The organism is Plantactinospora sp. CA-290183 (genome assembly GCF_050936375.1).
GTDB lineage: Bacteria > Actinomycetota > Actinomycetes > Mycobacteriales > Micromonosporaceae > Plantactinospora.
Map to the genome: position 1 here is coordinate 906,606 of NZ_JBNJMX010000001.1, position 113,738 is coordinate 1,020,343.

At 73.0% G+C, this 113,738-nt stretch carries 105 protein-coding genes, 1 tRNA gene and 1 pseudogene (2 of these 107 cut by a window edge); 65 read left to right on the forward strand and 42 right to left on the reverse strand.

Annotated elements, in window-relative coordinates; translation table 11 throughout:
- From ACQEUR_RS04305 to ACQEUR_RS04315, 3 genes are all read left to right on the forward strand, one after another.
- Positions 1-442, forward strand: the 3' portion of a protein-coding gene (locus tag ACQEUR_RS04305) for a hypothetical protein (protein WP_433025467.1). Its footprint begins 266 nt before the window's first position; the window shows 442 of its 708 coding nt (coding positions 267-708); its start codon lies off the left edge, out of view; the stop codon is at positions 440-442.
- A gap of 10 nt (positions 443-452) precedes the next feature.
- Complete coding sequence (locus ACQEUR_RS04310; RefSeq protein WP_433025470.1) at positions 453-902, forward strand: protein-tyrosine phosphatase family protein; 450 nt, start codon at positions 453-455, stop codon at positions 900-902.
- A 145-nt stretch (positions 903-1,047) separates the two neighbouring features.
- Positions 1,048-2,217, forward strand: coding sequence for an acyl-CoA dehydrogenase family protein (locus ACQEUR_RS04315; protein ID WP_433025473.1), 1,170 nt, complete (start codon positions 1,048-1,050; stop codon positions 2,215-2,217).
- A 25-nt stretch (positions 2,218-2,242) separates the two neighbouring features.
- On the opposite strand, the gene ACQEUR_RS04320 is transcribed toward ACQEUR_RS04315, so the two are convergent.
- The 3 genes from ACQEUR_RS04320 to ACQEUR_RS04330 all read right to left on the reverse strand — a co-directional run bounded on the left by ACQEUR_RS04320 (position 2,243) and on the right by ACQEUR_RS04330 (position 4,929).
- Positions 2,243-3,226, reverse strand: coding sequence for a thiamine pyrophosphate-binding protein (locus ACQEUR_RS04320; RefSeq protein WP_433025476.1), 984 nt, complete (start codon positions 3,224-3,226; stop codon positions 2,243-2,245).
- Between the two features lie 129 nt (positions 3,227-3,355).
- Complete coding sequence (locus ACQEUR_RS04325) at positions 3,356-4,159, reverse strand: hypothetical protein (protein ID WP_433025479.1); 804 nt, start codon at positions 4,157-4,159, stop codon at positions 3,356-3,358.
- Between the two features lie 107 nt (positions 4,160-4,266).
- Positions 4,267-4,929 carry a hypothetical protein gene (locus ACQEUR_RS04330; protein WP_433025482.1) on the reverse strand — a complete coding sequence of 221 codons (663 nt, stop codon included), beginning with the start codon at positions 4,927-4,929 and terminating at the stop codon, positions 4,267-4,269.
- 158 nt (positions 4,930-5,087) lie between these two features.
- Here ACQEUR_RS04330 and ACQEUR_RS04335 point away from each other — a divergent pair, with 158 nt between their 5' ends.
- Together ACQEUR_RS04335 and ACQEUR_RS04340 are read left to right on the forward strand one after the other, a co-directional pair.
- A complete protein-coding gene (locus ACQEUR_RS04335; protein WP_433025485.1) occupies positions 5,088-5,672 on the forward strand; it encodes an acyl-CoA thioesterase in 585 nt (194 codons plus the stop codon).
- 626 nt (positions 5,673-6,298) lie between these two features.
- Positions 6,299-8,290, forward strand: a complete 1,992-nt coding sequence (locus ACQEUR_RS04340; RefSeq protein WP_433025966.1) for an acetoacetate--CoA ligase — start codon at positions 6,299-6,301, stop codon at positions 8,288-8,290.
- On the opposite strand, the gene ACQEUR_RS04345 is transcribed toward ACQEUR_RS04340, so the two are convergent.
- Positions 8,287-8,979 carry a TIGR03089 family protein gene (locus ACQEUR_RS04345; RefSeq protein ID WP_433025488.1) on the reverse strand — a complete coding sequence of 231 codons (693 nt, stop codon included), beginning with the start codon at positions 8,977-8,979 and terminating at the stop codon, positions 8,287-8,289. The genes ACQEUR_RS04340 and ACQEUR_RS04345 overlap by 4 nt on opposite strands.
- Before the next feature lie 266 nt (positions 8,980-9,245).
- On the opposite strand from ACQEUR_RS04345, the gene ACQEUR_RS04350 reads away from it, so the two are divergent.
- Both ACQEUR_RS04350 and ACQEUR_RS04355 read left to right on the forward strand, forming a co-directional pair.
- On the forward strand, positions 9,246-10,391 hold the full coding sequence (locus tag ACQEUR_RS04350) for a glycosyltransferase family 4 protein (protein WP_433025491.1): 1,146 nt from the start codon (positions 9,246-9,248) through the stop codon (positions 10,389-10,391).
- A gap of 86 nt (positions 10,392-10,477) precedes the next feature.
- Positions 10,478-11,578 (forward strand): mannose-1-phosphate guanylyltransferase, encoded by a 1,101-nt coding sequence (locus ACQEUR_RS04355; protein WP_433025494.1) that lies wholly within the window; start codon positions 10,478-10,480, stop codon positions 11,576-11,578.
- Here the strand turns inward: ACQEUR_RS04355 and ACQEUR_RS04360 are convergent.
- Positions 11,547-12,116 carry an NUDIX hydrolase gene (locus tag ACQEUR_RS04360; RefSeq protein ID WP_433025498.1) on the reverse strand — a complete coding sequence of 190 codons (570 nt, stop codon included), beginning with the start codon at positions 12,114-12,116 and terminating at the stop codon, positions 11,547-11,549. The two genes, ACQEUR_RS04355 and ACQEUR_RS04360, sit on opposite strands and share 32 nt — an antisense overlap.
- A 37-nt stretch (positions 12,117-12,153) precedes the next feature.
- On the opposite strand from ACQEUR_RS04360, the gene ACQEUR_RS04365 reads away from it, so the two are divergent.
- Together ACQEUR_RS04365 and ACQEUR_RS04370 are read left to right on the forward strand one after the other, a co-directional pair.
- The gene (locus ACQEUR_RS04365) at positions 12,154-13,224 is read left to right on the forward strand and encodes a hypothetical protein (protein WP_433025501.1); all 1,071 of its coding nucleotides are present in this window, start codon (positions 12,154-12,156) and stop codon (positions 13,222-13,224) included.
- Positions 13,225-13,524: 300 nt separating this feature from the next.
- Positions 13,525-14,547, forward strand: a complete 1,023-nt coding sequence (locus ACQEUR_RS04370) for an ArsR/SmtB family transcription factor (RefSeq protein WP_433025504.1) — start codon at positions 13,525-13,527, stop codon at positions 14,545-14,547.
- A 14-nt stretch (positions 14,548-14,561) separates the two neighbouring features.
- On the opposite strand, the gene ACQEUR_RS04375 is transcribed toward ACQEUR_RS04370, so the two are convergent.
- A complete protein-coding gene (locus tag ACQEUR_RS04375) occupies positions 14,562-15,764 on the reverse strand; it encodes a coenzyme F420-0:L-glutamate ligase (protein WP_433025969.1) in 1,203 nt (400 codons plus the stop codon).
- A gap of 52 nt (positions 15,765-15,816) precedes the next feature.
- Positions 15,817-16,806, reverse strand: coding sequence for a 2-phospho-L-lactate transferase (gene cofD, locus ACQEUR_RS04380; protein ID WP_433025507.1), 990 nt, complete (start codon positions 16,804-16,806; stop codon positions 15,817-15,819).
- Positions 16,807-16,905: 99 nt separating this feature from the next.
- On the opposite strand from cofD, the gene ACQEUR_RS04385 reads away from it, so the two are divergent.
- The 3 genes from ACQEUR_RS04385 (at position 16,906) to ACQEUR_RS04395 (ending at position 21,307) form a co-directional block, all read left to right on the forward strand.
- Positions 16,906-18,030, forward strand: coding sequence for a hypothetical protein (locus ACQEUR_RS04385; RefSeq protein ID WP_433025510.1), 1,125 nt, complete (start codon positions 16,906-16,908; stop codon positions 18,028-18,030).
- Between the two features lie 106 nt (positions 18,031-18,136).
- The gene (locus tag ACQEUR_RS04390) at positions 18,137-20,716 is read left to right on the forward strand and encodes a bifunctional FO biosynthesis protein CofGH (protein WP_433025513.1); all 2,580 of its coding nucleotides are present in this window, start codon (positions 18,137-18,139) and stop codon (positions 20,714-20,716) included.
- Between the two features lie 333 nt (positions 20,717-21,049).
- A complete protein-coding gene (locus ACQEUR_RS04395) occupies positions 21,050-21,307 on the forward strand; it encodes a WhiB family transcriptional regulator (RefSeq protein ID WP_192765159.1) in 258 nt (85 codons plus the stop codon).
- Positions 21,308-21,375: 68 nt separating this feature from the next.
- Here ACQEUR_RS04395 and ACQEUR_RS04400 read toward each other — a convergent pair whose 3' ends face one another.
- Positions 21,376-21,825 (reverse strand): metallopeptidase family protein, encoded by a 450-nt coding sequence (locus ACQEUR_RS04400; RefSeq protein WP_433025517.1) that lies wholly within the window; start codon positions 21,823-21,825, stop codon positions 21,376-21,378.
- Positions 21,826-22,011: 186 nt separating this feature from the next.
- Here ACQEUR_RS04400 and ACQEUR_RS04405 point away from each other — a divergent pair, with 186 nt between their 5' ends.
- From ACQEUR_RS04405 to ACQEUR_RS04425, 5 genes are all read left to right on the forward strand, one after another.
- Positions 22,012-22,380 (forward strand): DUF3499 domain-containing protein, encoded by a 369-nt coding sequence (locus ACQEUR_RS04405; RefSeq protein ID WP_433025520.1) that lies wholly within the window; start codon positions 22,012-22,014, stop codon positions 22,378-22,380.
- Positions 22,381-22,795: 415 nt separating this feature from the next.
- Positions 22,796-23,986: a polyamine ABC transporter substrate-binding protein gene (locus ACQEUR_RS04410; RefSeq protein ID WP_433025522.1), complete on the forward strand. Its 1,191-nt coding sequence runs from the start codon at positions 22,796-22,798 to the stop codon at positions 23,984-23,986.
- Positions 23,987-23,990: 4 nt separating this feature from the next.
- Entirely contained in the window at positions 23,991-25,115 is a 1,125-nt protein-coding gene (locus ACQEUR_RS04415) for an ABC transporter ATP-binding protein (RefSeq protein ID WP_433025525.1), read from the forward strand.
- A complete protein-coding gene (locus ACQEUR_RS04420; protein WP_433025528.1) occupies positions 25,112-26,014 on the forward strand; it encodes an ABC transporter permease in 903 nt (300 codons plus the stop codon). Before ACQEUR_RS04415 ends, ACQEUR_RS04420 begins: the two co-directional genes overlap by 4 nt.
- A 2-nt stretch (positions 26,015-26,016) precedes the next feature.
- Positions 26,017-26,835 carry an ABC transporter permease gene (locus ACQEUR_RS04425; RefSeq protein ID WP_433025531.1) on the forward strand — a complete coding sequence of 273 codons (819 nt, stop codon included), beginning with the start codon at positions 26,017-26,019 and terminating at the stop codon, positions 26,833-26,835.
- A 25-nt stretch (positions 26,836-26,860) separates the two neighbouring features.
- Here ACQEUR_RS04425 and ACQEUR_RS04430 read toward each other — a convergent pair whose 3' ends face one another.
- From ACQEUR_RS04430 to ACQEUR_RS04475, 10 genes are all read right to left on the reverse strand, one after another.
- Complete coding sequence (locus tag ACQEUR_RS04430; RefSeq protein WP_433025534.1) at positions 26,861-28,789, reverse strand: hypothetical protein; 1,929 nt, start codon at positions 28,787-28,789, stop codon at positions 26,861-26,863.
- Between the two features lie 156 nt (positions 28,790-28,945).
- Positions 28,946-30,076, reverse strand: a complete 1,131-nt coding sequence (locus ACQEUR_RS04435; RefSeq protein WP_433025537.1) for an acyltransferase family protein — start codon at positions 30,074-30,076, stop codon at positions 28,946-28,948.
- Positions 30,077-30,196: 120 nt separating this feature from the next.
- Positions 30,197-31,252 (reverse strand): HAMP domain-containing sensor histidine kinase, encoded by a 1,056-nt coding sequence (locus ACQEUR_RS04440; protein ID WP_433025541.1) that lies wholly within the window; start codon positions 31,250-31,252, stop codon positions 30,197-30,199.
- 2 nt (positions 31,253-31,254) lie between these two features.
- Positions 31,255-31,914 (reverse strand): response regulator transcription factor, encoded by a 660-nt coding sequence (locus tag ACQEUR_RS04445; protein ID WP_433025544.1) that lies wholly within the window; start codon positions 31,912-31,914, stop codon positions 31,255-31,257.
- A gap of 266 nt (positions 31,915-32,180) precedes the next feature.
- Complete coding sequence (locus ACQEUR_RS04450; protein WP_433025547.1) at positions 32,181-32,663, reverse strand: VOC family protein; 483 nt, start codon at positions 32,661-32,663, stop codon at positions 32,181-32,183.
- 149 nt (positions 32,664-32,812) lie between these two features.
- The gene (locus ACQEUR_RS04455; RefSeq protein WP_433025550.1) at positions 32,813-33,994 is read right to left on the reverse strand and encodes a low temperature requirement protein A; all 1,182 of its coding nucleotides are present in this window, start codon (positions 33,992-33,994) and stop codon (positions 32,813-32,815) included.
- A gap of 143 nt (positions 33,995-34,137) precedes the next feature.
- Entirely contained in the window at positions 34,138-34,323 is a 186-nt protein-coding gene (locus ACQEUR_RS04460; protein WP_433025553.1) for a hypothetical protein, read from the reverse strand.
- Between the two features lie 85 nt (positions 34,324-34,408).
- A complete protein-coding gene (locus tag ACQEUR_RS04465) occupies positions 34,409-34,744 on the reverse strand; it encodes a hypothetical protein (RefSeq protein WP_433025556.1) in 336 nt (111 codons plus the stop codon).
- A 244-nt stretch (positions 34,745-34,988) separates the two neighbouring features.
- Positions 34,989-35,873 carry a fructosamine kinase family protein gene (locus ACQEUR_RS04470; protein WP_433025559.1) on the reverse strand — a complete coding sequence of 295 codons (885 nt, stop codon included), beginning with the start codon at positions 35,871-35,873 and terminating at the stop codon, positions 34,989-34,991.
- A gap of 194 nt (positions 35,874-36,067) precedes the next feature.
- Positions 36,068-37,237, reverse strand: a complete 1,170-nt coding sequence (locus ACQEUR_RS04475) for a serine hydrolase domain-containing protein (protein WP_433025562.1) — start codon at positions 37,235-37,237, stop codon at positions 36,068-36,070.
- Positions 37,238-37,436: 199 nt separating this feature from the next.
- Here ACQEUR_RS04475 and ACQEUR_RS04480 point away from each other — a divergent pair, with 199 nt between their 5' ends.
- Both ACQEUR_RS04480 and ACQEUR_RS04485 read left to right on the forward strand, forming a co-directional pair.
- The gene (locus ACQEUR_RS04480) at positions 37,437-37,574 is read left to right on the forward strand and encodes a hypothetical protein (RefSeq protein ID WP_433025565.1); all 138 of its coding nucleotides are present in this window, start codon (positions 37,437-37,439) and stop codon (positions 37,572-37,574) included.
- A 4-nt stretch (positions 37,575-37,578) separates the two neighbouring features.
- Positions 37,579-38,355: a MerR family transcriptional regulator gene (locus ACQEUR_RS04485; RefSeq protein ID WP_433025568.1), complete on the forward strand. Its 777-nt coding sequence runs from the start codon at positions 37,579-37,581 to the stop codon at positions 38,353-38,355.
- Positions 38,356-38,512: 157 nt separating this feature from the next.
- Here the strand turns inward: ACQEUR_RS04485 and ACQEUR_RS04490 are convergent.
- The 4 genes from ACQEUR_RS04490 to ACQEUR_RS04505 form a co-directional block, all read right to left on the reverse strand.
- Positions 38,513-38,587: transfer RNA gene (locus ACQEUR_RS04490), tRNA-Arg, on the reverse strand.
- A gap of 100 nt (positions 38,588-38,687) precedes the next feature.
- Entirely contained in the window at positions 38,688-39,374 is a 687-nt protein-coding gene (locus ACQEUR_RS04495) for a winged helix-turn-helix domain-containing protein (protein WP_433025571.1), read from the reverse strand.
- Between the two features lie 186 nt (positions 39,375-39,560).
- Positions 39,561-40,247, reverse strand: a complete 687-nt coding sequence (locus ACQEUR_RS04500) for a DUF305 domain-containing protein (RefSeq protein WP_433025574.1) — start codon at positions 40,245-40,247, stop codon at positions 39,561-39,563.
- Complete coding sequence (locus ACQEUR_RS04505) at positions 40,247-41,107, reverse strand: DUF3105 domain-containing protein (RefSeq protein ID WP_433025577.1); 861 nt, start codon at positions 41,105-41,107, stop codon at positions 40,247-40,249. The genes ACQEUR_RS04500 and ACQEUR_RS04505 overlap by 1 nt, the downstream gene beginning before the upstream one ends.
- Before the next feature lie 97 nt (positions 41,108-41,204).
- Here ACQEUR_RS04505 and argS point away from each other — a divergent pair, with 97 nt between their 5' ends.
- The 10 genes from argS to rho all read left to right on the forward strand — a co-directional run bounded on the left by argS (position 41,205) and on the right by rho (position 56,435).
- The gene (gene argS, locus ACQEUR_RS04510) at positions 41,205-42,863 is read left to right on the forward strand and encodes an arginine--tRNA ligase (protein ID WP_433025580.1); all 1,659 of its coding nucleotides are present in this window, start codon (positions 41,205-41,207) and stop codon (positions 42,861-42,863) included.
- A 126-nt stretch (positions 42,864-42,989) separates the two neighbouring features.
- Positions 42,990-44,375, forward strand: coding sequence for a diaminopimelate decarboxylase (lysA, locus tag ACQEUR_RS04515; RefSeq protein ID WP_433025583.1), 1,386 nt, complete (start codon positions 42,990-42,992; stop codon positions 44,373-44,375).
- Entirely contained in the window at positions 44,372-45,736 is a 1,365-nt protein-coding gene (locus tag ACQEUR_RS04520) for a homoserine dehydrogenase (protein WP_433025586.1), read from the forward strand. Before lysA ends, ACQEUR_RS04520 begins: the two co-directional genes overlap by 4 nt.
- A 214-nt stretch (positions 45,737-45,950) precedes the next feature.
- A complete protein-coding gene (gene thrC / locus ACQEUR_RS04525; RefSeq protein WP_433025972.1) occupies positions 45,951-47,000 on the forward strand; it encodes a threonine synthase in 1,050 nt (349 codons plus the stop codon).
- A gap of 214 nt (positions 47,001-47,214) precedes the next feature.
- Positions 47,215-50,496: an efflux RND transporter permease subunit gene (locus ACQEUR_RS04530; RefSeq protein ID WP_433025975.1), complete on the forward strand. Its 3,282-nt coding sequence runs from the start codon at positions 47,215-47,217 to the stop codon at positions 50,494-50,496.
- 52 nt (positions 50,497-50,548) lie between these two features.
- On the forward strand, positions 50,549-51,793 hold the full coding sequence (locus tag ACQEUR_RS04535; RefSeq protein WP_433025589.1) for an MFS transporter: 1,245 nt from the start codon (positions 50,549-50,551) through the stop codon (positions 51,791-51,793).
- A gap of 77 nt (positions 51,794-51,870) precedes the next feature.
- Positions 51,871-52,737, forward strand: coding sequence for an SPFH domain-containing protein (locus tag ACQEUR_RS04540; protein ID WP_433025592.1), 867 nt, complete (start codon positions 51,871-51,873; stop codon positions 52,735-52,737).
- A gap of 45 nt (positions 52,738-52,782) precedes the next feature.
- Positions 52,783-53,058: a hypothetical protein gene (locus ACQEUR_RS04545; RefSeq protein WP_433025595.1), complete on the forward strand. Its 276-nt coding sequence runs from the start codon at positions 52,783-52,785 to the stop codon at positions 53,056-53,058.
- An 83-nt stretch (positions 53,059-53,141) separates the two neighbouring features.
- On the forward strand, positions 53,142-54,089 hold the full coding sequence (gene thrB / locus ACQEUR_RS04550) for a homoserine kinase (RefSeq protein ID WP_433025598.1): 948 nt from the start codon (positions 53,142-53,144) through the stop codon (positions 54,087-54,089).
- Positions 54,090-54,386: 297 nt separating this feature from the next.
- Positions 54,387-56,435 carry a transcription termination factor Rho gene (rho, locus tag ACQEUR_RS04555; protein ID WP_433025601.1) on the forward strand — a complete coding sequence of 683 codons (2,049 nt, stop codon included), beginning with the start codon at positions 54,387-54,389 and terminating at the stop codon, positions 56,433-56,435.
- Between the two features lie 96 nt (positions 56,436-56,531).
- Here rho and ACQEUR_RS04560 read toward each other — a convergent pair whose 3' ends face one another.
- Entirely contained in the window at positions 56,532-58,679 is a 2,148-nt protein-coding gene (locus tag ACQEUR_RS04560) for an ATP-binding protein (protein ID WP_433025604.1), read from the reverse strand.
- 25 nt (positions 58,680-58,704) lie between these two features.
- Between ACQEUR_RS04560 and ACQEUR_RS04565 the strand changes: the two genes are divergently transcribed.
- Both ACQEUR_RS04565 and ACQEUR_RS04570 read left to right on the forward strand, forming a co-directional pair.
- Positions 58,705-59,538, forward strand: a complete 834-nt coding sequence (locus ACQEUR_RS04565) for a hypothetical protein (protein ID WP_433025607.1) — start codon at positions 58,705-58,707, stop codon at positions 59,536-59,538.
- Positions 59,539-59,670: 132 nt separating this feature from the next.
- A complete protein-coding gene (locus tag ACQEUR_RS04570) occupies positions 59,671-63,156 on the forward strand; it encodes a phosphodiester glycosidase family protein (protein ID WP_433025610.1) in 3,486 nt (1,161 codons plus the stop codon).
- A gap of 103 nt (positions 63,157-63,259) precedes the next feature.
- Here the strand turns inward: ACQEUR_RS04570 and ACQEUR_RS04575 are convergent, their stop codons facing one another.
- Complete coding sequence (locus ACQEUR_RS04575) at positions 63,260-64,153, reverse strand: AAA family ATPase (protein ID WP_433025613.1); 894 nt, start codon at positions 64,151-64,153, stop codon at positions 63,260-63,262.
- Between the two features lie 459 nt (positions 64,154-64,612).
- Here ACQEUR_RS04575 and rpmE point away from each other — a divergent pair, with 459 nt between their 5' ends.
- Both rpmE and prfA read left to right on the forward strand, forming a co-directional pair.
- A complete protein-coding gene (gene rpmE / locus ACQEUR_RS04580; protein WP_433025616.1) occupies positions 64,613-64,837 on the forward strand; it encodes a 50S ribosomal protein L31 in 225 nt (74 codons plus the stop codon).
- A gap of 132 nt (positions 64,838-64,969) precedes the next feature.
- Complete coding sequence (prfA, locus tag ACQEUR_RS04585) at positions 64,970-66,058, forward strand: peptide chain release factor 1 (RefSeq protein WP_433025619.1); 1,089 nt, start codon at positions 64,970-64,972, stop codon at positions 66,056-66,058.
- Between the two features lie 41 nt (positions 66,059-66,099).
- On the opposite strand, the pseudogene ACQEUR_RS04590 reads toward prfA, so the two are convergent.
- Positions 66,100-66,930 (reverse strand): annotated as a pseudogene (locus ACQEUR_RS04590) (GGDEF domain-containing protein); the annotation flags it as partial.
- 688 nt (positions 66,931-67,618) lie between these two features.
- Here ACQEUR_RS04590 and prmC point away from each other — a divergent pair.
- The 17 genes from prmC (at position 67,619) to ACQEUR_RS04675 (ending at position 84,074) form a co-directional block, all read left to right on the forward strand.
- The gene (gene prmC, locus ACQEUR_RS04595; protein ID WP_433025621.1) at positions 67,619-68,869 is read left to right on the forward strand and encodes a peptide chain release factor N(5)-glutamine methyltransferase; all 1,251 of its coding nucleotides are present in this window, start codon (positions 67,619-67,621) and stop codon (positions 68,867-68,869) included.
- A gap of 114 nt (positions 68,870-68,983) precedes the next feature.
- On the forward strand, positions 68,984-69,628 hold the full coding sequence (locus ACQEUR_RS04600) for an L-threonylcarbamoyladenylate synthase (protein ID WP_433025978.1): 645 nt from the start codon (positions 68,984-68,986) through the stop codon (positions 69,626-69,628).
- Positions 69,629-70,249: a phosphotyrosine protein phosphatase gene (locus ACQEUR_RS04605; RefSeq protein WP_433025624.1), complete on the forward strand. Its 621-nt coding sequence runs from the start codon at positions 69,629-69,631 to the stop codon at positions 70,247-70,249.
- 222 nt (positions 70,250-70,471) lie between these two features.
- Positions 70,472-72,751, forward strand: coding sequence for a transglycosylase domain-containing protein (locus ACQEUR_RS04610; protein WP_433025627.1), 2,280 nt, complete (start codon positions 70,472-70,474; stop codon positions 72,749-72,751).
- Positions 72,752-72,853: 102 nt separating this feature from the next.
- Positions 72,854-74,152: a serine hydroxymethyltransferase gene (gene glyA, locus ACQEUR_RS04615; protein ID WP_433025630.1), complete on the forward strand. Its 1,299-nt coding sequence runs from the start codon at positions 72,854-72,856 to the stop codon at positions 74,150-74,152.
- Positions 74,145-74,663: a hypothetical protein gene (locus tag ACQEUR_RS04620; RefSeq protein ID WP_433025633.1), complete on the forward strand. Its 519-nt coding sequence runs from the start codon at positions 74,145-74,147 to the stop codon at positions 74,661-74,663. The genes glyA and ACQEUR_RS04620 overlap by 8 nt, the downstream gene beginning before the upstream one ends.
- A gap of 194 nt (positions 74,664-74,857) precedes the next feature.
- Positions 74,858-75,088: an AtpZ/AtpI family protein gene (locus ACQEUR_RS04625; RefSeq protein ID WP_433025636.1), complete on the forward strand. Its 231-nt coding sequence runs from the start codon at positions 74,858-74,860 to the stop codon at positions 75,086-75,088.
- 12 nt (positions 75,089-75,100) lie between these two features.
- Positions 75,101-75,904 (forward strand): F0F1 ATP synthase subunit A, encoded by an 804-nt coding sequence (atpB, locus tag ACQEUR_RS04630; protein ID WP_433025639.1) that lies wholly within the window; start codon positions 75,101-75,103, stop codon positions 75,902-75,904.
- A 68-nt stretch (positions 75,905-75,972) separates the two neighbouring features.
- Positions 75,973-76,203, forward strand: coding sequence for a F0F1 ATP synthase subunit C (locus tag ACQEUR_RS04635; RefSeq protein WP_433025642.1), 231 nt, complete (start codon positions 75,973-75,975; stop codon positions 76,201-76,203).
- A gap of 28 nt (positions 76,204-76,231) precedes the next feature.
- Positions 76,232-76,798, forward strand: coding sequence for a F0F1 ATP synthase subunit B (locus ACQEUR_RS04640; protein ID WP_433025645.1), 567 nt, complete (start codon positions 76,232-76,234; stop codon positions 76,796-76,798).
- Positions 76,798-77,619 carry a F0F1 ATP synthase subunit delta gene (locus ACQEUR_RS04645; RefSeq protein WP_433025648.1) on the forward strand — a complete coding sequence of 274 codons (822 nt, stop codon included), beginning with the start codon at positions 76,798-76,800 and terminating at the stop codon, positions 77,617-77,619. Before ACQEUR_RS04640 ends, ACQEUR_RS04645 begins: the two co-directional genes overlap by 1 nt.
- 81 nt (positions 77,620-77,700) lie before the next feature.
- Positions 77,701-79,356 (forward strand): F0F1 ATP synthase subunit alpha, encoded by a 1,656-nt coding sequence (gene atpA, locus ACQEUR_RS04650; RefSeq protein WP_433025651.1) that lies wholly within the window; start codon positions 77,701-77,703, stop codon positions 79,354-79,356.
- A gap of 9 nt (positions 79,357-79,365) precedes the next feature.
- Entirely contained in the window at positions 79,366-80,298 is a 933-nt protein-coding gene (locus tag ACQEUR_RS04655) for a F0F1 ATP synthase subunit gamma (RefSeq protein WP_433025654.1), read from the forward strand.
- Entirely contained in the window at positions 80,298-81,728 is a 1,431-nt protein-coding gene (atpD, locus tag ACQEUR_RS04660; RefSeq protein ID WP_433025657.1) for a F0F1 ATP synthase subunit beta, read from the forward strand. Before ACQEUR_RS04655 ends, atpD begins: the two co-directional genes overlap by 1 nt.
- 311 nt (positions 81,729-82,039) lie before the next feature.
- On the forward strand, positions 82,040-83,230 hold the full coding sequence (locus ACQEUR_RS04665) for an LCP family protein (RefSeq protein WP_433025981.1): 1,191 nt from the start codon (positions 82,040-82,042) through the stop codon (positions 83,228-83,230).
- A gap of 109 nt (positions 83,231-83,339) precedes the next feature.
- Positions 83,340-83,621, forward strand: a complete 282-nt coding sequence (locus tag ACQEUR_RS04670) for a F0F1 ATP synthase subunit epsilon (protein ID WP_433025660.1) — start codon at positions 83,340-83,342, stop codon at positions 83,619-83,621.
- 12 nt (positions 83,622-83,633) lie between these two features.
- Positions 83,634-84,074 (forward strand): DUF2550 domain-containing protein, encoded by a 441-nt coding sequence (locus ACQEUR_RS04675; RefSeq protein WP_433025663.1) that lies wholly within the window; start codon positions 83,634-83,636, stop codon positions 84,072-84,074.
- 81 nt (positions 84,075-84,155) lie between these two features.
- Here ACQEUR_RS04675 and ACQEUR_RS04680 read toward each other — a convergent pair whose 3' ends face one another.
- Entirely contained in the window at positions 84,156-84,749 is a 594-nt protein-coding gene (locus ACQEUR_RS04680; protein WP_433025666.1) for a class I SAM-dependent methyltransferase, read from the reverse strand.
- 128 nt (positions 84,750-84,877) lie between these two features.
- Between ACQEUR_RS04680 and ACQEUR_RS04685 the strand changes: the two genes are divergently transcribed.
- Both ACQEUR_RS04685 and ACQEUR_RS04690 read left to right on the forward strand, forming a co-directional pair.
- On the forward strand, positions 84,878-86,230 hold the full coding sequence (locus tag ACQEUR_RS04685) for a sensor histidine kinase (RefSeq protein ID WP_433025669.1): 1,353 nt from the start codon (positions 84,878-84,880) through the stop codon (positions 86,228-86,230).
- Positions 86,227-86,988: a response regulator gene (locus ACQEUR_RS04690; protein WP_433025672.1), complete on the forward strand. Its 762-nt coding sequence runs from the start codon at positions 86,227-86,229 to the stop codon at positions 86,986-86,988. Before ACQEUR_RS04685 ends, ACQEUR_RS04690 begins: the two co-directional genes overlap by 4 nt.
- A gap of 18 nt (positions 86,989-87,006) precedes the next feature.
- Here the strand turns inward: ACQEUR_RS04690 and ACQEUR_RS04695 are convergent, their stop codons facing one another.
- Together ACQEUR_RS04695 and ACQEUR_RS04700 are read right to left on the reverse strand one after the other, a co-directional pair.
- On the reverse strand, positions 87,007-87,435 hold the full coding sequence (locus ACQEUR_RS04695) for a VOC family protein (RefSeq protein ID WP_433025675.1): 429 nt from the start codon (positions 87,433-87,435) through the stop codon (positions 87,007-87,009).
- A gap of 43 nt (positions 87,436-87,478) precedes the next feature.
- A complete protein-coding gene (locus tag ACQEUR_RS04700) occupies positions 87,479-88,051 on the reverse strand; it encodes a cob(I)yrinic acid a,c-diamide adenosyltransferase (RefSeq protein WP_433025678.1) in 573 nt (190 codons plus the stop codon).
- Here ACQEUR_RS04700 and murA point away from each other — a divergent pair.
- Complete coding sequence (gene murA / locus ACQEUR_RS04705) at positions 88,050-89,567, forward strand: UDP-N-acetylglucosamine 1-carboxyvinyltransferase (RefSeq protein ID WP_433025681.1); 1,518 nt, start codon at positions 88,050-88,052, stop codon at positions 89,565-89,567. The two genes, ACQEUR_RS04700 and murA, sit on opposite strands and share 2 nt — an antisense overlap.
- Here murA and ACQEUR_RS04710 read toward each other — a convergent pair.
- Positions 89,557-90,099 (reverse strand): MarR family winged helix-turn-helix transcriptional regulator, encoded by a 543-nt coding sequence (locus ACQEUR_RS04710; RefSeq protein ID WP_433025684.1) that lies wholly within the window; start codon positions 90,097-90,099, stop codon positions 89,557-89,559. The genes murA and ACQEUR_RS04710 overlap by 11 nt on opposite strands.
- A 125-nt stretch (positions 90,100-90,224) precedes the next feature.
- On the opposite strand from ACQEUR_RS04710, the gene ACQEUR_RS04715 reads away from it, so the two are divergent.
- Together ACQEUR_RS04715 and ACQEUR_RS04720 are read left to right on the forward strand one after the other, a co-directional pair.
- Positions 90,225-90,788 (forward strand): NADPH-dependent FMN reductase, encoded by a 564-nt coding sequence (locus tag ACQEUR_RS04715; RefSeq protein WP_433025687.1) that lies wholly within the window; start codon positions 90,225-90,227, stop codon positions 90,786-90,788.
- Between the two features lie 101 nt (positions 90,789-90,889).
- Positions 90,890-91,738 (forward strand): 3-hydroxyacyl-CoA dehydrogenase family protein, encoded by an 849-nt coding sequence (locus ACQEUR_RS04720; RefSeq protein WP_433025690.1) that lies wholly within the window; start codon positions 90,890-90,892, stop codon positions 91,736-91,738.
- Between the two features lie 153 nt (positions 91,739-91,891).
- On the opposite strand, the gene ACQEUR_RS04725 is transcribed toward ACQEUR_RS04720, so the two are convergent.
- The 4 genes from ACQEUR_RS04725 to ACQEUR_RS04740 all read right to left on the reverse strand — a co-directional run bounded on the left by ACQEUR_RS04725 (position 91,892) and on the right by ACQEUR_RS04740 (position 95,291).
- Entirely contained in the window at positions 91,892-92,734 is an 843-nt protein-coding gene (locus ACQEUR_RS04725; protein WP_433025693.1) for an ABC transporter permease, read from the reverse strand.
- Positions 92,731-93,579, reverse strand: coding sequence for an ABC transporter ATP-binding protein (locus ACQEUR_RS04730; protein WP_433025696.1), 849 nt, complete (start codon positions 93,577-93,579; stop codon positions 92,731-92,733). The genes ACQEUR_RS04725 and ACQEUR_RS04730 overlap by 4 nt, the downstream gene beginning before the upstream one ends.
- A gap of 58 nt (positions 93,580-93,637) precedes the next feature.
- A complete protein-coding gene (locus ACQEUR_RS04735; RefSeq protein WP_433025699.1) occupies positions 93,638-94,594 on the reverse strand; it encodes a polysaccharide deacetylase family protein in 957 nt (318 codons plus the stop codon).
- An 82-nt stretch (positions 94,595-94,676) separates the two neighbouring features.
- Positions 94,677-95,291, reverse strand: coding sequence for a DUF4126 domain-containing protein (locus ACQEUR_RS04740; RefSeq protein WP_433025702.1), 615 nt, complete (start codon positions 95,289-95,291; stop codon positions 94,677-94,679).
- A 72-nt stretch (positions 95,292-95,363) separates the two neighbouring features.
- On the opposite strand from ACQEUR_RS04740, the gene nucS reads away from it, so the two are divergent.
- Complete coding sequence (nucS, locus tag ACQEUR_RS04745) at positions 95,364-96,023, forward strand: endonuclease NucS (protein WP_433025705.1); 660 nt, start codon at positions 95,364-95,366, stop codon at positions 96,021-96,023.
- A 141-nt stretch (positions 96,024-96,164) separates the two neighbouring features.
- Positions 96,165-97,880, forward strand: a complete 1,716-nt coding sequence (locus ACQEUR_RS04750; RefSeq protein ID WP_433025708.1) for a hypothetical protein — start codon at positions 96,165-96,167, stop codon at positions 97,878-97,880.
- Positions 97,881-97,904: 24 nt separating this feature from the next.
- On the opposite strand, the gene ACQEUR_RS04755 is transcribed toward ACQEUR_RS04750, so the two are convergent.
- Together ACQEUR_RS04755 and ACQEUR_RS04760 are read right to left on the reverse strand one after the other, a co-directional pair.
- On the reverse strand, positions 97,905-98,567 hold the full coding sequence (locus ACQEUR_RS04755) for a methyltransferase domain-containing protein (protein ID WP_433025711.1): 663 nt from the start codon (positions 98,565-98,567) through the stop codon (positions 97,905-97,907).
- An 80-nt stretch (positions 98,568-98,647) separates the two neighbouring features.
- Positions 98,648-100,147: an aldehyde dehydrogenase family protein gene (locus ACQEUR_RS04760; RefSeq protein WP_433025714.1), complete on the reverse strand. Its 1,500-nt coding sequence runs from the start codon at positions 100,145-100,147 to the stop codon at positions 98,648-98,650.
- Between the two features lie 206 nt (positions 100,148-100,353).
- Here ACQEUR_RS04760 and ACQEUR_RS04765 point away from each other — a divergent pair, with 206 nt between their 5' ends.
- Positions 100,354-100,917: an FHA domain-containing protein gene (locus tag ACQEUR_RS04765; protein WP_433025717.1), complete on the forward strand. Its 564-nt coding sequence runs from the start codon at positions 100,354-100,356 to the stop codon at positions 100,915-100,917.
- Between the two features lie 202 nt (positions 100,918-101,119).
- Complete coding sequence (locus ACQEUR_RS04770; RefSeq protein WP_433025720.1) at positions 101,120-102,991, forward strand: 3-hydroxybutyryl-CoA dehydrogenase; 1,872 nt, start codon at positions 101,120-101,122, stop codon at positions 102,989-102,991.
- A 69-nt stretch (positions 102,992-103,060) separates the two neighbouring features.
- On the opposite strand, the gene ACQEUR_RS04775 is transcribed toward ACQEUR_RS04770, so the two are convergent.
- The 5 genes from ACQEUR_RS04775 to ACQEUR_RS04795 form a co-directional block, all read right to left on the reverse strand.
- On the reverse strand, positions 103,061-104,149 hold the full coding sequence (locus ACQEUR_RS04775) for an FG-GAP-like repeat-containing protein (RefSeq protein ID WP_433025723.1): 1,089 nt from the start codon (positions 104,147-104,149) through the stop codon (positions 103,061-103,063).
- A gap of 136 nt (positions 104,150-104,285) precedes the next feature.
- The gene (locus ACQEUR_RS04780) at positions 104,286-105,386 is read right to left on the reverse strand and encodes an FG-GAP-like repeat-containing protein (protein WP_433025726.1); all 1,101 of its coding nucleotides are present in this window, start codon (positions 105,384-105,386) and stop codon (positions 104,286-104,288) included.
- Positions 105,387-105,435: 49 nt separating this feature from the next.
- Positions 105,436-106,545, reverse strand: a complete 1,110-nt coding sequence (locus ACQEUR_RS04785) for an FG-GAP-like repeat-containing protein (RefSeq protein WP_433025729.1) — start codon at positions 106,543-106,545, stop codon at positions 105,436-105,438.
- 41 nt (positions 106,546-106,586) lie between these two features.
- Entirely contained in the window at positions 106,587-107,711 is a 1,125-nt protein-coding gene (locus tag ACQEUR_RS04790; protein WP_433025732.1) for an FG-GAP-like repeat-containing protein, read from the reverse strand.
- A gap of 34 nt (positions 107,712-107,745) precedes the next feature.
- Positions 107,746-107,907, reverse strand: coding sequence for a hypothetical protein (locus ACQEUR_RS04795; protein ID WP_433025735.1), 162 nt, complete (start codon positions 107,905-107,907; stop codon positions 107,746-107,748).
- A 177-nt stretch (positions 107,908-108,084) separates the two neighbouring features.
- On the opposite strand from ACQEUR_RS04795, the gene ACQEUR_RS04800 reads away from it, so the two are divergent.
- The 6 genes from ACQEUR_RS04800 (at position 108,085) to ACQEUR_RS04825 (ending at position 113,142) form a co-directional block, all read left to right on the forward strand.
- On the forward strand, positions 108,085-108,411 hold the full coding sequence (locus tag ACQEUR_RS04800) for a hypothetical protein (RefSeq protein ID WP_433025738.1): 327 nt from the start codon (positions 108,085-108,087) through the stop codon (positions 108,409-108,411).
- A 233-nt stretch (positions 108,412-108,644) separates the two neighbouring features.
- Positions 108,645-109,898: an ice-binding family protein gene (locus ACQEUR_RS04805; protein ID WP_433025741.1), complete on the forward strand. Its 1,254-nt coding sequence runs from the start codon at positions 108,645-108,647 to the stop codon at positions 109,896-109,898.
- Between the two features lie 165 nt (positions 109,899-110,063).
- On the forward strand, positions 110,064-110,903 hold the full coding sequence (locus ACQEUR_RS04810; protein ID WP_433025744.1) for an alpha/beta hydrolase: 840 nt from the start codon (positions 110,064-110,066) through the stop codon (positions 110,901-110,903).
- A gap of 323 nt (positions 110,904-111,226) precedes the next feature.
- Positions 111,227-111,952, forward strand: coding sequence for an ice-binding family protein (locus ACQEUR_RS04815; RefSeq protein WP_433025747.1), 726 nt, complete (start codon positions 111,227-111,229; stop codon positions 111,950-111,952).
- Between the two features lie 44 nt (positions 111,953-111,996).
- Entirely contained in the window at positions 111,997-112,095 is a 99-nt protein-coding gene (locus ACQEUR_RS04820; RefSeq protein ID WP_433025750.1) for an LPXTG cell wall anchor domain-containing protein, read from the forward strand.
- A 123-nt stretch (positions 112,096-112,218) separates the two neighbouring features.
- Positions 112,219-113,142, forward strand: coding sequence for a hypothetical protein (locus tag ACQEUR_RS04825; RefSeq protein ID WP_433025753.1), 924 nt, complete (start codon positions 112,219-112,221; stop codon positions 113,140-113,142).
- Positions 113,143-113,172: 30 nt separating this feature from the next.
- Here ACQEUR_RS04825 and ACQEUR_RS04830 read toward each other — a convergent pair whose 3' ends face one another.
- On the reverse strand, positions 113,173-113,346 hold the full coding sequence (locus tag ACQEUR_RS04830; RefSeq protein WP_433025756.1) for a hypothetical protein: 174 nt from the start codon (positions 113,344-113,346) through the stop codon (positions 113,173-113,175).
- Between the two features lie 144 nt (positions 113,347-113,490).
- A protein-coding gene (locus ACQEUR_RS04835) for a glycosyltransferase (protein ID WP_433025759.1) crosses the window boundary here: on the reverse strand, positions 113,491-113,738 show its final stretch. The gene runs 490 nt beyond the window's last position; the window shows 248 of its 738 coding nt (coding positions 491-738); its start codon lies off the right edge, out of view; the stop codon is at positions 113,491-113,493.

Here is a 113,738-nt window from a genome sequence, read left to right on the forward strand (position 1 = left end):
AGCGTGGTCCGACGTGTTGAGCATCGAGATCGAGAACAACCCGGCCTCGTCCCGGACGATGCTGCTCGACCGCGAGGGCCGACTGTTCGCCCTGCCAGGGGGCCTTGGGGCACAGGTTCACGAGGTGCGGGCCATCAAGGACGTCTGGGAGCGGTACCGGGGCGGGGGTTGGACGCCGCCGACCGAAGCCGCCGTGCTGGCGGCCCAGTACCGGGCCCGGGCGCGGGAGTACGCATTCGTCTGGGCGATGTTCCTGGCAGTTGGTTCGTTCCTCGCGCTGCTGTTGACCGGACTCGTCCTGTACGCCAGGTCAGACTGGGACAACGACGGGATCCCGTCGTTGTTCCAGGCGATCGGCTTCGTGCCGGTGGTGATGTTCGTCGCCGGGTACCAGGTCGCTGTCCGCCTCCTGAGCCGCCGGTACGCGGCATACGCGCCCTGAGGATCTGATCATGGAGCCGATCACCACCTGGGAACCCGGCGCCGCCGGTGTCCTCCGCCTGCCGTCCGGGCGTCTGGTTCGCGGCCGCGGCCTGCGCCGGCCCCTGCCCGCCGGTCCGTCGCCCACCTTCGGTGTGTACCTGCTGGGCCGCCCGCCGCCCCCGGTCGCCTGGCAGAGCCGGTGGCTGCGCTGGCCCGACTTCTGGCTGCCCGGCGACCGCCAGCAGGCGCGGGAGACGTTGCGCGAGGCGCGGGAGATCGCCGCGAGCGAGCGCGTCGAGATCGCCTGCGGCGGCGGCCGGGGCCGCACCGGTACCGCCCTGGCCTGCCTCGCCGTCCTCGACGGGGTGCCGCCCACCGAGGCGGTCGCGTTCGTCCGGCGACACTACGACAGGCGGGCCGTCGAGACGCCGTGGCAGCGCCGGTACGTCGAGGGCTTCGCCACCTCCGTCACGCCGTGATCGCCGCCGCCTCGGCCGCTCGGCCGGTCGCCCCGACGCCGCAGCCGGAGGCCGGTTACCGGCGAGTACCCTGTCCTGGTTACTGGCGGGTATCGTCAGGCGGACGGGGCGGGCGCCGCCGGGACGAGTGACGGGGAGGGCCGCGATGAGCAGCGGGTCGGCATTCGACGTGTACCAGTTGCCGGAGGAGCACGAGGCGGTCCGGGAGGCGGTCCGGGAGGTCTGCACCGCCAGGGTCGCGCCGAACGCCGCCGAGGCGGACGAGACCGGCGAGTTCCCCATGAAGTCGTACGAGGCGCTGCGCGCCGCCGACTTCCACGCCCCGCACATCCCCGAGGAGTACGGCGGTGCCGGCGCGGACGCCCTGGCCACCGCGATCGTGATCGAGGAGGTCGCCCGCGCCTGCGCCTCCTCCTCGCTGATCCCGGCCGTCAACAAGCTCGGCACGATGCCGCTGCTGCTGGCCGGCTCGGACGAGCTGAAGCGGCGCTACCTGCCGCCGGTCGCCCGGGGCGAGGCGATGTTCTCGTACTGCCTCTCCGAGCCGGAGGCGGGCAGCGACGCCGCCGCGATGACCACCCGGGCGGTCGCGGACGGCGACCACTACGTGCTCAACGGCGTGAAGCGGTGGATCACCAACGCCGGCGTCTCCGACTACTACACGGTCTTCGCGGCCACCGACCCGGCCGCGCGCTCGCGGGGCATCTCCGCCTTCGTGGTGGAGAAGTCCGACCCCGGGGTCAGCTTCGGCGCCCCGGAGAAGAAGCTCGGGATCAAGGGCTCGCCGACCCGCGAGGTCTACCTGGACACCGTACGGATCCCGGCGGACCGCATGATCGGCGCGCCCGGCACCGGCTTCGGGACCGCGATGCGGACCCTGGACCACACCCGGGTGACCATCGCCGCCCAGGCGGTCGGCATCGCGCAGGGCGCGCTCGACTACGCCATCGGGTACGTCAAGGAGCGCAGGCAGTTCGGCAAGGCGGTCGCCGAGTTCCAGGGCATCCAGTTCATGCTCGCGGAGATGGGGATGAAGCTGGAGGCGGCCCGCCAGTTGACGTACGCGGCGGCGGGGAAGTCCGAGCGGGACGAGCCGGACCTGACCTACTTCGGCGCGACGGCCAAGTGCTTCGCCTCCGACGCCGCCATGCAGATCACCACCGACGCGGTCCAGCTCCTCGGCGGGTACGGCTACACCCGCGACTACCCGGTGGAGCGGATGATGCGGGACGCCAAGATCACCCAGATCTACGAGGGCACCAACCAGGTGCAGCGGATCGTGATGGCGCGGCACCTGCTCAAGGGCGTCGCCTAGCCGGTTCCCGAGCCGACGGCTCGGGTCAGCTCGCGGTCTGCTCCGGCAGGCCACCCCACGGCAACCGGGGCGGGTCCATGGACATCCGTACCTGGTAGTCGAGGGCGGTCGTCTCCTGCCCCCACCGGGGCATACCGGCCGGCACATCCTCGGTGTCCAGCCGTACCTCGATGATGGTCAACCGGTCGGGCCTGCCGGACAGGCCGGCGAAGACCCGGGCAAGTTCCCCTTCGGTGGTGACCACGTGCGAGTCGACCGGCGCGTTCCGGGCGAACACCGTCGGCAACTCGGCGTAGCGCCAGGTGTCGATGTCGTTGTAGGGCTGGTGTGGGCCCTCGATGGCCCGCTCCACCGTGTAGCCGCCGTTGTTCAGCACCATGATGATCGGACGTTGGCCGGTGCCGAGCATGCGGCTGATCTCCTGGACGGTCAGCTGGAGTGAGCCGTCGCCGGTGATGAGGACGACCCGGCGGGCCGGCTCCGCCATCCCCGCGCCGAAGGCGGCCGGCGTCGCGTACCCGATCGCGCCCCAGAGCGGCGCCAGCAGGACGTCCGTGGCCGGGGGCAGGTGGAAGTTGTCGGCGGTCAGGCTGGTCTGGGCCACGGTCACCTCACGGCCGACCCGGACCCAACGGTCGTAGTCGCCGTCCGCGAGCGAGTGGTGCATCGCCGCGTGCTGCTCCATGATCCGGACCGGTGGCCCGCCCACGATCGACACGATCGGCACCGACTCCGCCATTGCCCCGGCGAGGCCACACACCGCGGAGAGTTCACCCGGACCGAAGGTGGTGACGATCGCCGCGATGCCGGCCAGCCGGGCGTAGCCGTCGGCGCTGTAGGCGGCGTTCAACTCGTTGCAGCTGCCCACCCACTCGATCCCCGGAAACGCCTCGATCTGGTCGAGAAACTCCATGTTGTAGTCGCCGGGCAGGCCGAAGATGTGCCGTACGCCAAGGTCGTGGAGCCGGCTCAGTAGCAGCTCACCCACGGTGGTCATGGCTCCGCGCATCGTGCACTCCCGTCACCGCGCCGCCCCGGCTGCCTCATTCTCGCGTTTCCGCTGCCCGCGGGACCGGAAATCGGCAAACCACGGCCGGGCCGCAGGAGGTCGATGTGCGGGAGTCGGCTCCCGGGCGGGTCAGCTCGGTCGGCTGTCGTCACCGAGTCGGCGGGTGACCCCGTCGGTGCCGTCGTCCGCCAGGCCGGCGCCCCCGGTGAACTGCTGGGTCCCGTCCGTACCGGACTGCGGGCTCGGCGGGCGGCCCTGCGCCGGCGTGGCGGGCGGCGGCGCCTGGTACGGCGGCCCGAACGGCGCGTTCGGCGGCGTCGTCGGGGCATGCTGCGGCGGCATCCACGGTGCGTTCTGCGGTGGGGTGGGCCCGTAGTTCGACGGGACGGTAGGCCCGTAGTTGGGCGGCGCCGACTGGGGGTGGTTGGCCGGGCCGATCGCGGGACCGTAGTTCGGCGGGAGGACGCCGGGCCCGGGCGCCGGGTACTGCGGGTGGCCCTGCTGCCCGGCGTTGACCGGGTATCCGGCCGGTGCCGGATCGCCACTCCGCCAGCGACGCGGACTGGCCACGGTGCCGAGCAGCGCGACGCCGAGCAGCACGCACAGGCCGCCGATCGGGGCGGTGAGCGCCTGCGGGGTGCCGAGGAAGCTCGCCGGCAGCACGTCGACGAGCGACCGGAAGTCCACCGCGGTCCAGGCCGCCATCAGCAGGTAGCAGAGCCCGGCGACGGCCGGGCCGACCGGAGAGATCCGGGGGACCAGCAGGACGGCCAGCAGCACGCCCGCGACGACCAGCAGCGCGAGCCCGAGGACCACGCCACCGGCCTGCTCCCGCACGATGCCGGTGTTGAACCGGGTCAGCCCGACGCCGGTCAGCACCCAGAGCAGCGGCACGCTGACCAGCCCCAGGAGCAGCGATCCAAGATGTCGCACGTCCAACCTCCTCAGCCGGTCACCTCAGGCACCGTACCGGGGTGGGGCAACGCACGTCCGACCCGAACGGTCGGGGCGGGTCGCGGATACGACCCGCCGGGCGGTCGTCAGCTCGTCGAACTGTCCGCGGCACCGTCGCGCTTGCCGGCGGTACGCGGCGGGGCTGCCCACGGCGACTCGCCCTCCCGACGGGGCAGCGGGGGCAGCGGTTCGGTGTCCGGCTCGGGATAGCGCAGCGTCGGAGGTGACACGTCACTCTCCGGCGGGTTGTTCAGCAGCGACCAGTCGGTCGGCGTGTGCTCCTCCTCGTCGGCCGGGGGCGGCGTCGGTGTGGCGTCGGCCGGGGCGGGCCACCGCCGCCAGCGCTGGACGCTGAACGTCGCCATCAGCAGCAGGACGCCGATCAGGAAGGTCGTGCCGTTGTCCAGCACCGCCAGCAGCGGCAGCGGGTCACCGAACACCTCCCAGTTCGTCGGGACGGCGTTCCGCACCGCGAACGGGTCGATGAAGAGACCGACGTACGGGGCGACCAGCAGCAGACCGGCGACGAGCGGCCCGAGCGGCGACACCCGCAGCGTGCCGAGCAGGCCGAGCAGGACGCCGGCGACCCCGAGGTACACGGCCGCCTGGATCAGGTTCGCGGTGTTGAATCTGTCGAGTTCCACCCAACCGGCGACGGTGCGGGCCGATCCGTCCTGACCGAGCGCGATCATCGCGCAGGTCAATGGCGCCGCCACCAGTCCGGCGAGAAAGCTCCAGAGATGTCGCATCCGCGCACGGTACCGCCTCCGGAGGGATCGGTCAGCCTGTCCCGCGCCGGCCGCACCGATCTTGCCGTACGGGCAGCGGTGTTCACCCGCGGTAACCGGGGTCACTGGGCGGGTCGACACCGGCGGGTGGCCCCGGGGGGCGCCGTACCGTTGCCGCCATGACCGACACCGCCCCCGGCCACACCACCCCGAGCGACGCCGCCCAGACCGAGCAGGCCACGCCACCGCCGGCCGGAAAGCCGACCGCCTACTCCCGGGTCACGCTGAGCCGGATAATGACGGCGGTCGACGTCAACCTGTACGGCACGGTGCACGGCGGCGTGCTGATGAAGTTCGTCGACGACGTGGCCGGTGCCTCGGCGGCCCGGCACAGCGGCGGCACGGCGGTAACCGCCGCGATCGACGAGATCGTCTTCGCCGAGCCGGTCCGGGTCGGCGATCTGGTGCACGCGCACGCCCAGGTCAACTGGACCGGCCAGACCTCGATGGAGGTCGGCGTGCGGGTCGTCGCCGAGCGCTGGGACAGCGCCGAGGACGACCCGATCGTGGTGGCCACCGCGTACCTGGTCTTCGTCGGGGTCGACGTCGCGGGCAATCCCCGCGCCGTGCGCCCGGTGCTGCCGGAGACCGCCGAGGACGAGCGCCGCTTCCGGGAGGCGGAGATCCGCCGGGCGCACCGGCTGGCCAAGCGCCGGGCCATCCAGGACCACCGAGGCACCGGCACCGGCACCTCCACCGCCTGACGGGCCGCCGGCGAGGGGCGGCGATCGGCCGTCCTGCCAGCGCCCCCGCCAGCACCCTGCCCCCGCCAGCACCCTGCCCCCGCCAGCACCCTGCTCGCGCCCGGTGGCGTCGGCCTGGCGCCGCAAGGGTCCCCGGGCGCCTGTAGAGCTGGGCGCACAGGCGGGGCACCCGCCCGCCGTCGGCCGGGCGGCCGGCTGCCGGCCGTGCGTGGGCGCATAGGCGGGGCAGCTCTACAGGCTGCCGACCGGGTATCGAGCCGCCGCGCGAGGCCGCCCGCCGCGCGAGGCCGCCCGCCGTGGGTGGGCGCGTAGGCGGGGCAGCTCTACAGGCTGCGGTCGGCCGGGGCGGCTGGCTGCCGGCCGTGGGTGGGCGCGTAGGTGGGGCAGCTCTACAGGCTGCCGACCGGGTATCGAGCCGTCGAGCCGGGCCGCCTGCCCCGCGCCGGGCCGCCCGCCGTGGTCGTCCCACATGTGCCGGGGGACGGCCATGTGGGCCGGGCACGCGTACCGGCCGGCTTCCGGTGCGCAGAATGGCGGGTCGGAGTACGCCACAATGGCACGGCGGACCAGTGAGGCGGACCACTGGCTAGGCGGACCACTGGCTAAGCGGGGAGGAGCCGACGATGGTGGGCGAGGTGCTCTGGACGCCGCCGGCCGACGTGCGCGACCGGTCCCGGATCGGCGCCTACCTGCGGTGGCTGAGCAGCGAGCGGGGACTCGACTTCGACGACTACCCGGCGCTCTGGCAGTGGTCGGTCACCGACCTCGACGGCTTCTGGCGCTCGATCTGGGACTACTTCGACGTCCGGGCGTACACCGAGCCGACCGCCACCCTCGTCGACGCCGGCATGCCCGGCGCCCGCTGGTTCCCCGGCGCCACCCTCAACTACGCCGAGCACGTGCTGCGGATGCCCGGCCTCGCCGACGACGACCCGGTGGTGATCGGGCACAGCCAGACCCGGCCCCCGGTCACCCTCGACGCCGCCCAGCTCCGCGACCAGGTACGCCGGGTCCGGGCCGGCCTCGCCCGGCTGGGCGTCGGCCCCGGCGACCGGGTCGCGGCGTACGCGCCGAACATCCCGGAGACCTTCGTGCTGATGCTGGCCACCGCCAGCCTCGGAGCGATCTTCTCCTCCTGTGCCCCCGAGTTCGGCACCCGCAGCGTCACCGACCGCTGGCGGCAGATCGAGCCGACCGTGCTGGTGGCCGTGGACGGCTACCGGTACGGCGACAAGCGGGTCGACCGCCGGGCCGAGGTGGCCGCGATCCGGGACGCGCTGCCGTCGCTCGTACACACCGTGGTCCTGCCCTATCTCGATCCGGACGCCGCACCGGCGGACGCGGCCCTGACCTGGGCGGACCTGGCCGCGGAGAGCGACGAGCCGCTCTCCTTCGCGGCGGTGCCCTTCGACCACCCGCTCTACGTGCTCTACTCCTCGGGCACCACCGGGCTGCCCAAGCCGATCGTGCACGGGCACGGCGGGATCCTGCTCGAACACCTCAAGATGCTCGCGCTGCACCACGACCTCGGGCCGTCCGACCGGTTCCTCTGGTTCACCACCACCGGCTGGATGATGTGGAACTTCCTGGTCTCCGGCCCGGCGGTGGGCGCCGCGATCGTGCTCTTCGACGGCAACCCCGCGCACCCCGACCTCGGGGCGCTCTGGCGGCTCGCCGCCGAGACCGGCACCACCTACCTCGGCACCTCGGCGCCGTTCCTGCTGGCCTGCCGCAAGGCCGGCCTGCGCCCGGCGGAACTGGCCGACCTCGACGCGCTGCGCGGGGTCGGCTCGACCGGCGCACCGCTGCCCGCCGAGGGCTTCCGCTGGGTGTACGAGGCGGTCGGCCCGGACCTGCGCCTGGATTCGCTCTCCGGCGGCACCGACGTCTGCACCGGCTTCGTCGGCGGGGTACCGCTGCTCGCGGTGCACGCCGGGGAGATCGCCTGCCGCTGCCTGGGCGCCCGGGTCGAGGCCCGCTCCGCCGACGGCGTGCCGGTGCTCGACCAGCTCGGCGAGCTGGTGATCACCGCGCCGATGCCGAGCATGCCGGTCGGGTTCTGGAACGACCCGGACGGCCGCCGCTACCGGGAGGCGTACTTCGACGTCTATCCGGGCGTCTGGCGGCACGGGGACTGGATCACGATCAACTCCCGTGGCGGCTGCGTCATCACCGGCCGCTCCGACGCCACCCTCAACCGCGGCGGCGTACGGCTCGGCACCGCCGAGTTCTACTCCGTGGTGGAGGGGCTGGACGAGGTGGTCGACTCCGTGGTGATCCACATCGAGGACGACGAGGGCGGCGCCGGTGAACTGCTGCTCTTCGTGGTGCTGGCGGAGGGCCTGGACCTGGATGCCGCGCTGACCGCGAGGATCGCCCGCGAACTGCGTACCGCGCTCTCGCCCCGGCACGTGCCGGACGAGATCCGCCAGGTGGGCGCGGTGCCGCGGACCCTGTCCGCGAAGAAGCTGGAGGTACCGGTGAAGAGGATCCTCACCGGTACGCCGGTGGATTCCGCCGCCGCCACCGGCGCGCTGGCCAACCCGGAGTCGCTGGTCGCCTTCGAACGGATCGCCCGGCAGCGCCGGGCGGGCCGCGCGGCCGAGGTGACCGGCTAGACCAACTCCACGCTCACCCGTTCGGTCCCGACCCGGCCGGCCAGCCGGTCGGCGTCGAGCCGGCCGCAGAGCACCACGCTGGCCCCGACGCTCAGCGGGGCGAGCAGCCAGTCCACCGGGTCCGGGTGGCGCGCCGCGTCGATCAGCACCCGGTCACCGGCCCCGATCCCCAGCTCCGTCGCGCGCCGGGCCGCCCGGCCGACCAGCTCCGCGTCCTGCGGCCCGCCCTGCGGGTACGGGCTGAAGTGGTCACCGTGCCCGCGCACCTCGACCACGTAGTCGGCGTACCCGGCCGGCAGTTCGCGCAGCGGGGCGGCGAACGGGGCGAGCGCGAGCGCGTACCGGTCGCCGGCGGGCCAGGCCGCCGCCGCGTCGATCCGGTCGGCGGCGGCGAAGAGCACGTCGACCGGCCGGGCCGGGTCGTCGTGTACGGCCGCCCCGGCCGACCAGGCGCCGAGCAGTACGGCGGCGGTCTGCCAGTGCGGCGGCAGCAGCACCCCGACGGGATCGCCGGGGGCCAGCCCCGCCGAGTCGACCAGCAGGTTCGCGGTCTTGGCGACCCAGTTGGCCAGGGTCGCGCCGGAGAGTTCGGTACGGTCGCCGGTCGCGTCGTCGTACCAGGTGAGCAGCGGTCGGGCCGGGTCCGCGGCGACCGCGGCGGTGAACACCCGGGCAATGTTGTCGGCCATCGCCCGCGACGATACCCAGGTCGGGATGACAGGTCGGCCGGCGGGCGGGCATCGATCGGACCGCGCGTCCGTCGAGCGCGTCGGCGCGGCCGGCACAGTCACCGGAAAGACAGCTGACCGACGGGTCGCCGTCAACGCGCTCCGCCCGACCCGGCGTAGGCTTGGTGTAGGTGTTGTTTCCCACAACTCGATGACGTGTTCTTGCCCACACCGTTGGTCGACCCATCCCGCAAGCCGACCCACACCGCCAGCCGAGGAGTTGCCCAGTGACCGCCGGTCGCCCGCCCCGCGTGCTCATCGACGCCACGAGTGTCCCCGCCGACCGGGGCGGCGTGGGTAGATACGTCGACGGGTTGCTCGGGGCCCTCGGCAAGGTGATCGGATCGGGCCTGGAGCTGGCCGTGGTCGGGCTCCGCACCGACGCGGAGCGCTACACCCGGATGCTGCCCGCCGCCGAGGTGATCCCCGCTCCGGCGGCGGTCGCGCACCGGCCCGCCCGACTGGCCTGGGAGCAGACCGGTCTGCCGCTGCTGGCCCAGCAGGTCGGGGCGCACGTGCTGCACGCGCCCTTCTACACCTGCCCGCTACGCGCGGGTTGTCCGGTGACGGTGACCGTGCACGACGCGACCTTCTTCACCGAACCGGAGCACTACGACAAGACCCGCCGCACCTTCTTCCGGAGCGCGATCAAGACCTCGCTGCGCCGGGCGGACCGGGTGATCGTGCCGAGCAAGGCCACCCGGGACGAGCTGATCCGGCTGCTGGACGCCGACCCCACCCGGATCGACGTGGCCTACCACGGGGTCGACCAGTCGGCGTTCCACGCCCCGACCGACGAGGAGAAGGCGCGGGTGCGGGCCCGGCTCGGCCTGGGCGGGCACAACTACGTGGCGTTCCTCGGTGCCAAGGAGCCGCGCAAGAACGTACCGAACCTGATCCGTGGCTGGGTGCTCGCGGTGAAGGACCGGCCCGACCCGCCGGCGCTGGTGATCGCCGGTGGCCAGGGGCACGACGACGACATCGACCGCGCGGTGGCGGACGTGCCGGCCCACCTGCGGCTGCTGCGCCCCGGCTACCTGCGCTACGCCGACCTGCCGGGCTTCCTCGGGGGTGCGCTGGTCGCCGCCTATCCGTCCTACGGCGAGGGTTTCGGCCTGCCGATCCTGGAGGCGATGGCCTGCGCCGCGCCGGTGCTCACCACTCCGCGCCTGTCGCTGCCCGAGGTGGGTGGCGACGCGGTCGCCTACACCAGCGAGGATCCGGAGCAGATCGCGACGGACCTCGGCTCGCTGCTCGACGACGAGGCACGCCGGTTGGCGCTGGCCAAGGCCGGCTTCGACCGGGCCAAGGAGTTCACCTGGGAGTCGAGCGCCGAGGTGCACATCGCCGCCTGGAGCCGGGCCCGCGCCTGAGCCGACCGGGGTGCCCCGGCACCCCGGCGGTCGCCGGTACGGGCAAGGGTGGGTGACCGACGCCACGTGTCCGGCATGATGTGCTGATGCTCTTCGCCGTCATCCCGGCGGGCGGCAGCGGCACCCGTCTGTGGCCGCTGTCCCGTGCCGGTCATCCCAAGTTCCTCCATCCGCTCACCGGCAACGCGGACTCCCTGCTCCAGGCGACGGTCGGCCGGCTCGCCCCGCTGACCACACCGGAGCGGACCATGGTGGTCACCGGTGCCGCGCACGTGGCCGCGGTGGCCCGGCAACTGGCCGTGCTGCCCGAGGAGAACATCCTGGTCGAGCCCTCGCCCCGGGACTCCTGCGCGGCGATCGCGCTGGCCGCCGCCGTGATCGCGCTGCGCGAGCCGGAGGCGGTGATGGGCTCGTTCGCCGCCGACCACCTGATCGGCGACCCGGAAACCTGGGTGGCTACGGTCCGGCAGGCGATCATCGGCGCCGAGCAGGGCCTGCTGATGACGGTGGGCATCAAGCCCACCCGGCCGGAGACCGGCTACGGCTACCTGCAGTGCGGCGAGCTGGTCGGCACCGGTCCGCTGCGCCGGGTCGACGAGTTCAAGGAGAAGCCGGCGACGGAGGTCGCGGAGGGCTACTACCGGTCCGGACGGCACCTCTGGAACGCCAGCATGTTCGTCTGGCGGGTCGACGTCTTCCTGGCCGAGCTGGCCCGGCAGCAGCCCGCGCTGCACGCCGGGCTCACCTCCGTCGCGCAGTCCTGGGACACGCCGCAGCGGGAGGAGGTGCTCGGCGCCATCTGGCCCACGCTGCCCAAGATCTCCGTCGACTACGCGGTCATGGAGGGCGCGGCGGCGGCCGGCCGGGTGGCCACCGTGCCGGGTGACTTCGGCTGGAACGACGTGGGCGACTTCGACACCCTCGGCGACGTACTGCCGGCGGACTCCGACGGCAACGTGGTGCTCGGCGCGGAGATGGTCGAGCCGAAGCCGGGGGTGCTGCTCCGGGACACCGAGCGGCTCGTGGTGGTCCCGCACTCCGGCCGGCTGGTGGCCGCGCTCGGGGTCCGGGACCTGATCCTGGTGGACACCCCGGACGCGGTGATGGTCTGCCCCCGGGACCGGGCCCAGGAGGTCAAGAAGCTCGTCGACGAACTCAAGGAGCGGGGCGAAGAGAACTACGTCTGAGCGAGGCGAGCGCCGGCGCCACCAGTTGGGCGGTGGCGTCGGCCAGCGGCTCCGGCAGGGCGTCCGGCGCGAACCAGCCCAGCTCCACCGACTCGGGGCTGACCCGTTCGACCGCCCCTGGCGGGGCGACGACGGCAAAGCGTACGTCGTGGTGCAGGGAGCCGCCCTGGCAGGCCACCGGGTGGATGTCCAGGTCGATCGGTACGGGGTCCAGCCGCAGTCCCTCGATGCCGGACTCCTCGGTCGCCTCCCGCAGGGCGGCCCCGGCCAGCGTCAGGTCCTCGGGCTCGCAGTGCCCGCCGAGCTGCACCCAGCGCCGGAAGCGCCCGTGCAGGCAGAGCAGCACCCGCTCGCCGGTCGCGTCCAGCACGAGGGCGCTGGCGGTGACGTGACCGGCCCGGTGCGCCCGGGTCATCGCCGCCGGCCCGCCGTCGTGGAGCAGCCGCAGCGTCTCCTCCAGCGCGGCCCGCGCCGCCGGTGTCGGCGGCCGCCAGTCGGTGAGCAGCGCCACGGCGTCGGCGTACAGGGCTTCCAGCACGGCGCCACCCTATGCGACCAGCCGTAGCATGATCCTCATGACGCACCCCCCGAGCACGGTGGAACTCGGCCTCACCGGCAACGAGGCGAGTGACCTGCTGCCGGTGCGCTCACCCGAACTGCTCGCCGCGTACGGCGCCCGCCGCGCCTGCTGGACGGTGCTCGACGAGGGACCCGTCGAGCAGTCCCTGGCCCTGCTGGTGCAGGGGTACGACGGCGGGTGGAGCACCCACCACGTCCCGATGGACGCGGGCGAGGAGAACGGCCGTACCGACGACGCCGAGGCGCTGGCCCGGGACGGCGAGTGGGTCTACGTGGTCGGGTCGCACTTCGGTTCGAAGGCCGGCCCGCTGCGGCCCCGACGCGCCTTCGTGGCCCGGTTCCGCGAGCCGGAGGCGGTCGCCGCCCGGCCCCGGCTACAGGTGGTCCGCAACCAGTTCCGGCTGCACCGCGCGGTCAACGACGCGCTGCCGCGCGCCGGGATCGTCCCGCTGCCCGGGGGCGCCCTGATCCGGCACCGGTTCATCACCGCGACGGTCGACCGGGGCACCGCCCGGGCGAAGAGCTGGGTGAGCCGGCTGGCCGCCGAGGACCTGCCGGTCAACGTGGAGGCGGCGGCCTTCACCCCGGCCGGCACGCTCCTGCTCGGCCTGCGCTTTCCGGTCACCGCCCGGGGCGAACCGATCCTCGTCGAGGTCTGTGACCTGGCGGAGATGTTCGACCGGCGGGGCTGGCCCCGGGTCGTCGGGGCGTACGCGCTGACCGGGGTGACCGCCGAGGGGGAGCTGACCGGTTTCCGGGCGCTCTCCGCCCGGGGCGACGGCTCGTACGACGCGGTGATCGGGTCGATCGACGCGCTCGACAAGGGCTCGGTGCTGCTCGACGACCATCCGAGCGGCGGCGACGTGGCGTGCCGGCACGTGCGGTTCGGGCAACCGGAGGGCCCGGGTCGGCCGATGACGCCCGGCGTGCTGGTCGCGGACCTGGCGCCGCTGCGCAACGTGGAGGGGCTGACCGAACTGGAGGGCACCCGCTACTACGTGACCGACGAGGAGCATCGGGTGGCGCTGCGGATCGTCGAAGGAGGAGCGGCGGACGCCGGCTCCTGAACGCCTCGCGGAGGCAGGGGTGGCGGAAGCGACCGCCCGGACGGCACCTTCGCGGAACAAGGGCCGCGAACCCTCGTGGTGACCGTCCGGACGTCGCGTTCCTCCCCCGCCCGGCATGCCGTAGGACCACCGGCGTCGACGACGCCAGCGGATCCCGTTGCCGGCACAGCGAGCATGCCGGTTGGCCCGGGTGGCCGTCGAGGTCTTTCAGCTCAGGCTGAAAGACACAGATGGATGGCGCCCGGTAGAGTGCGACTGGTTGCCGGGCAGCCCCCGTCCGGCGATTCGGGAGTGCATGCCGTGCTGAGAATCTTCTTCTCCAGCGAGGACCTTGCCCGGACCCGCGTCGCCCCCGCCGCCGACCCGGTCTGGGAGCTGGTCCTCAGCCTGCACCTGCTCCAGGGCCGGAGCCGGGATCCGGTGATGGCCGGCTGGCGGCGGAACGTCTCCGGCGGGCTGCGCCGGGAAAACACCCTCGCCCGGCTGCGGCTGCTCTTCGCGCTCAACCCGCCGCGCGGATACTTCCCCGACTTTCTCACCCCGTCCCAGAGCGTGCACGGGCTCGACGCCGGGCTGGACGCCGTACGGTCCACACCGGTCGCCGCGCTGGAGCGGGACCTCACCCTGCTCGCCGCGGAGAACCCGCTCTCGCTGCCCGGTTCGGCCTCCGCACTGGCCCGGGGCGACTCCGAGGTGCTGGGCCACCTCACCGAGTCGATGCGCACCTACCGGGAGACGGCGATCGAGCCGTACTGGGGACGGGTGCAGGCGGCGGTGGAGGCGGACCGGATCCGCCGGGCCCGCGCCCTGCTCGACGGCGGGGTCGAGGGGCTGCTCGCCAGCCTGCGCCCGGCCAGCCGGTGGGACGCGGGGGTGCTGGAGGTGCCGGACTATCCGGCCGACCGGGAGCTGCACCTCGACGGGCGTGGGCTGTTCCTGGTCCCGTCGTTCTTCTGCGCCCGTACCCCGGTGACCCTGCTCGATCCCGAACTCGCCCCGGTCCTGGTCTATCCGGTCGACCGGCTCGGCGGGCTGGCGCCGGCTCCGGGTGAGGGGGCCGGTCTGGTCCCGGCAGGTGGTCGGGGCGAGAGCGGCCTGGAGGCCCTGGCCGCGTTGCTCGGCCGCACCCGGGCCAGCGTGCTGGTGGCGGTGGGCGACGGCTGCTCGACCGGCGAGGTGGCCCGCCGGCTGCACATCTCGGCCGCCGCGGCCAGCCAGCACGCGACCGTGCTGCGCAACGCGGGACTGCTGGTCAGCCACCGGGACCGCAACACGGTGCTGCACAGCCTGACCCCGCTCGGCCGGGCCCTGCTGGACGGCTGAGCGGGTGCCGGCGGTCAGCCCTGCGGTGCCGGGGCGACGGTGACCAGCACGGTGGCCCCCACGGCGCCGGTCGGGGGCGACAGGAGCGTCGACCCGGCTCCCTCGGCGGCCAGCGCCGCGCGCAGCCGGTGCAGATCGGCGCCGAACCGGATCAACGCGGCCGGATCGGCGGCGTCCGGCGGCCGGCAGTCGATCACGGCGGCGTCACCCGGCCGCTCCGAGTCACCCGGCCGCTCCGAGTCACCCGGCCGCTCCGAGTCACCCGGCCGCGCCGAGGGTGGGGCGGTGCCGAGCCGGGCGCGTACCCCGGCGGCGGTGTCGATGGTGAGGACGGTGCCGGGCGCGACCACCCCGGCCACTGCGGCGATCGCCCGGGCCGCCGCGTCGGCGGCCGGTGCCGACCCGGCCGGCTCGCCGTCCGCGCCGGCCCATCGGCCCGGTGGCACCGCCGACTCGCCCAGCACGGCGGCGGCGCGCAGCCCTTCCGCCCGCGCCTCGGCGGTGCCCAGCGCGAAGAGGTCCTGCCCGGCGTCCCGGACCAGCGTGGCCGCGCCGGGACCGTCGTCCGGCTCGGCCGCGGTCAGGTAACCGCGGATCACCGCGACCGGTACCTGGTCGCACTTGCCCTTGACCAGCTCGCCGGCGCCGGCCAGCTCGTCGACCACGGCCATCTGGGTGATGCTCAGCTTGTTGCCGTACGGGTCGATCTCGCCCCGGTGGTCCCGGACCGCGGGCATCCCGGCGACCCCGAGCGCCACGTCGGTGAGGCCGTTGCGCCAGGGCCGGCCCATGGTGTCCGAGACGATGACGGCGACGTCCGCGCCGTGCCGCTCCCGCAGTCCGGCCCGGAGTGCCCGGGCGGAGGCGTCCGGATCCTTCGGCAGCAGCACCAGCCGGGAACGGTCCACGTTGGAGGCGTCGATGCCGGCGGCCGCCATCACGAAGCCGTGGTGGGTCTGCACGATCCGGGTCGTGCCGCGCCGGGCCACCGGGCGGGCGGTCTCCGCGGCGAGGAACTCCGCGCGGACCGCCTCCCGCTCCGGGCCGTCAACCGGTACGTCGACCACCCGGCCCTCCGCCTTCGACACGATCTTGCTGGTGACCACGAGCACGTCGCCGTCGCGCAGCCACGGCGCGGCGGTCGTGATCAACGCGGCCAGGTCGTCGCCCTCGGTGACGTCGCCGATGCCCAGCACCGGCAGCACCTCGAGTTTCATGCCCACCCCCCGGGCCTGTCCCATCCCGGCTCCACGGCCCGTCCCCGGCGGGTCATCCCCGCTCCTCGCCGGGTCGGCCCAGCGCCAACGCCGCGCGGACCATCTCCGTCGTCGCCGCCTCGTCGGTCATCCAGAGCGGGGCCGCCCGCACGGTCAGCCCCGGTACCGCCACCCCGGCGTCCGCCGAGTCCACCAGCCAGGCGTCCAGGATGCCACCGGCGGAACGGGCGCCGTACAGCTCCGCGACCCCGGCGGCGGTGCAGGGCACGCCAAGCACGGCCAGGCAGCGGTCCGCCATCCCGCGTACCGGGGCGCCGCCGATGATCGGCGAGACCCCGATCACCGGTGCCCGGCCGCCGACCAGCGCCTCCCGCAGCCCCGGCACGGCGAGGATCGGGGCGATGCTCACCACCGGGTTGCTCGGGGCGAGCAGCACCGCGTCGGCCCCGGCGAGCGCGTCGAGCACCCCGGCCGCCGGTTTGGCCGCCTCGGCGCCGACGAAGACGAAGCGGTGGGTGGGCAGGGCGCCCCGGTGGCGTACCCACCACTCCTGGAAGTGGATGGCCCGCTGGGTGCCCGCGCCGTCGGACCCGCCGCCCGGGTCGCTCACCACGGCGTGGGTCTCCAGCCGGTCGTCGGTGGCGGGAAGCAGGCGTACCCCGGGTCGCCAGCGGGCGCAGAGCGCGTCGGTCACCGCCGAGAGCGGATATCCGGCGTCGAGCATGGTGGTCCGGACCAGGTGGGTCGCCACGTCCCGGTCGCCGAGGCCGAACCAGGTCGGCTCCGCACCGTACGCGGCCAGCTCCTCCTTGACCGTCCAGGTCTCGCCGGCCCGCCCCCAGCCGCGTTCCGGGTCGGCGCCCCCGCCGAGGGTGTACATCACGCTGTCCAGGTCGGGGCAGATCCGCAGGCCGTGCATGATCACGTCGTCGCCCACGTTGACCACCGCGGTCACCTCGGCGCCGGCCTGCCGGGCGTACGCCCGTACGCCGGTGAGGAAGCGGGCGCCGCCGATGCCCCCGGTCAGTACCACGATGCGCATGTCGACCATCCTCGCCTACCGGCTGTCGTCGGGCACTGTGCGGGTGGGCGGACTAGGCTCATGCGTCGCCACCGTCCGCCACCGCCCGAAGGGGGAGTCTTGACCAGTCAGCCCGGGCCAGCGCCGTCCGACGCGCCGCAGGCCAGTCAGGTGACCAAGCCGCTGCGCGAGCTGATCGCGTTCGTGCTGATCGGGGCGAATGCCCTGCTGCTCTTCGCCGCCGTGATCGATCTCCTCGTGCCGAACTCGGACGACTACACCGACCGGGCCCGGTACACCGCCGGCAGCTTCATCGGGCTCACCGCGATCGTGCTGCCGGTGCTCGCGGTGCTGCTGGCCACGCACGTCCAGCCGCCGGTTCCCCGGGCCAAGGTGATCACCGTGGCGGCGCTGGCCGAGTACGGCGTCTCCGCCTTCTTCGGGCTGATCACGATCTTCCCGTGGCTGATCGACACGCTGGCCGAGGCGAGGTTCAAGGACTTCTTCCTCACCCTGCTGAGCCGTACGGCGCTGGTGGCGCTCTTCGGCGTGGCGGCGTTCGTGGTGTACCGCGTCTGGCGCACCCTGTACCACGTGCCGAAGCCGAAGCGGCAGCCCGGCCTCTACGGCCAGCCCCAGCCGTACGGGCACCCCGGGCAGGGTTACCCGGGTTACCCGCCGGTACCGGGCCAGCAGCCCGGCTACCCGCCCGCCGGTTACCCGCAGGGTCCCGCCCAGTCCACCACGTACGGCAGCCCGACCGTCTTCGGCCAGCCGATCGACTACGGCACCCCGGCCAGCTTCGGCCAGCCCGGGTACGGCGCACCGCCCACCTCGGCCCCGCCCACCTCGGCCCCGCCCACCTCGGCCCCGCCCACCTCGGCTCCGCCCACCTCGGCCCCGCCGGCCCCGGCTCCGTCGTCGGCTCCGCCGGCCCCCGCCTCGGCGCCGCCCGCCGCCCCGTCCCCGGCCCCGCCGGTCCCGGCCGCTCCCGCGTCGGCACCGCCCGCGTCGGCACCGCCCGCCTCGCCCTCGCCCGCCTCGTCCTCGCCCTCGCCGGCCGGGACCGAGGACGAGGAGGCCGAGCGCACCCAGGTGCTGCACCAGCGCACCGGTTCCGGCTCCGGGCCGGCGGACGAGCGGACCCAGCGGATCAACCCGGCCAGCCAGCAGCCGTCGGCGGGTGCCCGGCCGCCCGCTCCGGAGGCGGACGACGACCCGACCCAGCCGCCGCGTCAGGCGTGACCCGGCGGCGGTGAGCCGGGCGCTGTGATCGTTGCCACGGCGTGGGGCCGGGTGCCGGCCCCACGTCCGGGCGTGCGGTGTCCGGGATACGGCCTAGGCTGCACGGGTGGCTGATGGGACTGACCGGGCACCGACCGACGCCAGCATCCGTCGGGCCCTGCGTCGCGCGGCGGACGGACGGGCCCTCGACCCGGACGAGGCGACCGCGCTGCTCGCCGCGCGGGGCGAACTCCTCGACGGGTTGCTCGGGGTCGCCGCCGGGGTGCGGGACGCCGGGCTGATCGAGGCGGGGCGCCCCGGGGTGGTGACCTTCTCCAAGAAGGTCTTCATCCCGCTGACCCGGCTCTGCCAGGACCGGTGCCACTACTGCACCTTCGCCACCGTGCCGCACCGGCTGCCCGCCGCCTACCTGGAGCGGGACGAGGTGTTGGCGATCGCCGCCGCCGGCGCGGCGCAGGGCTGCAAGGAGGCGCTCTTCACCCTCGGTGACCGGCCGGAGCGGCGCTGGCCACAGGCGCGTCAGTGGCTGACCGAGCGGGGTTTCGACTCCACGTTGGACTATGTCCGGGCCAGCGCGATCGCGGTGCTGGAGGAGACGGGCCTGCTGCCGCACCTCAACCCGGGCGTGCTCTCCTGGGCCGAGTTGCAACGGCTCAAGCCGGTGGCGCCGAGCATGGGCATGATGCTGGAGACGACGGCGACGCGGCTCTGGTCCGAACCCGGCGGACCGCACTACGGCTCGCCGGACAAGGAGCCCGCGGTGCGGCTGCGGGTGCTGGACGACGCCGGCCGGGTGGGGGTGCCGTTCACCACCGGCATCCTGATCGGCATCGGCGAGACCCCGGCCGAACGGGTCGACTCGCTCTTCGCCATCCGGCGCAGCATGCGGGAGTACGGCCACCTCCAGGAAGTCATCGTGCAGAACTTCCGGGCCAAGCCGGACACGGCGATGCGCGGGATGCCGGACGCCGAGCTGCACGAGCTGGCCGCCACCGTGGCGGTGGCCCGGATCCTGCTCGGCCCCCGGGCCCGGATGCAGGCGCCGCCGAACCTGATCGCCGGCGAGTTCGACCTCCTCCTCCGGGCCGGCATCGACGACTGGGGCGGCGTCTCGCCGGTCACCCCGGACCATGTCAACCCGGAGCGGCCCTGGCCGCACCTGGACGAGCTGGCCGCCCGTACGGCCGCCGCCGGGTTCACCCTCCGGGAACGGCTGACCATCTACCCCGAGTACGTCCGCCGGGGCGACCCGTGGCTCGACCCCCGGCTCGCGGCGCACGTGGCCGCGTTGGCCGACCCGGAGACCGGCCTGGCGGTCGAGGCGGCCCGTCCCACCGGCCGGCCCTGGCAGGAGCCGGACGAGCAGTTCGTCCCGGCCGGCCGGACCGACCTGCACGCCACGATCGACACCGCGGGCCGCACCGCCGACCGGCGCGGGGACTTCGACCACGTCTACGGCGACTGGGCCGAGGTCAGCGCCAAGCTCACCCCCGCACCCCCGACCCCCAAGATCCCGGTGATCAGGGAGCAGTTCCCGCGGGTCGCCGGCGGGTCGCCCGACGGGGCCCCTGATCATGCCGATCATGACCTGCGGGCCGGTCTCCGGCTGGCCGCCGACGACCCGGCCGCGCTGCTGGAGCCCCGGCACGAGGCCGCCGCGCTGGCGCTGTTCGGCGCCGACGGGGCGGCCCTGGACGAGCTCTGCCGGCTCGCCGACGACGTCCGTCGGGCAACGGTCGGCGACGACGTCACCTACGTGGTGAACCGCAACATCAACTTCACCAACGTCTGCTACGTCGGCTGCCGGTTCTGCGCCTTCGCCCAGCGCGAGCGGGACGCCGACGCGTACCGGCTCTCCGTCGAGCAGGTCGCGGACCGGGCCGAGGAGGCGTGGCGGGACGGCGCGACCGAGGTGTGCCTGCAGGGCGGCATCGACCCCAAGCTGCCGGTCACCGCGTACGCCGAGCTGGTGCGGGCGATCAAGACCCGGGTGCCGGGGATGCACGTGCACGCCTTCTCGCCGATGGAGATCGTCACCGCCGCCGCCAAGGCCGGCGTACCGGTGCGGGAGTGGCTGACCGCACTGCGCGAGGCGGGCCTGGACACCATTCCCGGCACCGCCGCCGAGATCCTCGACGACGACGTGCGCTGGGTGCTGACCAAGGGCAAACTGCCGGCCGCCGCCTGGGTCGAGGTGGTGAGCACCGCGCACGAGCTGGGCATCCGGTCCAGCTCCACCATGATGTACGGCCACGTGGACCACCCCGGGCAGTGGCTGGGGCACTTCCGGGTACTGGCCGGGGTGCAGGACCGCACCGGCGGGTTCACCGAGTTCGTCGGGCTGCCGTTCGTACACACCAACGCGCCGATCTACCTGGCCGGGATCGCCCGGCCCGGCCCGACCTGGCGGGAGAACCGGGTCGTGCACGCGATGGCCCGGCTGCTCCTGCACGGCCGGATCGCCAACATCCAGTGCTCCTGGGTCAAGCTCGGGGACGCCGGCACCGCGGAGCTGCTCCGGAGCGGCTGCAACGACCTCGGCGGCACGCTGATGGAGGAGACGATCTCCCGGATGGCCGGTTCGGACCACGGTTCGGCGCGTACGGTCGCCCAGTTGGAGCGGATCGCGGCCGCCGCGGGACGCCCCGCGCGCCGCCGTACCACGGTCTACGAGCGGGTGCGCTGAGTCCGGTTCCGGCCACCGCCGCCGGGGAGCCGGCGTGGCGCGCCGTGCCGCGCCACGCCGGAACTTGGGTGCAACTCGCCGAGCGTGCGTTACCCCTGCCCGGTCTGAATCGATAGGGCAGGTTGCGAGACCGCGACGGCGTGACCGTCGTCCGGACACGCGGCAGGGTGGCCCTACTTAGCAGGTTCCGCTTGACGACGCACGCATTACACGCGTGTAATTTCAGTGGGGTCGTTCGTACGGAGCGCATCAAATCGCTACCGGACGGACAAACACGCCTTCCGCGTGGGGGGTTGCGCCGGCTGTGCCGGTGCGCGATAAGGAGGCAACTGGATGGACGGCCGACTCGAGGTGGCCGACCTGCTCGGGAATGCTCCGGAGTGGCAAGAGCGCGCGCTGTGCTCGCAGACCGACCCGGAGGCGTTCTTTCCCGAGAAGGGCGGCTCGACCCGTGAGGCGAAGCGGATCTGCTCCCGCTGCGAGGTCAAGACCGAGTGCCTGGAATACGCGCTGGGGCACGATGAACGGTTCGGGATCTGGGGCGGGTTGTCCGAGCGCGAGCGGCGCAAGTTGAAGCGTCGGGTCGCCTGAGTGGTCGGGCCCGGGTGGTGGGGGCCGCCCGGGCCAGGCCGGTCCACGCCCTGGCGGGCGCCCGGCCGTCAGGCGAGTTCGTCGGGATCGACGCCGAGCAGGTTCGCGACCTGCTCGATGATCACGTCATGCACGAGGTCCGCCAGATCCTCCCGGTCGATCGCCCGGAATTCCAGGGGCCGACGGTAGAGCACGATCCTCGGCGGGACCTCCTGGCGGCCGGGGCGGCCGGGCAGCAGCCGGGCGAGCGGCACCTCGCCGTCCTCCAGCACGTCCGAGTCGTAGACGTTGAGATCCGGCGGTACGTCCTCGACCGCGAACTCGACGCCGGCCAGTTCCTTGGCGAACCGCCGCTCCAGCGTCTCCACGGTGTCGAGCACCAGGTCGTCGAAGATCTCGGACTTGGTACGGGCCAGCGGCACGGTGGCGGGTACGAGACGTCCGCGCAGCCCGCGCCCGTGCCGGTCCCGATGGGTGCGGCGCCCGGGGTTGGGCCGACGATTCTCCGGACTTGTCATCTCAACCCCGCTTCGCGTTCGGCCGTGGGCTCCGGCCCACGACGCCAGGGTAGTCCTGGTCCGAGCGGCGTCGGCTCGGGGATTCGGCCGTGTCGGAAGCGGCACGCCCGAATTGTGATCACCGCTACCGGCGTGTCGGAACGGCAAGCGGAGTCACGGGGCCGGTAGTGGCGATACCGTGCCGCCGTGAGGTCACCACGGCGTTGCTCCCGCAACGGCTGCCCCCGACAGGCCGTAGCCACGCTGACCTATGTCTACAACGAGTCCACCGCCGTGGTCGGACCGCTCGCCGCGTTCGCCGAGCCCCACACGTACGACCTCTGTGAGCCGCACGCCCGCAGCCTGACCGCGCCGCGCGGCTGGGAGGTGGTCCGGCACGAGGGGGAGTTCGAGCCGCCGCCGCCGACCACGGACGACCTGGTCGCGCTCGCCGAGGCGGTACGCGAGGCGGCCCGCCCGGCGCCGGCGCGTCCGGAGGAGACCGGGGTCGATCCGCAGACCGGCCAGCAGACCGGCCGGCGCGGCCACCTCCGGGTCATCCCGCCCAGCCACTAGCGAGCGGCGGCTCGGCGACCCCGGGCCATCCCGCTCTGTGCGCTTCCCGGGCCGGTTGGCAGCAGCCCGGCCTGTAGGCCTGCCCCGTTTGTGCGCCCGTCGGCAGGCGGCCCGCCGCGGTGTCTCGTCTCACGGCCTGTAGGCCTGCCCCGTTCGTGCGCCCGCCCGCCGACGGCCGACCGCTGCGGCTGCGGTGTCCCGTTCGTGCGGGCAGGTCTACAGGCCGCGTCAGGGCATGACCGCTCCAGGGGCACCGAGGGGGGAGCGCGGGTTCGCCGGCGAGGCCGGGGGAGGGCCGGTGACGCTGGAGCGGGTCGCGATCCCGGGTCTGGCTAGAGTCTTTGTGTTGATCTCCGGCCAGCGGGTCGCCACCGGCGTACCGGCCCGCCGGCCGCCGCCCCGAGGAGCCCGTGCCATGCGCGACCGATCCCGCCCCGAGCCGCGGCTGCCCCGGCGGACCCTGCTGCGTGGCCTGGCCGGCTCGGCGGCACTGGCCGCCGCGACGGCCGCCCTGGGCGGCTGCGGGACCCGGGGGGCCGCCCGGAGCGAGGCCGACTGCGCCAGCGAGGACCGGTCGGGCACCGAAAAGGAGCTGGCCTTCTCCAACTGGCCGCAGTACCTCGACGTGACCGACGACGGGTCGCGGCGGCCCACCCTGGAGGCGTTCCAGGCCCGGACCGGGATCCGGGTGAGCTACGCCGAGGACATCAACGACAACAACGAGTTCTTCGGCAAGGTACGCAACCAGCTCGCCGCCTGCCAGCCGATCGGCCGCGACATCGTCGTGCTCAGCGACTGGATGGCGGCCCGGATGATCCGGCTCGGCTGGGTCCAGCGGCTCGACCCGGCGCGGCTGGCCACCGTGCACGCCAACCTGCTCCCGTCACTGCGCGCGCGGGCGTACGACCCGGAGAACGCGTACGCGATCCCGTGGCAGTCCGGCCTGGCCGGGCTCGCCTACAACGGCAACGTGACCGGCGAGATCCGCACCGTCGACGAGCTGCTCACCCGGCCGGACCTGAAGGGCCGGGTCACGATGCTCAGCGAGATGCGGGACACCGTCGGCCTGCTGCTCCAGTCGAACGGCCACGACCCGGCCGACTTCACCGACGCGCAGTTCGACCAGGCCCTGGAGAAGCTCCGCGCGGCGGTACGCGGCGGCCAGATCCGCCGGTTCACCGGAAACGACTACGCCCCGGAGCTGGCCCGCGGAGACATCGCCGCCTGCGTGGCCTGGTCCGGCGACGTGATCCAGCTCGCCGCCGAGGACGCGAAGGTGCGGTTCGTCGCCCCCGACTCCGGGGTGATGCTCTACTCCGACGACATGCTGGTGCCCAACCGGGCCACCCACCGGGGCAACGCCGAGGCGCTGATGGACTACTACTACGAACCGGCGGTGGCGGCCCGGCTCGCGGCGTACGTGAACTACATCTGCCCGGTCCGGGGCGCCCGGGCGGAGATGGAGCGGATCGACCCGGAACTCGCCGATCACCCGCTGATCTTCCCCGACGACGCGCTGCTGGGCCGGGCGAAGGGCTTCATGACGCTCACCGAGGAGCGGGAGCGGGCGTACGAGTCGAAGTTCCAGCAGGTCATCGGGGGTTGACGGGATGGCGGGGGAGCTGCGGCTGGTCGAGCTGACCAAGCGGTTCGGCGGCGGGCGGCGCCGGGGCGGAGGCCAGGTCACCGCCGTCGACGGGATCGACCTGACCGTGCCGCCGGGATCGTTCTTCGCCCTGCTGGGCCCGTCGGGCTGCGGCAAGACCACCACGCTGCGGATGGTCGCCGGGCTGACCGAGCCGACCAGCGGGCGGGTGCTGCTCGGCGGCGGCGACGTCACCGGGCTGCGGCCGTACCGGCGGCCGGTGAACACCGTCTTCCAGAGCTACGCGCTCTTCCCGCACCTGGACGTCTTCGAGAACGTCGCGTTCGGGCTGCGCCGTCGGGGCGTACCGGAGGTGGCCGAGCGGGTGGCGCGGATGCTGTCGCTGGTGCAGCTCGACGGGTACGGAGCGCGCCGGCCGGCGGAGCTGTCCGGTGGGCAGCAGCAGCGGGTGGCGCTGGCCCGTGCCCTGATCAACGAACCCCGGGTGCTGCTGCTGGACGAACCGCTCGGTGCGCTGGACCTGGCGCTGCGCCGCCGGATGCAGCTGGAACTGAAGCGGATCCAGTCCGAGGTGGGGATCACCTTCGTACACGTCACGCACGACCAGGAGGAGGCCATGAGCCTCGCCGACACCGTGGCGGTGATGAACGGCGGGCGGATCGAACAACTCGGCCGTCCGGCCGAACTCTACGAGTTCCCGGCCAGCGCCTTCGTCGCCTCCTTCCTGGGCCGGTCCAACCTGCTGCCGGGCGAGGTGGTCGGCCGGGCCGGCGGAGACGTGCTGGTCGAGGCGTACGGCGAGCGGTGGTCGGTGCCCGTGGCCCGGTCCCGGGCCGAGCACGGCCCGGTCCTGCTGGGGGTACGGCCGGAGAAGCTGCGGCTGGCCGGGGCGGGCGAGCCGGTCCCCGGCGGGCACCAGTCGGTGGCGGCGGTGGTCGGCGACGCGGCCTACCTCGGGGTGAGCACGCAGTACCAGCTCCGCACCCGGTGGGGGACGGAACTCTCCGTCTTCGCGGCGGCGGACGGCGTGACCACGCCGGTCCCGGTGGGCGCGAGCGTGGTCGCGCACTGGCACCCGCGGCACGCCTTCCTGCTGCCCCGCACCGCCGCCGGGGAGACCCCGGCATGACGGTGCCGGCCGGTACCGGCGGGTCCGCCCCGCCACGGCCCTGGCGGCCGGCGCGGCGCGGCCGGCTGCTGCCGTACCTGCTGCTGCTGCCGGGCACGCTCTGGCTGGTCGTCTTCTTCGTGCTGCCCGCGATCCAGCTTGTCGCCACCAGCCTCTACGACCCGGCCGGCTCGCTGACCAGCGGGTACGTCATGAACTGGTCCGTCGGCAACTACCCGGCGGCGCTGTCGGCGTACTGGCCGCACCTGGTCCGCTCGTTCGGTTTCGCCGCGCTCGCCACCGGGCTGGCGCTGCTGCTCGGCTACCCGCTGGCGTACGCGATCGCGCTGCGCGCCGGGCGCTGGCGCAACCTGCTGCTGGTCTGCGTGGTGGCGCCGATGTTCACCAGCTTCCTGGTCCGGACCCTGGCCTGGAAGGCCATCCTGGCCGACACCGGTGTCCTGGTCGGCCTGCTGCGCGCGGCGCACCTGCTCCCGCCGGACGGCCGGCTGCTCGCCTCCCCGGTCGCGGTGGTCACCAGCCTGACCTACTGCTACCTGCCGTTCATGGTGCTGCCGCTCTACGCCAGCCTGCAACGGCTGGACCATCGGCTGGTGGAGGCGGCCCGGGACCTGTACGCCGGCCCGGTCCAGGTGTTCCGGCGGGTCACCCTTCCGCTGTCGATGCCGGGGGTGGTCGCCGGCACGCTGCTGACCTTCATCCCGGCGACCGGTGACTACGTCAGCGCCGAACTCCTCGGCACCCCCAACGCGTACATGATCGGCAACGTGGTGGACTCGGCCTTCCTGGTCCGGCTGGACTACCCGCAGGGGGCCGCCCTCGCCGTCCTGCTGATGGCGGCGGTACTGGTCCTGGTGGTCGGCTACCTGCGGCGCAGCGGCGCCGAGGAACTGGGCTAGCGGTGTCCTCCCGACTCGGCCGCTGGCTCGCCGACCACTGGGTGCTGGGGGTGGCCGCCCTGGTGCTCGGCTACCTGCTGCTGCCGGTCGTGGTGGTCGCCGGCCTGTCGTTCAACCGCCCGGCCAGCCGGCTGTCGTACGACTTCCACGAGTTCACCCTGGAGAACTGGCGCGACCCGTGCGCCAGCGCCGAGATGTGTACCGCGGTGCTGCGCAGCGTACAGATCGGTTTCCTCGCCACCGTGGTCTCCACGGTGCTCGGCACCCTGCTGGCCTTCGCGCTGGCCCGGCATCGCTTCCGGGGCCGGGGCGCGGTGAACCTGCTGGTCCTGGCCCCGATGGCGACCCCGGAGGTGGTGCTCGGCACCGCGCTGCTCGCCCTTCTGGTGGCGGCCGGGGTACCGCAGGGCTTCTGGACCGTGGTGATCGCGCACGTGCTGTTCTGCCTGTCGTTCGTGGTGGTGACGGTCCGGGCGCGTCTGTCCGGAATGGACCACCGGCTGACGGAGGCGGCGCTGGACCTGTACGCCACGCCGTGGCAGGTCTTCCGCCGGGTCACGCTGCCGCTGGTGCTGCCCGGCATCGTGGCCGCCGCCCTGCTCGCCTTCTCGCTCAGCTTCGACGACTTCATCGTGACCAACTTCAACTCCGGCACCACGGTCACCTTCCCGATGTACGTCTGGGGAGCCAACCAGCGGGGGATACCGCCGCAGGTCAACGTCGTCGGCACCGCGATGTTCGGGACAGCGCTGCTGCTGGTGCTGGCCGGCTCGACCCGGTGGCGCGGTCGGCGTGGTCGGCGCGTGGGCGGGAACGGGTGATGGCCCGCTCCCGCCCACGGCGCCGTCAGGGCTGGCTGCGCGGCCCGTCCGGGTCGAGGCTGTCGATGAACTCGTGCGGCCCGGTCGACTCGACGACGGTCCGGGCGGCCTTCGCCTCCCCGGCCATCTGCCGGGCGACCTCGCCGGCCGGTACGCCCGCCTGTCCGGCACCCCGGACGACCTGCGCGTACGCCTGCTCGGCGAGCGCGTAGGCCGGCTTGTACCGGTGCGCGGCCAGGGCCACCTTGGCCAGGCCGAGCAGCCCGTCCGCCAGCTTCAGTTCGTCCTGCGCCCGGTGCGCGCCGGGCGCCGCGAGTACGTCCGCGGCGAGCCGGTTCGCCGCCTCGTTGTACGCGGCGGTGAGGAAACGATCGCTGTTGTCATGATCAAATTGGCTGAAGTCCCAGTTCAGGTCGATGTAGCTCATCATCGAGTTGCTCTGGTCACCGGCGCCCGCGAAGTAGAACTCGTCGACCGGTCCGTACTCCACCCCGGACGCGCTGTCGTAGCCGTCGTGCGGGTGGCTCATCCCGATGTGGTGGCCCACCTCGTGGATCAGCGTCGTGGTCAGCCCGTACCCGGACTCGACGATCTCCGGCGAGATGAACGCGAAGACGTACGACTGGGTGCCGTCGACGTAGTTGTCGTCGGCGAAGCCCAGTCCGGGCACCGGCGTGCCCTCCGGGACCGCGTAGCTGAACATCGGCAGCTCGTAGTCGACCTTGCCCTGATCGTCCTGGGTACGCGCCAGCTCCCGCTGGTTCTGGAGGTAGAAGTTGGCGAACGGCGGGAAGCCCGTCTCCGGATAGCAGGACTCGTCGGACTCCATCACCAGCCGGTAACAGCGCTCGGCCTCGCCGCTGAACGGCAGGTCCTGGCTGTCGTAGTCCAGCGTGTTGCGCCAGCGCAGTTCCCGGAGTTCGGCGAGGAGCAGGTCGGAGTCGACGTAGCGGCTGGAGGCGTCCACCCCCGGCCAGCCCTCGTAGACGTTGCTGTCCAGGTTGATCGAGCGCGGCGGCTCGGCCGTGGGCAGCTCCACCGGGTAGAGCGGCGAGGTGGTGAAGAGCAGGTTCAGCGCGACGTACCGGGTGATCCGGCCGAGGTCGCCGGCGAGTTCGCCCGGCGCCCGGTAGCCGCCGGCGACGTACTCCCAGATCGGGGGCATCCGGTAGTCCTCGGCGCCGTTGCCGTCCAGATCCGGCTCGTCCACGTTCCAGTTGTCGGTCCAGGACTCCGGTCCGGCGGAGAGGTCGTGGAACCAGATCCGGCGGGTGGAGCCGAGGCCGTTCTCCTCGTCGGCGGCCGTGGTGCCGCCCCAGGCGATGATCTTCCGGCTGTCCCGCTCGACGCCGAAGTTGTAGCCGGTGTCCGGGTCGGGCTCGTCGGTCTTGGTGTAGACGTGGAACTTGAAGTCCGACCGCCCGTACCAGTTGACGAAGAAGACCGTGTTGCGCCGGGTGTCGACCCCGGCGGGCGGGTGCGTGGCCAGCCACTTCTCCACGCTCGGCGCGTCGATGTGGTGGTTGGCCGCGACGTCGAGCACGTTGCCCTGCTGCCCGTTGTACAGCGTCTGGTACTCGGTCAGCGGCGCCGGCCGGGCCAGCCGGCTCAGCTCGCCGAAGAACCGGTCCTCGTAGCGCCGGTCGGTGTAGCTGACCCGGTAGTCGTAGTCGTAGTGCAGGCCGAGCTTCTCCGTCACCCCGTACAGCAGCCGGGACCGGACCACCGGGTCGTAGCCGGCGGGCAGTCCCGCCAGGAACGACGACCGGGACACCTGCGTCGGCTCGTAGCCGACGAAGACCACGTTGACCGGGACCCGCTCGGTCAGCCGTGGCTGCCCCCCGGGGTTGAGGTGCGTGTAGCGCGCTGGCGCGGCCTGGCTCGCCGGCGCCAGCGACACCACGGTGAGCAGCGCCGCGGCGGCCGCCACCAGTATCGTGCGTCTCGGTTTCATTCCTGCCCTTCCCACCGTCCACCTGGGTGCCAGGCCCGGTGACGTACCGGAGCGGGACCGGCGGCACGGCCGTCGATCCGGCAGCGCCGCCGGGGGCCGTGTGTCGGGCCGAGCGTACGCCGCCGTATGTGGATTGTGGACCACCCAACGGGCGGTCTAGTCGCCCCGCTGCCGCGGCCCGGTCCGGCGGATCCCGAACCGGGGCAGCGCGAACAGCCACGTCAGGCGGGCCGCCGTCAGTGCGCGGTGCAGCGCCAGGCTCAGCCCGAGCACCGCCGCGGTCAGCAGGACCGGATATCCGAGTACGAGCAGCGCCTGGCCGGTTCCGCCCAGCTCCGACACCGGGCCGACGAGGCAGCGGTGCGCCAGCGCCAGTACCGGCATGTGGATGACGTAGACCGGCAGGGTACGGCGGCCGAGGGCGGCGAGCGGGTCGGCGAACCCGGGCCAGCGGCCGGCCCGTACCGCGGCGGTGACCCCGAAGCCCACCGCGACGACCGAGACCAGCAGCCACACCCCGGGCCAGCGCTCGGCGCCGGCCACGCCCATCAGGGCCAGCACCCCGGCGTACCCGAGGAAGGTCAGCGCCAGGCGGCGGTCGGTGGCGGTGGCCGCCCACCGCAGCACGTACGGCCGCAGGTAGAGGCCGGCGAGGAAGAAGACCAGGTTCTGGTAGAGCCCGCCCCGGTTGCCCGGGGTGTCGAGCAGACCGGCCGCCGTGACGACGGAGAGCGCCGCGGCGGCGGCCAGGACCGCCGGCCGGGGGATTCGTCGTACGGCCTTGGCCAGGGTGAAGTAGAGCGCGAGCGCGTACAGGTACCAGAGGTTCGACGGGGTGATGGTGAGCTGTGCCAGGAGGTCGGTGCCGGATCGGGCGCGGTCGGTCGGGAAGCCCGGCGCGGCGGCGAGCAGGGCGGTGTGGATCAGCAACCAGATCGCGTAGAGGTAGAGGAATCCGGCGATCCGGGTACGTCCGGCGACCCGCCACGGCCGGTTGACGGCGTTGGCCGCGAAGACGCCCGAGATGGTGAAGAAGAGGGGCATCCGCAGCGGCAGGAGTTGCTCGCCCAGCAGGCCCCAGGCGCCGGGCACCGGCACGCCGACGTGCCAGTCGATCTGGAGGTAGTGCTTGACCACGACGTGCCACAGCACCACGAGGAGGATGCAGGCGCCCTTGGCGACGTCCGCCCACTGCGCCCGTTCCGAGCCGGCCCGGACCGCCGCCGGGCCCGCGCCCGTGGCGGGCGGGGTCGGGGCTGCGGGACGGGGCACCCGGAGGGTCGTCACGGCGGTTCTCCTTGAGCGGGGCGTGCCGGGGGAATTCGGGCGTGCCGAGGGCAGGGTCGGCACCGGCTGCGGTGCCTCGGGACGGTGGGACGGCTGCCGGCACGGCGGCCGGGCCTGGGATCAGAGCTGGCCGGGCAGCCGGACGTCCACGCGCAGGCCCCCGGGGCCGGCGGGTTCGGCCGAGATGACGCCGTCGTGCGCCTGGGCGATCGACCGGGCGATGGTGAGCCCGAGCCCGGCGCCACCGCCGTGGGCGGTACGGTCCGCGGAGAGGCGCCGGAACGGCTCGAAGAGGCCGGCCACCGCCTCGGCCGGTACGGCGGGTCCGGTGTTGACCACGGTGAGCGCCGGTGCCCCGCCCACGGTGACCTCGATGGTCCCGCCCGGCCGGTTGTACTTGATCGCGTTCTCCACCAGGTTCGTCACCAGCCGCTCCAGCAGCACCCGCTCACCCGGGACGACCCTGGGCCGGAGACGGGTGCTGATCGACACGTCGGCGTCGCGCGCCCGGTCGGCGTACCCGGCGACCACGGCGGCGGCGATCTCGTCGAGCCGTTGCGGGGTACGCGAGCGCAGGCCCTGGTCGCTCTCGCTCAGCGCGAGCAGGCCCTCGATGAGCCGTTCGTTGCGCTCGTTGGTCTGGAGGAGCTGCGCGGTGAGCAGTTCGACCTGCTCGTTCGTCAGCGGCTGGGCCATGCCGACCTCGATCAGCGTCCGCTGGACGGCCAGCGGGGTCCGCAGTTCGTGCGAGGCGTTCGCGGCGAACCGCCGCTGTCCCTCGTACCCGGCCGCGATGCGGTCCATCATCTCGTCGAGGGCCCGGGACAGCTCCGCGAGTTCGTCCGTTCCGTCGGCCCGGATCCGGTAGCCGAGGTTCTGCGGCCCGACGTGCGAGACGGGCCGGGCGAGCTGCCGGACCGGCCGCAGGCACCAGATGGCCGCCCAGCGCAGCGCCGCCAGACTCACCAGCACGACGACGAGCAGCGCGGCGGCCGGCAGCAGGGCGGAAGCGGCGTTCAGCTGGTCGCAGGCCGCGCCCACGCCCGGCAGGTCGCAGAGGTTCCTGACCCGCCACTGCCACCCCAGGAGCCAGCCGGAGAGCGCCGGCGCCTGGTAGCCGACCAGCAGCGCGGCCACGCCGACCAGCAGTACCCGCCGCCTCGGGGTCCAGGCCATGATCAACCCCCGATCCGGTAGCCGGTCCGGGGCACGGTGTGGATGATCCCCGGCTCGCCCAGCTTCCTGCGCAGGGTCATCACGGTCACCCGCACCGAGTTGGTGAAGGGGTCCGCGTGCTCGTCCCAGGCCTGTTCCAGCAGTTCCTCCGCGCTGACCACCTGTCCCGCCGCCCGCAGCAGCACGTGCAGCACCGCGAACTCCTTGGGGCTCAGGTGCAGCGGCCGGCCGTCACGCGAGGCCGCGTGCCGGGCCACGTCCAGGACGACGCCGTGCTGCTCCAGCACCGGCGGTACGGCCGGGGTCGACCGCCGGCCGAGTGCCTGGATCCGGGCGACCAGCTCGGCGAAGGCGAAGGGCTTGGTCAGGTAGTCGTCGGCGCCGAGGTCGAGCCCTTCGACCCGGTCGCGGATCCCGGCGGCGGCCGTGAGCAGCAGCACCCGGGTACCGGCGTCGGATCGGGTGATCTGCCGGCACACCTCGTCACCGCTGTGGCCCGGCATGTCACGGTCCAGCACGGCGACGTCGTACCGGTTCACCCCGACCCGTTCCAGCGCGCCGTCGCCGTCGTAGCAGACGTCGACCGCCATGGAGAGGCGACGCAGCCCCTCGGCGACCGTGTCCGCCAGCAACCGCTCGTCGTCCGCCACCAGCACCCGCACGCCCCGTACTCCCGCTCCGCTCGTCGTTCCCGGCCACCATCCCAAGCAGCAGTTAAGGGTTCGGTAAACGCCTCGGCCCGCCGATCGTCGCGGCGGCGGCGCCCCGACTGCCGCCGGGTGTCACCGGGACCCGGTGCCAATTCTGGCCGTACGGGTACCCGGTGGCTCGAGGGTGTGCAGGCCGTCACGTACAGTCGGCGCGGCGACGGCGAAAGCGGACAATCCCCGCCGGGTGCGGCCCCGATCGCCGGACCCCGCCCGGCTGACTAGGCCGTCACCATCCAGACGTGGCCGTCGGGGTCCGCGAAGGCACCCGAATATCCCCACGGCTGGCGTTCCGGGGCGGTGACGAGGGTCGCACCGGCCGCGCAGGCCCGCCGGACGATCTCCTCGGCCTCGGTTTCGGTCCCGGCGGCCAGGCTGAGCACACACTCGCTGCTATCCCGCGCGGCGACCTCGCGTCCGCCGAGGACCCAGCCGAAACCACCGGTGGGGATCAGCATGAGGCGCAGACCGTCGTTGAGCACGAACTGCAACGGCTCGGGTACGCCGTCGTCGGCGAGTTCGCCGATCGGCGCCAGGCCGAGCCCGTCCCGGTAGAACCGGAACGAGGTGCCACGGTCGGCGGTCGGCAGACAGACGATCACGGCCGCGGTGGCCGTCCGCGATGTCCCCTCCCCGGCTTCCCGCCCCGGCGTGGCGGCAGGGTCCGGTTCGACGATGGGCGAGTGCTCCTCGAAGGCTGTCATGGTGGGGTCCTCTCCTGGGCTGTCTCCGCCTCGCGAGGATGACGACCGCGAGAGGGAGCCGGGCCGACCGGTCCCGGCAGCCGAGCGTACGGTCCACCCCGCCGCGCGTCGCTCCCGCCGGTGCGGAGGCAGCGGCCCGGACGCCGGGCTCAGAGGGCCGGTGACGGCGGTTCGGGCGGGCGGCCCCGGGCACGAAGAAGGTCTGACGCGGCGACCCCGGCGAGGACGAGGTTGCCCACGACGGCGACCACCAGCGGTGGGACGAACATCATCGCGGGAGCGACGACCACGAGCAGCAGCAGCGCGAGCAGCCGGGTCCGGGAGACCCGGCTGAAGATCTCGTACTCGAACCGGACCCGGCCGACCAGGAACAGCGCGGGCCCGCCGAGCAGGACGCCGACCAGACCGGCGGTGGTGGGGCCGGTGGGATGGGCGATCACGACCTCGGCGCCGGCCGCGGCGGCGACCACGCCCGCCACCATGAGCAGGTGGGTGTAGGGCGCGGACCGCATGAGCCGCCCCGGGTCGCGGGAGGCCTCGATGGCCGCCTGCAACAGCGCGCCGGCACGCTGAACGTAGATCTGCCAGAACAGTACGGCGGTGGCGAACCCGACCACGAACGCCCCCGTCCGGTCGACGGCGAACCCGGTCCCGGCGAACGTCAGGCTGGTGACCAGGATGATGTCGCCGAGGGCGAGGGTGAAGAACTGCTGGTAGCGCTCGGCGAGATGTTCGGCCGCCAGCATGTACTGGGATCTCGGCACCGGGCCGAGGCGGGGGGTGGGATAGCGCAGCCAGGCCGTCCCGTAGTCCAGGGCGAGGGCCGCCGCCCACAGCGCAGCCCGCGCCGGGCCGGTGGCGACAGCTCCGGCCAGCCACGGTACGGCCGAGACGGCGAACCAGAAGAAGAAGCGGGCGGCCTGCCGGTGCGCCTGCGGACCCCGTAGCCCGGGCAGCAGGAACAGGCTCCGACCGAGGTGGATCGCCACGTACGCACCCGCGAAGATCAGGCCGTCCCGGGCGAAGGCCACCGGCAGCGCGGCGGCCATCAGCATGGTGCCGAGCATCACCGAGAGGGTCATCGGATAGATCGGTGGGCGCTGCGCGAGGTAGAGATCGGTGGTCAGGGCGGTGACGGACCAGATCCACCAGACCGCCATCAGCAGCACCAGGCTCTGGAAGGCTCCGACCCAGCTCAGGTCGGACGCCAACTTCTGCGAGGTCAGGGCGAGTGCGGCGACGAAGACCAGATCGAGGAAGAGCTCCAGCAGAGTCGGGCGCTGCGGCCCCTCGGCCCGGCGCGCCAACCCCACCGCCTGGTCGGTCGTCATCGGTCACCCGGGCTGACTGACGGCGGTCCTGGCGGGACAGCGGGCGGGCTCACAGAAAGGATCAACTGATATCCGCCCGGCCGGTTACCCCGCCGTCACACCAAGCGACGCTGCCCCGGTCGGGTCAGCCGCTTCCGAACGACTCAGCGTTGCCCCGCCCCGACGCTCTCGGTGGGCATGCTGGCGGGGTGGATGTCGAGCGTCTTGAGCAACGAGCTGTTCTTCTTGATGTCCACCATGGCAGGCAGCTGGCGGTCGACCCAGTCGGCCCTGCTGTCCATTCCTCGGGACCGCAGTGTCGCGACAATCTCAGCTTTATCGATGTACATCGTGTGTCCCCTGAATTCTTCTGGTTGATGGCGCATGAAGGAACTCGATGTCCACGGCGCGTCCGGTGGTTGCCCGGGGCCGGTGTCAGTGCCGCTGTCGGGCCCGGCGGTTCACTCTGCTGACTCGGGCGGCGCCCACCGCCATGGCCAGGATGATCACTCCGACGGCCGCGATCAGCAGTGCCGCGGCCAGCGGCAGGGCGCCGTGCATCCACAGGAAGGTCACCTCGACGTCGCGGGTGTTCTGTAGCACGAAGACGCTGAGCACCACGAGGGTGAACGCGGCGATGCCGACCCTGACCCAGGCGGCACCGGCCCGGGGCCGGGGCGCGTTCTGGGGCGGCGTCGAGGGCCGGACCGGGGCGAGCGGTGCCGGGCTGGCCGGCTCTGCCGGTGTGTTTCGGGTCTGCGGAACTGCCATGACGCCCTCGTCTGGGCTGGGTCCGGCGTGGCGGGCACCTCAAGAGTGGGATGTCGTCATTTCCGGGATGCCCCAATCGTACGCTTGTTCGCCGTGCCCCGCTGAACCAGTGCCTCGGCAGCCGATGATCACACGGTCCGACGCGGCGCTCAACGCGTCCTCCGATGCTCGCTCCGATGGCGCAGGTACCCGAGGCGAGTGAGGCTGATCTAGCGAATGCCGGCTCAGGGTTGCGGGCCTCTGGTCAGGTTCGTGTCCGGAACGGGGCAAGGGTGGCACGGATCTGGTCGCCCGCGCCCCAGTCGTCGTCGAACTGGGCCAGCACGGTGAGGTGTTGTCGCAGCTGGAGAAGCGGCATGCGGGTCGGCCAGTCGTCATCGAGGGAGGTCAGGTCCGCGTAGACCGCGAAGAACCGTTGCGCTTCGGGCGGGGGCGAGGTGGACCACACGTGGGCGAGGTCGACCTCGGCCCACATGTAGGACACCGCCGGGTCGATCAGCGCGGGCTGCCCGTCCGGGGTGGCCAGGATGTTCTGTGCCCACAGGTCGCCGTGGGTCAGGCAGGCCGGCCGGTCCGGCAGCAGGTCGGGCAGCCGGTGACACAGCCGCTCCAGCGCCGCCCGGTGCGCGGGGTCGAGTGCCGCCTCGACGCGGGGCTGTCCGAGCCACCGGAGCAGCCGGTGCTGTGCGAAGAACGCAAAGCCGTCGTCGTGCCAGGTATTGATCTGCCGGCGGCGGCCCAGCCAGTTGTCGCGGTGCCACCCGAAGCGGGGGTGGGTTGTGCTCATGTGCATGCGGGCGAGCGCGTGCGCGAACTGCTCCCAGAAGGTCTCGCTGCGCGGCCTCGGTCGCAGCACCGACAACACCAGCAGTTCCCGGTCGGCCAGGATCACCTCGGGTGTCGCCACCCCACCAAGCTCGCGCAGGGTGGCCAGTCCTTCGGCCTCCGCGACGAAAACGTCGTCGGCCGGCGCGTCGGCGAAGGCCTTGACGAACACCGGCGGCGCGTTCCGGCGGGTGGCTATGCCGGCGAGCGCCGCGAGCCCACCCGTCGCCGGCTCCACTGTGACCACATCGCGCATCCCGGCCCGGTGCAAGCACTCCAGCAGGAACGGTGCCGAGCGCACCACGACACGCTCCTCCTTGTCCGGGTGCTTGTCCGCAAGATTTTAGGTGGCCAACGGTTGGCTGCCGCCCGAGGACCGTCCGGGTTCAAGGTCCGACGATCCGACATAGCCGCGATCCGGGTGCGCGCCTGGCACCGTACACCGGTTCGCGTTGCCTCTTGCGGTGCTGGACGTGCCCCCGGCACCACCTCCGGTGCTCAGCTTGTCGGCTGAGTCGGCTCGGCCGCCTCGTCAGCCGATCCGGCCTGCCCGCCGCAGAACACCTCCTTGACGAGCCTCTGCTTCACCTGCTCGAACGCCTCGGCCATGGCGGCGAAGTCGAGTTCGGCGTCGCCGGAGGTCAGCGAGCCGGTCAGGGTGGTACTGCCATCGGGCGTGCTGTACATCAGCGCCGCCCAGCCCCAGAGGCCGCCGTTGTGGTGCAGGACGGTTCCGCCGCAGTCCGTCTCCTCCACGAACAACCCCAGGCCGTAGCGGTAGTCGCCACTCTTGGGGTGCGGCGTACGCATCTCGGCCAGCAGCGGGGCCGGCAGGAGCTTGCCGCCCTGCAGCGCGGAGATGAACGTGTGGAGATCCTCGGTGGTCGAGATCATGTCGCCGGCGGCGGAGATCCAGGAGGGGTTGAAGCGGGTCGTGTCGACCGTCTTCCACTGACCGGCATCCTGGTACTGGTAGTAGCCGTGGGCGTGCGGCTCGGGGACCTCCGGCGAGGCGCCCGGCACCACGGTGCCCGACAGGCCGAGCGGCCGCAGGATCAGCCGCTGCATCTCCTCGGCGTAGGAGTGGCCGGTGACCTTCTCGATCAGCAGCTTGGCCAGTACGTAGTTGGTGTTGGAGTAGTTCCAGTCCGTGCCCGGCTCAAACCGCGCCGGCTTGGACAACGCCAGCCGGACAAGTTCCTCGTCCTGGTAGGTGTGGAACCGGTTGTCCACCCACTCCTTGCCGATCGCGGGGATCCCCGGCGCGAACGTCCCGTCGTCATAGACCTCGCCGGTGAAGTTGAACACCCCGCTGGTGTGCTGCAGCAGCATCCGCGCCGTGATCCGCCGGTCCAGCCCGAACTCGGGCAGGTGGTCGTGCACCGGGGCGTCCAGCCCGATCCTGCCCTCGGCCACCAGTTGCAACACCACGGTCGCGGTGAAGGTCTTGGTGGTGCTGCCGATCCGGAACCGCCCGTCGGTCGGCGGCTCGGCGGCGTCGCCCAGCTCGCGCACCCCGGCGCTGCCGACCCACTCGCCCCGGTCATCGTGCACGCGCAGCTGCACCCCGGCGAAACCGCCATCGACGATCTCCTCGATGGCCTTGCGCAGCTCCGGGCGATCCTGCCCGGCAGCGGTGTTCTTGATGGTGTGGCGGGACTCAGACACGGTCATTCCTTACCTCGGGACAGTAGGGCCACCGGCCCCTTCGAGGCAGCCATGAAGTGAGCGTGCACCCTGCCCCAAGGTCAAGGTCAACCCCTGTCGCGATCATGGGCTGACCGGCACCGCAAGCGTCCCCGGCCCCGGGGGCAGCCTCGGCGACAAGGGTGATGAGCTGGCACAGCTGCGCGCTACCCTCGCCGCTGTGATCGCCCGCAACCCGTACCTCAGAATGAGCGCGAAGGTCGCCAGCGACCACGGCTCGATCCCACACGAGGACTTCCGTGCCGTCGTCGACGCGGTTCGCGAGACCGCGACCGCCCACGATCCGGAGGTGGGTTGAGCCGATGGCGGACGGGCTCACGATCGGTCAGGCGGCGGCGTTCGTCGGCGTCACGATCAAGACCGTGCGGCACTATCACCGTCTCGGCCTGCTCCAGGAGCCGGAACGTGACGGTTCCGGCTACCGGCGTTACGGATCGGCCGACCTGCTCCGGCTGGTCCAGGTCCGGACCCTGGCCGGGGCCGGCGTGCCGCTGGCCGAGATCTGCGACCTGCTCGACGCCGATCCCGAGCGGTTCTCCGCCGCCCTGGACGACGTCGGTCATCGGCTCACCGAACGGATCGACGACCTGATCGCGCGCCGGGACACGCTGCACCGGCTCGCCCATGGCGACCGGGTCCTGCTGCCCGACCGGGCCTGCGCGGTCCTGGACCGACTCGCCGATCTCGATTTCAGTCCGGACTACGTGGCCATCCAACGGGAGGCTCTGGTGCTGGCCCGGGCGCTGGTTCCGGAGATCTTCGACAGCTTTCTGACCCGGCTCGAACATTCGCTCGACGATCCCGAGTTCGTCGAACTGATCAGGCGCGGTTGCGATGCGATGTCCTGGGATCCGGACGACCCGCGGATCGAGGAACTGGCGTCCGCACTGGCCGACAAGCTACTGGCCAACCGCGCGCTGCTGGTGATGCCGACCGGGTTTCAGGACCGGCCCGACGCCGCCTACCGGTACGGACTGGTCAACCACCACCGGGAAGACCAGTGGCAGTCCATCGGCCGGCTGAACGCGCTGGTCGAGGCGAACCTGCGGGCGGCCGGCATCGACGTCCCGCATCAGTGACGGCTGCCGGGCAGGCCCGGTGCCGAGGCGCCAGCGGACGGCGGGTGGCTGTTGCCATCGCCGACCAGGTGGACGGGCAGCAAGAAGCCGAGGACTGGACGGCCCTCGGCTGTGTTTACAAGACAATCCGTCTGGCTTGTTCTGCCCATAATCTCTTTGGTGCCCCCGGCAGGATTCGAACCTGCGCCACCGCCTCCGGAGGGCGGTGCTCTATCCCCTGAGCTACGGGGGCTCAGCGACTCAGGAAGGATAGCAGCCGACCCCACGGCGGGCCGAATCGGTATCCGCCGGGTCGAGCCGGGGCACCCGGGGCCGGCGCACCGGCCTTCCGGTCACGCCGAGCGGCCGCAGCTGGGCAACGGGTGCGGCACGATGCGCGGCGGCAGGCGGCGCGGCCACTCGGCGCGGGACCAGGAGCCGTCCACCACCACGTGTACGGCCCTGCCGTCCGTGCCGCTGAGGCGGAGCAGGAAGTCCCGGGGGAGTGGCGGGTCCACGGTCGGGGTGGCGATCATGAACCGCACCCGGCCGCGTACGGACATCGCGGACAGCACGTCGGCGGCCGGCACCACCCCGTGCAGCCGGGTACGGCCGATCCAGTGCAGCTCGGCTCCGTGCTCGTGGGCGGAGCGGACGATCGCCGGGTAGGCGCGTTCCATCCAGACGGCGACCCGGTCGACGCAGAGGCCGCAGGCCCGGTCGGTCGGCTCACGGGGGCCGAGGCCCCAGGCGCGCAGGTATCCGGCGACCTCGGCCGGGTCGGGGCGCAGGTCGTACCGGCGGTGGATCAGCGCGGCCACGGCCTGCCGGGTCCAGAGTTCGTCGTCCAGTCCGTGCTGGTCCGGGTAGCGCCCGCGCAGCGCCTCGATGAGGTCGAGTTCCTGCTCGCGGGTGAGCGTGCCCGCCTCGCCCGGCCGCTGCCCGCGACGGGCGGCGGCGACCGCGCCGTCGCCACCGATGGTGTGCCGACGGCACCAACTGGTCACCGACCGGCGTGCGTCCTTGAGAGCAACCCCCATGTTCAGGACAACGACGGCGGATCAGGACTGGTCACGTTATGTCCGGAGAAACCTCTCCAACCGGGCAACCCTCCTAAGGCACCCGTATCGGATGTAATGCCGAGGCGCGGTGTGACCGACAAAGAAGCGCCGGCGGGAGATTCCCGCCGGCGCCCGTGAGCCGGATGACGAGGTGCTGTCGGCCCGCTACCTGGGAGCGGCGCCGAGCTTCGCGAGCAGCGAGTCGATCAACGCGATCTCCTTCTGCTGTCCGCTCTTCATGGACTCGGCCAGCGCCGTGACCTGCTCGTCGTCGGAGAGATCCAGGATGGCTTCCGCCATGTGGATGCCGCCGATGTGGTGGTTGCGCATGAGCCGCAGGAAGAGGACGTCGAAGTCGCGGCCGGTGGCGGCGCGCAGCTGGGCGCGCTCGGCGTCGGTGGCCATCCCCGGCATGAGGCCGCTCCGCACCATCTCGGTGCCCTGCGGCATCCACGCCATCCGCGGCTGGCTGCCGGTCGGGTTCAGGTTCCAGGTACGCAGCCAGGTCCGCATCATGCCGATCTGGGCCTGCTGGGTGAGCGCGATGTCGGCGGCCACGATCCGTACGTCGGGGTCCGTCGCCTTCTCGTGCGCCAGGATCGCCATCTCGACGGCCTGGGCGTGGTGCGTCGACATGTCCCGGGCGAATCCGGCCTCGGGCGAGGTGTCGCCGGGCCGGAGCAGGCCCGGGGTGAGCAGCCCGCCCGCGTACCCGAGGAGCAGCCCGACCACGATCGCGAGCGCCAGCCAGACCACGCCGTAGCCGCGCCGGCCAGTGCTGGCCGGCGCGGCGGAGGGCTGGGCGGAGGCGCCGGCGGTGGCCGGCGCGCCCGATCCGGTGGAGAGACTCATCAGCCGCCCTGCGGGGGCAGTTCCCCGCCCTGCGGGGGCATCTGCCCCTCGTTCTGCGGGACGTTGTCGCGCGGGGCGGTGCCGGTGGCCGTGATGCCGCCGGAGCAGGGAGCGCCGGGCTCCATCGAGGCGTTCTCGCGCAGCGCCGAGATGAAGTCGTCGATCCGGCCGTCGTCGGCGTTGTCGAGCTTGAGCTGGTAGCCCCAGGCCTGGAGCGAGATCGGCGCGCCGAGGTCCTGCACCGGGCTCATCAGCATGTACTCGTTGCCCCGGATCTTGCCGGCCAGCTTCTCCACCTGCTCGGCGGGGAGGTCGGACTTGTAGGTGACCCAGATCGCCCCGTGCTCCAGGCTGTGCACCGCGTGCTCGTTGGCGATCGGCGCGTCGTAGACGTCACCCATGCAGTTCTGCCAGGCGGCGTTGTGGCTGCTGCCGACCGGCGGGTTGACCTTGTAGGTCAGCGGGCCGGGCTCGTGCGACTGCTTGCCCGGCAGCGGCGCCACCACGGACGGGTCGCTCTCGCGGAAGTTGACCACCCCGTCGATCGCGGCGGCCTTGTCCTCCCAGCTCTTGCCGTTCTGGATCACCGCGTACGCGCCGTAGCCGATGATCGCGGCGGCGACCACGCCGACCGCGACGAAGAGCCCGATCGAGCCCCAGGACCGGCCCTGGCTGACCCTGACCGGTGAGACCGGCCGGCGCCCCTGCTTCTTGCCGCCGCCACCGGGCCGTGGTGTCACCGGCCTGGCTCCGCTCGCCGACTTGCCGCCCGCGGCGGGGCTGCCGCCGGCCGGCGCTTTCTTGCCGGTGCTGACCACGGACGGGCGGCGCTGTTCGCCACCCGAGGTACTGATGCTCATGGTCCCTCGTCAGGTCGGTTGGTCAGGAGGGGCGGGCCGGGCAATTCGCGCAGGGTCGCCGCCGAGTGCCCGAGTCTACCCCCGGTAACATGTTTAAGTGACTCCCGCCAACCTTGCCGAGGCCGTTCTCGCCGCCGCCCGCGCCGTCTTCGACCGGCGCGGGCTCGATCACTCCGTACTGCCGGAGTCGGTGGCCCTGGAGCGACCCCGCAACCCGGAGCACGGCGACTACGCGTCCACGATCGCGATGCAGCTGAGCAAACGGGTCGGCCTCCCGCCCCGTGAGCTGGCCGCCGCCGTGGCCGAGGAGCTGGCCCGGACGCCGGGCGTCAAATCGGTCGAGATCGCCGGGCCGGGCTTCCTCAACCTCCGGCTCGACCCGGCCGCCGCCGGGCAGCTCGCCCGCGAGGTGGTCGAGGCCGGCCGGGGGTACGGGCGCGGTGACCGGCTCACCGGGCAGCGGATCAACCTGGAGTTCGTCTCGGCCAACCCGACCGGCCCGATCCACCTCGGGCACACCCGGTGGGCGGCCGTCGGCGACTCGCTGCGCCGGATCCTGACCACCGCCGGCGCCGAGGTGACCAGCGAGTACTACGTCAACGACGCCGGCGCCCAGATGGAGCGGTTCGGCCGGTCGCTGCACGCGGCGGCCCGTGCCGAGCCGGTGCCCGAGGGCGGCTACGTCGGCCAGTACGTGGCGGAGATCGCCGCCCGGATCGTCGCCGAGCACCCGGAGCTGGTCGACCGGCCGTCCGAGGAGGCGGTCGCCGTCTTCCGGGACCGCGGCTACCAGCTGATGCTGGAGGAGATGCGGGCCAGCCTGGAGCGGTTCGGCGTGCACTTCGACGTCTGGTTTTCGGAGCGGACCCTGCACGGCGGCGGTGCGGTCGAGCACGCGCTGGACCGGCTGCGCGAGCAGGGTCACGTCTACGAGTCCGACGGCGCGATCTGGCTGCGCACCACGGACTTCGACGACGACAAGGACCGGGTGCTGATCCGGAGCAACGGCGAGCTGACCTACTTCGCCGCCGACTCGGCGTACTACATCAACAAGCGGGAGCGCGGCTTCGACAAGTGCGTCTACCTGCTCGGCGCCGATCACCACGGTTACGTCAACCGGCTGCGGGCCATCGCCGCCTGCGCCGGTGACGATCCGGACTTCAACATCGAGATCCTGATCGGCCAGTTCGTCAACCTGGTCCGCAACGGCGCACCGGCCCGGCTCTCCAAGCGGGCCGGCAACATCATCACGCTCGACGAGATCGTCGATGCCGTGGGCGTGGACGCGGCCCGCTACTCGTTGGCGCGCTCCTCGACCGACTCGCCGTTGACCCTCGACATCGAGGAGATCACCCGCAACTCCAACGACAACCCGGTGCACTACGTGCGGTACGCGCACGCCCGGATCGCCTCCCTGCTGCGCAACGCGGCCGACCTGGGGGTGACCCGGGGCGACGACTTCGAGCCGGGGCTGCTCAGCCACGCCAAGGAAAACGAGCTGCTCAAGACGCTCGGCGAGTTCCCGGCCGTGGTGGCGACGGCGGCGGAGCTGCGTGAGCCGCACCGGATCGCCCGCTACCTGGAGGAGCTGGCCGGGACCTACCACCGGTTCTACGACGCCTGCCGGGTGCTGCCGGTCGGCGACGAGCCGGCCACCGAGCTGACCCGGGCCCGGCTCTGGCTGGTCGAGGCGTCCCGGATCGTCCTGGCCAACGGGTTGGACCTGCTGGGCGTCTCCGCCCCCGAGAGGATGTGACCCCGGTGAGCGCGAGGAGTGAGCCGGGTTTGCGAGCCCCGCAGTCGCGAACGGACGGGGGCACCGTGAGCGCGAGGAGTGAGCCGGGTTTGCGAGCCCCGCAGTCGCGAACGAAAGGCAATTCTGATGCGCGCGCATGAGGCCGGGGCGCTGCACGGCGACCTCGGATCCCGGGGGCCGGAGTGGCTGCGTACCCCCGACGACGTCAACGCCCTCGTGCCGCGACTGTGGCCGCGCACCGTGACGCGCGGCGCCGACGGCGCGCTGGTGGTCGCGGGCCTGGACGTCCGCGAGCTGGCCGAGCGGTTCGGCACCCCGGCGTACGTGCTGGACTGCGACGACCTGCGGTCCCGCTGCCGGGAGTTCCGGGCGGCGTTCCCGGGCGAGGACATCTACTACGCGGGCAAGGCGTTCATCTGCCGGGCGGTGGTCCAGATCATCGCCGAGGAGGGCCTGCACCTGGACATCTGTTCCGGTGGGGAGCTGGCGGTCGCGCTGGCGGCCGGCATGCCGCCGGAGCGGATCGGCTTCCACGGCAACAACAAGTCCCCGGCCGAGCTGGCCCGCGCCGTCGACGCCGGGGTGGGCCGGATCATCGTCGACTCGTTCCAGGAGATCGACCGGCTGACCGCGCTGGCCCGCGAGCGGGGCGTACGGCCCCGGGTGCTGGTCCGGGTGACCGTCGGCGTCGAGGCGCACACCCACGAGTTCATCGCCACCGCGCACGAGGACCAGAAGTTCGGCTTCTCGCTGGCCGGTGGCGCGGCGGCCGAGGCCGCGTTCAGGATCCTCGACGAGGACGTGCTGGAGCTGCGCGGCCTGCACTCGCACATCGGCTCGCAGATCTTCGACACGAGCGCGTTCGAGGTCTCCGCCCGCCGGGTGCTGGCGTTGCAGGCGCAGATCCGCGACGCGCGCGGGGTGGAGCTGCCGGAACTGGACCTGGGCGGTGGCTTCGGCATCGCGTACACCACACAGGACGATCCGGCGACACCGCACGACCTGGCCAAGCGGCTCAACAAGATCGTCGACGGGGAGTGTGCCGGGCTGAACCTGGGCGTACCGAGGCTGTCGATCGAGCCGGGTCGGGCGATCATCGGGCCGGCCGTCTTCACCCTCTACGAGGTCGGCACGGTCAAGGACGTGGACGGCATCCGGACGTACGTCAGCGTCGACGGGGGGATGAGCGACAACATCCGTACCGCGCTGTACGGTGCCTCGTACTCGGCGACGCTCGCCTCGCGGGCGTCGGACCGGCCGGCGATTCTCGCCCGGGTGGTGGGAAAGCATTGCGAGGCCGGGGATGTGGTGGTGAAGGATGAATTCCTGCCCGCCGACGTGCAGCCCGGAGATCTTCTCGCCGTGCCCGGTACGGGCGCCTACTGCCGGAGCATGGCCAGCAACTACAACCATGTCCCGCGGCCCCCGGTCGTGGCGGTCGACGACGGCCGGGCGCGGGTGATCGTCCGGCGGGAGACCGAAGACGATCTGCTGGCATTGGATGTGGGATGACGAGACCGGTTCGGCTGGCCCTGCTGGGCTGCGGCACCGTCGGCACCGAGGTGGTACGCCTGCTGCACGAGCAGGCCGACGACCTGACCGCGCGGGTCGGCGCCCCGCTGGAGATCGCCGGCATCGCGGTACGTCGGCTGGGCCGTGACCGTGGCCCGTTGCCGGTCGACCCCGAGCTCTTCACCACCGACGCGCTCGGCCTGGTCAAGCGGGACGACGTGGACGTGGTGGTCGAGGTCATCGGCGGGATCGAGCCGGTACGCACCTGGCTGGTCGAGGCGCTGCGGGCCGGCAAGAGCGTGGTGACCGCCAACAAGGCGCTGCTCGCCGAGGACGGCGGGACCCTGCACGACGCGGCCGCCGAGGCGGGCGTCGACCTCTACTACGAGGCCTCGGTCGCCGGCGCGATCCCGCTGCTGCGACCACTGCGCGAGTCGCTGCACGGCGACACGATCACCCAGGTGACCGGCATCGTCAACGGCACCACCAACTTCATCCTCTCCGCCATGGACTCCTCCGGCGCCGGCTTCGCGGAGGCGCTGGAGGAGGCGACCGAGCTGGGCTACGCGGAGGCCGACCCGACCGCCGACGTGGAGGGCTTCGACGCCGCCGCCAAGGCGGCCATCCTGGCGTCGCTGGCCTTCCACACCCGGGTGACCGCAGCGGACGTGCACCGGCAGGGGATCACCGAGGTCACCGCCGCGGACGTGGCCAGCGCCCAGGCGATGGGCTGCACGATCAAGCTGCTCTGCATCGCCTCCCGGGGGGTCGACTCGACCGGCGCGGAGTCGGTCAGCGTCCGGGTGCACCCGGCGATGATCCCGCGCAGCCATCCGCTGGCCAGTGTCGGCGACGCGTTCAACGCGGTCTTCGTCGAGGCGACCGCCGCCGGCGAGCTGATGTTCTACGGCCGTGGCGCGGGTGGCGCGCCGACCGCCAGCGCGGTGCTCGGCGACGTGGTGGCGGTGGCCCGCAACCGGCTGGCCGGGGTGCGCGCGGCGAGCGAGTCGGCGTACGCGGCGCTGCCGATCCGGCCGATGGGGGAGGCGGTCACCCGCTACCACATCAGCCTCGACGTGGCCGACCGGGCCGGCGTACTCGCCCTGGTGGCGGGGGTGTTCGCCAAGCACGACGTCTCGATCGCGACCGTCCGGCAGGCCTCCGCGCCGACCGGCCCGGCCTCGACGCCGACGGATGGTCCACCCGGGTCGCTCACCGGCGGCGGCGACGACGCCGTCCTGGTGATCGTCACGCACGCCGCACCGGACGCCGCGCTCGCCGCGACCGTCGACGAACTGCGCGACCTCGACGTGATCCGCTCGATCGCCAGCGTGCTCCGCGTCGAGGCCTCCGGCCGCTGACCCGCCGGCCCCGGTGCCACCGCCCCCGGCGGCGTCGGCGGAGAACGCTCTCCGACGGGGACCCCTGCATGCGCGACGCGACGGGTGGCACCGGTCGTCCCGCCAGGTGGTTAGTGCCTGGTGCGGGTGGGGCCCATCGGCGACGGTGGGTCACCGTGGAGGTGACCGGCCCCGCTGCGGCGAGGGCCGGGACCGCGGCTACGAGGAGAGCGATATGTGGCGGGGTCTGATCGAGGCGTACCGGGACCGGCTGCCGATCAGTGCGGCGACGCCGGTCATCACGCTGCACGAGGGGAACACCCCGCTGCTGCCCGCCCCGGTGCTCTCCGCCCGGCTCGGCTGCGACGTCTACCTCAAGGTGGAGGGCGCCAACCCGACCGGCTCGTTCAAGGACCGCGGCATGACGGTCGCCGTCTCCAAGGCGGTCGAGGCCGGCAACAAGGCGATCATCTGCGCCTCCACCGGCAACACCAGCGCGTCGGCCGCCGCGTACGCGGCGCGGGCCGGGCTCACCTGCGCCGTACTGGTGCCGCAGGGCAAGATCGCGCTGGGCAAGATGGCCCAGGCGCTCGTGCACGGCGCCCGGCTGCTCCAGATCAACGGCAACTTCGACGACTGCCTCGGGCTGGCCGCCAAGCTCGCCCTGGACTACCCGGTGGCGCTGGTCAACTCCGTGAACGCCGACCGGCTGCACGGGCAGAAGACGGCCGCGTTCGAGATCGTCGAGGCGCTCGGCGACGCCCCGGACATCCACTGCCTGCCGGTCGGCAACGCCGGCAACATCTCCGCCTACTGGATGGGCTACCGGGAGGAGACCGAGGCCGGCAACGCCACCCGCCGCCCCCGGATGTACGGCTTCCAGGCCGCCGGCGCCGCCCCGATCGTCACCGGCCAGGCGGTCCGGGAGCCCTCCACCATCGCCACCGCCATCCGGATCGGCAACCCGGCCAGCTGGACGAAGGCGATCGACGCCCGGGACGCCTCCGGCGGGCTCATCGCGGCGGTCACCGACCGGGAGATCCTCGCCGCCTACCGGCTGCTCGCCCGCGAGGTCGGCGTCTTCGTCGAGCTGGGCAGCGCGGCCAGCGTCGCCGGGCTGCTGCAACAGGCCGCCGCCGGCAAGGTGCCCAGCGGCTCCACCATCGTCTGCACGGTCACCGGTCACGGGCTCAAGGACCCGGAGTGGGCCATCTCCACCGCACCCAGCCCGATCACCATCCAGAACGACGTACTGGCCGCGGCCCGCTCTCTCGACCTCGTCTGAGCCGCCCCCGGACGCTGGCCCGGGCAGGCGGTCGGCTGAGAGCGGGCTGAGCCGGAGTTGGCGTACCGGCCCGGCGGCGCGGCATGCTGCGCCTCGCGCCCCGGCTCGGCGGTGGCGCCCGGCGTCAGGCAGACTCTCTCCTGCCGCCCCGCCCCCCGCCGAATCGCGCGGTCGGCAACCTGCGCAGATCCGATATTCAGGAGTGAGCCCGCACATGTCGCTGCTCGCCAGACTCAGTCTCGCCAACCGGGGCCTCGTCGCCCTCGTCGCGATAGTGATCGCCGGGTTCGGCGCCTTCGCCGTACCGTCGCTGAAGCAGCAGCTCCTGCCGTCGCTGGAGTTCCCGGCGGCCTTCGTGATGGCGCAGTACCCGGGCGCGTCGCCGGAGATCGTCGAAGCGCAGGTCACCGAGCCGATCGAGAACAGCATCCAGGGCGTCGTCGGGCTGACCAAGGTCACCTCGACCTCCCGGGAGGGCGCCAGCACCCTCCAGGTGGAGTTCGAGTTCGGCACCGACCTGGACGACGCGGTCAACAAGATGCAGACCGCGCTGAACCGGGTCGAGGCGCAACTGCCGGAGGGCGTCGAGCCGACGGTCTTCGCCGGTGGCACCGACGACCTGCCGGCGGTGGTGCTCGCCGCGGCCGGCAACGGGGACGAACGGGCGCTCGCGGCCACCCTCGCCGACACGGTCGTGCCGGAGCTGGAGGGCATCGAGGGGGTCCGTACGGTCGAGGTGACCGGCGCCCGCGACGAGCAGGTGGTGATCACCCCGAACCCGGCCCGGCTCGCCTCGGCCGGGGTCGCGCCGACCGCGATCGCGGCCGCGCTGCGGGCCAACGGCGTGGCGGTCCCGGCGGGCGCGCTGACCGAGAACAACCAGACCCGTACGGTCCAGGTCGGCACCCGGTTCGCCACGGTGCAGGAGCTGGCCGGGATCTTCCTGCCGCCGGCGCGGGCCGGCGCCGCCCCGGTGCGGCTCGGGGACATCGCCACCGTCGAGCGGCAGCTCGCCGCGCCGACCTCGCTCACCCGCACCAACGGCGTGGACAGCCTCGGCATCTCGGTCACCGCCTCGCCGGACGGCAACGCGGTACGCATCTCGCACGAGATCCGCGACCGGCTGGCCGAGTTGTCGGCCGCCTCCGGTGCCGGCCTCTCCGTGGTGTTCGACCAGGCGCCGTTCGTGGAGAAGTCGATCGAGAGCCTGACCACCGAGGGACTGCTCGGCCTGGTGATGGCGGTACTGGTGATCCTGGTCTTCCTGCTCTCGGTGCGGTCGACCCTGGTCACGGCGGTCTCCATCCCGCTCTCCGTGCTGGTGGCCCTGATCGCGCTCTGGATCGGCGACTACTCACTGAACCTGCTCACCCTCGGCGCGCTGACCATCGCGGTGGGCCGGGTGGTCGACGACTCGATCGTCGTACTGGAGAACATCAAACGCCACCTCGGGTACGGCGAGGACAAGCACCGCGCCATCGTCGGCGGAGTACGCGAGGTGGCCGGCGCGGTGACCGCGTCCACCCTCACCACCGTCGCGGTCTTCGCCCCGATCGCGCTGGTCGGCGGCTTCGTCGGGGAGCTCTTCGCCCCGTTCGCGATCACCGTGACGGTGGCGCTGCTCGCCTCGCTGCTGGTCTCGCTGACCATCATCCCGGTGCTGGCGTACTGGTTCCTCCGGCCGGCGAACGGCGGTGCGAGCGAGGAGGCGGTCCGCCGGGAGGCGGAGGAGAAGGAACTGCACAGCCCGCTCCAGCGCGGCTATCTGCCGGTGATCGGGTTCGCCACCCGCCGCCGCTGGCTCACCGTGGGGCTCGGCCTGGTCGTGCTCCTCGGCACGTTCGGGCTCTCCACCCGGCTGGAGACGAACTTCCTGGACGACTCCGGGCAGGACACCCTCAACATCAGCCAGGAGCTGCCGGTGGGCAGCAGCCTGGCGGCCACCGACGCGGCGGCCCGGCAGGTCGAGGCGGTGCTGGAGCGGACCGGGGGCGTCGACCGGTACCAGGTGACGGTCGGCGGCGGAGGCGGCCTCTTCGGGGGCGGCGGAGCCGGCGCCAACAACGCCAGCTTCTCGGTCGCCCTGGACCCCGACGCGGACGCCGAGCGGATCCAGCGGAACCTGCGTGCCGAGTTCGACCGGTTGACCGGCGCGGGCGAGATCGCGTTCGGCGGCGCCGGCGGGGGCCCGGGCGCCGGTGCGGCCAACCAGCTCCAGGTGATCGTGCAGGCGCCGGACTCCGAGGTGCTGGCCCGGGCGACCGAGGCGGCCCGCGCCGCGATGGCGGAGATCTCCGGTGTCGAGGACGTGAGCAGCAGCCTGGCGGAGAGCGCGCCCCGGATCGACGTCACGGTGGACCGGGCCGCCGCTGCCCGGCTCGGGCTCACCGAGGCGGCCGTCGGCCAGCTCGTCGGCCAGCAGTTCCGGGGCAGCCCGCTCGGGCAGGTGGCGCTGGACGGCGCGCCGCAGGACGTGGTGCTGCGTACCGGGGCGCCGCCGGCCGGGGTCGCGGCGCTGCGCGCGCTGCGGGTCGGTCCGGGTGGTACGGCGAAGCTCGACGACATCGCCAACATCGTCGAGGTGCAGGGCCCGCTGGCGGTCACCCGGATCGACGGCGAGCGCAGCGTGACGGTCAGCGGTACGGCGACCGGGTCGAACCTGGGCGCGATCACCGAGGACCTGCAACGGCGGCTCGACGCCATCGACGTGCCGGGGGCGACGTTCACCGTCGGCGGGGTCAGCGCCGACCAGGCGGAGGCCTTCGGCGACCTGGGTCTGGCCGTGCTCGCCGCGATCGCGATCGTCTTCGTGATCATGGTTGCCACGTTCCGCAGCCTGGTGCAGCCGCTGATCCTGCTCGTCTCGGTGCCGTTCGCGGCCACCGGTGCGATCGGCCTGCTGCTGGCCACCGGCACGCCGCTCGGCGTACCGGCGTTGATCGGCGTACTGATGCTGGTCGGCATCGTGGTGACCAACGCGATCGTGCTGATGGACCTGATCAACCAGTACCGGGCCCAGGGGATGGGGGTGACCGAGGCGGTGGTCGAGGGCGGCCGGCGCCGACTGCGGCCGATCCTGATGACCGCGATCGCGACGATCTTCGCGCTGCTGCCGATGGCGTTCGGGCTGACCGGCGAGGGCGGGTTCATCTCGCAGCCGCTGGCGGTGGTGGTGATCGGCGGGCTGATCAGTTCCACCCTGCTCACCCTGGTGCTGGTGCCGACCCTCTACACGATGGTGGAGAACGCCAGGGAGCGGTTCGGCCGCCGTCGTGCCGGTGATCCGGACGGCGCCGCGGCGGATGGGCGCAACGGCGGATCCCCGCGGGCCGGTGGGTCGGGTCTCAGTGCCGCCGAGGCGGGGCGGCACCGGGCGGCCGGGACGGTGCCGGGGCGGGGCGCGCCGTCCGGGGCATTGATCGACGGCACCGACCAGTTCGAGGTGCTGCGGTTGCCGAAGAGCCGCCGGTCGCCCCTGCCGCCGCCGCAGGAGTAGCGCGTCGCGGCCGGGAGACGGCACGCCGGGGGGCGTAGTAACGTCCTGGTACGTGTCGTCTCCCCGTTCGGTCCTTACCGGTAACCGCGACTTCCGCAACCTCTTCGCGGCCGAGCTGGTGGTCTTCGGGGCCGACTGGTTCGTCATGGTGCCGCTGCTGGTGCTGCTGCCCGAGCTGACCGGCAGCGGCGTGTGGGGCGCGCTGGTGCTCGCCGTCGACACCGGCATCCTCGCCCTGCTGCTGCCGTACGCCGGGACGGTCGCGGACCGGTTGGACCGCAAGAAGATCATGATCGTGTCGAACCTGACCGCGCTGGTCGCGGTCCTGCTGCTGCTCGCGGTCCGCAGCGCGGACACGGCCTGGCTCGGGTTGCTGGCGATCGGGGCGATGGCGGTCGCCAAGGCCTTCTACTCCCCGGCGGCCCAGGCGGCGCTGCCCAACGTGGTCGACCCGGCCGACCTGGCCGCCGCGAACGCGGTCGCCGGCTCGGCGTGGGGCACGATGAGCGTGGTCGGCGCCTCGCTCGGCGGGGTGCTCACCGCCGTCGCCGGACCGTACGTCTGTTTCTGGGTGGCGGCGGCGGGCCTGGCGCTGGCGGCCGGCCTCGCCCGGCTGATCCGCCGGCCGTTGCAGGTGCCGCGCGAGGCGGACCAGCCGGTGCAGCATCCGTGGACGGCGATCCGCGAGGCGCTGCACTACATCGGGCGGCGTCCCCGGGTGCTCGCCCTGGTCACGGTGAAGAGCGCGGTCGGGCTCGGCAACGGCGTGCTGACCGTCTTCCCCCTGCTGGCCGGCCTGTACGGGGTCGGCGCGCTCGGCACCGGCCTGCTCTTCGCGGTACGCGGTGCCGGCGCGCTGGTCGGGCCGCTGCTGACCCGGAGGGTGCTCCACCACCGCTCCTGGCTGTTCACCGGGCTGGCGCTCTCCATGTCGGCCTACGGGCTGGCGTACGTCGGGGTGTCGGTGGCGCCGTGGTTCTGGCTGGTGCTGGTGCTGGTCTTCGTCGCGCACCTCGGCGGCGGGAGCAACTGGGTGCTCTCCAACTACGCCTTGCAGGGCGAGGTGCCGGACCGGCTGCGGGGCCGGGTCTTCGCCACCGACATGATGCTGGCGACGCTGGCCATCTCGGTCAGCCAGCTCGCGGTGGCCGGGGTGGTGGACCTCGTCGACGAGCGGGTCGTGCTGGTCGGCTGCGGCCTGACCACGGTGGTCTACGCGGTCGGCTGGTGGGCCGCGACCCGTCGCCTCGACCGCTCCGACCGGGAACCGGCCCCGGCCACCGAGCCGGTCGGCTGATCCGCCCTCGAAACCCTCTTGCGGGTTCGCGGTCGATCGATATCCTAGTGATATCACTTTGCTAGTAGGGAGATGTCATGGAGCGCACCGCCTTCCGGATCCCCGGGATCATCCCGATCGTGGGCCTGCTGGCCCTGGCGGGCATCGGGTTCGCGGCCGTCCTGCCGGTCCTCGACGAGCCCGGCATCCACCCCCGGATCATCGTGGTCGCCATCGGCTACACCGTGCTCCTCGCGGTGCTGGCGACCGGGTTCGTCGTGCTGAACCCGAACGAGGCCCAGGTGGTGCAGTTCTTCGGCCGCTACGTCGGCACCATCCGCCAGCCCGGCCTGCACTGGACCTGGCCGCTCACGGACCGCTCGCACGTCACCCTCCGGGTGCGCAACTTCGAGACCGCCCGGCTCAAGGTCTCCGACGCGGACGGCAACCCGGTGGAGATCGCGGCGGTCGTCGTGTGGCGGGTGGTCGACTCCGCCAAGGCCGCCTTCGCCGTCGACGACCACGTCGAGTACGTCGCCGTGCAGTCCGAGGCCGCCGTCCGGCACCTGGCCACCAGCTACCCGTACGAGGCGCACGACTCGGGCCGCTCCAGCCTGCGCGACAGCACGGTGGTCAGCGAGGAGCTGACCCACGAGCTGCGGGAAAGGGTCGAACTGGCCGGCGTCGAGGTGCTCGAATCCCGCACCACCCACCTGGCGTACGCGCCGGAGATCGCACACGCGATGCTGGCCCGCCAGCAGGCGAGCGCGGTGGTGGCGGCCCGTTTCAAGATCGTCGAGGGCGCCGTGGGGATGGTCTCCAACGCGCTGGAGCGGCTGCGCGACGAACACGTGGTGGAGTTGGACGAGGAACGGAAGGCGCAGATGGTGGCGAACCTGCTCGTCGTACTCTGCGGCGACCGGGCCGCCCAGCCGGTGGTGAACACCGGAACCCTCTACGGCTGACCCACCCCCGCGCAGCTGCCCGCACAGCTAGAGGAACTGGCACCGATGGCCGAACGCAAGAAGCTCCTGTTGCGCCTCGATCCGCAGGTCTACGACGCAATCGCCCGATGGGCCGCCGACGACCTCCGCAGCGTCAACGCCCAGATCGAGTACGCGCTGCGGTTGTCCCTGCGTTCGACCGGGCGTACCCCGAAGTCGCCCCGGGGCGAACCGGCGGGCGGCCGTGCCCACCGCGACCCGTCCAGGGGTGACCCGGCGGACGGCCCGCCGCCGGACGGGACGGGCGCGGCGCCGGGCCCGGACGGCGACCCGGCGGGCTGATCCGCCGCCGGGGAGCCGCCCGGGGCGTCCCAGGCGGCGGACGTGGTCCCGACCGACCGGCCCGGGCCGCCTAGCATGAGCCGATGCGGCCGTCCTTCGTTTCCGAGCCGGTCCGGGTCCGGGTGCCGGCGACCAGCGCCAACCTCGGCCCGGGCTTCGACACCCTCGGTCTGGCGCTGGCGCTGTACGACCACGTCAGCGCCCGGATCACCCCGGACGGCTGCCGGGTGGAGGTCACCGGACAGGGCGCGGGGGAGCTGCCCACCGGGGACGACCACCTCGTCGTCCGCGCCATGCGGGCCGCCTTCGACGCGCTCGGCGGCCAGCCGTCCGGGCTGGCCGTCGAATGCGTCAACCGGATCCCCCAGGCGCGCGGTCTGGGTTCCTCGTCGGCGGCGATCGTGGCCGGGGTGCAGCTCGCCCGCGCGCTGGTCGACGACGGTGGGCAGCGGCTGGACGACGCCGCGGCGCTGCGGCTGGCGGCCGAGCTGGAGGGGCATCCGGACAATGTCGCGCCCTGCCTGCTCGGCGGGTTCACCATCGCCTGGTCGGAACCGGGCGCCCCGGCCCGCGCGGTCGCCCTGGCGGTCGCGCCCGAGGTCCGGCCGACGGTCTTCGTACCCGAGACCCGCGGGCTGACCTCGGTGGCCCGGGCCGCGCTGCCGCCCAGCGTGCCGCACCCGGACGCGGCGGCCAACGCCGGCCGGGCCGCCCTGCTGGTACACGCCCTGACGGCGGATCCGGCGCTCCTCTTCGCGGCGACCGAGGACCGGCTGCACCAGGACTACCGGGCCGAGGGCATGCCCGGCACGGCGGCCCTGCTGGCCGAGTTGCGTGCGGCGGGTGTGGCTGCCGTGGTCAGTGGGGCGGGACCGTCGGTCCTGGCCCTGACCAGCCCACCTGAGGAATTCGCGGCGGGAATGGGTTGGGCCGTGCAAAGGTTGGGCATAGACGTGGCCGGAGCCCAGGTTGATGGGGGTAGACTGGGACACGCCGAGCGGGACCCTGTTGCCGCAGGTCGGAAGAGTTGATTACGCTCTAGACTTAGCACAGCCGCGAAGCAATGCGACTCCTGCGGGTCGGTGCACCCCCGAAGCTCTCGGCGGTCAGCCCGTCTCACCCCTGCCTAGGCCACGCCGCACCGCAGTTTCCACAGGTCGCCGCAGGCGGCGAGACCTGCCCACCGACGCTGGTGGGTCGGGAAACCAACCGGCTGCTGTGTTACAGACTCCCGCGACGCGTCACGCGAGGCGGGTGCACCGAGGCCGCCCGGCCACCTAGCTCCTCAGGACACGGGCAGCCCCGGCCTTATCGAGGGAAGGAATCCATTGAGCGACACCACCGACGTGACGTCGGATGTTTCCAACGTCGCTGGCGAAGCCACCGCAGGTCCTACCCGCCGTCGGCGGACCGGCACCGGGCTGTCCGCGATGCTGCTGCCAGAGCTGCAGAGCCTGGCCGCGTCGCTCGGCATTTCCGGTACGGCCCGGATGCGCAAGGGCGAGCTGATCACCGCCATCTCGGAGCGGCAGGGTGGCTCCGCCACCGGTGGCGCGCCCCGTCCCCGGGCAGAGGTCTCGGCCGCGGCCGCCCCGGCCCGGGAAGAGGTCCGCGCCGAGGTCCGGGACAGTGGTGACCGGTCGGACACCGAGCGCCGCGGCGCCGAGCAGGCGCCGGTGACCGGCGGAGAGGGCCGGGAGGCCCGGGAGGGCCGGGACCGGACGTCCCGTCGATCCGGCCGGGGCGCCGCCAAGGCGGACGCCGAGGCGGTTTCGACCGAACGGTCCGATGATTCGGAGCGTGGTACCCGTACCGATCGCGGTGAGCGGGCGGATCGCGGTGAGCGGGCGGATCGGGGCGAGCGCGGGGATCGCGGCGAGCGTGGGGATCGCGGCGACCGGGCGGACCGCGGTGACGGCGCGGAGCGCGGTGACGGCGCGGAGCGCGCCGAGTCGCGCAACGGCCGTGAGCGCAACGAGCGGGGTGACCGCGGCGAGCGGGCCGACCGTTCCGAGCGGACCGACCGCAACGAGCGTGGTGACCGGGGCGAGCGGGCCGACCGCAACGACCGCGGGCCGCGTTCCGCCGACCGGGACAACGACGGCGACGACGACGGCGAGGGCGGTGGACGGCGCAGCCGTCGCAGCCGCTTCCGCGACCGGCGTCGGGGCCGGAGCGACCGGCCGGACAACGCCGAGAGCGGCGGTGGCGGCGGTGGCGGTCGGGAGCCGCAGGTCAACGAGGACGACGTGCTCGTCCCGGTGGCCGGCATCATCGACGTGCTGGACAACTACGCGTTCGTCCGCACCACCGGCTACCTCTCCGGGCCCAACGACGTCTACGTCTCGATGTCCCAGGTCAAGAAGTACGGCCTGCGCCGCGGCGACGCGGTGACCGGTGCCGTACGGGCGTCCCGCGACGGCGAGCAGCGGCGGGACAAGTACAACCCCCTCGTCCGGCTCGACACCATCAACGGGATGGACCCGGACGAGGCGAAGCGGCGGCCCGAGTTCTACAAGCTCACCCCGCTCTACCCGCAGGAGCGACTGCGGTTGGAGACCGAGCCGCACATCCTCACCACCCGGGTCATGGACCTGGTGACGCCGATCGGCAAGGGCCAGCGGGCGCTCATCATGTCGCCGCCGAAGGCGGGTAAGACCATGGTGTTGCAGGCGATCGCCAACGCGATCACGACCAACAACCCCGAGTGCCACCTGATGGTCGTCCTCGTCGACGAGCGGCCCGAAGAGGTCACCGACATGCAGCGCTCGGTCAAGGGCGAGGTCGTGGCGGCCACCTTCGACCGTCCGCCGCAGGACCACACCACGGTCGCGGAGCTGGCCATCGAGCGGGCCAAGCGCCTGGTCGAGCTCGGCCACGACGTGGTCGTACTGCTCGACTCGGTGACCCGGCTCGGCCGGTCGTACAACCTGGCCGCGCCGGCCAGCGGCCGGATCATGTCCGGCGGTATCGACTCCACCGCGCTCTACCCGCCGAAGCGCTTCCTGGGCGCGGCGCGGAACATCGAGAACGGTGGGTCGCTGACCATCCTCGCCACCGCGCTGGTGGAGACCGGGTCCGTGATGGACACGGTGATTTTCGAGGAGTTCAAGGGCACCGGTAACGCCGAGTTGAAGCTGGACCGGAAGATCGCCGACAAGCGGACCTTCCCGGCCATCGACATCCACCTCTCCAGCACGCGTAAGGAAGAGATCCTGCTCGCGCCGGAGGAGTTGGCGATCATCCACAAGCTGCGCAAGGTGCTGCACTCGTTGGATTCGCAGGCGGCGCTGGACCTGCTGCTGGACCGGCTCAAGCAGTCCCGGACCAACATCGAGTTCCTGATGCAGATCGCGAAGTCCACCCCGGGGGAGTGACCCGGGGTCAGTTCGAGGTGATGCCACGCGGGGCCCGGCCGATCTCGGCCGGGCCCCGCGTGCGTCCGGCGTCGCGCCGGCTGTGCCCGGTCCGGATCAGGTGGTGGCGGTGGCGGTCCGTTCCCCGTCCCCGGCGGGCCGGGCCGCGGGCCGGGCGTCGGGGTACGGATTCCCGGCCAGCTTGCCGCGCAGCTGGTCGGCATCCGGATGGCCGAGCTCGTCATAGACGGCTAGGGCCTGCCGCCACGCCGTCCGGGCGGCCGTCCGGTCGCCCGCCGCCAGGTGCGTGTCGCCGAGGTTCGCCAGGACCTCGGCCTCGTCGTAGCGGTCGCCGAGGGCCCGGTGCAGGTCCAGGGCCCGGTGGTAGCACTCGATCGCCCGCTGCTGCTGGCCGAGCAGGTGGTGGGCGTAGCCGAGACTGTCCCAGGTGAGCGCGGCGCCGTGCCGGTCGCCGTTGCCGGCGTGCAGGTCGAGGGCCTGGTGGCAACAGCTCACCGCCCGGTGCTGGTCGCCGAGGCGCGCGTGCAGCCAACCGATGTTGTTCAGCGTCTTCGCCTGCCCCACCGTGGAGCCGGCCGCCTGGTAGAGCAGCAGAGCCTGTTCGGCGTGCGCCAGCGCCGCCCGGCGCCGGCACTGCCGGGCGAGCACCCAGCTGATGCCGACGTGGGTCTGCGCCTGACCGATCTCGTCGCCCAGCTCCCGGTACAGGTCGAGGTTGTCCCGGTAGTGGCGGTGCGCCTCGTCGTACCGGCCCAGCCAGGTGTGCACGATGGCCAGACCCCGGTGTGCCTGGGCCTGGCCCAGCCGGTCGGCGCCGCGCCGCGCCGCCGCCAGCGCGACCCGCTGGACCCCGGCCAGGTCGTCCCAGTGCCCCTGCCGGTCGAGGTAGGTGGTGAGCAGTCCGGCCAGCCGCCAGGCGTGACCGTCGAAACCGGTGGCCGCGGCCTGGGCGACCGCGGCGAGCAGCACCCGGTGCTCCGCGGCGAACCAGGCCATCGCCCCGGCGTGGTCGGTGGGTGGCTGCACGGTCACCCGCGCGCGCGGCCCCGTCACCGGTACGGGTGGGGCCAGCCGGTGCGGATCGAGCAGTTCGTCGGCGGCCCGGGCGGACTGCACGTAGTGGTCCAGGAGCCGGTGGCGTGCCTCGGCGCGGTCCGCCTCGGTGTCCCGTCCCCGGCACAGGTCGGCGGCGTAGGCGCGCAACAGGTCGTGCAGGCTGTAGCGCCCGGGCGCGTGTTCGGTGAGCAGGTGGGCGCGGGTCAGCCCGGCCAGCAGCGGCCGGATCCGATCGGCTGGCAGGCCGGCCAGGCTGGCCGCCGCGACCGGGTCGACGTCCGGCCCCGGGTGCAGCCCGAGCAGCCGGAACAGCCGCGCCTGCCCGGGGTCCAGGGTCCGGTAGGACCACGAGAAGACGACGCGTACGTCGGTGCCGGGATCCCCGAGCTGGAACGCCGCCAGGTCACCGTGGGCGTCCCGGAGTTCGGCGGCGAGCGCGCCGAGGGGAAAGTCCGGACGGGTGGCGGCCCGCGCGCCCGCGATGGCGAGGGCCAGGGGCAGCCGCGCGCAGCGGCGGATCATCTCGGCCACCGCGTCCGGCTCGGCCGCCACCCGGGCGGCGCCGATCCGATGGTCCAACATCCGCCGGGCCTCGCCGGGGGTGAGCAGGTCCAGGGTGAGCGGTCGGGCGCCCTCGCTGACCACCAGCGGGGTGAGTTCGTTGCGGCTGGTCACCACGACCAGGCAACCGGGCGAGCCGGGCAGCAGTGCCCGGACCTGCTCGGCGTCGCGGGCGTTGTCCAGCAGCACCAGCATGCGCCGGCCGGCCAGGAGGCTGCGGTAGAGGGCGGCCTGCCGGGACAGTTCGGCGGGCACCCGGTGCGATGGGACGTGCAGGCTGTCCAGGAAGTCCCGCAGCGCCTCGCTCGGTGACAGCGCCCGCCCGTCGAGGTCGAAGCCGCGCAGGTCGACGTAGAGCTGTCCGTCCGGAAAGCGGTGCGCGACGCGGTGGGACCAGTGCACCGCGAGGGCGGTCTTGCCCACCCCGGCGGTGCCGCCGATCGCGGAGATCACCACCGCCCGGGTCGGGCCCGGTCCGGCCGGGTCCCCGAGGAGCGCGTCGAGTTGCCGGATCGGCCCCTCCCGGCCGGTGAAGCCGGTCACGCCGATCGGTAGCTGCGCGGGCGCCGCCACCGGCACCCGCAGAACCCCGGCACACCTGGTCGGGGCGGGAGAGGGAGGAACCATGAACGGCTCCGTACGAAACGGTTCAGTGTTCGTCGGTGGGTTCGTCGCCGTGGTCACGGCGGCGGCGCTCGGTCCGGTGGCGCCGGCCGCGGCCGATCCGGTCGGCCTGGAGAAGGTCGGCTTCACGACCGGTGCGACAAGTGCGGACAAGTCGGTGAGCGTGTCCTGCCCGGCCGGGAAGGTGGTGACCGGTGGAGGTGGCTACCTCACCGCCTCCCCGGCCGCCCTGGGGCAGGTCGCCCTCGACCGGCTCGAACCGCTGGCCGGCGGCAGCGGGTTCTTCGCCACCATGCGGGAGGCCGGTGACGACAACTTCCTGGGCACCTGGAAGCTCACCGGCCAGGCCGTCTGCGCGCCGGCGCCGGCGGGCTGGCAGATCGTCTCGGTCACCGGTGCGGCGGAGACGGAGTACGTCACGGCCAGCTGCGGCACGAAGCGGGTGATCGGTACCGGGGCACGGGTCAACGGCGGTGCCGGCAACGTGGTGCTGGACCAGGTCCAGCCCTCGGCCGACCTGCGCACGGTGCGGGCGCGGGGCGTCCCGATCCCGGGCGCCGACGTTCCGGCGGGCTGGAGCGTGACGACGTTCGCGGTCTGCGCCACCCAACCGGCCGGTCTGGAGCGGATCTCGTTCCCGGCCGGGCCGGACGAGGAGGGGGAGGCCGCACTGATGCAGTCGTGCCCGGCGGGCAAGGCGCTCTACGGTACGGGCGCCGACATCAACGCCGGCAACGGGCAGGTGCTGCTCTCCGGAGTGAACGTCAGCACCCTGGAGGACACCTCCGCCTGGGCAAACGAGGACGGTGCCGGCCCGCCGAACTCGTGGACCCTCACCGGGTACGGCATCTGCGCCAGCTGAGCGCGTAGCGTCGCGCCGGCACGGAGCCTGCCGCGACCGCCACCCGGCGGTCGCGGCACGCGTGCGTAGTTTTCCTTCGGTTCAGCCATCAGGTATTGAAACTTCTATACGAGGTCCGGTTGACTACCGGACATGCGCACCCGCCGCCGATCCGCCCGCCTCGCCGGTCTGCTGCTCCTGGCGCCCGCCCTCACGATCGTCGGCCCGGTCCCCGCCGGAGCCGGGCCGTCCGCCGGGGTCCGCGCCGCGCCGCTCACCGCCGCGCCGCTGCGTCCCGGGCCGGGCGGCACCGCCGTCGACGAGGCCCCGCCCGCCTCGTCCGCGGGCACCGCCTCGTCCGCGCCGGTCGCCGTCGAACCGGCCGACGGGATCGAGACCGAGACCCGGACCCGGCCCGTGGCACCCGGGCTCGACCTGACCTCCTACGACCGGTACGACGCCAACGGCTGGCTCCGGGCGGACGCGCTCACCGCCGACCTCTCCGGCGGGCTGACCGTCGACTACGTCAACTCCGGCGAGGTGGCCCGGACCGAACCGCTGCGCCGGGCCGTCGACCGGGCCGGTGCGGTGGCCGCCGTCAACGGGGACTTCTTCGACATCAACAACTCCGGCGCCGCGCAGGGCGTCGGCATCCAGGGTGGACGGTTGATCCAGTCCCCGGTGGCCGGGCACGAGGAGGCGGCCGGGGTGACCGCCGACGGGGTCGGCCGGGTGATCCAGGTGCACTTCGACGGCACCGCCACCCTGCCGACCGGGCCGGTCAGGCTGACCCAGTTCAACAACATGGTCGCCCCGGACGGCATCGGCGTCTTCACCTCGCTCTGGGGGTCGTACCCGCGCGGCCGGGCCGTCGAGGGCGCCACCCGGATCACCGAGGTGACCCTGGTCGGCGGTCGCGTCGCCACGGTGGCCGAGGTCGCCGGCGGCGGACCGGTGCCGGCCGGCAGCAGCGTCCTGCTCGGCCGGGACGCCGGGGCCGTCGCGCTCGCCGCACTGCGCCCGGGCGACCCGGTCGACCTCGCGTACGCCCCGAAGCCCTCCGACGGAAGCGTCCTGCACGCCGCGGTGGGCGGCAACCGGGTGCTGGTCCGCGACGGCGTGGCCCAGGACATCGGCGACGTCAACTCCGAGCCGCGTACCGCGGTCGGGTTCTCCGCCGACGGCCGGAAGATGGTCCTGCTCACCGTCGACGGACGGCAGACGGACAGCCGGGGGGTGACGCTGACCGAACTCGGCCGGATGATGGCCGAACTCGGCGCGCACCACGCGCTCAACCTCGACGGCGGCGGCTCCGCCACCCTGCTCGCCCGGGAGCCCGGCCAGCCGGCGGTACGGGTGGAGAACAGCCCCTCAGACGGAGCGGAGCGTCCGGTGCCGAACGGGCTCGCGCTCTTCGCCCCGCGGGGCAGCGGCCGGCTGACCGCGTACTGGGTGAAGACCGTGCTCGACCCGGTGACCGCACCGGGAGTCGGTCCGGTGCGCGGCGGACGCCCGGAGCGGGTCTTCCCCGGCCTGACCCGGCGGCTGGCCGCGGCCGGCTACGACGAGACCTACGGCCCGGCCGCCGGCGGACCCGCCTGGCGGACCAGCCCGGCGAGCCGGGGCGGCGTCGACTCCGCCGGGACGTTCCGGGCCCGGCAGCCGGGCGAGGTCACCGTCACCGCCTTCCGGGGCCGGGCCGCAGGCGAGCTGGCGCTGACCGTGCTCGGCCCGCTGGCCCGGATCGACGGCACCGTGGACAAGGTCGGGCTGGCCGGCGCGGACGCGACTGGCACGTTCGGCGTGGTCGGCTACGACGCCGAGGGGAACACCGCGCCGATCGAACCCGCCGACGTGCGCCTGGACTACGACCGCGACCTGCTGGAGGTCACCCCCGCCGGGGACGGCACCCTCTCGGTGCGGGCCCGGGTCGGCAGCGGTGCCGGCCTGGTCACCGTGCGGGTCGGCGACGCCAGCACCGTGGTACCGGTGACCGTCGGGCTCACCGACGTGCCGGTGGCGATGTTCGACGACGCGCCGGCCTGGCGGTTCAGCGCCGCCCGGGCCACCGGATCGGTCGCACCGGCGCCGGGCCGGACCGGGTCCGGCCTGCGGATGTCGTACGACTTCGGCCAGTCGACCGGCACCCGGGCCGGGTACGCCGACCCGCCGGCCTGGATCGAGGTGCCCGGCCAGCCGCAGGCGTTCGGGATGTGGATAAACGGCGGCGGCAACGGCGAGTGGCCGAGCCTGCACCTGCACGACGCGCTGGACCAGCAGCACGTGCTGCGCGGCCCGTACCTGGACTGGACCGGCTGGCGGTACGTCGAGCTGGCGGTGCCGGCCGGGGTGGTGTACCCGGTGCGGATCCGGCGCTTCTACGTGGCGGAGACCGACGCCTCGGCGTCGTACGCCGGGGAGATCGTGATCGACGACATCGTCGCGAAGGTGCCGCCGGAGGTGACCCCGCCGGTCGAGCCGCCCCGCACCGACCGGGTGGTGCTGACCGACGGCACCCTCGACCGGGCGCCCTGGCGGTTCGCGGTGCTCTCCGACGCCCAGTTCGTCGCGGCGGACCCGGACAGCGACCTGGTCGCCCAGGCCCGCCGTACGCTCCGGGAGGTCAGGGCCGCGCGGCCGGACTTCCTGGTGGTCAACGGGGACTTCGTGGACACCGCCTACCCGGCCGACTTCGCGCTGGCCAGGCGGATCCTCGACGAGGAGCTGGCCGGCGAGGTGCCGTACGTGTACGTGCCGGGCAACCACGAGATCATGGGTGCCCCGATCGACAACTTCCGGGCGGTCTTCGGGGAGACCTCGCGGGTCTTCGACCACCGGCCGGCGCCCGGTGGCACCGCCACCCGGTTCGTCACCCTGGACACCTCCACCGGCAGCCTGCGCGGCGGCGGCCTTGCGCAGGTCCGGGCCCTGCGCGCGGCGCTGGACGGCGCCGCCGCCGATCCCCGGGTCGGTTCGGTGGTGGTGCTGGAACACCACCCGCTGCGGGATCCGACCCCGGCGAAGGCGAGCCAGCTCGTCGACCGCAAGGAGGCGGCGCTGCTCGAACGGTGGCTGGCCGACTTCCAGCAGGACACCGGCAAGGGGACGCTCTTCGTCGGCTCGCACGTCGGCACGTTCCACGCGGACCGGGTCGACGGCGTGCCGTACGTGATCAACGGCAACGCCGGCAAGAACCCGTCGACCGCGCCCCACCTGGGCGGCTTCACCGGCTGGACGATGTTCGGCGTCGACCCGGTGAGTCGGGCCGAGGCCGACGCGGCCCGGCGGGATCCGTTGGTGCCCGGCCCGCGCTGGGTGAGCGCGCAGACCCGGGCCCACGTGGACGCGGTGGCGCTGGCCGCCCCGCCGACGGTACGGCTCGGCGCCCCGGTGCCGGTGACGGCGACGGTGACCCAGCCCGGCGGGCGGCAGGTCCCGGTGGCCGCCCCGCTCAGCGCCGACTGGAGCGGGTCGCCGAACCTGCACATCGGCGCGCGGTACGGGCTGCGGCCGTGGCACGCCGCCTGGTTCGACCCCGCGACCACCCGACTCACCCCCCTGCGCCCCGGGTCCGTCCGCCTCGCCGTCACGGTCAACGGCACCCACACCGAAACCAAGATCGCCGTGATCAGGGAGTAGTTCCCGCGTGTCGTCGGCGTGTCGGGGTCACCACTCCCTGATCACCGCGATCATGCCGGGGCGGGCCGCGCCGGGGCGGCGCGGGGCGGCGCGGGGGCGGGGGTCAGAAGTCGCCCTCGGCGACCTGGAAGACGGTGAGGCCGAGTTCGCGCCACATCCTGACCACCTGCATGCGGTCGTCGAAGACGCCGACCACCCGGAAGCGGTCCCGGATCTCCCGGTCGTAGATCTCGCGCTTGACGATCGAGTCGCGCCGGGTGTCGCCCACCGCCCGCATGTGCAGGGCCAGGTAGGGGACGTCGACGTGCCGGTCCAGCCACCTCTCGGTGGTGGCCCGGCAGGAGGCGTCCCGCCCGGAGCAGTAGACGACGCCGTACCCGGCGGCGTGCATGGCCCGGACCGCCGCGATGACCGCCTCGTTCGGCCGGTCCTCGCCGACCCGGCTCATGTCGTACGGGCTGCGCCCGGCCATCAGCGCGACGGTGCCGTCGATGTCCACCAGCACGATCTCCGGGCGCTCCGGCGACGGGGTGTGTACGGCGGCCGGCCCGCCCGGCTCGACGGTCGGTACGGGCAGCGGCAGGCTCCGGCCGGCCAGGTACCGCTCGTGCAGGCGCCGGATCGCCTCCTCGCCCACCCGGTCCGGCTCCGGGCGCTCCGCGTCCCGCCGGACACACTCGTCCACCGGTACGTCGGTGAAGTCGTGCACCTCGAAGGTCGCGCCGAAGCGGGCGGCGAGCCGCGCCCAGTCCCGTACCGTCCGGGACCGCAGGTTGGTGTCGTCGACGCAGACGTCGGCCCGGACCCGCAGCAGCGCCTCGACCTGCGCCCGCTGCACGGCGGTCACCTGGCCCTCGGCCCACTGCGTGAAGAGCCGCTCCCCGTGCAACATCCGGCGCAGGTCGTCGCGGTTGACCCGGACGACGCCCGGTTGCAGCTTGCGGGCGAAGGTGGTCTTCCCGGAGGCCGGCAGCCCTCGGGTGACGATCAGTCTCATCGGGATCACTCCAGGCGGTGCGGGTCGTGCTCCGCCGCCGGCCGGACCCGCTGCCACGGCGGCGCCGGGTCCACCCCGGGGGGCGGCGCGGCCACAATCTCACGGTACGCCTGTTCGATCTTCACAGCCGGGTCGTCGGTCGCACCGGCCGGGGAGGGTGTTTGTGCCGTTTGTCCGGTAATTCTGGCGCGATGGACGTCCGGCGGCGGCCGGCGCGGGGGTGTGTCGGCGGGCCGAGGGGGGAACGCGGAGGGGGAATGCCAGGAGGGGATCCGACGTTAACCGTCACGGACCTGGAGTGCAGCCCGATTTCGGGCCGGCGGAAGCCCATGGCACACTGGTCAGTCGGCCACCGGTTCCGGTTCACGCCCGTGTCCGTCATCCTCGGCGACGCACGTCGCCGCAGGTGGCGGCGGTGCAGGGCGACCCGGCGACCATCGATGAAAGGACCGCGGCGACATGAAGCCCAAGATCCACCCCGAGTACGTCACCACCGAGGTCACCTGCTCGTGCGGTAACACGTTCACGACCCGCAGCACCGCCAAGGGCGGCTCGATCCACGTCGAGACCTGCAGCGCCTGCCACCCGTTCTACACCGGTAAGCAGCGCGTGCTCGACACCGCCGGCCGGGTCGCGAAGTTCCAGCAGAAGTACGCCAAGGTTCAGGCCAAGAAGGCCAAGTAGCTGCTCTGACGGCGCCCGTCTCCGGCTGGTGAAGCCGGAGGCGGGCGCCGTGTTTCGTACGCCGGGTGCCGTCGAGCGCCGGCGCCGGTGGGAACACGCGCAGTCGGCGACACGAGCAGAAGGAGCACGAGCATGAGCGGCGAGCGACTGGCCAGCCTCCTCGCGGAGTACGCGGAGCTGGAGCAACGCCTCGCCGATCCGGCGATCCACGCCGACCAGGCCACCGCCCGCCGGGTGGGCCGGCGGTTCGCCGAGCTGACCCCGCTGTACAAGGCCGCCGGCGAGCTGGAGCAGGCCCGTGCCGACCTGACCGCGGCCCGCGAGCTGGCCGCCGAGGAGCCGTCGTTCGCCGCCGAGGCGGAGTCGATCGCGACGACGCTGCCCGACCTGGAGGGGCGGCTGGCCGAGCTGCTGATCCCGCGCGACCCGCACGACGCCAAGGACGTGATCCTGGAGATCAAGGCGGGGGAGGGCGGCGAGGAGTCCGCGCTCTTCGCCGGTGACCTGCTCCGGATGTACGTGCGGTACGCCGAGCGGCACGGCTGGGCGACCGAGGTGCTGGACGCGCAGGACTCCGACCTGGGCGGCGTGAAGGACGTCTCGCTGGCCGTCAAGGCCCGGGGTGTGCCGGAGGGCGGCAACGGGGTCTGGTCGCGGCTGAAGTGGGAGGGCGGGGTCCACCGCGTGCAGCGGGTCCCGGTGACCGAGTCGCAGGGCCGGATCCACACCAGCGCCGCCGGCGTCCTCGTGCTGCCGGAGGCGGAGGAGGTCGACGTCACCATCGACCCGAACGAGCTGCGGATCGACGTCTTCCGCTCGTCCGGGCCCGGCGGCCAGTCGGTCAACACCACCGACTCGGCGGTACGGATCACCCACCTGCCGACCGGGATCGTCGTCTCCTGCCAGAACGAGAAGAGCCAGTTGCAGAACCGGGAGCAGGCCATGCGGATCCTGCGGGCCCGGCTGCTCGCCTCCGCCCAGGAGCAGGCGGACGCGGCGGCGTCGGACGCCCGGCGCTCCCAGGTGCGCACCGTGGACCGTTCCGAGCGGATCCGCACGTACAACTTCCCGCAGAACCGGATCACCGACCACCGGATCGGCTACACCGCGTACAACCTCGACCTGGTGCTGGCCGGCGAGCTGGACGGCGTGCTCGGCGCGCTGACCGAGGCGGACCGGACGGCCCGGCTCGCCGGCGAGACCGAGCTGAGCCGCCGGTAGCCGACCTGCCGGGCCCGCGGGCCTGGTGGGGTCGGTCAGCCTCAGGAGGCCACCCGGGCGCGCGCCTTGGCCCGCAGCATCTCCCGGTCGGCCACCTCGAACGCGGTGCCGAGCGCGTCGCGCAGACCGGCACCCGCGCCGCTCACCTCGGCGAAGCCCACGCTGACCCCGACCGGCGTGCCGGGCACCAGCGACTCCCAGTCCTCGCCCCGGACGGCGGTGCTGATCCGACGGGCCACCTCGGCGGCCTCGGCCATGCCGGCGCCGGGCAGCACCACGACGAACTCGTCCCCGCCGTACCGGGCCACGAAGTCGCCGCGGCGCATCACCCTGTTGATCACCCCGGCGATCCGTTGCAGCACCAGGTCGCCCGAGTGGTGGCCGTGCGCGGTGTTCACCGCCTTGAATCCGTCCAGGTCACAGACGCCGATGGTGGCCCGCTCGCCCCGGGCCACCATCGCCGCCACGTAGCGTTCGAGCCGACGCCGGTTGGGCAGCCCGGTCAGCGGGTCGGTCAGCGCCTCGCCCTCGTACCGGGCCGCCTCGCGGCGCATCTCCTCGTGGTCGATCCGGGCGGCGACGCCGTCCACGTAGACGTCGCGGAGCCGGTCGTTGCGCTGGGCGGCCAGCCGGAAGGCGTACCGGTCGGCCCGGTGCGCGGCGGCGTGGTCACCGGCGCGGCCGTACGCCAGGCTGCACAGCCGGGCGTGCTCGGCGGCCCCGAGCGTCTCCGCCGAGACGCTCACCGTGTCCAGCCGGGTGATGGCCTCGATCGGCCGGCCGGCGGCGATGGCCAGGCACACCGCCCCCAGCTGCCGCATGTCCCGGGCCCGCGCGCTGTCGCCACCGTGGCCGAGCAACCGCTCGGGGTCGAGTTCGGTGCGCCGGTCGTCGAGTTCCGTACGCCGGTCCAGCTCCGCCCGCTGGTGGTCGAGTTCGGCGGGCCCCGGCACGGGGCGGGCCGGCCGCTGGTCGGGTTCTGCGCCGTCCGGGTCGGGCGCCGGGGACACCGGGTCGAGCACCGGCCAGGTCCGCAGGTCCACCGCCGGGCCGCCGAGGGCGGCGAGCCGGGCCAACGCGTACCCGTAGGCGGCCCGGCTGCTCGGCCGCAACCGGGCGGCGGTGCCGGCCGAGACGAAGCGCGCCAGGTCGCTGCCGATGTCCCGGAGTACCCGCAGGCAACCGTCGCTGTCGCCGTGGTGGTCCAGTGCGACCGCGTTGCGCAGCCGGATCCCCGGCGCGGCGAACGTCTCCTCCGGGATCCCGGCGGAGATCCCCACGTTGCGGGCCCGTTCGATGGCGCCGAGCGCGTAGCCGTGGAAACTCAGGTAGGAGTAGGCCATCGCCAGGTCGTGCCAGCCCCACGCCGTCTGCCGGTCGGGTTCGTGCACCGAGCCGAGCGCGCGGGCCCCGTGCACCAGGTGGCTGACGCAGCGGTCCAGCGCGCCCTGGTTGTGCGCGGCCAGCGCGGCGAGGGCGTGCAGGTGCCCGTGCAGGTACGGTTCGGCCAGGTCGCGGGCCGCGTCGAAGGCCTGCTCCACCGCGCCGGTGTACTCCGCCGTGCGGCCGAGGTTGAGGATCGCGGAGAGCCGTTGCAGCAGCGCCTCGGCCCGGGTGTACGGGTCGTCGGTGGCACCGAGCACCCGCTCGAAGATCAGACACGCCTCGGCGGACCGGCTGCTCTCCATCAGGTTCCGGGCGTGCATCAACTCCTCGGCCTGGTCGCGGACCCGGTCGAGCCAACTCACGCACAACCTCCAACGGTCCGTCAACAGACCCCGTCACCCCACCGGACCACGCGGTGCCGGCCGTCGACCGCTGGAGTACCGGCGTGGGTCCGACAGGGAAACGCACCCGCGTGGGGATGATTCCCGGCCGACGTTTCATGATTATGTCGTGGCAGGTTTTCTGGGACACCCCGCCGAAGGGTCAGCACCGGTACGGCCGTCGGTCGCGGTCGCGGCGGCGGCGTCGGCGCTGGCCAGCGCGGGCATCGCTCCGGCGCGCGTCGAGGCGGAGTGGCTGGTGGCGTACGTCCTGGACGTGCCGCGCGGCGCGCTGGCGCTGGGCGGACCGCTCAGTGCCGCGCAGCTCGACCGGCTCCGCGAGCTCGTGCAGCGGCGGATCCGGCACGAGCCGTTGCAGCATCTCCTCGGTACGGCGCCGTTCCGCTACCTGGAACTGGCCGTCGGTCCGGGGGTCTTCGTCCCCCGGCCGGAGACGGAACTGCTCGCCGGCTGGGGCATCGAGGCGGCCCGGCGGCTGGCTCCGGAGGGCGGGGCGGTCGTGGTGGACCTGTGCAGCGGCACGGGGGCGATCGCGTTGGCGGTCGCCGACGAGGTCCCCGGGGCCCGGGTGTTCGCGGTGGAGCGGTCGGCGGCGGCACTGACCTGGCTGCGCCGCAACGCCGAGCACCAGCGCGACGCCGGGCAGCGGGCCGCTTCCGTCGAGGTGGTGGCCGCGGACGTGGCCGACCCGGGGCTGCTCGACGCGCTCGCCGGCCGGGTGGACGTGCTGCTCTGCAACCCGCCGTACGTGCCGGACGGCACCGCCGTACCCCCGGAGGTGGCGGAGCACGACCCGGCGGAGGCGGTCTTCGGCGGCCCGGACGGCCTTGCGGTGATCCGGCTCGTGGTCGCGCGGGCGGCCCGGCTGCTGCGCCCCGGCGGAGTGCTCGGCATCGAGCACGACGACACGCACGGGGCGGCGGTTCCGGCCCTGCTGCGCGCCGACGGCCGGTTCGTCGACATCGCCGCGCATCCGGATCTGCTGGACCGTCCCCGGTTCGCCACCGCCACCCGGGCGGGCTGAGCGGTTAGGAGGGGGCCCTTCCTATACAAAAAGCGATAACGGGGGGCCCTTCCTTACACGCCGCGCCACCCCGGGGAGGGTGGGCGGCGCGGCGTGGCAGACTGACTCCTCGTGATGCTCTACGACTGCCGGTCGCTGGCCGACCGTGACCGAGGCATCGCCGCGGCCATCGAGGCGGTCAAGAACGGCGAACTCGTCGTGCTGCCCACCGACACGGTCTACGGCGTCGGCGCTGACGCCTTCACCCCGTACGCGGTCCAGGCGCTGCTGACCGCGAAGGGGCGGGGCCGGCAGCACCCGCCGCCGGTCCTGGTCGGGTCCCGGCACACCCTCGACGGGCTGGTCTTCATGCTGCCGAGCGCGGCGCGGGACCTGGCCGACGCGTTCTGGCCGGGCGCGTTGACCATCGTGGTGGAGCACTCGCCGAGCCTGCAGTGGGACATCGGCGAGACCAACGGCACCGTGGCGGTGCGGATGCCGCTGCACCCGGTCGCCCTGGAGGTGCTGCGCGAGACCGGGCCGATGGCCGTCTCGTCGGCCAACAAGACCGGCCAGCCGCCCGCGGTCACCGCCGAGGAGGCGCGGGACCAACTCGGGTACGCGGTCCGGGCCTACCTGGAGGCGGGACCGTGTCCCGAACCGGTGCCGAGCACCATCGTCGACGTGACCGGCGAGGTGCCCCGGGTGCTGCGCCAGGGCGCCATCCCGCTGGAGAAGCTGCGCGACGTGGTGCCGGACCTCCAGGGCCAGGTGTCCTGAGTGCCGCCGTTCACCGTCCTGCACGTCTGCATGGGCAACATCTGCCGGTCCCCGATGGCCGAGCGGCTGCTCACCCTCGCGGTGCGGGAGCGGCTCGCCCGCCGGTCGGGCGGGGCGGTCGAGCCCGGTACGGCGGACCAGCTCCTGCACAGCCACAGCGCCGGCACCGGCGGGTGGCACGCCGGCGAGGAGATGAACCCGCCGGCCGCCCGGCAGGTCCGCTCCCGGGGCGGGGACGTGGAGAACTTCGGCGCCCGCAAGCTGCGTTCCGAGCACATCGACGCGGCCGACCTGGTGCTGACCGCCACGGCCGACCAGCAGGAGTACGTGGTGGCGCTGCGGCCGGACGCGGCCGGGCGCACGTTCGTGCTGGGTGAGTTCGGCCGGCTGCTCGGCACGGTGGACGCCGCCGCGCTGCCGCCGGCCGACGACACCCCGGAGGGGCTGTACGCCCGCGGGGTCGCCCTGGTCGCCGCGGTGCAGGAGGCCCGGCGGGGCGCGTCGGTGCTGCCCGGTGACGATCTCGACGACCCGTGGGGCCGGGGAGACCAGTGCTTCAGCCGAGTGGCCGACGAGATCGAGGAGGCGGTACGGCCGCTCGCGGCCGTCCTGCTGCCCTGATCCCCGGCTGACCTGGCCCCGGCCCACGGGGCAACCGTCCACCGCACCCCCCGGCGGCTGTCCGCTTCGCCCCGGCCGCTCCTTCGGCATCGCTAATTCGACCCGGATTGCCGGAAGTGCCAGCGTGGCCGGGAAATCACCGTCAGTCTTGACTGGTCCGATCGGCGCGGGCGGGTCCGGCTGTCCGCAAAGCCCGCGCCCGTGTCCCGCCCGGGAGGTGGCATGCTCCGGCTGCGGCTGAACCAGCTCTGGACCCTGGTGCTGGCCGGGGTGCTCTGCGGCACCCTGCTGGCCGCCGCGGCGCTGCCGGTCTCCGTGCTGGGTGCGGTGGCGCTGAGGTCCGTCGGGGCCCGCTACGAGGACCTGCCCCGGGACCTGCGCACCCCGCCGATCGCCCAGCGCTCCTACCTCTACGCCAACGACGGGCGGACGCGGATCACCTCGTTCTACGACGAGAACCGGACGAACGTGTCACTGGCCCAGGTGGCCCCGATCATGCGGCAGGCCATGGTCGCGGCCGAGGACGTCCGGTTCTACGACCACGGCGGGGTGGACCTGCGCGGTGTGCTCCGGGCGTTCGTCGCCAACCGGGTCGGCGGCGGCGTACTCCAGGGGGCCTCGACGCTGACCATGCAGTACGTCCGGAACGTGTTGAAGAACGACCCGAACCTGACCGAGCGGGAGCGCGAGCAGGCCACCGCGCCCAACGCCGGGCGCAAGATCCAGGAGATGCGGTACGCGCTGGCGCTGGAGCGCCGGTTGGCCAAGGACGAGATCCTCAGCCGGTACCTGAACATCGCCTACTTCGGCGCCGGGGCGTACGGCATCGCCGCGGCCAGCCAGCGCTACTTCTCCAAGTCCGCTGCTCAACTGAACCTGGCCGAGGCGGCCCTGCTGGCGGCCCTGGTCCGCGCCCCGGAGACCGACAGCCCGATCGGCGGGGATGCCGAGGCGGCACTGGTCCGGCGCGGGTACGTGCTGCGGCAGATGGTCGGGATGGGCGTACTCCCCGAGGAGCAGGCGCTGCGGGCGCAGGAGGAGCCGCTGCGGCTGCGGCCCCGGGCCGAGCCGAACGACTGCGCCGGCATCCCCGAGGCCCACGTCGACTGGGGTTTCTTCTGCGACTACTTCCAGCAGTGGTGGAACGCGCAGCCGGCGTTCGGCGCCTCGGTGACCGAGCGGCGGCAGAACCTGCGGCGGGGCGGCTACCGGATCATCACCTCCCTGGACCCGGCGCTCCAGTCCGTCGCGCTGCGCCAGACCCTGCGGGTGTACGGCTACAGCGACCGCCGGGCCGCGCCGATGGCGGTGGTGCAGCCGGGCACCGGCCGGGTCCTGGCGATGTCGGTGAACCGCCGGTACAGCCTGGAGGCCAACCCGCGCGGCCAGCGGAACCGTCCGAACACGGTGAACCAGTTGATCGCCGGCGGTGGGGACATCGACGGCTATCAGGCGGGGTCGACCTTCAAGATGTTCACCCTGCTGGCCGCGCTGGAGGCGGGGATGCCGCTCAGTTCCGGCTACACGGCGCCGTCCCGGCTGCTCACCCGCTATCCGGTCAGCGGGCCGAACAGTTGCGGCGGCTACTGGTGTCCGGCCAACGCGTCCCCGCAGTGGATGAACGGCTACCGCACGATGTGGAACGGCTTCGGTCGCTCCGTCAACACGTACTTCGTCGCGCTGGAGCAGCGGGTCGGCGCCGACCGGGCGGTCCGGATGGCGGAGCGGCTGGGCATCGTGTTCCGGGCCGAGGGGGACGCCCGGCTGGCGACGTACGGTGCGGCCGGCTGGGGGGCGTTCACCCTGGGCGTCGCCGCCACCACCCCGCTGGACCTGGCCAACGCGTACGCGACGCTGGGTGCCGAGGGGATCCACTGCAAGCCGCTGCCGGTGCTCCGGATCGTCGACACCGTCGGCCGGGCGCTGCCGGCGGCCAACCCGAGGTGCGGGCGGGTGATCACGGCTGAGGTGGCCCGGGCGGCCACCGACGCGGCCCGGTGCCCGGTGGGCAACCAGTCGGTGTACCGGCGGTGTGACGGCGGGACCGCGCCCGAGGTGACCCGGATCCTCGGCGCCCAGCAGGTGGCGGGCAAGACGGGCAGTTCCGAGCGGAACGCCACCGAGACATTCGTCGGTTTCACCCCGCAGGTCGCGGCGGCGGGCATCGCCGCGAACCCGGACGACCCGAGCGACCTGGTCGGCGCGGCGGTCCAGCGGAAGGTGATCGAGGCGGTCGCCCGCACCATGGTCGCCGCGATGGCCGGCAAGCCGCGCCGCAACTTCACCCCGCCCGCGGCGCAGCTCGCCCTCGGCGGTGGGCCGGTCGAGCCGGGCCGGCCCGGACCGGCGGGTGGCCCGGCGCCGTGGCCCACCGGGCCCGCCCCGCCGCCGACCGCCCCGCCGACCGCCGTACCGCGGCCGCCCGTCACCCCGCCGCGGCCGCCCGTCGCGCCGTCCCGGCCGCCCGTCGCGCCACCCCGGCCGCCGGCGGCGGCCGGGTGAGGACGGGCCGTCCGGCGGCGGCGTTCCGTCCGGTGGGCCTGCGCCGCCACCCATAGACTCGGGTACGCGCTCGACGGCGGGCGCGGCGAGGAGGCGGCCGGGATGGCTGAGCGGAACGCCGGGGCGCCCCCGTTCTGGGGGCCGGACTTCGACGAGTTGACCGCGACCGACCCGGAGATCGCGGCCGTGGTGCTGGGCGAGCTCGACCGGTTGCGGTGCGGGTTGCAGCTGATCGCCAGCGAGAACCTGACCTCGCCGGCGGTACTGGCCGCGCTCGGCTCGACGCTGACCAACAAGTACGCCGAGGGCTATCCGGGCCGGCGGTACTACGGCGGCTGCGGCCAGGTGGACCGGGCGGAGCAGATCGGCATCGACCGGGCGAAGGAGCTGTTCGGCGCCGAGCACGCCAACCTGCAGCCGCACTCCGGGGCGAGCGCGAACCTCGCCGCGTACGCCGCGCTGGTGCAGCCCGGGGACACGGTGCTGGCGATGGACCTGCCGCACGGGGGACACCTGACCCACGGCAGCCGGGTCAACTTCTCCGGCAAGTGGTTCGGCACGGTCGGCTACGCGGTGCGCCGGGACACCGAGCTGATCGACTACGACGAGGTCCGTGAGCTGGCGCTGGCACACCGGCCCAAAATGATCATCTGTGGCGCGACCGCCTACCCCCGGCTGATCGACTTCGCCCTGTTCCGGGAGATCGCCGACGAGGTCGAGGCGTACCTGATGGTCGACGCCGCGCACTTCATCGGGCTGGTCGCGGGGCAGGCGGTCCCCTCGCCGGTGCCGTACGCGGACGTGGTCTGCGCGACCACCCACAAGGTGCTGCGCGGTCCGCGCGGCGGCATGATCCTCTGCCGGGAGTCGCTGGCCGCACGGATCGACAAGGCGGTCTTCCCGTTCACCCAGGGCGGGCCGCTGATGCACGCGGTGGCGGCGAAGGCGGTGGCACTGCGCGAGGCGGCGTCCCCGGACTTCCGGGCGTACGCTGCTCAGGTGATCAGCAACGCGCGGGCGCTGGCCGCCGCACTGGCCGCCGAGGGGATGCGGCCGGTCTCCGGCGGCACCGACACCCACCTGGCCCTGCTCGACCTGGGCGAGGTCGGGGTGACCGGCCGGGACGCCGAGGCCCGCTGCGAGGCCGCCGCGATCACGCTGAACAAGAACGCCATCCCGTACGACCCGCTCAAGCCGATGATCGCCTCCGGTATCCGGGTCGGCACCCCGAGCGTCACCACCCAGGGCATGCGCGAGGGGGAGATGCGCCGGATCGCGGCGTTGATCGCCCGCGCCGTCCGCACCGACCCGGCCGCGCCGGGCGGTGCCGACAACCTGGCCGGGCTCGCCGCCGACGTCGCCGAGCTGGTCACCGCGTTTCCGGCGTACCACCGTGGCTGAGCCGACCGAGCGTCCGGGCACCGGGCTGGCGGAGCGCCCCGGTGAGCGGGCGGAGCCGCCGACCGGGCCGGTGGACGGCGCGGACCGGCCGGCGGAGCCGGCGGACAGGTACTGGCGGGTGCGACACCTGCCGGTCGTGCTCGGGGCGTCGCTGGCGTTGCTCGTCGTCGCCACCGTCGTCGGCGGGATCCTCGCCGGCGACGCCGGGGCGACCGGTGCGGCCGTGGGGGTCGGTCTGGTGACGTTCAGTTACCTCTCCTCGACCCTGGTGATCGCCTGGGCCGACTCGGTCCATCCCAGCCTGGTGCTTCCGTTCGGGGTGGCGATGTACGTGGCCAAGTTCAGCGTCATCGGCGTGGTGATGGCCGGGGTCGCCTCCCGGGACTGGGCCGGGATGCCCGCTCTCGGCTTCGGGGTTATCGCCGGGGTGATCGCCTGGACCGGTGCGAACATCTGGTGGCTCAACCGGGTGCACCTCGCCCGGATGCGCCGGGCCGCCGCCACCGACTGACCACCGGCCCGGGCGTCCGATACCCCGCCGGGGCGGGATGGCACAGAAAACTGTCAGTGATCGGTCATTCTTTCGCGCCGCGAACCGGAGTAGCGTGCCCTGAAGACGACGCGCCCGCCCAGACGCCCACACAACAAGGTTGTGCGGGGGGTGAGGCACAGCCTCGTATCCCCGGCTGATATCGTTCGGCCGTCATGACCGGTGACCAAACCCCCCAACCCGCAGGCGGCTCGGGCACCCCCGAGGCCGGCGAGGGCTGGACCGCGCTCGCATACCTCATCGGAGGTCTGTCGGTGTGGGGTTTCATCGGCTGGTTGGTCGACCTGTGGCTCGATACCGGTGGCGTCGCGACCGGCATCGGAGTCCTGCTCGGCGGGGCCGGGGGCGTCTACCTGGTCATCCGTCGGCTCGGCACGCCTACCTAGGAAAGGGACGCGGTGATCGGACAGTCGGTCGTCCTCGCAGCAGAGGGCGAAGTTCCGTTTCCACCTACGGTGGAGGATTTCTTCCTGCCGAGCATCGTGCCGTGGGGTGCGCACAACTCGTACTGGTTCACCAAGTTCACCGCGCTGGTCTGGGTGGCCGTCGCGGCGACCATCATCTTCTTCCTGCTGACCTACCGGAAGCCGCAGCTGGTTCCGACGAAGAAGCAGTGGATCGCCGAGTCGATCTACGGCTTCGTCCGGAACAACATCGCGGTGGACATGATCGGGCACCGGGGCGTGGCCTTCGCGCCGTACCTCACCACGCTGTTCATGTTCATCTTCGTGAACAACCTGTTCCAGATCATTCCCGGTATCCAGATCTCGCCGATGGCGCACATCGCCTTCCCGGCGATCCTGGCGATCATCAGCTACGTGATGTTCATCTACGTGGGCATCCGGCACCACGGCTTCGGCAAGTTCTTCAAGCACTCGCTGATGCCGCCGGCGCCGTTGTTCATGATGCCGCTGCTGATCCCGATCGAGTTGTTCTCGACGTTCGTCGCCCGGCCGGTCTCCCTGGCGCTGCGGTTGTTCGCCAACCTCTTCGCCGGGCACATCATCCTGCTGGTCTTCACCCTCGGCGGCTTCGTGCTGCTGAATTCCGAGTCGCTGTTCCTGAGGCCCATCTCGGTGCTGTCCTGGGCCACGTCGATCGCGCTGACCTTCCTCGAGGCGCTGGTGATCGTCCTGCAGGCCTACATCTTCGTCGTGCTGAGCGCGAGTTACGTGCAGGGCGCGCTCGCCGACGAACACTGACCCGCAAGCCGCACAACCGTTGTCGTCCCGCGTGAACCGTCACGCGCGATATCAGGAGGAACCAACTCATGGAAATCGCCGCAGTAGAGGGCAGCCTCAGCGCCATCGGCTACGGCCTCGCGGCCATCGGCCCGGGCATCGGTGTCGGCCTGGTCTTCGCCGCCTACATCAACTCCACCGCCCGGCAGCCGGAGTCGTCCCGGATGACCCTGCCGTACGTCTGGATCGGCTTCGCCGTCATCGAGCTGCTGGCCCTGCTGGGCATCGCCTTCGGTTTCGTCTTCAGCGGCGGCGCGTAAGCCGTCACCCCCCGAACGGGAGGTTCTGATGTTCTACTACGCCGCCGAAGGTGGCACTGAGCACAACCCGATCGTGCCGATCTGGCAGGAGATCGTGATCGGCACGATCGCGTTCGCGCTGCTCTGCTTCGTGCTGATGAAGTACGTCTTCCCCCGCATGGAGCAGACCTTCCAGGCCCGGGTCGACGCGATCGAGGGCGGCATCAAGCGGGCCGAGGCCGCCCAGGCCGAGGCGAACCAGCTCCTGGAGCAGTACCGCGCCCAGCTCGCCGAGGCGCGCACCGACGCGGCGAAGATCCGCGACGACGCGCGGGCCGACGCCGAGGGCATCCGGTCGGATGTCCTGGCCAAGGCCCGGGAGGAGTCGGACCGGATCATCCAGGCCGGCAAGGACCAGCTCGCCGCGGAACGGGCCACCATCGTGCGCGAGCTGCGCACCGAGGTGGGCACCATCGCGGTCGACCTGGCCAGCCGGATCGTCGGTGAGTCGCTGGTCGACGAGGCCCGCCGCAAGGGCACCGTCGAGCGGTTCCTGACCGACCTGGAGGGCGCCGGCACCGGCTCGGCCAACGGCTCCGCCGTGAGGACGAGTTGATGCAGGCCGCCAGCCGGGAGTCGTACGCCGCCGCGCGGCAGCGTCTCGACGCGTACGCCCGGGACGCCGACGCGACCCGGGTGGCCGCCACCGGTGACGAGCTGGTCTCGGTCTCCGACCTGCTGCGGCGCCAGCCGCGGCTGCGCCGGGCGCTCTCCGACCCGGCGCGGGCCGGTGAGGACCGGGCCGCGCTGCTGCGCAGCCTGCTCGGTGACAAGATCGGCGCGGACGCCGGCGACCTGCTCGGTGTGCTGGTCTCCGGCCGTTGGTCGGCGCCGGGCGAGCTGCTGGAGGCGACCGAGCGGCTCGGGGTGGAGGCGCTGCTGGCCAGCGCCGACCGGGCCGGCGACCTGGGTGAGGTGGAGGACGAGCTGTTCCGCTTCGGTCAGCTCGTCGCCGCCGACCCGGAGCTGAGCAACGTGCTCTCCGATCCCATCGCCCCGGTCAGGCAGCGGGCCGAGTTGACCGGTGTGCTGTTGCAGGGCAAGGCCAGGCCGGTCACCGTCCGGCTGGTCGAGGTGGCGCTCGCCGGGTTCGGTGGGCGTTCCTTCTCCGGCGGGCTGACCCGGCTGGTGGAGCTCGCGGCCGACCGCCGGGACCGTCAGGTGGCGTACGTCACCGTGGCGGCCCCGCTGGCCGAGGAGGAGGAGCGGCGGCTGGGCGGCCGGCTCACCGAGATATACGGTCGAGAGGTCACCGTCAAGCAGACGGTGGATCCGGCGGTACTCGGCGGGATGAGCGTCCAGATCGGCTCCGATCTCTACGACGGCACCATCCTGCGCCGCCTCGCCGACACCCGTAACGCGCTGGCGAAGCGTTGAGCAAGCCCGACGCGCGCGCCGACCGCTGACAAGAATCCATGCCGTTCCGGTTAACCGGGCCCTGAATAGAGGAAGAAGAGGATGGCCGAGCTGACCATCTCGTCGGAGGAGATCCGCGGCGCTCTGGAGCGCTACGTCTCCTCCTATTCGCCCGACGTCTCCCGTGAGGAGGTCGGCACCGTCGCCGACGCCGGTGACGGCATCGCCCACGTCGAGGGCCTGCCCTCGACCATGACCAACGAGTTGCTGGAGTTCGAGGACGGCACCCTCGGCGTCGCCCTGAACCTCGACGTCCGGGAGATCGGCGTCGTGGTGCTCGGTGACTACGGCGGCATCGAAGAGGGACAGCGCGTCAAGCGGACGGGCCGGGTGCTCTCGGTGCCGGTCGGTGACGCGTTCCTCGGCCGGGTGGTCGACGCGCTCGGCAACCCGATCGACGCCCTCGGCGACCTCCCCAACGAGGGATACCGCGAGCTGGAGCTCCAGGCGCCGAACGTGATGGCGCGGCAGAGCGTCAGCGAGGCGCTGCAGACCGGCATCAAGGCCATCGACGCGATGACCGCGATCGGTCGGGGCCAGCGTCAGCTGATCATCGGCGACCGCCGGACCGGCAAGACCACGGTCGCGCTGGACGCCATCCTCAACCAGCGGGACAACTGGCGCTCGGGCGACCCGGCCAAGCAGGTCCGCTGCATCTACGTGGCGATCGGCCAGAAGGGCTCGACGATCGCCTCGGTCAAGGGCCTGCTGGAGGAGAACGGCGCGATGGAGTACACCACCATCGTCGCCTCGCCCGCCTCCGACCCGGCCGGCTTCAAGTACATCGCCCCGTACGCCGGCTCGGCCATCGGCCAGCACTGGATGTACGCCGGCAAGCACGTCCTGATCGTCTTCGACGACCTGACCAAGCAGGCCGAGGCGTACCGCGCGGTGTCGCTGCTGCTGCGCCGCCCGCCGGGCCGCGAGGCGTACCCGGGTGACGTCTTCTACCTGCACTCCCGGTTGCTGGAGCGCTGCGCGAAGCTCTCCGACGAGATGGGCAGCGGCTCGATGACCGGTCTGCCGATCATCGAGACCAAGGGCAACGACATCTCGGCGTTCATCCCCACGAACGTCATCTCCATCACCGACGGCCAGATCTTCCTGGAAACGGACCTGTTCAACCAGGGTGTCCGGCCGGCGATCAACGTCGGTACCTCGGTCTCCCGGGTCGGTGGCGCCGCGCAGGTGAAGCCGATGCGGAAGGTGGCCGGCCGGCTCCGTCTGGACCTGGCCCAGTACCGCGAGATGGAGGCGTTCGCCGCGCTGGCCTCGGACCTGGACAAGGCGTCCCAGGACCAGCTCAGCCGGGGCGCCCGGCTGGTCGAGCTGCTGAAGCAGACGAACTACTCGCCGCTGCCGGTGCAGGAGCAGGTCGTCTCGGTCTGGATCGGCACCGAGGGCAAGCTGGACGACGTCCCGATCGGCGAGGTCCGCCGGTTCGAGTCGGAGTTCCTGGAGTTCCTGCGGCACCAGTACAAGCCGACGTTGCAGTCGATCCAGGACAACAACTGGGACGACGACATCACCCGAGCCCTCGACGAGGCCGTCACGCGGTTTAAGCAGATGTTCCTCGGCAAGGAGGACGAGGTGCGGGTCAACGAGGCGGCGGCCGCGCCGATGGAGGGCGAGCAGGACCGCGAGACGGTCACCCGGTACCGCGACGGCGGCCAGTCCGCCCCGGCCGAGAAGCAGTAGGGCTGACCGGTGGCTGCCCAGGTTCGCGTTCTTCGTCAACGGATCCGCTCGGCGAAGTCGATGAAGAAGATCACCAAGGCGATGGAGCTCGTCGCGACGAGCCGACTCGCCAAGGCCCAGTCCAAGGTCGAGGCGTCGCTGCCGTACGCCCGGGCCATCACCGGCGTGCTCACGGCGCTGGCCTCCAACGCGGCCATCGACCACCCGCTGCTCAGCGCCCGGCCGAAGGTCCGCCGGGCCGGCGTGGTGGTGGTCACCAGTGACCGCGGTCTGGCCGGCGGTTACAGCTCCAACGCGATCAAGGCCGCGGAGTCGTTGGTCGCCCGGCTGCGCGCCGACGGCAAGGAGCCGGTGCTCTACGTCATCGGTCGCAAGGGCGTGACCTTCTACCGGTTCCGGCAGCGGAAGATCGAGGCGAGCTGGACCGGTTTCTCGGAGCAGCCGACGTTCGCCGACGCCAAGCAGGTCGGTGACACGCTGATCAAGGCGTTCACCTCCGGTGCGGACGACGTGGACGGCGGCGACGCGGGGATTGACGGCGTGCTCGGCGTCGACGAACTGCACATCGTCTACACGCAGTTCAAGTCGCTGATGTCGCAGACCCCGGTGACCCGGATCATCGGCCCGATGGAGGTCGAGGACCGGCCGCGCTCCGAGGGGCTGCTGCCGGCGTACGAGTTCGAGCCGGAGGCGGACGCGCTGCTCGACGCGCTGCTGCCGAAGTACATCAACACCCGGATCTACGCGGCGTTGGTCGAGTCGGCGGCGAGTGAGTCGGCGGCCCGGCGTCGGGCGATGAAGAGCGCGACGGACAACGCCGAAGAGATGATCGAGACGTACACGCGCGAGATGAACTCGGCCCGTCAGGCCGGGATCACCCAGGAGATCAGTGAGATCGTCGGCGGCGCGAACGCGCTCGCCGCGTCGGGAAGTGAAGTGTGATGACTGCTCCAGTTAAGACCGCGACGGGCCGCGTGGTCCGGGTCATCGGCCCGGTCGTCGACGCCGAGTTCCCGCGCGACGCCATGCCCGAGATCTTCAACGCCCTGCACGTCGACGTGCGGCTCTCCGGCGGCGAGAAGGTCCTGACCCTGGAGGTCGCCCAGCACCTGGGCGACAACATGGTCCGGGCCATCTCGATGCAGCCGACCGACGGTCTGGTCCGCGGCACCGAGGTGCGCGACACCGGCTCGCCGATCACGGTGCCGGTGGGCGACGGCACCAAGGGCCACGTCTTCAACGCGATCGGCGAGTGCCTCAACCTCAAGGAGGGCGAGGAGCTCCAGGTCTCGGACCGCTGGGGGATCCACCGCAAGGCCCCGGCCTTCGCGGACCTGGAGCCGAAGACCGAGATGCTGGAGACCGGCATCAAGGTGCTCGACCTGCTCGCCCCGTACGTCAAGGGCGGCAAGATCGGCCTCTTCGGCGGTGCCGGCGTGGGCAAGACGGTGCTCATCCAGGAGATGATCATCCGGGTCGCCAACAACTTCGGTGGCACCTCGGTCTTCGCCGGGGTGGGCGAGCGGACCCGCGAAGGCAACGACCTCATCCACGAGATGACCGAGTCCGGCGTGATCGAGAAGACCGCGCTGGTCTACGGCCAGATGGACGAGCCGCCGGGCACCCGGCTGCGGGTGGCGCTCTCCGCGCTGACCATGGCGGAGTACTTCCGCGATGTGCAGAAGCAGGAGGTGCTGCTCTTCATCGACAACATCTTCCGGTTCACCCAGGCCGGTTCGGAGGTCTCCACCCTGCTCGGCCGGATGCCGAGCGCGGTGGGTTACCAGCCGACCCTGGCCGACGAGATGGGTGAGCTCCAGGAGCGGATCACGTCGGTGCGGGGGCAGGCGATCACCTCGATGCAGGCGATCTACGTGCCCGCGGACGACTACACCGACCCGGCCCCGGCCACCACGTTCGCCCACCTGGACGCGACCACCAACCTGGAGCGGTCGATCTCCGACAAGGGCATCTACCCGGCGGTGGACCCGCTGGCGTCCTCGTCGCGGATCCTCGCGCCGGAGTACGTCGGCGCCGAGCACTTCGCGGTCGCCTCCGAGGTGAAGCGGATCCTGCAGCGCTACAAGGACCTGCAGGACATCATCGCCATCCTCGGTATCGAGGAGCTCTCGGAGGAGGACAAGCTGACCGTCGGCCGGGCCCGCCGGATCGAGCGGTTCCTCTCCCAGAACACCTACGCCGCGGAGACGTTCACCGGCATCAAGGGTTCGTACGTGCCGGTCAAGGACACCGTCGAGGCGTTCAAGAAGATCAGCGAGGGCGAGTTCGACCACTTCCCCGAGCAGGCCTTCTTCATGTGCGGCGGTCTGGACGACCTGGAGCGCAACGCGCGTGAGCTGATGAAGAGCTGACGTTCGTCAGGCCAGTCACAGGCCGCGCCGGCATTCGCCGGCGCGGCCTGTGCCGTTCTCGCCATCCGAGAGTCTTTCGCCTGCTCAGAGGCGCGTGATCGGCCGGCCCGGTCCGCTTGTGGTTGCTTTGGCATCGCCGTGGCGCGGGGTACCGTCGTTGGCGGCCCACCGGATCCGACGTTAGTCTCTGCAACGTCTCGGGCCCGTGTGCCCGTCCTTATTGACGGGGCACAACGAATGGAGATGCTGTGATCGAGGGCGGCAAGGGCGCTGGCCGGTCCAACAGACGAACGGCCGGGCCGCCGAGCGGACTGCTCGGCAGCACCGGGTCGGACGGCGGAGAGCCGGGCAGCGACTGGCCGGGGAGCGGGCGGAAGGTCCGGGAGGGCCGGCGCAGGAAGTCCACCGTGCCGAGGTGGGCCCGACTCTGCACGATCTTCGGGGCCGTGCTGGTGGTGCTCAGCGGCGTGGTACTGGTCGGCTTCGAGGCGGTGCTCGCCCGGTACGAGGGCGCCGTGGCCGAGGAGGATCTCTTCGGCGACAAGTCCGCCGGGGCGGCCGCGGAGAAGAAGTCGGACATCAAGGGGCCGCTGAACATCCTGCTGGTCGGGATCGACCCGCGGCAGCCGGAGACGCCCCCGCTGGCCGACTCGATCATGGTCCTGCACGTGAACGCCACGCTGGACTCGGCGTACCTCTTCTCGATGCCCCGGGACCTACTGGTGGACATCCCCCGCTTTGACAAGGCCGGCTACCCGGGCGACCGGACGAAGCTGAACGCCGCGATGGCGCACGGCAGCCGGGTGCCCGGCGAGAGGCTCCCGGACGCCGCGCAGGGTTTCGAACTGCTCTCCCTCACGGTCTCCAAGGTGACCGGGATCAAGCGGTTCGACGCCGGCGGGATCATCAACTTCGGCGGCTTCCTGAAGATCGTCGACGCCATGGGTGGCGTGACGATGTACATCGACCAGAACGTGAAGTCCGAGCACCGCCGGCCGGACGGCACCCACCGGACGCTCCGGCCCGGCGGCGGCGGTTATCTCGGCCCGCAGGCCGAGTACAAGAAGGGCACCCGGCACCTCGAGGGCTGGCAGGCGCTGGACTACGTCCGGCAGCGCTACCCGGAGAACGGGGTCACCGACGGCGACTACGGCCGTCAGCGGCACCAGCAGCAGTTCGTCCGGGCAATGGCCGACCAGGCGCTCAGCAAGGACGTGGTGACCAACCCGATCAAGATGGACTCCGTGCTGCGGGCGGCGGGGAAGTCGCTGATCTTCAGCGGCCGGGGGCACAAGCTGATCGACTTCGGCTTCGCGCTGCGCAACCTGAGGTCGGACTCGATTCAGATGATCAAGCTGCCCGGCGGCGGTGTCGGGACCGGGAGCAACTACCGGGGCGAGAAGTTCCAGCCGGTGGCCGAGGACTTCCTCGACGCCCTGCAGGCCGGCCAGGTCGACGAGTTCGTGCTCTCCCACCCGGAGATCATCAACAAGGTCAAGTGAGCGCGCGGCCGGGTGGCCCGGACGGTCCACGTTCGCGCCACCCGGCTGGGGGCGGTGGCGGGTGCCGGATTAGACTCTGGTAATCCCGTCGCCGCAGCAAGGAGACAGCGTGGCACAGCTACAGGTCGAACTCGTGTCGGTCGAGGAGAAGATCTGGACCGGCGACGCCGAGATGGTCGTCGCGCGGACGACCGAGGGCGAGCTCGGCGTGCTGCCGGGGCACGCGCCGCTGCTGGGGCAGCTGGCCGAGCCGGGTCAGGTGCGCATCAAGCTCGCCGGCGGCGAACAGCTCAGCTACGAGGTGACCGGCGGCTTCCTGTCGGTGACCGGTTCGGGCGTCACGGTCCTGGCCGAGAGCGCGACCCCGGTCGACGCGTCCGCGACGCACTGACCCGGCACGTCGATGCTGGTCTTGGAATGGATCGGAGTCGGCGTCCTCGTCCTGCTCGTCGCGATCGGGGTGCTCTTCGCACGCCGGGCCTGGGTCACCCGGTCCGGCGGCATCATCCGGGTCAGCGTCCGGGTTTCGACGATACTTGACGGCCGCGGCTGGTCACCGGGCTTCGCCCGGTTCGCCGAGCAGGAGCTGCGGTGGTACCGGATGTTCAGCTTCGCGCTCCGTCCGAAGCGGGTGCTGCACCGGCGCGGGCTCGTGGTGGAGCGACGGCGGTTGCCGGAGGGTCAGGAACGCCTGATCATGCCGGCCGACTGGGTGATCCTGCGCTGTGTCAGCCATCAGGCTCCGGTGGAGATCGCGATGGCGAAGTCCACCGTCACCGGTTTTCTCTCCTGGCTCGAATCCGCCCCTCCGGGGGCGGTTTCTCATTTGGCCCTGCACGACTGAACGCCCCGCCCCGGCTCGCACGCCCGGCGCACGGTTCCCGGCGGACGCGGTGGCGCGGGGCCGTCCAGGGCCGGGTGAGAGCTATCGACGGATCGGGCGGCGGCAGTGGTAGACGATCGCGGGCGGCAGGTTCGCCCAGACCGTACCGCCGACGATGACCTCCTCGAACAGCTCACGGAGCATCCGGTGCAACTGCCGGGCCGGCGGCGTCCAGCGGGCGTGCTGGTACGCGAAGGTGGTGAACGCGCCGTGGTCGGCGAGGGCTCCGTGTACGGCGTCCAGGATCTCCCGCTGCCGCTGCTGGTCGAAGATCGCCCACGGCAGGCCACTGACGATCACCTCCGCCCGGGGGAGTTCGCGGGCGGCGAGCAGGTCGGGCAGGGTGCCGGCGTCGGCCCGCAGCACCTCGACCCCGGGGTGGCGGCGGGCCAGTTCGTCGGCGAAGGCGGGATTGATCTCCACGGCGAGATGCCGACCCTGGCCGGCCAGCCGCCGCTGGATGACCCGGGTGAAGGCGCCGGTGCCCGGCCCGAGTTCGACCACCAGCGGGTGTCCGGTCCGGGGAATCGCCGCCGTCACCTGCTCGGCGAGCGGTATCCCGCTGGGCGCGATCGCACCGACCGCCCGGGGATCGCGGGCGAGCTGGGACAGAAACGAGATCATCTCGGTGGGCACCACCGTAACCTAGGTGAGCCGATCATGTTCCGACGTCGTACGGAAGGTCGATACACCGGCCAGTCGGAGGAGGCGCCGCGACCGTCGGCAGGACCGGGCGGGGCGGTCGGCTCCGTATCGTTGCTCAGATGCGGGGGCCCTTCGACGTGCGCAAACGCCGAGCCGGACCGGCCTGGTGGCGGGCCGGCCCCCGTCGGCGTCGCGGCTGGTGGCCGGACGTGCTGATCGGCCTGGCCGGTGGCGTGCTCGGCCTGCTGAAGCTGGGCTGGCCGGTGGTGCCCGCCCGTCCGGCCGCGCTCGCGGTGACCGTGGTCGCCGGGCTGGTGCTGCTCGGGGTCCGCCGGATGCCATGGCTGGTGCTCGGCTTCGAGTGCCTGCTGCTGGCCACCGCCAACCAGGTCGCACCGCTGGGCGGAGACGTCGCCCAGCTCGGGTCGCTGATCGCGCTCGGCGTCATCGCGTACCGGGCCCGCTGGCAGGTCGCCGTCGTGGCGCTCGGCCTGGCGTACGCGGCGTCGCTGCTGCACCTGGTCGGGCCGGGGAGCGCGGGGTTGCTCCCCGGCCAGCAGGGGTTCGTGCAGCTCGTCGGCTTCGCCGGGATCGCCGTCGCCCCGGTCGCGCTGGGCCGCTTCCTCGGCGGGCTGCGCCGGGCCGCGCTGCTGGCCGAGGAACGCGCCCGGGAGGTCGAGGCACGGCAGGCGATGCAGACCCGGTCCGCCCGGTTGGCGGAGCGGGCCGCGCTCGCCCGGGACCTGCACGACATCGTGGCCCACCACGTGGGCGGGATCGCGCTCCAGGCGGGTGCGGCGCAGTACGCCGCCCGGCGTACCGGCCGGGTGGACGACGCGGTGGCCGCGCTGGGGGAGCTGCGGAGCACCGCCGGGCAGGTGCTGGACGAGCTGCGGGCGCTGCTGGAGGTGCTGCGCGATCCCGACGCGATCGAGGCGGGCGGCCCGCCCATCGAGCCGGAGCAGCTGATCACCGACGCCGAGCAGCGGATCCGGGCGGCCGGGGTGGCGGTCCGGATCAACGTCGCGGAGGACGTCGGGGCGGCCCCGCTGGTGGTCCGTACCACCGCCGCCCGGGTGGTCCAGGAGGGGTTGACCAACATCCTCAAGCACGCCGGGCCGGGCGCCGCCGCGTCGGTGGACGTCCGCCCCGAGGGCGCCGGGCTCCGCGTCGAGGTGCTCGACAGCGGGCCGGCCGCACCGCACCCGGGACCCGGATACCCGGAGGCGGAACCGCAGCAGGCGGGCCCCGGCGCGGGGGCGCTTCCGGCGCCGGCGCCGCGTCCCGCGCCGCTGCCCCCGTCCGGGCACGGGCTCGCCGGCATGCGGGAACGGGTGGGCCTGCTCGGCGGTACGCTCCGGGCCGGCCCGACCGCCACCGGCGGTTGGCGGTTGGCGGCACACCTGCCGATCCGGGAGAACCTGCCCGCCGCCCCGGTCGGGCCGGAGCGGCAGAAAGGGGTGTGTACGTGATCCGGGTGCTGGTCGTCGACGACCAGGCACTGGTCCGGGCCGGCGTCACGCTGCTGCTGCGTACCGCCGGTGGTTTCGACATCGTGGGCGAGGCCGGCGACGGCCGGGAGGCCGTCCGGCTGGCCGTCCAGTTGCGTCCGGACGTGGTGCTGATGGACCTGCGGATGCCCCGGATGGACGGCATCGAGGCGACCCGGCGGATCCTCGACCAGCACCCGGCGACCCGGGTGCTGGTGCTCACCACCTTCGCCGACGACGCCAACATCTACGGGGCGCTCGGTGCCGGCGCCATCGGTTACCTGGTCAAGGACGGCGCTCCGGAGGAACTGGTGGACGCGGTGGGCCGGGCGGCCCGGGGCGAGGCGCTGCTGGCGCCCCCCGTACTGGCCCGGATCGTGCACCGGGCGTTGCAGGCGCACGCCCGGGACGCGGAACGGCGGGCCGACACCCTCCGGCCGCCGGGCCGGCGGCTGCTCAGCGCCCGGGAGCGCGAGGTGCTGGCCCTGGTCGGGGCCGGGCTGTCGAACGCCGAGATCGCCGGCCGGATGCATCTGGGGGTCACCACGGTCAAGACGCACGTCTCCGCCGGGATGGAGAAGCTGGGCCTGCGTAACCGGGTGCAGGCCGCCGTGGTCGCGCACCGCCTCGGCCTGGTCGACGACGACTTCCGGCCGGTCGAGGCCGCGTTCTCCGAGCCGGGACCGGCCGGTGCCGACGCCGGCCCGGACGCCCCGGGTGCACCGCCGGCCCGTTACTGAGCGGTCGCCGCCGGGTGCTCAGCCGGCGGCGGCGGAGCCCGAGGCGCAGAGTTCGACCTCGAAGCCGGCCTCGTCGGTGAGATAACCGGCGTACGTCTCCGGCCCACCCGCGTACGGGTAGCGGTCGGCGAAGAGTGGCGACCAGCCCCGGGCAGGCGCCTCGGCGACCAGCCGGTCGACGGTGGCGGCGGGGCCGGCGTGGAAGGCCAGGTGGTTCAGCCCCGGCGCGAGCCGGTCGTGGCGGCGGGAGGAGAGCGCGGAGGACTCCTCCAGCACCAGGTAGGTCCCGCCGAGCCGCCAGGAGCGGCCGGCCGCCCAGCGCTGGTACGGGGTCCAGCCCAGCTCGCCGAGGAGCCACCCCCAGCTCCGCCCGGCCCGGCGCAGGTCCGGTACCCAGACCTCGACGTGGTGCAGCGTGCCCGGCCGGGGGTGCTCCTCGCCGGTCACTGCCCGGGCGGGCGGCGGCGGGGTGTGACAGGGTTGACCGCGGTCACCGGTTGGCGCCCGGGACCCATAGCACATCCCCGTCCGGATTTGCGGTTCTCGCCAGGATGAACAACAGGTCAGAGAGCCGGTTGAGATACTTTGCCGGAAGAGGGCTGGTTCGATCCGGTTCGTGGCTGATCAATGCCCATGCGGAGCGTTCCGCACGGCGCGCGACCGTGCGTACCACATGCAGCAGCGCCGCTCCCGGGGTGCCTCCCGGCAGGATGAAGGAGTCCAGTTTGCCCAGTCGTGCGTTGTACTCGTCGCACCAGCCCTCCAGGCGGAGCACGTACTCCTCGGTCACCCGCAGCGGCGGGTACGCCGGCTCCGGCTCGACCGGGTTGGAGAGGTCGGCGCCGACGTCGAAGAGGTCGTTCTGGACGGTGCCGAGGACGGTCCGGAGGCCGTCGTCGAGCTGGCCCAGCGCCAGGGCCACCCCGATCGCGGCGTTGCACTCGTCGACGTCCGCGTACGCGGTGATCCGGGGGTCGGTCTTCGCGACCTTCTCGTTGTTGCTCAGCCTGGTCGTGCCGGCGTCGCCGGCCCGGGTGTAGATGCGGGTGAGGTGGACGGCCATGACGCACAGCGTACGTAGGTCGGCGCCGGCGGCGCCCGCCCGGCCGGGCCCGGCGGACGCCGCGGCGGCCGGTGGTTGGCCGGCCGGGTCGGGACCGGGTGGGGCGGATGATCCTACGATTGCCGACGTGGATGTGATCAGAGTCAGCGGTGGTGCCCGGCTGGCCGGGCAGGTGCACGTGGTGGGCGCCAAGAACTCCGCCCTCAAGCTGATGGCGGCGGCCCTGCTCGCGCCGGGGCGGAGCGTGATCACGAACGTGCCCCGGATCACGGATATCGCGATCATGGGCGAGGTGCTGCGCCGGCTCGGCTGTGAGGTCTCCTTCGCCGAGGACGAGCCGGCCGGCCCGGACGTGGCCGAGCTCGGGCCGGACGCGCTGGTCACCGCGCCGGACCAGGTCTCCACGGCGCCGCCCGGCGGCCGGTCCGACGCACCGTCCCGGTCCGTGGTCATCGACGTGCCCGAGGCGCCGGGCACCGAGGCCGACTACGACCTGGTACGCCGGTTGCGCGCGTCGATCTGTGTGCTCGGGCCGCTGCTGGCCCGGCGGGGGTACGTGCGGGTGGCCCACCCCGGCGGGGACGCGATCGGGTCGCGCGGGCTGGACATGCACGTCGCCGGCCTGGCCCGGATGGGTGCGGAGATCTCCGGCGAGCACGGCTTCGTCATCGCCTCCGCCCCGAACGGGCTGCGTGGGGCGACGATCTGGCTCGACTTCCCGAGCGTGGGTGCGACCGAGAACCTGGTGATGGCGGCCGTGCTGGCGAAGGGGGTCACCGAGATCGACAACGCCGCCCGGGAGCCGGAGATCGTGGACATCTGCACGATGCTGACCCAGATGGGCGCCCGGATCGAGGGTGCCGGCACCTCGATGCTGCGGATCGAGGGCGTCCCGGAGCTGCATCCGGTACGCCACGCGACGGTCGGGGACCGCATCGTCGCCGGCACCTGGGCGTTCGCGGCGGCGATGACCCGGGGGGACGTGACCGTTACCGGGGCCAGTCCGGCCTTCCTGGAGATCGCCCTGGACAAGCTGGTCTCCGCCGGCGGGCTGGTCGAGACCCGGCCCGACGCGTTCCGGGTGCAGATGGACCGGCGACCGTCGGCGGTCGACGTGGTGACCCTGCCGTTCCCCGGGTTCGCCACCGACCTGCTGCCGATGGCGATCGGGCTCGCCTCGGTGAGCGAGGGCGCCTCGTTGGTCACCGAGAACATCTTCGACGGCCGGTTCATGTTCGTGAACGAGATGGCCCGGCTGGGTGCGGACATCAAGACCGACGGGCACCACGCCGTGGTCCGGGGCCGTGAGCGGCTCTCCAGCGCCCCGGTACGGGCCACGGACATCCGGGCCGGCGCCGGGCTGGTCATCGCCGGCCTCTGCGCCGACGGGGTGACCGAGATCTCGCACGTGCACCACGTGGACCGGGGCTATCCGGACTTCATCGCGGACCTGCGTGCCCTCGGGGTGGAGGTGGACCGGGACACCGCCCCGGAGGAGCCGGCTTTCACGCTCTGAGGCGGCCGGTCGGCCCGGTGCTGGTCTGCGAGGTCCGAAGGGTGCCCGGTGTCGGCGTCCCGGCCTGGTGCTCGGCGCAGGTGCCGGTGGTGGCGAAGCCTTGCAGCGCGGCGGCGAGCTGGACGAGATCCAGCCCGTCGAGGTGGTCGACGATGTGTCGCCGCACGCTGGCCAGGTTCGTCGGCCAGGCCTCCTCCAGGCGGGCCAGGCCGGCGTCGGTGAGGACCGCGTTCCAGCCCCGCGCGTCCTCGGCGCACCTGACGCGCTCGACGAAGCCCTGCTGCTCCAGCCGGCCGACGATCCGGGTGATCCCGCTCAGCGACAGGTCGCAGGCCGCGGCCAGCTCACTCATCCGCATGCGCCGGTCGGGCACCTCGGAGAGGTGCATCAGCGCCGAGTACTCGTTCAGCGACAGGCGTTGTTCGCGCATCAGGTCGGCGTCCAACGCCCGCGGCACGACGATGATCGCGCGGCCCAGCGCCCGGACGACGGCCTCCTCGGCGTCGTTGAGCGGGCGCAGCGGGGCTGTCATGCGGAACACACTAGCGTCACTTGCTTGACAAAGCAAGTAACGCTCTATTTGCTTAGACCGGCAAGTACGTGGGTACGCCCGGGTTCAGCCGGGCCGCATCCATGCCGCACACCAAGGGAGAACACGTGACCAGGATCGGCATCATCCTCGGCAGCACCCGTCCGGGGCGCAACGGCGAGGCCGTCGCCAAGTGGGTGCACCAGGTCGCCACGGAGCGGACCGACGCGGAGTTCGAGCTGATCGACCTGCTCGACTACAAGCTGCCGCACCTCGACGAGATCATGCCCCCGGCCATGGGCCAGTACACGCAGCCGCACACCCTGGCGTGGGCCGCCAAGATCGCCTCGTTCGACGGCTTCGTGATGGTGACCCCGGAGTACAACCACTCCACCTCGGGCGCCCTGAAGAACGCCATCGACTTCCTCTTCGCCGAGTGGAACAACAAGGCGGTTGGCTTCGTCAGCTACGGTTCCGTCGGCGGGGCGCGCGCCGTGGAGCACCTCCGGCTGATCGCCGGCGAGCTCAAGATGGCCGACGTACGGACCCAGGTGGCGCTCTCGCTCAACGCCGACTTCGAGAACTACAGCGTCTTCAAGCCGGGCGAGCAGCACCTGCCGACGCTGCAGACCATGCTCGACGAGCTCGTGGCCTGGAGCAACGCGCTGGCACCGCTGCGCGCGGCCGGCTGAGACCCGCGCCCGTCGGGCTCCTACCGGCCGGTAACCTGCCCTCGGCCGCACCAGGCTAGGGTGCTGGAGCAAGGACACAATCCAGCCGAGGGAGTGAGCAGATGGCGGGTCGACTCGCGGTCATCGGGGCCGGTCTGATGGGTTCGGGGATCGCCCAGGTCGCGGCGCGGGCCGGTTGGCAGGTGTCACTGCGCGACCTGGACGACACCGCCACGCGCCGTGGCCTGAACGGCATCCGTACCTCCCTGGAGAAGTTCGCCGCCAAGGGGGTACTGGACGGCGACGAGGTCGAGGCGACCCTCGGCCGGATCACCCCGACCACCGAGCTGGAGGCGGCGGCCGACGCCGACCTCGTGGTCGAGGCGGTCTTCGAACGGCTGGAGGTCAAGCAGGAGGTGTTCCGGGCGCTGGACAGGATCTGCCCGCCCGGGGCGGTGCTCGCCACCAACACCTCGGCGATCCCGGTCACCCAGATCGCGGCGGTGACCGGGCGGCCCGAGTCGGTGGTCGGCACCCACTTCTTCTCGCCGGTACCGATGATGAAGCTCTGCGAGCTGGTCCGGGGCTACAAGACCAGCGACGAGACGCTGGCCACGGCCCGCGCCTTCGCCGAGGAGATCGGCAAGACCGTGGTGGTGGTCAACCGGGACATCGCCGGCTTCGTGACGACGCGGTTGATCACCGCGCTGGTGATGGAGGCGGTCACGCTCGTCGAGTCCGGGGTGATCTCGCCGGAGGACCTGGACACCGCCTGCAAGCTCGGCTTCGGGCACGCCATGGGCCCGCTGGCCACCACCGACCTGACCGGTGCCGACGTGCTGCTGCACGCCACGAGGAACATCTACGCGGACACCGGCGACGAGAAGTTCTTCCCGCCGGAGCTGCTCCAGCGGATGGTCGCCGCCGGTGACCTCGGCCGCAAGACCGGCAAGGGCTTCTACTCGTACTGACCGGGCGAGCGAGCTGGTTCGACCCGGCGAACGGGTCGCCCGCAAGATCGCGGTGATCAGCGAGCTGATCGCACGACGCGCCGTACGACACGCGGAACCGTTCCCTGATCACGGCGATCATGGGGCGGGGGTGCGGGTGGGGGCGGGGGTGGGTCAGCGGGGGGTGGGGGTCCAGCGGAAGGTGCGGAGGCAGAGCAGGAGGCCGATCAGGCACCAGGCGGCGAGGACCAGGGCGACCCGGCCCAGCTCGAACGAGCCGGCCGCCTCCTGGGCGCCGAACTGCGCGGGCAGGAAGACCGAGCGGAGTCCCTGGCACATCCACTTCAACGGGAAGAGCGCCGCCACCTGCTGCATCCAGCCGGGCAGCTCGGTGAAGACGAAGAAGACCCCGGAGATGAACTGCAGCACCAGCGCGACCGGAGTGGCGGTCGCCGACGCGCCGCGGGCGGTGCGGGCCAGCGAGGAGAAGGCGATCCCGCAGAGCGTGCAGGCGGTGACGCCGAGCACCGACACCCAGCCGAAGGTGAACCAGCGGCCGGCCGTGTCCGGCAGCCTCAGGTCGAACAGCAGGGTGGCGACGGCGAGCAGCAGCACCGTCTCGGCCAGGGCGATCGCCGCCACCATGATCACTTTGCCGGCGAAGTAGACCCACGGCGGCATCGGGGTGCCGCGCAGCCGCTTGAGCACCCCCCGGTCCCGCTCGCCCGGGATCTGGATCGCCAGGTTCTGGAAGCCCACCGCCACCAGGCCCGAGGCGATCATGCCGGTCACGAAGTACTGCGTGAAGCTCACCCCGCCGCCGAGGTCACCCCGGAAGATCGACGCGAAGATCAGGATCAGGATCACCGGGAAGGCCATGGTGAAGACCACCGACTCGCGGCTGCGCAGGAACTGCCGGATCTCCAGCCGGCCCTGGCGCAGGCCGAGGGCGAGCGGGCCGACCCGGGGCCGGGTGCCCGGCCGCGCGGTGGCCGCCTGGTCCGCCGTCGTGCTCATCGCTGTCCGATCATCCGTAGGTAGACGTCCTCCAGGCTGGGCCGGGTCACCGTGAGCCCCGGTACCTCGCCGCCGAACCGCGCGGCCAACTCGGCCACCAGCGCCGTCGGCGTCGCGCTCTCCGCGCGCTCCACCCGCCCGTCCGGGGTACGCCAGGAGACCGTGGCCGCCGCCTCCGCCCGGTTGCCCAGCCGGGCCGGGGTGGCCACCTCGACCAGCCGGCCGCCGGCGAGCACACCGACCCGGTCGGCGAGCGCCTCGGCCTCGTCCAGGTAGTGCGTGGTCAACAGGATCGTGCTGCCGGCGGCGGCCAGGTCCCGGATCAGTTCCCAGAACTCGCGGCGGGCCTCCGGGTCGAAACCGGTGGTCGGCTCGTCCAGGAAGAGCAACTCGGGGCGGCCGATGATGCCCAGCGCCACGTCCAGCCGCCGCTTCTGCCCACCGGAGAGGGTGTGGGTACGGGCCCGCGCCTTGTCGGCCAGCCCGACCCGGCCGATGACCTTCTCGGGGTCGTCCGGGTCGGGATAGAAGGCGGCGAAGTGTTCCACCACCTCCGCCACCGTCAGCTCGTCGAACTCGCCGGTGCCCTGCAACACGATCCCGACCCGGGACCGCCAGCGCGCGTCGGCGCGGTCCGGGTCCACGCCGAGCACGCGCACCTCGCCGGAGTCGCGGCGGCGGAAGCCCTCCAGGATCTCCACGGTGGTGGTCTTGCCGGCGCCGTTCGGGCCGAGCAGCGCGAACACCTCGCCCCGGGGCACCGCGAGGTCGATGCCGTCCACGGCGGCGGTGTCGCCGTACGCCTTGCGCAGCCCCCGTACGGAGATCGCGAGCTGGTCGTCCATGGCTCAACTATGCGCGCCGGGCCACCGGCCCCGGTCACCGGGTGTCACGTCCGGCCGGTCAGCGGCCGAGTACCTCCGACAGGGGCGCCGGAGTCAGCCCCCGCTCGCGCAGGCCGCGCAGGATGTGCGGCAGGGCCTCGTCGGTCATCGCCGCGTTCGCCTCGGTGACGTGCAGGATCACGACCGACCCGGGCCGCACCTTCGACAGCACGGCGTCGACGATCGGCCGCCAGGCGGTGGCGAACGGGTCACCGCTGACCACGTCCCCGTCCACCACGGTCAGCCCGAGCGGCGCGAGCGCGGCCAGCGCCGCCGCGTCGTGACAGAGCCCCGGGAAGCGGAAGTAGCGGGTCTGCCGGCCGCCGTACGGCTCCACCACCTGGAAGGTCCGGGCCACGTCCTCGGTCATCCGGTGCCCCGGCAAACGGGGCAGCCCGTGGCAGTCCGGGGTGAACGCCAGGTGCCCGTAGGTGTGGTTGGCCAGTTCGAAGCCGGGGTTGCCGGCCAGCCGCCGGGTCAGCGCCGGATACCGCTCGACCCACTTGCCGGTCAGGAAGAAGGTCGCCGGGACGCGCTCGCGTTCCAGCAGCTCGATGATCCGCAGGTTGGCGTACGACCGGACCCGGCCGGCGCGCAGGTTGGCGAGCATCCCGTCGGTCATGTCGGCGTCGAAGGTGAGCGCCACCCGGTCGCCCGTCCGGGGCCCGTGGTCCACCACCGGCGGGCGGGTGCCGACGCGGGTCGCCCCGGGGCGGTCGGCCGGAGCCGGGCGGCCCGGTGACGGCGTAGCGGCCGAACCGGTGACCCCACCCGGCGTCGCGGAGCCGCCGGGCGCCGCCGTCACCCGGACGTCACCGACCGGGCTCGGGGTGGCCCAGACGGCCGCCGGATCCGGCTGGGGCGAACGGTCGTCCGGCGCGGACCCGGCCCGCACCACCACCACCCCGAGCACCAGGGCCCCGGCGAGCGCGCCCGCCGAGAGGGCGAGCAGGGAAATCCGAACCGTCTTCGCCAACACGCGCACGATCATGGCAGTCGGCGCGGTCCGTCGCCGCCCCGTACCGGAATGGGCGGCCCGGCGGGGGGAGCGGCCCCGGTCAGACCCGGGTGGCCTCGCGGGCGGCGGCGCGTTCCCGCCGGCGCCGCCGGCGGCGGCGGACGGTCCAGACCACCAGCAGCGGTACGGCGAGCAGGAACACCAGCACCAGCGCCGGCAGCAGGATCGCGGCCAGCGACACGACGACGCTGGTGGCGTCCTCGGCGGTGCTCGCCACCGGGGCGCCGAAGCCGGCCGTGCCCGCGTTGATCACCGGCCGGGCGGCCGCCTTCACCCCGTGTACGCCGAGCGCGATCAGCACCCCGACCACGATCGGCACCCACTGGCTGGAGCCGAAGAACTGGCCAGGATCGCTGACCGTGACCGTCTCCGCGCCGGAGCCGGCGCCGAAGGCCAGGCCACCCGCGGTCGGCCGGACCACGGTCTGCACCACGTCGTTGACGTGGTCGACCACCGGCACCTTGTCGGCGACGATCTCGACGGTCAGCAGCACCGCCAGGATCCCGAGGACCCAGCCGTTGCCGAGCCACTGCCAACCGCCGGGCAGGGTGATCACGTCGGTGAAGCGGGCGAGCAGTCCCATGGTGAGCAGCGGGATGTAGGCATTCAGTCCCGCGCCTGCGGCGAGACCGGTTCCGGTGAGGGCTTCCAGCACAGATCCAGGATGGCACCGACTCGCCAGCCCCGCCGGATCGGCGTCGTCCGGCGGCTCCGCTACCCTCCTCGGGTGCGGTTGGTGATAGCGCGGTGCTCCGTGGACTACGTCGGACGACTCTCGGCACACCTGCCGCTGGCGACCCGGCTGTTGATGGTCAAGGCCGACGGGTCGGTCTCGATCCACGCCGACGACCGGGCGTACAAGCCACTCAACTGGATGAGCCCGCCGTGTCGGCTGGAGGAGGCTCCCGGGGTCTGGCGGGTGGTCAACAAGGCCGGCGAGGAGCTGCGGATCGTGCTGGAGGAGATCTTCCAGGACTCCTCGTACGAGCTGGGGGTCGACCCGGGGCTGCGCAAGGACGGCGTGGAGGCGCACCTTCAGGAGCTGCTGGCCGCCAACCCGACCACCCTGGGCGACGGGTTCACCCTGGTCCGCCGGGAATATCCGACGGCCATCGGGCCGGTCGACCTGCTCTGCCGGGACGGGGCCGGGGCCACGGTCGCGGTGGAGGTCAAGCGGCGCGGCGACATCGACGGGGTGGAGCAGCTCACCCGCTACCTCGAACTGCTCAACCGGGATCCGCTGCTCGCGCCGGTCCGCGGGGTCTTCACCGCGCAGGAGATCAAGCCCCAGGCCCGGGTGCTCGCCGCGGACCGGGGGATCCGGTGCGTGGCGGTGGACTACGACCGGCTGCGCGGCATCGAGCGCGACGAGCTGACCCTGTTCTGACCCGGGAGGGACCGCCCGCTGTGGAGCCGGGCGCCGGCCCGGCGGACGCGGACGGCCCCGACGCGCAATCGTGGCGCGATCGGCACGCCCCCGCGACCGGTCGGTGCCGTGATCGTTATGCCCTGCCGTCACGATCGGGACATGTTCGGGGAGACGGGAACGCGCGACCGGTCCACCGGCGGTGCCGGGCTGGCGCTCGGCTGGCTCGCCCACCCGGTGACCCTGCTGGCGATCGTCCTGCTCGTGGTCAACGACCACCTGCTGAAGGCGGCGTACCCGGGCCCGGTCACCGGGAAGCTCAGTGACGTCGCCGGCCTGGTCGTGCTGCCCCCGTTGCTGGCCCTGGCGCTCGCCGGGGTCGCGCCACGGCTGTCCGGGCGGCGGGTCGCGCTGGCCGGCCTCGGCCTGACCGGCGTGGCCTTCGCCCTGGTCAAGGCCACCCCCGCCGGGGCGGCCGCCGCCTCGGCGCTCTGGACCGGGCTGACCGGGCCGTCGGTGATCCTGGCCGACCGTACCGACCTGGTCGCGCTGCCCGCGCTCGGCGTCGCCGGCTGGGTGTGGACCCGGGGCCGGCGGCGGGCGCTGCCGGCGGGCGCGGTACGCCGGTTCGGCGTACTCGTGGTGCTCCCCACCGCCGTCCTCGGCCTCGCGGCCACCAGCGCACCGTCCTATCCGGACTCGGTGGCGGTGACCACCTGGCGGAACCAGGTCGCGGTGGGCCAGGCGGACGCGTACCACGGCAGCGACGGCCGGCCGGAACGGTGGTGGGTCGGGGAGCGGGACGGCCGCGACTGGCGCCCGATGACCCCGGAGGAGGAGCTGGCCTCCGGGGCCGAGCTGGCCGGGCCCTGGGCCGGACGGCCGGAGGCCTGCGTCCCGGACCAGCCGGCCCGCTGCTACCGGGTGGTGCCGGGACGGCTGCGGGTGGAGGAGACGGCCGACGGCGGCGCCACCTGGCGGAGCAGCTGGGAGGTGCCCGACGAGCGCCGGCGCTACCTGGTCCGCCGCTACGACGGCCTGCACGACCCGGACGCGGACCTCGCGTCCCGGGCGCTGGTGGTGCGGCCGACCGGCGCCGGGCACGTCGTGGTGGTGGCCAACGGCCGGGACGGCATCGCGGTCCGCGACCCCGCCGGTGGCTGGTCCCGGATCGGGTTCACGCCGTACGGCGGGGCGGGCCGGCCGATGCCGGTGGAGGGGCCGGCCCTCGGCGCGCTCGTGCCGGAGGTCCTCGGCGCGCTGCTGGTCGGGTTGCTGGTGATCGGGGTGGGCGGCTGCCTGGCCGCGCGCCGGGGCGGCGGCACCGTCGTCCCGTTCGCGATCCCGCTCGTCCTGGCGGCCGCGCTCGCGCCGCTGGGCGTGGCCGGTTGGTACGCCGAGCACCCGCGGGTCCTGCTCGGGTGGTTCTCGATGGGCCTGGGGCTGCTCCTGGCGCTGGCCGGCGCCGGCGGGGTGGTCCTGGTCGCGGCGATCAGACGGATGGTGGCGGAACGTTGGCTTCCGCTCCTGGTCCTGATCGGAGCGCTCACCGGGGCGGCCTGGTTCGCCGCCTTCGTCGGCTGGGCGGCCGGGCTGACCGGCTACCGTTCGGCGGCACTGCTCGGCGTGCTGGCCGGGCTGGTCGGGGCGCTGGCCGCCGGCCGGCTCGGACACGCGATCGGGCGGGTGCCGCCGCCCCGGCCGACCGCACCGCATCCCCGGCATCCGCTGGTACCGGCGCCGGCGCCCCCGGGTGCGCCCGGCCGGCGTCCCGGGTATCCGCCCCCGGGGCCCGGCGGGGTGCCGCGCGGTGGGCCCGGCGGGGTGCCGGCGGCGGACGCCGCCGAGTCGGCGCCGGAGTCCGCCGACCCGCGCTGAACGGGGCGGCGGCGGGCCCTGCGCTCATCCCGGGCCGGTACGGACCGCGATCAGCGACTTGGGAAGCCCGGCCAGCCGTTCGGTGCGGATCTCGGACTGCGGAAAGTAGTGCCGCATCTGGGACCGGTCGACCAGTTCGGTCCAGAGCACCTGGTGCAGTGCGGTCTCCCGGTCCGCCGGCCGGGTGTGCGCCAGCGGCCACCGCCGGGCCACCGCCACCCGCACCCGGACCGGGGTGAACTGCATGCCCGGGGCGATCCAGTGTGGCTCGATCGGGAAGTAGCGGTAGGGCGTCTGCACCCAGTGCGCGTCGGAGAGCGCGTGCACCGTCTCGGCGAACCGCAGCCGGCGCTCGTGCCCGCCCACGTGCTCCAGTACCGAGTTGGAGAAGACCAGGTCGTAGCGGCGTTCGGCGATGCGCCGGGGCAGGGCGCAGGCGTCGGCCCGGTCCACCTCCGCCCAGTCGGGGACCTCGGCCGGGGCGGCTTCCAGGTTCACCACGTGTACGTGCTTGGGGCGTACCGCGCTGCGCGCCCAGGTGCCCACCCGGCCGCCGAGGTCCACGACGGACATCTGGGCCAGGTCCGGAAAGGCCTCGGCGAGCCAGCCGGCCCGCCGCTGCCGCCGCCGGGCGCCCCAGGAGTTCTCGCCGTCGACCAGGCGGAATCGCAACTCGTGCAGCCCCATCTGGCGAACGCTACCGACAGTTGATCCGAGTAGGTATGTCCTGGTCGTCCTTTTATTCCCTACGATCGGTTGATACGTCGTCACCGCCCGTACAATATTTTGGCGATCTTGACGAGGCGGTCGACCTGCGCCGACGTCCGTTCGAAGCTCATCGCCGGCACCACCGAACGGGCGCGCCGTCGGGTCACCGCCTTCGTCCGGGCGAACTCGCGGAGCCCGTCCGGGCCGTGGATGCGCCCGAAGCCGGAGGCGCCCACCCCGCCGAAGGGAAGTGTCGACATCCCGACGAAGGTCAGCGTCGAGTTGACCGCCGCCATCCCGGTACGGAGCCGGCGGGCGATGGCCGGGCCGTTGCGGCGGCTGAACACCGCGCCGCCGAGTCCGTACGGCACCGCGTTGGAGCGGGCGATCGCCTCGTCGGCGTCCGCGACCCGGTTGACGGTGAGGGTCGGGCCGAAGGTCTCCTCGCGGACGGCGGCGGCGTCCTCCGGCACGTCCACCAGGACCGTCGGCCGGACGTAGGGCGGCTGGACCGCGTCGGCCCCGCCGAGCACGGCACGGCCGCCCCGGGCGAGGGCGTCGTCGATGTGCCGCCGGATGACGTCGAGCTGGCTCGGCATGGTGATCGGACCGATGTCCGCGTCGCCACCCGGGCCGACGGTCAGCCGGGCGGCCCGCTCGACCACCCTGGCGACGAAGGCGTCGTGGACCGGCGCGACCGCGTAGACCCGTTCGATGCCGATGCAGGTCTGCCCGGCGTTGGTGAACGCGCCCCAGACGCAGGCCTCGGCGGCGGCGTCCAGGTCCGCGTCGGCGTCGACGATCATCGCGTCCTTGCCGCCGCCCTCCAGGACGACCGGGGTGAGGGACTCGGCGCAGGTCGCCATCACCTTCTTCGCGGTCGCGGTGGAACCGGTGAAGGCGACCTTGTCGACGCCGGCCCGGCAGAGCGCGGCGCCGACGTCACCGAGCCCGTGCACCGCCTGCAGAACCGGATGTTCGGGTACCACCTCGGCGAAGGTGTCGACCAGCCACTGCCCGACCGCCGGGGTGTACTCGCTGGGCTTGAGCACCACGGCGTTGCCGGCGGCGAGGGCGTAGCCGAACGCGCCGACCGGGGTCAGCACCGGATAGTTCCACGGGCCGATCATCCCGACCACCCCGTACGGCTGGTACTCCAGGTGGGCCGAGTGTTCGGCGAGCAGGAGCCGGGACCGTACCCGGCGCGGCCCGAGCACCCGCCGGGCGTTGCGGGCGGCCCAGTCGACGTGGTCGATGGCACTGAGGGTCTCGACCACGGCGTCCGCCACCGGTTTGCCGGTCTCCAGGTGGGAGAGCGCGGCGAGTTCGGTGATTCGATTGGCCAGTACCGCGCGCCAGGCCAGCAGCCGGGTGCGCCGGCCGGTGAAGCCGAGTTCGCCCCACCAGAGCGCCGCCGCGCGGGCCCGGTCGACCGCCCGGGCGACGCCGTCCGGGTCCGCGACCGGGAACCGGCCGGCCGCCGCGCCGGTGGCCGGATTCGTGGAGATCAGTTCGCCGTCCTCGATCGCGGGCACGCCGGGCGCGTTCACGGTCGTCATGGCGGCAGTCTAGACCCGAGTATTACTCGCGGGTAGGTGCGCGGATCCGGGGCTCGCCGGCCATCCGCCGAACCGGCGGGCCGGATCGGCTCGCCGTCGACGCGACTCGGTCCACCAGGACGTGCCGGGGCGCGCCGACGGATGGGAAGCTGACCTGCGGAGCCGGCGTTGCCGCGCCGGCCGGACGCCTGCGATTGGGGCGCGCGATGTCCGACGAGCTGGATCTGCTGCCACTGTTGACCGTGGCCAGTGGCGCGTTGCGGGGGGCGAGCTTCCGGTTGCGCCCGGGGCTGCGGCGAATCGGCCGGGAGGACGGCGCGGACGTCCTGCTGGACGACCCGAAGGTCAGTCGCCGGCACGCCACGGTCGAGCGGGTCGGTGGTCGGGTACTGCTGGCCGACACCGGGTCGACCAACGGCACCTGGCTGAACGACCGGCGGCTGGACGGCCGCACCGAGCTGCGGGACGGGGACCGGATCCGGGTCGGCCACGTCGAGCTGCGCTTCTTCGACCCCGGCACGGCCGCGACCGACCCGGTCGGCACCTTCCGGTACGCCCTCGCGGCCGCCGCCGCGCCGCCGCTCGCCGGCACCCCGCCGCCGGCCGGGGCCGCCGCGTCCCCGAGCGGCGCGCTGCACGGACCAACCCAGTTGATGGGTACGCCCCGGCGGTCCCGCCGGATGCTGGTGCTGATCGGCGGTGCCGCGGTGCTCGCCGGCTGTCTCGTGCTCGCGAGCTGGGCGACCTGGAGCCACCTCGCCCTGCGCTGACCCGGCCCGCGGGTGGCGGACCGGTCCGGCGGACCGCGTCCGGAGGTGGCTCCCCGACACCCCGGCCGAACCGGCCACCGCGCTGCTGGAGCTGATCAACCGGCGGTGGTGGGCACCGGCCGGCGGAGTGGACGTGGCAGACTCCGCCCGTACCTGAGCGACGGTTCAACCGGTCGCCCCGGACCCGAGCGGGAGGAGTGCCGTGGCACCCGAGTTCACCGGTGACGACACCGCCGACACCGCCGACAGCGCCGACAGCGCCGACACCGCCGGCACGAGCGGCACCGCCGGCACGAGCGGCACCGCCGGCACGAGCGGCACCGCCGGCACGAGCGGCACCGCCGGCACGAGCGGCACCGCCGGCACGAGCGGCACCGCCGGCACGAGCGGCACCGCCGGCACGAGCGGCGCCGGCCTCACCAGCGTCGGCGTCGTCGGGCTCGGCACGATGGGCGCGGGCATCGTCGAGGTCTTCGCGCGAGGCGGGCTGGACGTGGTGGCCGTCGAGATCACCGAGGCCGCCCTGGAGCGCGGCCGGGCCACCCTGACCAGGTCGACCGATCGGGCGGTGACCCGGGGCCGGCTGACGGCCGCCGACCGGGACGCGCTGCTGGGCCGAGTCCGCTTCGAGGTGGGGCTGGCGGCGCTGCGCGACGTCGACCTGGCGATCGAGGCGGTGCCCGAGCGGCTGGAACTCAAGCGGCGACTCTTCGGCGAACTGGACTCGGTCTGCAAGCCGGCGGCCATCCTGGCCACCAACACCTCCTCGCTGAGCGTCACCGAGATCGCCGTGGCCACCACCCGGCCGGAGCGGGTCGTCGGGATGCACTTCTTCAACCCCGCGCCGGTGATGAAACTGGTCGAGGTGGTCCGTACGGTGGTCACCGCCGACGACGTGGTGGCCGGGGTGGAGGCGCTCTGCGCCCGCCTCGGCAAGGTCGACGTGACCATCGGCGACCGCGCCGGCTTCATCGCCAACGCGCTGCTCTTCGGCTACCTCAACCAGGCGGTCACGATGTTCGAGGCCCGGCACGTCGGCCGGGAGGAACTCGACACGGCCATGCGGCTGGGCTGCGGACTGCCGATGGGCCCGCTGGCGCTGCTGGACCTGATCGGCCTGGACACCGCGTACGAGATCCTGGAGACCATGTACCGGCGGGGTGGCCGGGACCGCCGGCACGCCCCGGCGCCGCTGCTCCGCCAGATGGTCACGGCCGGGCTGCTCGGCCGCAAGTCCGGCCAGGGCTTCTACCGGTACGCCGGCCCCGGCTCCGGCACCGTCGTACCCGACGAGCCGGCCCCGCCGTCGGAGCCGGTGGGGACCGATGTCGCCCGTCCGGTCGCCCGGATCGGGGTGGTGGGCCCGGGTCGGACGGCCGACGCCATCGTCGAACGCCTCACCCGGGCCGGGTACGAGGTGGTCGCGGCGAGCCGCAGCGCGCTGGACGACCTGGCCGACGTCGACCTGGTGGTGGAGGCGGTGGCGGAGGAGGAGCCGGCGGCGAAGTGCGAGCTGCTGGCCCGCCTCGACGAGATCTGCCGGCCCGGCGCCGTGCTCGCCACCACGACCGCCGCGCTGCCGGTCGTCGAGCTGGCGATGGCGACCCGGCGCCCGGCGGACGTGCTCGGGCTGCACTTCTGCGACCCGGCGTCGACCGGTGGATTCGTGGAGATCGTCCGGACGGTCCGCACCTCGGTGGAGGCCATCGCGACCGCGCGGGCGGTCTGTGCCGCGCTGGGCGGCCCCGCCGTGGTCTGCGCCGACCGGGCCGGCTTCGTGGTCAACGCGCTGCTGCTGCCGTACCTGAACGACGCGGTGCGGATGCTGGAGGCGTCGTACTCCACGGTGGACGACATCGACCACGCGATGAAGCTCGGCTGCGGCTACCCGGTGGGCCCGTTCGAGCTGCTCGACGAGGTCGGCCTGGACGTGGCGCTGGCCCTCCAGCGCCGGCTCTACCGCGAGTCGCGGGAGCCCGGCCTCGCCCCGGCGCCCTTGCTGGAGCAGTTGGTGACGGCCGGCCGCCTGGGCCGGCGGAGCGGTCGAGGCTTCCGCGACCACACCGACGGGTAACGCGACCGCACCGACGGGTGACGCGACCACACCGACGGGTGACCGGGCGGCCCGCTCCGGCCACCCCGGTCAGTCCCGGATCCGCAGGCTGACCGTCGCGTTGCTGCTCCGGGCGCCCTCACTGAGCCGGTAGACGAACCGGTCGGTCCCGCCGTGCTGCCGGTGCGGGGTGTAGACGACCGTCCCGTTCGTGGTCACCCTGACCGTGCCGTGGGTCGGCGGGACGAGGATGGTGACCCGGGCCCGGCTGGTCGCGTAGTCGTTCGCCTTGACCTGAATGCCGGAGGACTTCGCGCCGGGGACGGTGGGATAGTCGCGGACCGCGACCGGTGCCCGGACGAACCGCCCGTCGCCGGTGCCGAGGAAGACCGTGTCGGCCCCGGTCACGTCGCTGTGGGTCAGCACGTCGAGGATGCCGTCGTTGTTCACCTCGGCCACCTCCACGCTCCAGTGGTCGTCGCCGTCCGGGTCGGCGTGCAGGTCCAGCACCGTGCCGTCGTCGAGCACCACCACCACGCCGGCGAAGTGCCCGGCGCAGCCCTCGGCGTACGCGATCGTCACGTCCATCGCGCCGTCGGCGTCGAAGTCGGCGAGCCGGTAGTCCGGCCGGCCGGAGCAGTAGTGCACCGGGCCGGCCACCAGTGCGCCGGTGCCCGTGTTGAGGTACGTCGCGAAGCCGTCGCCCTGGTCGGTCCACTCGTAGACGTCCAGGCGCCCGTCGCCGTCGAAGTCGGCCGTGCCGATGAAGCTGGGTTGGAAGATGGTGTCGAAGCCCGCCGAGACCTGGAACGAGTCCAGCGCGAGCAGGTCGCTGGCGACGGAGGGCGGCCGGCCGGCGAACCAGGCGACCACCAGTTCGTCCGGGGCGTCGCTGTCGAGGTTCAGCCCGACGCCCATGTCGGGGCAGTACGGCGCCGACAGGTACGGATAGGACTGGACGGGCCCGTAGCCGCCGCCGGGCCGGCCCAGCTCGACCAGCACCGCGCACTGGCCGGGACCGGGCAGGAAACCCAGGGTGTTCCGGTCCGCCAGCCCGTCCCCGTTGACGTCGGCGATGATCGGTTCGTCCTGCCAGCCGGCCTGGGCCGCGGGCGCGGCAGCACCCAGGGTCGCGATGCCGACCGTCACGGCGAGGGCGATGATGCGTCGATTCCACATGGTGCCTCCTCGGCCGTGACCCGCTTCCGCGGCGTACCGGCTCTCTGTAATGGAGGTTATGTCCAACTAGGGGGGAAAGTATGCATGCTGACCGTAATGTGACAGCGAATGCCGCCCGGCGGACGACAGCCCCGGATCAGGGCACGACCTTGAGGATCACGACGGCGTCGCTGGTCCGCCCGTCCTGGGTGATCCGGTAGACGAACCGGTCGGTCACCCCCGGCACCGTGCCCGGGGTGTAGACGACGGTCCGGCCGGCGACCACCCGTACGGTGCCGACCGTGGGCGGGGTGACGATGCTGACCGCCACCCGCCGGCTGGTCCAGTCGTTGCGCAGCACCGGCACAGTGGTGGGAGTCCGGCCGCTGACCGTCAGGGCGTCCCGGACCGCGAGGGGCGAGGCGACGAACGTACCGTTGCCGACACCGAGGAAGGTGGCGGGTTGCCCGGTGGACTGGGAGTAGGTGAGCACGTCGGGCACGCCGTTGCGGTCCGCGTCCAGCACGTTGATGGTCCAGCTCGGCCTGCCGCCCGCCGCCGACTGGAGGGGGACCACGGTGCCGTCGTCGAGCACCACCACCACCCCGCTGGAGCCGCTGGCGCAGCCGCGGACGTACGCGATGGCCACGTCCATCGCCCCGTCCCGGTCGAAGTCGGCGAGGCGGTGGTCGATGGGAGCCCCGCAGTAGCGCACCGGACCGGGGCGCAGGGTGCCGGTGCCGTCGTTGAGGTAGGTGGCCAGCCCCTGACCCTGGTCGGTCCACGCGTACAGGTCCAGCCGTCCGTCGCCGTTGAAATCGGCCAGCCCGATGAAGTTGGGCCGGCGGATCGCCCGGAAGCCGGTCCAGACCCTGAAGTCCCGCAGCACCAGCAGATCCGGGCCGGCCCCGCCGGGACGGCCGTTGAACCAGCCCACGACGAGTTCGGCCCCTCCCACACCGTCGAGGTCCACGGCCACGCCCAGGTCGGGGCACGCGGTGGAGGCGCCGCCGCCGGGCCCCGGATAGGTGTACTCGCGCGCGGGCAGGTAGCCGCCGCCGGGCCTGCCGAACTCCACCCGGACCGCGCAGCCGCGCGGTGGAGCGTCGTCGAGCCAGGCCCGGTCGAGCAGGTTGTCACCGTTCAGGTCGCCGTACAGCGGCCGTCCCGGCCCGTCGGCCCGGGCGGTGGCGACCGCCCCGCCGACCGCGATGATCGTTACCGTGGCGGTCACCGCCGCGATCCGTGTTCTCCACATGGCGCCCTCCGGGCGTTACGGCGGCTCGGACCGGCCGGGCCGTCGGGGGTCAGCCGATGATCCGGAGGCTGACCGCGGCGTTGCTCGTCTTACCGTCCTGGGTGATCCGGTAGACGAACGAGTCGGTCGTGCCGTGGGTCGGGTTCGGGGTATAGATGATCGTGCGGCTCGTGGTGACCTTGACCGTGCCGTGCCGGGGCGGGGTCCAGATGGTGACCCGGGCCCGGTCGCTGGCGTAGTCGTTGGCGAGCACCACGATGTTGGTGGCCCTGACGCCACTGACCGTCGGGTAGTCCCGCACCGCCAGGGGCGACCGGACGAACGTGCCGGTACCGAGGCTGATGAAGGTGGTGATCTCGCCGGTGGTCTGGTTGTACGTGGTCACGTCGGCCAGGCCGTCGTGGTTGACGTCACCGGTGTCGACGGTCCAGCTCGCCAGACCCTCCACGTCGGCGTGCAGATGGACCGGGCTGCCGTCGTCGCGGATCACGACCACCCCGCTGAAGTAGTCGCCGCACCCCTCGATGTACGCGATCACGACGTCCATCGCGCCGTTCCGGTTGAAGTCGGCGAGCCGGTGGCTGAGCGGGCCCGCGCAGTGCCGGATCGGGCCGGGTACCAGCGATCCGGTGCCGGTGCTGAGATAGGTGGCGAAGCCCTGCCCCTGGTCGGTCCACTCGTAGATGTCCTGCCGCCCGTCCCCGTCGAAGTCGGCGGTGCCGATGTAACTCGGCTGGAAGAGGGTGTTGAACCCGTGGGTGACCCGGAAGTTGTCCAGCACCAGCAGGGTGGTGGCGACCGTCGACGGGGGCCCGGCGAACCAGGCCACCGCGAGTTCGGCCGGGGTGTCCGGGTCAAGGTTGAGCCCCACCCCCATGTCCGGACAGTTGGGCTCGTCGGCCGGCAGCGACAGGTACGTGTACGGCTGTGGTGGCCCGGAGGCGCCGCCGGGCAGGCCCAGGCTCACCACCACCTGACAGGCGACCGCCGCCCCCATGACGGCGCGGAGCGCGGCGCGGTCCGACAGCCCGTCCCCGTTCAGGTCGGCGCTGATCACCTCACCGGGCCAACCTGCGACGGCGCGGGTACCTCTCAGGCCGCCGCCGATCGTCGCCACGGCCACCGCCACGGTGATCGCGGCGATCCGCCTACCCTTCATGGCCCGCCTCCTCAGGGCTCGCCGACCCGGGACCGGGTCGGCTATCCGGTCCACCGGACGTATACGACGGCGCTGCTCCGGCGAGCGCCCTCGGTGAGCTGGTAGGTGAACCGGTCGGTCGTGCCGTGGTCCGCCCGGGGCGTGTAGACGATCCGGCCGCCGCTGATCACCCGGGCCGTGCCGTACCTCGGCGGGACGGTGATGGTGACCTGTGCCTGGCTGGTGGCCTGGTCGTTCGCGAGCACGTCGATCGTCACCGCCCTCGTCCCGGTGAGGTGGACGGTGTCGGTGTTGGCCCTCGGCGACTGGACGAACCGGCCGCCGCCGATGCCGATGAAGTACTCGGTCTCGCCGGTCACCCGGGACACCGTCCGGACGTCGGGGATCCGGTCGCCGTTGGCGTTGACCACCCGGGTGGTCCAGGTCTCCAGCCCCAACGGGTCGTACTGCAACTCCTGGGTCGTGCCGTCGTCCAGCACCACCGCGACCCCGCTGGCGAAGTCCGGCTCGCAGCGTTCGATGTAGCTATTGACCAGGTCCATCGCGCCGTCCAGGTCGAAGTCCCGCAGTTGGTACTCGAGCGGCCTGGCGCACCACTCCGCCGGCCCGTGGGTCAGCGTGCCGTTGCCCAGGTTCAGGTACGTCTCGATGCCCTGCCCCTGGTCGGTGACCGAGTAGACGTCCTGCCGCCCGTCGGCGTTGAAGTCGGCCGTGCCGAGGTAGTAGGGCGAGAAGATCGCCTGCACGAGGCCGAACAACGGATGGAAGTCGTTGTCCAGCACCAGCAGGTTGTAGGGGACGGTCGGTGGCGGGCCCGGGTACCAGGCCACCACCAGCTCCTGATGGCGGTCGGTGTCGAGGTCCACCGCCACCCCGAGCTCCGGGCACCGGGTACCCAGGCCGGAGCCGCCGGGCCGCAGGTAGACCGCTGCCGAGGGGGTGCCGTAGCCGCCCGAGGCCACGCCGTACTCGACGATCACCGAGCAGAAGTCCGGCTGGACGATGCCCAGCGTCATCCGGTCGGTGCGGCCGTCGCCGTTCGCGTCACCGAAGATCTGCTCGCCCCGGCCGCCCGCGTGGACCAGGGAGGGTGCGATCGGGCCGGCGCCGCCCAGCGTGGCCACGAGGAGCAGCACTGCGGCGATGGCGGTTCGCTTGCGCCACATGGCGCCTCCCTCTGTCGACGCGTTCCGGACGGCCTCAGGCCGGGAACCTGATGGTGGCGGTCGCGCTGCCGCGGCTGCCCTCTTCGACGAGCTGGTAGGTGAACCGGTCGGTGCGACCGTGGGCGGCGGGGACCGGCCTGCCGACGCCGGCCACGGGGGCCGGAGCGGGAAGGGTGACTGCCCGCTTCCTCCGCATGGGTCCCCCTGAGAGCGAATGGGGCGAGCGGTCTGGCCAGCCCTGTTTGCGGACGCTAGACCCTTTTTGGGGAGATCGGTCCGCTGCTGACCGTGATCTGACAGCTACACTCTGCGGTGTAATCGCAGCTCGGGTCGGGTGCCGGTGTCCCGCAGTGGCGCCCGTACGCTTGCTGACGTGAGTCCCCGTCGCAACCGCCCCCGCCCCGAAGCGGCCGCTCCGCTGGACGGCGACCGGGTACGTCGCGGCGTCGAGTCCGTCCAGGGGTGGTGGGACGGGGAGTGGCAGGTACGGGCCATTCCGGGTGGCGGGGCGACCAAGACCTACCGGTGCCCCGGCTGCCTCCAGGAGATCCGGCCGGGCGTCGCCCATCTGGTCGCCTGGCCGGCGGACGGCCGGGGTGACCTGACCGACCGCCGACACTGGCACAACGGCTGCTGGCGGGCCCGGGAGCGGCGCGGCCCGGGGGTCGAGCGCTCCCGCAGCGCGCCCCGGTACGGCTGAGACTCCAGCGAAACCTGGTAACTTATGCCCGATTCTCGCCCTTCGTGGGGTCTTGTCACCTAAGCTGCCTTCAAGTGATGTCAGCTTATGTCGGTTGTCTGTGCTTTTTGGCCGGTAAGTGTCCTCTGTGACGCTCGGCGAGCGCACCCACGGAGGGCCGTTTTGTGGCGGTAAAAGCGAATCGTCGTCGAGACCGCGCGCTCGTACCGGCGCTGGGAGCAGTCGCGGCGCTGGTGACCACCGCGGTGCTGCTGTTCAACATGACGGGGGCGAGTGCGCAGATCGCGCCGGTGAATCTGGGGACGGCGGCGAACTTCTCGGTGCTGGCCGGTTCGACGGTGACCAACACGGGGCCGAGCGTTCTGGGCCAGGGCCTGGGTGTGCATCCGGGCAGTACGGCGACGGGTTTTCCGCCCGGGGTGGTGCTGGGGGAGATCCATCTTGCCGACGCGGTCGCGTTGCAGGCGAAGAACGACCTGACCACGGCGTACAACGATGCGGCGGGGCGGACGCCGTTCACGAGTCTGCCGGCGGAGTTGGGCGGTCTGACGTTGACCGAGGGGGTCTACCGGATCGGCGCGGCGCAGTTGACCGGGACGTTGACGTTGGATTCCCAGAACAATCCCGCCGCGGTGTTTATCTTCCAGATCGCCTCGACGTTGACCACGGCCTCGAACAGCAGCGTCGTGTTCATCAACGGGGCGTCACCGTGCAACGTGTACTGGCAGGTGGGTAGTTCGGCCACGTTGGGCACGGGCACCGACTTCGTGGGCAACATCCTGGCGCAGGCGTCGATCACGTTGAACACCGGCGCGGACCTCCAGGGTCGGGCGCTGGCCCAGACGGGTGCGGTGACCCTGGACACCAACGACATCACCGCGCCGGTCTGCCTGCAACCGACCGGTACGCCGACCGCCACCCCCACGGCGACGCCGACCGCGACCCCCACGGCCACCCCGACCGCGACGCCGACCGCCACGCCCACGGCGACGCCGACCGCGACCCCCACGGCCACCCCGACCGCGACGCCGACCGCCACGCCCACGGCCACCCCGACCGCGACGCCCACGGCCACCCCGACCGCCACACCCACGGCCACGCCGACCGCGACGCCCACGGCCACGCCCACCGCGACCCCCACGGGACAGCCGACCGGCACGCCGACCGCGACGCCCACGGCAACGCCGACCGCCACACCCACGGCCACGCCCACGGCAACACCCACCGCCACACCCACGGCGACCCCGACCGCGACTCCCACCGCGACGCCCACGGCCACGGCGACGCCCACGGGGCAGCCGACCGTCACGCCCACGGCCACGGCCACGGTCACCGCCAGGCCGACGGGCAGACCGACGCTCCTTCCGGTCACCGGTGAGGACGGCGCAAGCGGGCTGGTCCCGGTCCTGGCCACCATCGGAACCGCCCTGGTCGCCCTCGGTGGGGCCATCGCGTTCCGCTACCGGCGACGGACGGGCAGGTCCTGATCTCCGGGCCCGGCCGGACGACCGTCCGGCCGGGCCACCCTCGGCGATCGTCGCCCCGCCGCCCGGACGGTCCGCGACAGGGGGGACCGGGGTGCGACCCGGGATCTTCGTCACGCCGGCCCGGTCCGGCCGGCAAGATCCGCTGATCCGGGCGAGACTGGACGGGTGAGTCCCGCCATCCGCGCCACCAGCATCCTGCCCGCCCGTCGCGAGGACATCGAGCTGCACACCGCCGACGGCCTGCGGCTGGTCGGCGAGCTGGCGCTCCCCGCGGATCGCGACCCGGTGGCCACCCTGGTCTGCCTGCACCCGCTGCCCACCCACGGCGGGATGATGGACAGCCACGTGTTCCGCAAGGCCGCCTGGCGGCTGCCCGCCCTGGCCGATCTCGCGGTGCTGCGGTTCAACACCCGGGGCACCAGCAGCGTGCGCGGCACCAGCGAGGGAACCTTCGACGCCGGGAACGCCGAACGGTACGACGTCGCGGCGGCCATCGAGTACGCGGAGTTCGCCGAGCTGCCGGCGATCTGGTTGCTGGGCTGGTCGTTCGGTACGGATCTGACCCTCAAGCACGGCTGCGACCCGGCCATCGTGGGCGCGATCCTGCTCTCGCCGCCGCTGCGCTTCTCCACCGACGAGGACCTGGCGCAGTGGGCCCGCTCCGGCAAGCCGCTCACCGCCCTGGTGCCCGAGTTCGACGACTACCTGCGCCCGGAGGAGGCGCGGCGCCGGTTCGCGGCCGTCGGGCAGGCGGAGGTGGTGGGCGTGCCGGGGGCCAAGCACCTCTGGGTTGGAGACGCCGAGACCGTGCTGGACGAGGTGGTCCGGCGGGTCAACCCGGACGTCGCGCCGCCGTTGCCGTCGACCTGGGACGGTCCGATGGAGACCGGCGACGCCAGCGCGTACGCCGACCGCACCGTCGCCGCCTTCGCCGACCGGACGGCGCCGGCCCCGGACGGCCGCACCTCCGCGGCACCGGACGGTCGACCGGACCAGGCGGGCTGACCGGCCGAGGTCATCGACCGCCGGTCCGGCTCGCCCATTATTTCGTATTGTCCTATTCCTGGATATATCGCTGCATATGATGCATGTCGAGTATCCAGGAAGGACTCCGTGTCATGACCGTTGAAACCGTTTCCCGGCACCGGCGGGCCGTCGTGCCGGCGCGATGGGGGCGCTCGCGTCCCTCGTCACAGCCGCCGTCCTGTTGTTCAACATGACGGGGGCGAATGCGCAGATCGCGCCGGTGAATCTGGGGACGGCGGCCGACTTCTCGATCCTGGCCGGTTCGACGGTCACCAACACCGGGGGGGGGCTCTCTCTCTTCGGTGGCGTTGCAGGTGGCCCAGGACCTCGGTGTGCATCCGGGCAGTACGGCGACGGGTTTTCCGCCCGGGGTGGTGCTGGGGGAGATCCATCTTGCCGACGCGGTCGCGTTGCAGGCGAAGAACGACCTGACCACGGCGTACAACGATGCGGCGGGGCGGACGCCGTTCACGAATCTGCCGGCGGAGTTGGGCGGTCTGACGTTGACCGAGGGGGTCTACCGGATCGGTGCCGCGCAGTTGACCGGCACGCTGACGCTGGACGCCCAGAACAATCCCGCCGCGGTGTTCATCTTCCAGATCGCCTCGACGTTGACCACGGCCTCGAACAGCAGCGTCGTGCTCGTCAACGGGGCGTCCGCCTGCAACGTCTACTGGCAGGTGGGTAGCTCCGCCACCCTCGGCACCGGCACCGACTTCGTGGGCAACATCCTGGCCCAGACGTCGATCACCTTGAACACCGGCGCGGACCTCCAGGGTCGGGCGCTGGCCCAGACGGGTCGCGGTGGGGACCCTGGACACCAACGACATCACCGCGCCGGTCCGCGCCCGGCGGAACCGGTGGCGCCGGCTCCGCCACCCCGACCGGGCAGCCCACGGGTACGCCGACGGCCACCCCGACCGGGCAGCCGACCGGAACCCCCACGGGGCAGCCGACCGGAACCCCGACGGGGCAGCCGACGGGCACGCCGACGGGCACGCCGACCGGGCGGCCCACCGGCACGGTGACGCCCACCCGGACGGCCCTGCCGGTGACCGGCAGCGGTGCCGGGATGGACCTGGTTCCCGTGCTGACGGCGGCGGGCACGCTGATGGTCGTACTGGGCGGGATCATGGTGTTCCGCTACCGGCGTCGGGCCGACGAGTCCTGATCGACCGACCCGGCCGGCGGACCGCCGGCCGGGTCACCGGCCCCGACCGGTTTCCGCCCGGTCCGGTGTCCGGTTGCGGCAACGCCGGATGCGGTGACTGCCCCCGCCCGGGATCATGGCGCCGTGGAGAGCGTCGTACGGGCGATCGGCATCATCGGCTGGGGCGTCACCGGCGCCTGGGTCGGCGCGGAGCTGGGTTCCTGGACGGGAGCCGTGATCGGCACCTTCTGCGCGCTCCTCAGTGGACACGCCGTCGGGGCGGGGGCGGGCAACCTCGTCTTCGGACCGATGGACGAGACTGCGGAGAGCCTGCGCACCCTGATGCTCGGCATCGGCAGCACCGCCGGCGCGGCGTTCGGGGTCTGGCACGGCGAGACCGGCTTCGACCGGGCCGTCGGGCTCTTCGTCGGCTTCGCCGTCGGCGGCGCGATCCTCGGCGTGGGCACGGCCCTGCTGGGGCGGATCGATTCGAGGGACCCGCTCGCCACCGCCGTCGCCACCCTCGGCATGGGTCCGGGAGCCTGGGCGGGCCACGCCCTCTGGGCGAGCCCCTGGGCGGTCGCCGGCGGGATGGCGCTCGCCTCGATCCCGAGTTCCCTGCTGGCCGGCGCCATCGCGCCCCAGCACGTCCGTCCGGTCCGCCCCCGCCCCGGCACCGGTTACGGCGGCTACGGCGGTTACGGCGGCTACGGGTCGCCCGGTGGTCACGGCGGCTATCGGCCGCCCGATGGGTACTCCGCGCCGGGCGACACCGGTGGCACCTCTGCCGAGGGCACGGCGAGCGGCTCGGGCCCGATGCGGGCGGCGGTGCTGCGGATCGACCGCTCCACCGCCCTGCCTCTGATGTACGAGTACGACCGTGCCGGCCGGTTCTTCCGTCCCGTCGGGTACGTCCGGTTGGGCGCGATGATGGTGGTGGACGTCCGGCACCCGGGCCCGGACACGCCGGCCACCCGCGACGAGTTCCTGACGAGGGTGCTGACGGAGCTGCTCGTACCGCCGGCCCGGGCCCGCCGGATCGTCGCGCAGGCCGAACACCACCGCTGAGCACCGCCGTCGAGCGCCCGGACGATCGGGTCAGGCGGACGGGGTGACGTGCCGTTCCGCGCCAGCGTCCGGGACGCCGTCGCCGCCGGGCCGCCCGGTCGTCCCGGGCGCCGCCGTGGGCGCGACGATCTCGGCGACCTCCACCGCCGGAAGCTCGGCGGCCGGCGGCCAGCCGGCCAGCCAGGTGCGACGCTGCCGCCACACCTCCCGCCAGTAGCCGGCCCGACCGGTGAGCCGGGCCGCCGGCCGCGCGGATCGCGACGCCGACCACCAGCAGCGCCCGGCCCACCGCCGCCCGGGGCCGGGACCAGCGCAGCCGCCGGTAGGTGACCTCGCCGCGCAGCAGCATCACCCGCTTCCCGGCGCTGGTGGACGCGGCACCGCCCACGTGCAGCACCCGCGCGGTCGGCACCAGCACCGGGCTGGCGCCGATCGCGGTCGCACGCAGGCAGAGATCCACGTCCTCGCTGTACATGAAGTAGTCCGGGGTGAAGCCGCCGAGCTGGGCGAAGAGTGTCCGCCGGACCAGCAGCAGGCAGCCCGAGGCGGCCGGTACCCGGGCCGGCGTCGAGCGGTCCAGCCAGGGCAGGGCCTCC

What these genes read in the sequence shown, in the direction of transcription:
- atpD (WP_433025657.1), top strand. Translation starts at nt 80,298, where the DNA reads ATGACTGCTCCAGTTAAGACCGCGACGGGCCGCGTGGTCCGGGTCATC.
- ACQEUR_RS04625 (WP_433025636.1), top strand. Translation starts at nt 74,858, where the DNA reads ATGACCGGTGACCAAACCCCCCAACCCGCAGGCGGCTCGGGCACCCCC.
- lysA (WP_433025583.1), top strand. Translation starts at nt 42,990, where the DNA reads ATGCGCGCGCATGAGGCCGGGGCGCTGCACGGCGACCTCGGATCCCGG.
- ACQEUR_RS04675 (WP_433025663.1), top strand. Translation starts at nt 83,634, where the DNA reads ATGCTGGTCTTGGAATGGATCGGAGTCGGCGTCCTCGTCCTGCTCGTC.
- ACQEUR_RS04530 (WP_433025975.1), top strand. Translation starts at nt 47,215, where the DNA reads ATGTCGCTGCTCGCCAGACTCAGTCTCGCCAACCGGGGCCTCGTCGCC.
- glyA (WP_433025630.1), top strand. Translation starts at nt 72,854, where the DNA reads ATGGCTGAGCGGAACGCCGGGGCGCCCCCGTTCTGGGGGCCGGACTTC.
- ACQEUR_RS04645 (WP_433025648.1), top strand. Translation starts at nt 76,798, where the DNA reads ATGCAGGCCGCCAGCCGGGAGTCGTACGCCGCCGCGCGGCAGCGTCTC.
- ACQEUR_RS04485 (WP_433025568.1), top strand. Translation starts at nt 37,579, where the DNA reads ATGGCGGACGGGCTCACGATCGGTCAGGCGGCGGCGTTCGTCGGCGTC.
- ACQEUR_RS04775 (WP_433025723.1), bottom strand. Translation starts at nt 104,149, where the DNA reads ATGTGGAATCGACGCATCATCGCCCTCGCCGTGACGGTCGGCATCGCG.
- ACQEUR_RS04700 (WP_433025678.1), bottom strand. Translation starts at nt 88,051, where the DNA reads ATGGCCGTCCACCTCACCCGCATCTACACCCGGGCCGGCGACGCCGGC.
- ACQEUR_RS04760 (WP_433025714.1), bottom strand. Translation starts at nt 100,147, where the DNA reads ATGACGACCGTGAACGCGCCCGGCGTGCCCGCGATCGAGGACGGCGAA.
- ACQEUR_RS04335 (WP_433025485.1), top strand. Translation starts at nt 5,088, where the DNA reads ATGACCGACACCGCCCCCGGCCACACCACCCCGAGCGACGCCGCCCAG.
- ACQEUR_RS04395 (WP_192765159.1), top strand. Translation starts at nt 21,050, where the DNA reads ATGGACGGCCGACTCGAGGTGGCCGACCTGCTCGGGAATGCTCCGGAG.
- ACQEUR_RS04750 (WP_433025708.1), top strand. Translation starts at nt 96,165, where the DNA reads ATGTTCGGGGAGACGGGAACGCGCGACCGGTCCACCGGCGGTGCCGGG.
- ACQEUR_RS04410 (WP_433025522.1), top strand. Translation starts at nt 22,796, where the DNA reads ATGCGCGACCGATCCCGCCCCGAGCCGCGGCTGCCCCGGCGGACCCTG.
- ACQEUR_RS04455 (WP_433025550.1), bottom strand. Translation starts at nt 33,994, where the DNA reads ATGACGACCGACCAGGCGGTGGGGTTGGCGCGCCGGGCCGAGGGGCCG.
- ACQEUR_RS04400 (WP_433025517.1), bottom strand. Translation starts at nt 21,825, where the DNA reads ATGACAAGTCCGGAGAATCGTCGGCCCAACCCCGGGCGCCGCACCCAT.
- ACQEUR_RS04575 (WP_433025613.1), bottom strand. Translation starts at nt 64,153, where the DNA reads ATGAGACTGATCGTCACCCGAGGGCTGCCGGCCTCCGGGAAGACCACC.
- ACQEUR_RS04495 (WP_433025571.1), bottom strand. Translation starts at nt 39,374, where the DNA reads ATGGGGGTTGCTCTCAAGGACGCACGCCGGTCGGTGACCAGTTGGTGC.
- ACQEUR_RS04430 (WP_433025534.1), bottom strand. Translation starts at nt 28,789, where the DNA reads ATGAAACCGAGACGCACGATACTGGTGGCGGCCGCCGCGGCGCTGCTC.
- ACQEUR_RS04330 (WP_433025482.1), bottom strand. Translation starts at nt 4,929, where the DNA reads ATGCGACATCTCTGGAGCTTTCTCGCCGGACTGGTGGCGGCGCCATTG.
- ACQEUR_RS04415 (WP_433025525.1), top strand. Translation starts at nt 23,991, where the DNA reads ATGGCGGGGGAGCTGCGGCTGGTCGAGCTGACCAAGCGGTTCGGCGGC.
- ACQEUR_RS04780 (WP_433025726.1), bottom strand. Translation starts at nt 105,386, where the DNA reads ATGTGGAGAACACGGATCGCGGCGGTGACCGCCACGGTAACGATCATC.
- ACQEUR_RS04755 (WP_433025711.1), bottom strand. Translation starts at nt 98,567, where the DNA reads ATGGGGCTGCACGAGTTGCGATTCCGCCTGGTCGACGGCGAGAACTCC.
- ACQEUR_RS04440 (WP_433025541.1), bottom strand. Translation starts at nt 31,252, where the DNA reads ATGGCCTGGACCCCGAGGCGGCGGGTACTGCTGGTCGGCGTGGCCGCG.
- ACQEUR_RS04365 (WP_433025501.1), top strand. Translation starts at nt 12,154, where the DNA reads ATGACGCACCCCCCGAGCACGGTGGAACTCGGCCTCACCGGCAACGAG.
- ACQEUR_RS04710 (WP_433025684.1), bottom strand. Translation starts at nt 90,099, where the DNA reads ATGACAGCCCCGCTGCGCCCGCTCAACGACGCCGAGGAGGCCGTCGTC.
- ACQEUR_RS04785 (WP_433025729.1), bottom strand. Translation starts at nt 106,545, where the DNA reads ATGAAGGGTAGGCGGATCGCCGCGATCACCGTGGCGGTGGCCGTGGCG.
- ACQEUR_RS04520 (WP_433025586.1), top strand. Translation starts at nt 44,372, where the DNA reads ATGACGAGACCGGTTCGGCTGGCCCTGCTGGGCTGCGGCACCGTCGGC.
- ACQEUR_RS04375 (WP_433025969.1), bottom strand. Translation starts at nt 15,764, where the DNA reads ATGAAACTCGAGGTGCTGCCGGTGCTGGGCATCGGCGACGTCACCGAG.
- ACQEUR_RS04730 (WP_433025696.1), bottom strand. Translation starts at nt 93,579, where the DNA reads ATGGACGACCAGCTCGCGATCTCCGTACGGGGGCTGCGCAAGGCGTAC.
- ACQEUR_RS04640 (WP_433025645.1), top strand. Translation starts at nt 76,232, where the DNA reads ATGTTCTACTACGCCGCCGAAGGTGGCACTGAGCACAACCCGATCGTG.
- ACQEUR_RS04790 (WP_433025732.1), bottom strand. Translation starts at nt 107,711, where the DNA reads ATGTGGCGCAAGCGAACCGCCATCGCCGCAGTGCTGCTCCTCGTGGCC.
- ACQEUR_RS04725 (WP_433025693.1), bottom strand. Translation starts at nt 92,734, where the DNA reads ATGAGCACGACGGCGGACCAGGCGGCCACCGCGCGGCCGGGCACCCGG.
- murA (WP_433025681.1), top strand. Translation starts at nt 88,050, where the DNA reads ATGACGCACAGCGTACGTAGGTCGGCGCCGGCGGCGCCCGCCCGGCCG.
- ACQEUR_RS04600 (WP_433025978.1), top strand. Translation starts at nt 68,984, where the DNA reads ATGCTCTACGACTGCCGGTCGCTGGCCGACCGTGACCGAGGCATCGCC.
- ACQEUR_RS04560 (WP_433025604.1), bottom strand. Translation starts at nt 58,679, where the DNA reads ATGGTTCCTCCCTCTCCCGCCCCGACCAGGTGTGCCGGGGTTCTGCGG.
- ACQEUR_RS04765 (WP_433025717.1), top strand. Translation starts at nt 100,354, where the DNA reads ATGTCCGACGAGCTGGATCTGCTGCCACTGTTGACCGTGGCCAGTGGC.
- ACQEUR_RS04570 (WP_433025610.1), top strand. Translation starts at nt 59,671, where the DNA reads ATGCGCACCCGCCGCCGATCCGCCCGCCTCGCCGGTCTGCTGCTCCTG.
- ACQEUR_RS04420 (WP_433025528.1), top strand. Translation starts at nt 25,112, where the DNA reads ATGACGGTGCCGGCCGGTACCGGCGGGTCCGCCCCGCCACGGCCCTGG.
- ACQEUR_RS04500 (WP_433025574.1), bottom strand. Translation starts at nt 40,247, where the DNA reads ATGAGTCTCTCCACCGGATCGGGCGCGCCGGCCACCGCCGGCGCCTCC.
- ACQEUR_RS04355 (WP_433025494.1), top strand. Translation starts at nt 10,478, where the DNA reads ATGCTCTTCGCCGTCATCCCGGCGGGCGGCAGCGGCACCCGTCTGTGG.
- ACQEUR_RS04505 (WP_433025577.1), bottom strand. Translation starts at nt 41,107, where the DNA reads ATGAGCATCAGTACCTCGGGTGGCGAACAGCGCCGCCCGTCCGTGGTC.
- ACQEUR_RS04540 (WP_433025592.1), top strand. Translation starts at nt 51,871, where the DNA reads ATGGAGCGCACCGCCTTCCGGATCCCCGGGATCATCCCGATCGTGGGC.
- ACQEUR_RS04315 (WP_433025473.1), top strand. Translation starts at nt 1,048, where the DNA reads ATGAGCAGCGGGTCGGCATTCGACGTGTACCAGTTGCCGGAGGAGCAC.
- rpmE (WP_433025616.1), top strand. Translation starts at nt 64,613, where the DNA reads ATGAAGCCCAAGATCCACCCCGAGTACGTCACCACCGAGGTCACCTGC.
- atpA (WP_433025651.1), top strand. Translation starts at nt 77,701, where the DNA reads ATGGCCGAGCTGACCATCTCGTCGGAGGAGATCCGCGGCGCTCTGGAG.
- ACQEUR_RS04320 (WP_433025476.1), bottom strand. Translation starts at nt 3,226, where the DNA reads ATGCGCGGAGCCATGACCACCGTGGGTGAGCTGCTACTGAGCCGGCTC.
- ACQEUR_RS04460 (WP_433025553.1), bottom strand. Translation starts at nt 34,323, where the DNA reads ATGTACATCGATAAAGCTGAGATTGTCGCGACACTGCGGTCCCGAGGA.
- ACQEUR_RS04545 (WP_433025595.1), top strand. Translation starts at nt 52,783, where the DNA reads ATGGCCGAACGCAAGAAGCTCCTGTTGCGCCTCGATCCGCAGGTCTAC.
- ACQEUR_RS04610 (WP_433025627.1), top strand. Translation starts at nt 70,472, where the DNA reads ATGCTCCGGCTGCGGCTGAACCAGCTCTGGACCCTGGTGCTGGCCGGG.
- ACQEUR_RS04345 (WP_433025488.1), bottom strand. Translation starts at nt 8,979, where the DNA reads ATGGCCGACAACATTGCCCGGGTGTTCACCGCCGCGGTCGCCGCGGAC.
- ACQEUR_RS04635 (WP_433025642.1), top strand. Translation starts at nt 75,973, where the DNA reads ATGGAAATCGCCGCAGTAGAGGGCAGCCTCAGCGCCATCGGCTACGGC.
- ACQEUR_RS04465 (WP_433025556.1), bottom strand. Translation starts at nt 34,744, where the DNA reads ATGGCAGTTCCGCAGACCCGAAACACACCGGCAGAGCCGGCCAGCCCG.
- ACQEUR_RS04450 (WP_433025547.1), bottom strand. Translation starts at nt 32,663, where the DNA reads ATGACAGCCTTCGAGGAGCACTCGCCCATCGTCGAACCGGACCCTGCC.
- thrB (WP_433025598.1), top strand. Translation starts at nt 53,142, where the DNA reads ATGCGGCCGTCCTTCGTTTCCGAGCCGGTCCGGGTCCGGGTGCCGGCG.
- prfA (WP_433025619.1), top strand. Translation starts at nt 64,970, where the DNA reads ATGAGCGGCGAGCGACTGGCCAGCCTCCTCGCGGAGTACGCGGAGCTG.
- ACQEUR_RS04820 (WP_433025750.1), top strand. Translation starts at nt 111,997, where the DNA reads ATGGACCTGGTTCCCGTGCTGACGGCGGCGGGCACGCTGATGGTCGTA.
- ACQEUR_RS04795 (WP_433025735.1), bottom strand. Translation starts at nt 107,907, where the DNA reads ATGCGGAGGAAGCGGGCAGTCACCCTTCCCGCTCCGGCCCCCGTGGCC.
- ACQEUR_RS04310 (WP_433025470.1), top strand. Translation starts at nt 453, where the DNA reads ATGGAGCCGATCACCACCTGGGAACCCGGCGCCGCCGGTGTCCTCCGC.
- cofD (WP_433025507.1), bottom strand. Translation starts at nt 16,806, where the DNA reads ATGCGCATCGTGGTACTGACCGGGGGCATCGGCGGCGCCCGCTTCCTC.
- ACQEUR_RS04720 (WP_433025690.1), top strand. Translation starts at nt 90,890, where the DNA reads ATGGCGGGTCGACTCGCGGTCATCGGGGCCGGTCTGATGGGTTCGGGG.
- thrC (WP_433025972.1), top strand. Translation starts at nt 45,951, where the DNA reads ATGTGGCGGGGTCTGATCGAGGCGTACCGGGACCGGCTGCCGATCAGT.
- ACQEUR_RS04685 (WP_433025669.1), top strand. Translation starts at nt 84,878, where the DNA reads ATGCGGGGGCCCTTCGACGTGCGCAAACGCCGAGCCGGACCGGCCTGG.